This is a genomic window from Marivirga sp. (genome assembly GCF_035704835.1).
In the GTDB taxonomy this organism is placed as follows: domain Bacteria; phylum Bacteroidota; class Bacteroidia; order Cytophagales; family Cyclobacteriaceae; genus Marivirga.
The window spans coordinates 1-115,343 of the sequence record NZ_DASSWQ010000023.1; the positions used below are offsets into that span (position 1 = coordinate 1).

General features: G+C 33.8%; 104 protein-coding genes and 4 tRNA genes (1 of these 108 running past the window's edge). 47 read left to right on the forward strand and 61 right to left on the reverse strand.

Annotated features, from left to right (window positions below; all coding sequences use genetic code 11):
* Positions 1 to 184: 184 nt before the first annotated feature.
* The 5 genes from VFM92_RS03630 to VFM92_RS03650 form a co-directional block, all read right to left on the reverse strand.
* Complete coding sequence (locus VFM92_RS03630) at positions 185 to 1,750, reverse strand: NFACT RNA binding domain-containing protein (RefSeq protein ID WP_325120833.1); 1,566 nt, start codon at positions 1,748 to 1,750, stop codon at positions 185 to 187.
* Between the two features lies 1 nt (position 1,751).
* Complete coding sequence (locus tag VFM92_RS03635; protein WP_325120834.1) at positions 1,752 to 2,513, reverse strand: MBL fold metallo-hydrolase; 762 nt, start codon at positions 2,511 to 2,513, stop codon at positions 1,752 to 1,754.
* Positions 2,510 to 2,785, reverse strand: a complete 276-nt coding sequence (locus VFM92_RS03640; protein WP_325120835.1) for a hypothetical protein — start codon at positions 2,783 to 2,785, stop codon at positions 2,510 to 2,512. The genes VFM92_RS03635 and VFM92_RS03640 overlap by 4 nt, the downstream gene beginning before the upstream one ends.
* An 87-nt stretch (positions 2,786 to 2,872) precedes the next feature.
* Complete coding sequence (locus VFM92_RS03645; protein ID WP_325120836.1) at positions 2,873 to 3,250, reverse strand: response regulator; 378 nt, start codon at positions 3,248 to 3,250, stop codon at positions 2,873 to 2,875.
* A gap of 1 nt (position 3,251) precedes the next feature.
* Positions 3,252 to 6,533, reverse strand: coding sequence for a PAS domain S-box protein (locus VFM92_RS03650; protein WP_325120837.1), 3,282 nt, complete (start codon positions 6,531 to 6,533; stop codon positions 3,252 to 3,254).
* Positions 6,534 to 6,588: 55 nt separating this feature from the next.
* Here VFM92_RS03650 and miaA point away from each other — a divergent pair, with 55 nt between their 5' ends.
* A complete protein-coding gene (miaA, locus tag VFM92_RS03655; RefSeq protein ID WP_325120838.1) occupies positions 6,589 to 7,503 on the forward strand; it encodes a tRNA (adenosine(37)-N6)-dimethylallyltransferase MiaA in 915 nt (304 codons plus the stop codon).
* Positions 7,504 to 7,680: 177 nt separating this feature from the next.
* Here the strand turns inward: miaA and VFM92_RS03660 are convergent, their stop codons facing one another.
* Positions 7,681 to 9,903 carry a helix-turn-helix domain-containing protein gene (locus VFM92_RS03660; protein ID WP_325120839.1) on the reverse strand — a complete coding sequence of 741 codons (2,223 nt, stop codon included), beginning with the start codon at positions 9,901 to 9,903 and terminating at the stop codon, positions 7,681 to 7,683.
* Between the two features lie 616 nt (positions 9,904 to 10,519).
* Here VFM92_RS03660 and VFM92_RS03665 point away from each other — a divergent pair.
* Entirely contained in the window at positions 10,520 to 13,909 is a 3,390-nt protein-coding gene (locus VFM92_RS03665; protein ID WP_325120840.1) for a methylmalonyl-CoA mutase family protein, read from the forward strand.
* Positions 13,910 to 14,022: 113 nt separating this feature from the next.
* On the opposite strand, the gene VFM92_RS03670 is transcribed toward VFM92_RS03665, so the two are convergent.
* Positions 14,023 to 14,430: a putative toxin-antitoxin system toxin component, PIN family gene (locus VFM92_RS03670; protein ID WP_325120841.1), complete on the reverse strand. Its 408-nt coding sequence runs from the start codon at positions 14,428 to 14,430 to the stop codon at positions 14,023 to 14,025.
* Positions 14,420 to 14,638: a hypothetical protein gene (locus tag VFM92_RS03675; protein WP_325120842.1), complete on the reverse strand. Its 219-nt coding sequence runs from the start codon at positions 14,636 to 14,638 to the stop codon at positions 14,420 to 14,422. The genes VFM92_RS03670 and VFM92_RS03675 overlap by 11 nt, the downstream gene beginning before the upstream one ends.
* Positions 14,639 to 14,787: 149 nt before the next feature.
* Here VFM92_RS03675 and rlmF point away from each other — a divergent pair, with 149 nt between their 5' ends.
* Positions 14,788 to 15,717 carry a 23S rRNA (adenine(1618)-N(6))-methyltransferase RlmF gene (gene rlmF, locus VFM92_RS03680; RefSeq protein WP_325120843.1) on the forward strand — a complete coding sequence of 310 codons (930 nt, stop codon included), beginning with the start codon at positions 14,788 to 14,790 and terminating at the stop codon, positions 15,715 to 15,717.
* An 84-nt stretch (positions 15,718 to 15,801) separates the two neighbouring features.
* Here the strand turns inward: rlmF and VFM92_RS03685 are convergent, their stop codons facing one another.
* The 3 genes from VFM92_RS03685 to VFM92_RS03695 form a co-directional block, all read right to left on the reverse strand.
* Positions 15,802 to 18,429: a valine--tRNA ligase gene (locus tag VFM92_RS03685; protein WP_325120844.1), complete on the reverse strand. Its 2,628-nt coding sequence runs from the start codon at positions 18,427 to 18,429 to the stop codon at positions 15,802 to 15,804.
* Between the two features lie 335 nt (positions 18,430 to 18,764).
* On the reverse strand, positions 18,765 to 20,039 hold the full coding sequence (fahA, locus tag VFM92_RS03690) for a fumarylacetoacetase (RefSeq protein WP_325120845.1): 1,275 nt from the start codon (positions 20,037 to 20,039) through the stop codon (positions 18,765 to 18,767).
* 235 nt (positions 20,040 to 20,274) lie between these two features.
* A complete protein-coding gene (locus VFM92_RS03695; RefSeq protein WP_325120846.1) occupies positions 20,275 to 22,437 on the reverse strand; it encodes a S9 family peptidase in 2,163 nt (720 codons plus the stop codon).
* Positions 22,438 to 22,832: 395 nt separating this feature from the next.
* Here VFM92_RS03695 and ligA point away from each other — a divergent pair, with 395 nt between their 5' ends.
* Genes ligA through dapA form a run of 3 tightly spaced genes read left to right on the forward strand, consistent with a single transcriptional unit; the run spans position 22,833 to position 26,257 of the window.
* Complete coding sequence (gene ligA, locus VFM92_RS03700; RefSeq protein ID WP_325120847.1) at positions 22,833 to 24,848, forward strand: NAD-dependent DNA ligase LigA; 2,016 nt, start codon at positions 22,833 to 22,835, stop codon at positions 24,846 to 24,848.
* Between the two features lie 4 nt (positions 24,849 to 24,852).
* Positions 24,853 to 25,383, forward strand: coding sequence for a DUF6913 domain-containing protein (locus tag VFM92_RS03705; RefSeq protein WP_325120848.1), 531 nt, complete (start codon positions 24,853 to 24,855; stop codon positions 25,381 to 25,383).
* Positions 25,355 to 26,257: a 4-hydroxy-tetrahydrodipicolinate synthase gene (dapA, locus tag VFM92_RS03710; protein ID WP_325120849.1), complete on the forward strand. Its 903-nt coding sequence runs from the start codon at positions 25,355 to 25,357 to the stop codon at positions 26,255 to 26,257. Before VFM92_RS03705 ends, dapA begins: the two co-directional genes overlap by 29 nt.
* Positions 26,258 to 26,415: 158 nt before the next feature.
* Here dapA and VFM92_RS03715 read toward each other — a convergent pair whose 3' ends face one another.
* On the reverse strand, positions 26,416 to 30,426 hold the full coding sequence (locus VFM92_RS03715; RefSeq protein WP_325120850.1) for a hypothetical protein: 4,011 nt from the start codon (positions 30,424 to 30,426) through the stop codon (positions 26,416 to 26,418).
* Positions 30,427 to 30,751: 325 nt separating this feature from the next.
* On the opposite strand from VFM92_RS03715, the gene VFM92_RS03720 reads away from it, so the two are divergent.
* The 3 genes from VFM92_RS03720 to VFM92_RS03730 all read left to right on the forward strand — a co-directional run bounded on the left by VFM92_RS03720 (position 30,752) and on the right by VFM92_RS03730 (position 34,111).
* Positions 30,752 to 32,056, forward strand: a complete 1,305-nt coding sequence (locus VFM92_RS03720; protein WP_325120851.1) for a hypothetical protein — start codon at positions 30,752 to 30,754, stop codon at positions 32,054 to 32,056.
* Entirely contained in the window at positions 32,049 to 33,785 is a 1,737-nt protein-coding gene (locus tag VFM92_RS03725; RefSeq protein ID WP_325120852.1) for a sodium:solute symporter family transporter, read from the forward strand. The genes VFM92_RS03720 and VFM92_RS03725 overlap by 8 nt, the downstream gene beginning before the upstream one ends.
* A gap of 74 nt (positions 33,786 to 33,859) precedes the next feature.
* On the forward strand, positions 33,860 to 34,111 hold the full coding sequence (locus tag VFM92_RS03730) for a hypothetical protein (protein WP_325120853.1): 252 nt from the start codon (positions 33,860 to 33,862) through the stop codon (positions 34,109 to 34,111).
* 258 nt (positions 34,112 to 34,369) lie between these two features.
* On the opposite strand, the gene VFM92_RS03735 is transcribed toward VFM92_RS03730, so the two are convergent.
* The 4 genes from VFM92_RS03735 to lon form a co-directional block, all read right to left on the reverse strand.
* Complete coding sequence (locus tag VFM92_RS03735) at positions 34,370 to 35,098, reverse strand: SDR family NAD(P)-dependent oxidoreductase (protein WP_325120854.1); 729 nt, start codon at positions 35,096 to 35,098, stop codon at positions 34,370 to 34,372.
* A gap of 127 nt (positions 35,099 to 35,225) precedes the next feature.
* A complete protein-coding gene (gene hslU, locus VFM92_RS03740; RefSeq protein WP_325120855.1) occupies positions 35,226 to 36,614 on the reverse strand; it encodes an ATP-dependent protease ATPase subunit HslU in 1,389 nt (462 codons plus the stop codon).
* Positions 36,611 to 37,663, reverse strand: coding sequence for a type IX secretion system protein PorQ (porQ, locus tag VFM92_RS03745; RefSeq protein ID WP_325120856.1), 1,053 nt, complete (start codon positions 37,661 to 37,663; stop codon positions 36,611 to 36,613). The genes hslU and porQ overlap by 4 nt, the downstream gene beginning before the upstream one ends.
* Positions 37,660 to 40,155 (reverse strand): endopeptidase La, encoded by a 2,496-nt coding sequence (gene lon / locus VFM92_RS03750; RefSeq protein WP_325120857.1) that lies wholly within the window; start codon positions 40,153 to 40,155, stop codon positions 37,660 to 37,662. Before lon ends, porQ begins: the two co-directional genes overlap by 4 nt.
* A 256-nt stretch (positions 40,156 to 40,411) precedes the next feature.
* Between lon and VFM92_RS03755 the strand changes: the two genes are divergently transcribed.
* From VFM92_RS03755 to VFM92_RS03765, 3 genes are all read left to right on the forward strand, one after another.
* Positions 40,412 to 42,304 (forward strand): OmpA family protein, encoded by a 1,893-nt coding sequence (locus VFM92_RS03755; protein WP_325120858.1) that lies wholly within the window; start codon positions 40,412 to 40,414, stop codon positions 42,302 to 42,304.
* A 323-nt stretch (positions 42,305 to 42,627) separates the two neighbouring features.
* Positions 42,628 to 42,813 (forward strand): alpha/beta hydrolase, encoded by a 186-nt coding sequence (locus VFM92_RS03760; protein WP_325120859.1) that lies wholly within the window; start codon positions 42,628 to 42,630, stop codon positions 42,811 to 42,813.
* Between the two features lie 71 nt (positions 42,814 to 42,884).
* Entirely contained in the window at positions 42,885 to 43,064 is a 180-nt protein-coding gene (locus tag VFM92_RS03765; protein WP_325120860.1) for an ATP-binding protein, read from the forward strand.
* Between the two features lie 33 nt (positions 43,065 to 43,097).
* Here the strand turns inward: VFM92_RS03765 and VFM92_RS03770 are convergent, their stop codons facing one another.
* The 4 genes from VFM92_RS03770 to VFM92_RS03785 form a co-directional block, all read right to left on the reverse strand.
* Positions 43,098 to 43,520: an ATP-binding protein gene (locus VFM92_RS03770; RefSeq protein ID WP_325120861.1), complete on the reverse strand. Its 423-nt coding sequence runs from the start codon at positions 43,518 to 43,520 to the stop codon at positions 43,098 to 43,100.
* Between the two features lie 72 nt (positions 43,521 to 43,592).
* Positions 43,593 to 44,159, reverse strand: coding sequence for a PAS domain-containing protein (locus VFM92_RS03775; RefSeq protein WP_325120862.1), 567 nt, complete (start codon positions 44,157 to 44,159; stop codon positions 43,593 to 43,595).
* A 508-nt stretch (positions 44,160 to 44,667) separates the two neighbouring features.
* Positions 44,668 to 46,068, reverse strand: a complete 1,401-nt coding sequence (gene rlmD, locus VFM92_RS03780; protein WP_325120863.1) for a 23S rRNA (uracil(1939)-C(5))-methyltransferase RlmD — start codon at positions 46,066 to 46,068, stop codon at positions 44,668 to 44,670.
* 78 nt (positions 46,069 to 46,146) lie between these two features.
* Positions 46,147 to 46,866 carry a hypothetical protein gene (locus VFM92_RS03785; RefSeq protein WP_325120864.1) on the reverse strand — a complete coding sequence of 240 codons (720 nt, stop codon included), beginning with the start codon at positions 46,864 to 46,866 and terminating at the stop codon, positions 46,147 to 46,149.
* A 139-nt stretch (positions 46,867 to 47,005) separates the two neighbouring features.
* Between VFM92_RS03785 and VFM92_RS03790 the strand changes: the two genes are divergently transcribed.
* From VFM92_RS03790 to VFM92_RS03800, 3 genes are all read left to right on the forward strand, one after another.
* Positions 47,006 to 47,078, forward strand: a tRNA-Lys gene (locus VFM92_RS03790).
* 94 nt (positions 47,079 to 47,172) lie between these two features.
* A tRNA-Lys gene (locus VFM92_RS03795) sits at positions 47,173 to 47,245 on the forward strand.
* Positions 47,246 to 47,318: 73 nt separating this feature from the next.
* A tRNA-Leu gene (locus tag VFM92_RS03800) sits at positions 47,319 to 47,402 on the forward strand.
* A 159-nt stretch (positions 47,403 to 47,561) separates the two neighbouring features.
* Here VFM92_RS03800 and VFM92_RS03805 read toward each other — a convergent pair.
* Positions 47,562 to 48,932: a cystathionine beta-synthase gene (locus tag VFM92_RS03805; RefSeq protein WP_325120865.1), complete on the reverse strand. Its 1,371-nt coding sequence runs from the start codon at positions 48,930 to 48,932 to the stop codon at positions 47,562 to 47,564.
* Positions 48,933 to 49,071: 139 nt separating this feature from the next.
* Between VFM92_RS03805 and VFM92_RS03810 the strand changes: the two genes are divergently transcribed.
* Both VFM92_RS03810 and VFM92_RS03815 read left to right on the forward strand, forming a co-directional pair.
* Positions 49,072 to 49,374: a hypothetical protein gene (locus VFM92_RS03810; protein WP_325120866.1), complete on the forward strand. Its 303-nt coding sequence runs from the start codon at positions 49,072 to 49,074 to the stop codon at positions 49,372 to 49,374.
* A gap of 55 nt (positions 49,375 to 49,429) precedes the next feature.
* A complete protein-coding gene (locus VFM92_RS03815; RefSeq protein WP_325120867.1) occupies positions 49,430 to 49,720 on the forward strand; it encodes a hypothetical protein in 291 nt (96 codons plus the stop codon).
* Here the strand turns inward: VFM92_RS03815 and VFM92_RS03820 are convergent.
* Genes VFM92_RS03820 through VFM92_RS03830 form a run of 3 tightly spaced genes read right to left on the reverse strand, consistent with a single transcriptional unit; the run spans position 49,717 to position 52,743 of the window.
* Entirely contained in the window at positions 49,717 to 50,646 is a 930-nt protein-coding gene (locus VFM92_RS03820; RefSeq protein WP_325120868.1) for an aspartate carbamoyltransferase catalytic subunit, read from the reverse strand. The two genes, VFM92_RS03815 and VFM92_RS03820, sit on opposite strands and share 4 nt — an antisense overlap.
* Complete coding sequence (gene pyrR / locus VFM92_RS03825; RefSeq protein ID WP_325120869.1) at positions 50,643 to 51,191, reverse strand: bifunctional pyr operon transcriptional regulator/uracil phosphoribosyltransferase PyrR; 549 nt, start codon at positions 51,189 to 51,191, stop codon at positions 50,643 to 50,645. Before pyrR ends, VFM92_RS03820 begins: the two co-directional genes overlap by 4 nt.
* Positions 51,192 to 51,222: 31 nt before the next feature.
* A complete protein-coding gene (locus VFM92_RS03830; protein ID WP_325120870.1) occupies positions 51,223 to 52,743 on the reverse strand; it encodes a hypothetical protein in 1,521 nt (506 codons plus the stop codon).
* A gap of 130 nt (positions 52,744 to 52,873) precedes the next feature.
* Between VFM92_RS03830 and polX the strand changes: the two genes are divergently transcribed.
* A complete protein-coding gene (polX, locus tag VFM92_RS03835) occupies positions 52,874 to 54,586 on the forward strand; it encodes a DNA polymerase/3'-5' exonuclease PolX (protein ID WP_414675562.1) in 1,713 nt (570 codons plus the stop codon).
* A gap of 3 nt (positions 54,587 to 54,589) precedes the next feature.
* Positions 54,590 to 55,609: a glycosyltransferase family 9 protein gene (locus VFM92_RS03840; protein ID WP_325120872.1), complete on the forward strand. Its 1,020-nt coding sequence runs from the start codon at positions 54,590 to 54,592 to the stop codon at positions 55,607 to 55,609.
* A gap of 1 nt (position 55,610) precedes the next feature.
* Here the strand turns inward: VFM92_RS03840 and VFM92_RS03845 are convergent, their stop codons facing one another.
* Complete coding sequence (locus VFM92_RS03845; protein ID WP_325120873.1) at positions 55,611 to 55,958, reverse strand: YraN family protein; 348 nt, start codon at positions 55,956 to 55,958, stop codon at positions 55,611 to 55,613.
* A gap of 60 nt (positions 55,959 to 56,018) precedes the next feature.
* Between VFM92_RS03845 and VFM92_RS03850 the strand changes: the two genes are divergently transcribed.
* The 3 genes from VFM92_RS03850 to VFM92_RS03860 all read left to right on the forward strand — a co-directional run bounded on the left by VFM92_RS03850 (position 56,019) and on the right by VFM92_RS03860 (position 58,299).
* Positions 56,019 to 57,014, forward strand: a complete 996-nt coding sequence (locus VFM92_RS03850; RefSeq protein ID WP_325120874.1) for a bifunctional phosphoglucose/phosphomannose isomerase — start codon at positions 56,019 to 56,021, stop codon at positions 57,012 to 57,014.
* 2 nt (positions 57,015 to 57,016) lie between these two features.
* Complete coding sequence (gene lipB, locus VFM92_RS03855) at positions 57,017 to 57,745, forward strand: lipoyl(octanoyl) transferase LipB (protein WP_325120875.1); 729 nt, start codon at positions 57,017 to 57,019, stop codon at positions 57,743 to 57,745.
* Positions 57,746 to 57,897: 152 nt separating this feature from the next.
* Positions 57,898 to 58,299 carry a hypothetical protein gene (locus VFM92_RS03860; protein WP_325120876.1) on the forward strand — a complete coding sequence of 134 codons (402 nt, stop codon included), beginning with the start codon at positions 57,898 to 57,900 and terminating at the stop codon, positions 58,297 to 58,299.
* A 29-nt stretch (positions 58,300 to 58,328) separates the two neighbouring features.
* Here VFM92_RS03860 and VFM92_RS03865 read toward each other — a convergent pair whose 3' ends face one another.
* From VFM92_RS03865 to sufB, 9 genes are all read right to left on the reverse strand, one after another.
* Positions 58,329 to 58,739 carry a lipocalin family protein gene (locus tag VFM92_RS03865; RefSeq protein WP_325120877.1) on the reverse strand — a complete coding sequence of 137 codons (411 nt, stop codon included), beginning with the start codon at positions 58,737 to 58,739 and terminating at the stop codon, positions 58,329 to 58,331.
* Positions 58,740 to 58,794: 55 nt separating this feature from the next.
* Entirely contained in the window at positions 58,795 to 59,235 is a 441-nt protein-coding gene (gene msrB, locus VFM92_RS03870; RefSeq protein WP_325120878.1) for a peptide-methionine (R)-S-oxide reductase MsrB, read from the reverse strand.
* Between the two features lie 155 nt (positions 59,236 to 59,390).
* On the reverse strand, positions 59,391 to 59,807 hold the full coding sequence (locus tag VFM92_RS03875; protein ID WP_325120879.1) for a BrxA/BrxB family bacilliredoxin: 417 nt from the start codon (positions 59,805 to 59,807) through the stop codon (positions 59,391 to 59,393).
* Between the two features lie 141 nt (positions 59,808 to 59,948).
* Entirely contained in the window at positions 59,949 to 60,290 is a 342-nt protein-coding gene (locus VFM92_RS03880) for an SUF system Fe-S cluster assembly protein (protein ID WP_325120880.1), read from the reverse strand.
* An 11-nt stretch (positions 60,291 to 60,301) separates the two neighbouring features.
* The gene (locus VFM92_RS03885) at positions 60,302 to 60,745 is read right to left on the reverse strand and encodes a SufE family protein (protein ID WP_325120881.1); all 444 of its coding nucleotides are present in this window, start codon (positions 60,743 to 60,745) and stop codon (positions 60,302 to 60,304) included.
* A 10-nt stretch (positions 60,746 to 60,755) separates the two neighbouring features.
* Positions 60,756 to 61,994: a cysteine desulfurase gene (locus VFM92_RS03890; protein ID WP_325120882.1), complete on the reverse strand. Its 1,239-nt coding sequence runs from the start codon at positions 61,992 to 61,994 to the stop codon at positions 60,756 to 60,758.
* Positions 61,995 to 62,329: 335 nt separating this feature from the next.
* Positions 62,330 to 63,655, reverse strand: a complete 1,326-nt coding sequence (gene sufD / locus VFM92_RS03895; protein ID WP_325120883.1) for a Fe-S cluster assembly protein SufD — start codon at positions 63,653 to 63,655, stop codon at positions 62,330 to 62,332.
* An 18-nt stretch (positions 63,656 to 63,673) separates the two neighbouring features.
* Positions 63,674 to 64,429, reverse strand: coding sequence for a Fe-S cluster assembly ATPase SufC (gene sufC, locus VFM92_RS03900; protein ID WP_325120884.1), 756 nt, complete (start codon positions 64,427 to 64,429; stop codon positions 63,674 to 63,676).
* A gap of 144 nt (positions 64,430 to 64,573) precedes the next feature.
* Positions 64,574 to 66,019: a Fe-S cluster assembly protein SufB gene (sufB, locus tag VFM92_RS03905; RefSeq protein ID WP_325120885.1), complete on the reverse strand. Its 1,446-nt coding sequence runs from the start codon at positions 66,017 to 66,019 to the stop codon at positions 64,574 to 64,576.
* A 499-nt stretch (positions 66,020 to 66,518) separates the two neighbouring features.
* Here sufB and VFM92_RS03910 point away from each other — a divergent pair, with 499 nt between their 5' ends.
* Complete coding sequence (locus tag VFM92_RS03910) at positions 66,519 to 68,186, forward strand: AMP-binding protein (RefSeq protein WP_325120886.1); 1,668 nt, start codon at positions 66,519 to 66,521, stop codon at positions 68,184 to 68,186.
* 202 nt (positions 68,187 to 68,388) lie between these two features.
* On the opposite strand, the gene VFM92_RS03915 is transcribed toward VFM92_RS03910, so the two are convergent.
* The 8 genes from VFM92_RS03915 to VFM92_RS03950 form a co-directional block, all read right to left on the reverse strand.
* A complete protein-coding gene (locus tag VFM92_RS03915) occupies positions 68,389 to 68,841 on the reverse strand; it encodes a thioredoxin family protein (protein WP_325120887.1) in 453 nt (150 codons plus the stop codon).
* Between the two features lie 32 nt (positions 68,842 to 68,873).
* On the reverse strand, positions 68,874 to 69,755 hold the full coding sequence (locus VFM92_RS03920; protein ID WP_325120888.1) for a metal ABC transporter permease: 882 nt from the start codon (positions 69,753 to 69,755) through the stop codon (positions 68,874 to 68,876).
* Between the two features lie 56 nt (positions 69,756 to 69,811).
* Entirely contained in the window at positions 69,812 to 70,378 is a 567-nt protein-coding gene (gene azu / locus VFM92_RS03925) for an azurin (RefSeq protein ID WP_325120889.1), read from the reverse strand.
* A 77-nt stretch (positions 70,379 to 70,455) separates the two neighbouring features.
* The gene (locus VFM92_RS03930; protein ID WP_325120890.1) at positions 70,456 to 71,748 is read right to left on the reverse strand and encodes an iron chelate uptake ABC transporter family permease subunit; all 1,293 of its coding nucleotides are present in this window, start codon (positions 71,746 to 71,748) and stop codon (positions 70,456 to 70,458) included.
* A 1-nt stretch (position 71,749) separates the two neighbouring features.
* Positions 71,750 to 72,535: a metal ABC transporter ATP-binding protein gene (locus VFM92_RS03935; protein ID WP_325120891.1), complete on the reverse strand. Its 786-nt coding sequence runs from the start codon at positions 72,533 to 72,535 to the stop codon at positions 71,750 to 71,752.
* Complete coding sequence (locus VFM92_RS03940) at positions 72,528 to 73,475, reverse strand: metal ABC transporter solute-binding protein, Zn/Mn family (protein ID WP_325120892.1); 948 nt, start codon at positions 73,473 to 73,475, stop codon at positions 72,528 to 72,530. Before VFM92_RS03940 ends, VFM92_RS03935 begins: the two co-directional genes overlap by 8 nt.
* On the reverse strand, positions 73,456 to 74,118 hold the full coding sequence (locus VFM92_RS03945; RefSeq protein ID WP_325120893.1) for a metal-dependent transcriptional regulator: 663 nt from the start codon (positions 74,116 to 74,118) through the stop codon (positions 73,456 to 73,458). The genes VFM92_RS03940 and VFM92_RS03945 overlap by 20 nt, the downstream gene beginning before the upstream one ends.
* A 128-nt stretch (positions 74,119 to 74,246) precedes the next feature.
* Positions 74,247 to 75,377 carry a hypothetical protein gene (locus tag VFM92_RS03950; RefSeq protein WP_325120894.1) on the reverse strand — a complete coding sequence of 377 codons (1,131 nt, stop codon included), beginning with the start codon at positions 75,375 to 75,377 and terminating at the stop codon, positions 74,247 to 74,249.
* Between the two features lie 22 nt (positions 75,378 to 75,399).
* Between VFM92_RS03950 and VFM92_RS03955 the strand changes: the two genes are divergently transcribed.
* The 3 genes from VFM92_RS03955 to VFM92_RS03965 all read left to right on the forward strand — a co-directional run bounded on the left by VFM92_RS03955 (position 75,400) and on the right by VFM92_RS03965 (position 77,885).
* Positions 75,400 to 76,215 carry a 2,3,4,5-tetrahydropyridine-2,6-dicarboxylate N-succinyltransferase gene (locus tag VFM92_RS03955; protein WP_325120895.1) on the forward strand — a complete coding sequence of 272 codons (816 nt, stop codon included), beginning with the start codon at positions 75,400 to 75,402 and terminating at the stop codon, positions 76,213 to 76,215.
* Between the two features lie 45 nt (positions 76,216 to 76,260).
* Positions 76,261 to 77,112 (forward strand): DUF3108 domain-containing protein, encoded by an 852-nt coding sequence (locus VFM92_RS03960; RefSeq protein WP_325120896.1) that lies wholly within the window; start codon positions 76,261 to 76,263, stop codon positions 77,110 to 77,112.
* Positions 77,113 to 77,291: 179 nt separating this feature from the next.
* Complete coding sequence (locus VFM92_RS03965) at positions 77,292 to 77,885, forward strand: tetratricopeptide repeat protein (protein ID WP_325120897.1); 594 nt, start codon at positions 77,292 to 77,294, stop codon at positions 77,883 to 77,885.
* Positions 77,886 to 77,990: 105 nt separating this feature from the next.
* Here the strand turns inward: VFM92_RS03965 and VFM92_RS03970 are convergent.
* Positions 77,991 to 78,064: transfer RNA gene (locus VFM92_RS03970), tRNA-Met, on the reverse strand.
* 173 nt (positions 78,065 to 78,237) lie between these two features.
* On the opposite strand from VFM92_RS03970, the gene VFM92_RS03975 reads away from it, so the two are divergent.
* The 5 genes from VFM92_RS03975 (at position 78,238) to VFM92_RS03995 (ending at position 81,776) form a co-directional block, all read left to right on the forward strand.
* Complete coding sequence (locus VFM92_RS03975; protein ID WP_325120898.1) at positions 78,238 to 78,627, forward strand: START-like domain-containing protein; 390 nt, start codon at positions 78,238 to 78,240, stop codon at positions 78,625 to 78,627.
* A 96-nt stretch (positions 78,628 to 78,723) separates the two neighbouring features.
* Positions 78,724 to 79,401 carry a molecular chaperone DnaJ gene (locus tag VFM92_RS03980; RefSeq protein WP_325120899.1) on the forward strand — a complete coding sequence of 226 codons (678 nt, stop codon included), beginning with the start codon at positions 78,724 to 78,726 and terminating at the stop codon, positions 79,399 to 79,401.
* 270 nt (positions 79,402 to 79,671) lie between these two features.
* Complete coding sequence (locus VFM92_RS03985; RefSeq protein WP_325120900.1) at positions 79,672 to 80,064, forward strand: hypothetical protein; 393 nt, start codon at positions 79,672 to 79,674, stop codon at positions 80,062 to 80,064.
* 120 nt (positions 80,065 to 80,184) lie between these two features.
* Positions 80,185 to 81,159 carry a YheT family hydrolase gene (locus tag VFM92_RS03990; protein WP_325120901.1) on the forward strand — a complete coding sequence of 325 codons (975 nt, stop codon included), beginning with the start codon at positions 80,185 to 80,187 and terminating at the stop codon, positions 81,157 to 81,159.
* Positions 81,156 to 81,776, forward strand: a complete 621-nt coding sequence (locus VFM92_RS03995) for a hypothetical protein (RefSeq protein ID WP_325120902.1) — start codon at positions 81,156 to 81,158, stop codon at positions 81,774 to 81,776. Before VFM92_RS03990 ends, VFM92_RS03995 begins: the two co-directional genes overlap by 4 nt.
* On the opposite strand, the gene VFM92_RS04000 is transcribed toward VFM92_RS03995, so the two are convergent.
* A complete protein-coding gene (locus VFM92_RS04000; RefSeq protein ID WP_325120903.1) occupies positions 81,765 to 82,109 on the reverse strand; it encodes a nucleoside deaminase in 345 nt (114 codons plus the stop codon). The two genes, VFM92_RS03995 and VFM92_RS04000, sit on opposite strands and share 12 nt — an antisense overlap.
* Before the next feature lie 243 nt (positions 82,110 to 82,352).
* Between VFM92_RS04000 and VFM92_RS04005 the strand changes: the two genes are divergently transcribed.
* From VFM92_RS04005 to hflC, 3 genes are all read left to right on the forward strand, one after another.
* Positions 82,353 to 83,822, forward strand: coding sequence for a M20/M25/M40 family metallo-hydrolase (locus VFM92_RS04005; RefSeq protein ID WP_325120904.1), 1,470 nt, complete (start codon positions 82,353 to 82,355; stop codon positions 83,820 to 83,822).
* 68 nt (positions 83,823 to 83,890) lie between these two features.
* On the forward strand, positions 83,891 to 84,880 hold the full coding sequence (gene hflK, locus VFM92_RS04010) for an FtsH protease activity modulator HflK (protein WP_325120905.1): 990 nt from the start codon (positions 83,891 to 83,893) through the stop codon (positions 84,878 to 84,880).
* A gap of 28 nt (positions 84,881 to 84,908) precedes the next feature.
* Positions 84,909 to 85,850 carry a protease modulator HflC gene (gene hflC, locus VFM92_RS04015; RefSeq protein ID WP_325120906.1) on the forward strand — a complete coding sequence of 314 codons (942 nt, stop codon included), beginning with the start codon at positions 84,909 to 84,911 and terminating at the stop codon, positions 85,848 to 85,850.
* Positions 85,851 to 85,981: 131 nt separating this feature from the next.
* On the opposite strand, the gene VFM92_RS04020 is transcribed toward hflC, so the two are convergent.
* The 10 genes from VFM92_RS04020 to VFM92_RS04065 all read right to left on the reverse strand — a co-directional run bounded on the left by VFM92_RS04020 (position 85,982) and on the right by VFM92_RS04065 (position 91,528).
* Positions 85,982 to 86,242 carry a hypothetical protein gene (locus tag VFM92_RS04020; protein ID WP_325120907.1) on the reverse strand — a complete coding sequence of 87 codons (261 nt, stop codon included), beginning with the start codon at positions 86,240 to 86,242 and terminating at the stop codon, positions 85,982 to 85,984.
* Positions 86,243 to 86,314: 72 nt separating this feature from the next.
* On the reverse strand, positions 86,315 to 86,563 hold the full coding sequence (locus VFM92_RS04025) for a hypothetical protein (protein WP_325120908.1): 249 nt from the start codon (positions 86,561 to 86,563) through the stop codon (positions 86,315 to 86,317).
* 8 nt (positions 86,564 to 86,571) lie between these two features.
* The gene (locus VFM92_RS04030; protein ID WP_325120909.1) at positions 86,572 to 87,012 is read right to left on the reverse strand and encodes a hypothetical protein; all 441 of its coding nucleotides are present in this window, start codon (positions 87,010 to 87,012) and stop codon (positions 86,572 to 86,574) included.
* Positions 87,013 to 87,101: 89 nt separating this feature from the next.
* Positions 87,102 to 87,812: an SDR family oxidoreductase gene (locus VFM92_RS04035; RefSeq protein ID WP_325120910.1), complete on the reverse strand. Its 711-nt coding sequence runs from the start codon at positions 87,810 to 87,812 to the stop codon at positions 87,102 to 87,104.
* 150 nt (positions 87,813 to 87,962) lie between these two features.
* Positions 87,963 to 88,673, reverse strand: coding sequence for a GTP cyclohydrolase I FolE (gene folE / locus VFM92_RS04040; RefSeq protein ID WP_325120911.1), 711 nt, complete (start codon positions 88,671 to 88,673; stop codon positions 87,963 to 87,965).
* The gene (locus tag VFM92_RS04045) at positions 88,633 to 89,043 is read right to left on the reverse strand and encodes a 6-pyruvoyl trahydropterin synthase family protein (protein WP_325120912.1); all 411 of its coding nucleotides are present in this window, start codon (positions 89,041 to 89,043) and stop codon (positions 88,633 to 88,635) included. The genes folE and VFM92_RS04045 overlap by 41 nt, the downstream gene beginning before the upstream one ends.
* Positions 89,044 to 89,206: 163 nt before the next feature.
* Positions 89,207 to 89,857, reverse strand: coding sequence for a hypothetical protein (locus VFM92_RS04050; RefSeq protein ID WP_325120913.1), 651 nt, complete (start codon positions 89,855 to 89,857; stop codon positions 89,207 to 89,209).
* On the reverse strand, positions 89,854 to 90,522 hold the full coding sequence (locus VFM92_RS04055; protein WP_325120914.1) for a hypothetical protein: 669 nt from the start codon (positions 90,520 to 90,522) through the stop codon (positions 89,854 to 89,856). Before VFM92_RS04055 ends, VFM92_RS04050 begins: the two co-directional genes overlap by 4 nt.
* Positions 90,519 to 91,190 carry a hypothetical protein gene (locus VFM92_RS04060; protein WP_325120915.1) on the reverse strand — a complete coding sequence of 224 codons (672 nt, stop codon included), beginning with the start codon at positions 91,188 to 91,190 and terminating at the stop codon, positions 90,519 to 90,521. The genes VFM92_RS04055 and VFM92_RS04060 overlap by 4 nt, the downstream gene beginning before the upstream one ends.
* Entirely contained in the window at positions 91,187 to 91,528 is a 342-nt protein-coding gene (locus VFM92_RS04065; protein WP_325120916.1) for a PadR family transcriptional regulator, read from the reverse strand. The genes VFM92_RS04060 and VFM92_RS04065 overlap by 4 nt, the downstream gene beginning before the upstream one ends.
* Positions 91,529 to 91,649: 121 nt before the next feature.
* Here VFM92_RS04065 and VFM92_RS04070 point away from each other — a divergent pair, with 121 nt between their 5' ends.
* Positions 91,650 to 92,177 carry a hypothetical protein gene (locus tag VFM92_RS04070; protein WP_325120917.1) on the forward strand — a complete coding sequence of 176 codons (528 nt, stop codon included), beginning with the start codon at positions 91,650 to 91,652 and terminating at the stop codon, positions 92,175 to 92,177.
* Between the two features lie 59 nt (positions 92,178 to 92,236).
* Here VFM92_RS04070 and VFM92_RS04075 read toward each other — a convergent pair whose 3' ends face one another.
* Positions 92,237 to 93,040, reverse strand: coding sequence for a thioredoxin family protein (locus tag VFM92_RS04075; RefSeq protein ID WP_325120918.1), 804 nt, complete (start codon positions 93,038 to 93,040; stop codon positions 92,237 to 92,239).
* Between the two features lie 86 nt (positions 93,041 to 93,126).
* Here VFM92_RS04075 and VFM92_RS04080 point away from each other — a divergent pair, with 86 nt between their 5' ends.
* Both VFM92_RS04080 and VFM92_RS04085 read left to right on the forward strand, forming a co-directional pair.
* Positions 93,127 to 93,858, forward strand: coding sequence for a hypothetical protein (locus VFM92_RS04080; protein WP_325120919.1), 732 nt, complete (start codon positions 93,127 to 93,129; stop codon positions 93,856 to 93,858).
* A gap of 248 nt (positions 93,859 to 94,106) precedes the next feature.
* Positions 94,107 to 95,495 carry a sodium-dependent transporter gene (locus VFM92_RS04085; RefSeq protein ID WP_325120920.1) on the forward strand — a complete coding sequence of 463 codons (1,389 nt, stop codon included), beginning with the start codon at positions 94,107 to 94,109 and terminating at the stop codon, positions 95,493 to 95,495.
* 358 nt (positions 95,496 to 95,853) lie between these two features.
* Here VFM92_RS04085 and floA read toward each other — a convergent pair whose 3' ends face one another.
* Positions 95,854 to 96,741 (reverse strand): flotillin-like protein FloA, encoded by an 888-nt coding sequence (gene floA / locus VFM92_RS04090; protein WP_325120921.1) that lies wholly within the window; start codon positions 96,739 to 96,741, stop codon positions 95,854 to 95,856.
* A 230-nt stretch (positions 96,742 to 96,971) separates the two neighbouring features.
* Here floA and VFM92_RS04095 point away from each other — a divergent pair, with 230 nt between their 5' ends.
* The 8 genes from VFM92_RS04095 to VFM92_RS04130 all read left to right on the forward strand — a co-directional run bounded on the left by VFM92_RS04095 (position 96,972) and on the right by VFM92_RS04130 (position 106,495).
* The gene (locus tag VFM92_RS04095) at positions 96,972 to 99,902 is read left to right on the forward strand and encodes a hypothetical protein (RefSeq protein WP_325120922.1); all 2,931 of its coding nucleotides are present in this window, start codon (positions 96,972 to 96,974) and stop codon (positions 99,900 to 99,902) included.
* Positions 99,899 to 100,999, forward strand: coding sequence for a mechanosensitive ion channel family protein (locus VFM92_RS04100; protein ID WP_325120923.1), 1,101 nt, complete (start codon positions 99,899 to 99,901; stop codon positions 100,997 to 100,999). The genes VFM92_RS04095 and VFM92_RS04100 overlap by 4 nt, the downstream gene beginning before the upstream one ends.
* 60 nt (positions 101,000 to 101,059) lie before the next feature.
* Positions 101,060 to 103,057 (forward strand): OmpA family protein, encoded by a 1,998-nt coding sequence (locus VFM92_RS04105; protein ID WP_325120924.1) that lies wholly within the window; start codon positions 101,060 to 101,062, stop codon positions 103,055 to 103,057.
* 181 nt (positions 103,058 to 103,238) lie between these two features.
* A complete protein-coding gene (locus tag VFM92_RS04110) occupies positions 103,239 to 103,835 on the forward strand; it encodes an acetyltransferase (RefSeq protein WP_325120925.1) in 597 nt (198 codons plus the stop codon).
* Between the two features lie 5 nt (positions 103,836 to 103,840).
* Positions 103,841 to 104,470 (forward strand): NeuD/PglB/VioB family sugar acetyltransferase, encoded by a 630-nt coding sequence (locus tag VFM92_RS04115; protein WP_325120926.1) that lies wholly within the window; start codon positions 103,841 to 103,843, stop codon positions 104,468 to 104,470.
* Positions 104,467 to 104,991 carry an exosortase family protein XrtF gene (xrtF, locus tag VFM92_RS04120; protein ID WP_325120927.1) on the forward strand — a complete coding sequence of 175 codons (525 nt, stop codon included), beginning with the start codon at positions 104,467 to 104,469 and terminating at the stop codon, positions 104,989 to 104,991. Before VFM92_RS04115 ends, xrtF begins: the two co-directional genes overlap by 4 nt.
* Complete coding sequence (locus tag VFM92_RS04125; protein WP_325120928.1) at positions 104,981 to 105,397, forward strand: exosortase F system-associated membrane protein; 417 nt, start codon at positions 104,981 to 104,983, stop codon at positions 105,395 to 105,397. Before xrtF ends, VFM92_RS04125 begins: the two co-directional genes overlap by 11 nt.
* 75 nt (positions 105,398 to 105,472) lie before the next feature.
* The gene (locus VFM92_RS04130; RefSeq protein ID WP_325120929.1) at positions 105,473 to 106,495 is read left to right on the forward strand and encodes an LLM class flavin-dependent oxidoreductase; all 1,023 of its coding nucleotides are present in this window, start codon (positions 105,473 to 105,475) and stop codon (positions 106,493 to 106,495) included.
* A gap of 445 nt (positions 106,496 to 106,940) precedes the next feature.
* Here VFM92_RS04130 and VFM92_RS04135 read toward each other — a convergent pair whose 3' ends face one another.
* Together VFM92_RS04135 and VFM92_RS04140 are read right to left on the reverse strand one after the other, a co-directional pair.
* On the reverse strand, positions 106,941 to 107,162 hold the full coding sequence (locus VFM92_RS04135) for a DUF3820 family protein (RefSeq protein WP_325120930.1): 222 nt from the start codon (positions 107,160 to 107,162) through the stop codon (positions 106,941 to 106,943).
* A complete protein-coding gene (locus tag VFM92_RS04140; RefSeq protein WP_325120931.1) occupies positions 107,162 to 108,052 on the reverse strand; it encodes a 3-hydroxybutyryl-CoA dehydrogenase in 891 nt (296 codons plus the stop codon). The genes VFM92_RS04135 and VFM92_RS04140 overlap by 1 nt, the downstream gene beginning before the upstream one ends.
* Before the next feature lie 230 nt (positions 108,053 to 108,282).
* Between VFM92_RS04140 and VFM92_RS04145 the strand changes: the two genes are divergently transcribed.
* On the forward strand, positions 108,283 to 110,229 hold the full coding sequence (locus VFM92_RS04145) for a M1 family metallopeptidase (RefSeq protein WP_414675563.1): 1,947 nt from the start codon (positions 108,283 to 108,285) through the stop codon (positions 110,227 to 110,229).
* Between the two features lie 54 nt (positions 110,230 to 110,283).
* Here the strand turns inward: VFM92_RS04145 and VFM92_RS04150 are convergent, their stop codons facing one another.
* A complete protein-coding gene (locus VFM92_RS04150) occupies positions 110,284 to 110,850 on the reverse strand; it encodes a hypothetical protein (RefSeq protein WP_325120933.1) in 567 nt (188 codons plus the stop codon).
* A 122-nt stretch (positions 110,851 to 110,972) separates the two neighbouring features.
* On the opposite strand from VFM92_RS04150, the gene VFM92_RS04155 reads away from it, so the two are divergent.
* On the forward strand, positions 110,973 to 113,804 hold the full coding sequence (locus tag VFM92_RS04155; RefSeq protein WP_325120934.1) for a M16 family metallopeptidase: 2,832 nt from the start codon (positions 110,973 to 110,975) through the stop codon (positions 113,802 to 113,804).
* 225 nt (positions 113,805 to 114,029) lie between these two features.
* Here VFM92_RS04155 and pth read toward each other — a convergent pair whose 3' ends face one another.
* Complete coding sequence (gene pth, locus VFM92_RS04160) at positions 114,030 to 114,590, reverse strand: aminoacyl-tRNA hydrolase (protein WP_325120935.1); 561 nt, start codon at positions 114,588 to 114,590, stop codon at positions 114,030 to 114,032.
* A 57-nt stretch (positions 114,591 to 114,647) separates the two neighbouring features.
* Positions 114,648 to 115,343, reverse strand: partial view of an alpha/beta hydrolase gene (locus VFM92_RS04165; RefSeq protein ID WP_325120936.1) — the 3' portion only. 66 nt of this gene lie beyond the right edge of the window; 696 of the gene's 762 nt are visible here — the last part of the coding sequence; its start codon lies beyond the right edge, outside the window; it ends in the stop codon at positions 114,648 to 114,650.

Here is a 115,343-nt window from a genome sequence, read left to right on the forward strand (position 1 = left end):
TTGGGTTTTACGAAACTTACTTACGGCTGACTAATGCAACACAGCCATCATTATTTTAACAAACCGCCCTGTACCGAACGGTACGCAGGGTGGTGTGAGAGGACGGATAGGGAAATAATCCCTATCTTCCTACTCGATTGTGCTTTAAATCGAGCGTTTTTGGTTTTTTTCTTCATATGGTTTGTCAAGTTGCACCAACCCACCATGCCTCTGGTTTCACCAAAATCGTATCTTCTTTATCAACATGCACCATTCCAGGAGGTAGGCCTTTTGGTTTTCTTACAAATTTCTTAGGCGTTACAATCACAGGACTTAAACTATCTGATTTTCTTTTGGAGTAAAATGCGGCTGCTTGTGCTGCTTTTTCTACTACATCCTGTGGAAATGGTTTACTACTTTGTTGCTTCAAAACAACATGTGATCCGGTTACATCTTTCGCATGCAGCCATAAATCATTTTTCTTGGCATATTTTAAAGTCAGTTCATCATTTTCTCTGGCCCCTTTACCAACTAAAATGGTGAATCCACTATATTCAAATTTTTTGTAGGGTACCTTTAATTCAACTTGTGAGCGTTCCTTAACAGGGTTTTGTTTGATTAATTTTTTAATTGATTTAATATCTTCAGCATCAGCAATTTCAGTCAATTTTTCCTCTGCTTCCTTTAATTCCTGCTCTTTTTGCTTGATAGAAGCTTCCAGTTGTTCTAATTCAATTTTCTGATTCTTAGATTTTCGGTACAGGTTTTCTGCATTTTTTTGTGGACTTAAATGAGATTTTAGTGCGATTTTGATATTCTCATTGGTGTAAAAATTGAATAGTTCTACTTCCTTAGCATGAGATGGGATTTGATGCATATTAGCCATCAATATATCAGCCAATTGATTATAACCTGGTTTTTCTAGTACTTCTTCAAGCTTTTGATTTGATTTTTTGATATAATTGATAGCCTGATTGCGCTGCTTTTCTAATTGTTTGGAAAGACGTTTTTTCTCCTTGCGGATAAAATTTTCTTTGGAATAGGTATAATAAAATTGGGTGATGCCTTCCAGACAGCTCTTTTCTTCTTTTAGGATTTCGCCAATTTTTATTAAAGAAAAATGAATCTCATCATTCCATACAATAGTGTAAAACTGAGTTGGATTTTTAATATCCGATTCTAAAAGTGAGATGATTTCCCACTGCTCTTCGAGTGTTTTTTTTTCTAGCTGTATGCTACTAAGATATTCTTTAATTAACTTTCCAAATGTTGGAAAAAGTTTTTGGTAATTCCCATCGAAGTTTAAGAAGGCTTCTCTGCTCTGGTCTATAGGACGATGTAATTCCTTTAAATCCAGTTCCATATCCTGTGGAAAGCTGTTTCTAAATAATTTAATTGCCTTATTAGCTTTGAATCCTACTACATTCGAGCGATTTCCATGCATTTTGAATAATAAGGAATAATCTTCTTCAAAATGAATGGCAAAACATCTTTCATTTATAAATTGCTCTATGCTTTGTACTTTTTTACCTGTAAAATCAGTAAATAAATCTATACTATTGCTTTTGGTTCTAGCAAATTGGTTTGGGAAACTTAGACAAGAAAACTCAGGTAGTAGAGAAGCTTTTAAATAAAATTCTTCTTCAGCTGGTCCAAAAGTTAAAATTAATTCATCCTTACTTTGACTGAAGCAAGCCGATAAGGTAGTATTCGAGATTTTTGCCTCCAATTCTGCCGATAATTGCTGAAATACATAATAGTTATTATGCATCTTAAAGTTCTATTTGAAGTCCATCATGGGATAATTCCATACCCTCAGGTAATTCTTCTTCAATGATTCTATGCAAACCCATCCTGTGGCCCATATGGATGAAATATGCTTGAGGGATTTCTAATTCTCTCACCATTTCAATGGCTTGTTCCAAGTTGAAATGGGATAGATGGGATTTTTTTTGTAGTGCACTTAAAACCAGAACTTTGCTTCCTCTGATTTTATGTTTTTCCTCATCAGGAATGTGATTAACATCAGTGATGTACGTAAAATCTTTTATTCGAAAACCAAATACGGGAAGTTTATAATGCATCACATTGATTGGCTGAATATCTATTCCCTCTACTTGGAATGGCTTATTTTCAATTTCATGTAGTTTGACTTTAGGAATGCCAGGATATTTATTGACAGCAAAAATGTAGGCAAATTCTCGTTGGATTTGTTCTAAGACTTGTTTTCGGCCATAAACCGGCATATCCATATTTTGCTTGAAATTGTATGAGCGAACATCATCCAAGCCAGCGGTGTGGTCTTTGTGTTCGTGTGTGTAGATAACAGCATCCAGATGGTTTATTCTTGCTCTCAGCATTTGTTCCCTGAAGTCAGGACCAGTATCGAAAACCAGACTTTTACCATCTACTTCAATATGAATGCTTGTTCTTTTCCTTTTGTCCCGGTAATCAACAGATTGACATACTTCACAATCGCATGCGATTACTGGAACTCCCTGCGATGTTCCTGTTCCTAGAAATGTTACCTTCAAAGCGCGAGTTCAGTTTGTTGTAGTTCTAAATAGAAATTTTTGTTTTTGTCGCTTAGTGTTTTGCTGTCTAAATCTATATTTTTAAGAATATCGACCAAGCAATTGATTTTTCCTTCTGTGTCAAAGAATTTGTTGATTATCACAATTCTTTGCTCTTTCAAAAGACAATAACCTGATTTGAAATTTCCTTTTTCATAACGAAGAATGTAATCAGATTCTGCGAAGACATCTTCTAATTTATTAAGGAATGATTTTGTGTATTTTATTTGCATACTCAAGCGTTTTTAAATTAACTACACAAACTTTCTAATTGTTACTTATTTTAATTGATGCTTTTTAAAATTAGCATGCAACCGAATTCAATTCGTAAGTTTCTTCACAGTTTCCACTAACTGGTCAAAATTTAATGGTTTTTGAAGGTACTCAGTAATTCCCACTGCTTTAAAGTCTTCAATACTGTAGTTTTTTGCATTTCCCGTGATGGCAACAATAGGAATTGCAGATTTCTCTTTATCATCTAAAGCTCTAACAGCTTTCGTACATTCCATGCCATCCATTTTTGGCATATTGATATCCATTAAAATGATGTCAAATGATTCAGTTTCTAGAGCTTTTAATACTTGCTCTCCATTTTTTGCCGAATGGATGCTGTAATTTTGCATCATTAAAATTTTCTTGGTAAGATTTTGAATTACTGAACTATCTTCAGCAATTAGTACTTTTTTTGTTTCTGCCATCTTAATTTAATATTGACTGATAATTATTTGTAAATTTATTAAATTTATCTAATAAATGATTTAGATCATTTATTAGGTTGTCGGTTTTATGAGTTTTTAAATTAACCTCAATTTTCTTTGCTTGCTCTTCTATAGAACGGATTCCTAAAGTACCAGCATTCCCTTTTAACGTATGCAAATTACTTAAGATTTTTTCTCTGTCAGTAGTCTTTTCAGCATTTATACTATCTAATATCAAACTTTTTGCTTCAATTTCAAATTCTTCAAAGAATGATTTTATGGTGAGCTGGTCTGCATATTTACTGAGCTGCTTTAAAGTGGATTTATCAATTAAATCTAAATCATCTTTCAGATTGTCTGTATTGACTTTTTCCTCTTCCTTTTCAATATCTTTTGATTTAAAATGAGGTAAATTTCGCTGAATAATTTCTATTAAAAGATTTGATACGATTGGTTTGGCCAAATAATCATCCATTCCCAAATCTAGAAATCGTTGACGATCTTCTTTCATAGAATAAGCAGTCATGGCAATAATCGGTGGTACTTTTTTGCTTAGTTTTTTAATTTCTTGAGTAGCTGTAACGCCATCCATCACGGGCATCTGGATATCCATGAAGATAAGATCGTAGTCTGTTTCCTTTACTTTTTCTATTGCTGCTGCTCCGCTAAATGCCAAGTCTGTCTTGAATCCAGACTTCATTAATATTTGACTGGCTACTTGACGGTTTATCGTGTTATCATCCACTATTAAAATGTAAGGGGCATTTTCGCTTTCAAATTCAAGCTTTGTACTTTTTTGAGTGATTTGTTTTTTTCTTTCATATTCCTCAATTTCAGCTACGCTAACACCTTCACCCATCATGGTAAACCAAAAAACACTGCCTTCATCGGGCTTCGAACTCACCCCAATTTGACCACCCATTAAACTGCTTAACTCCTTAGAAATAGCTAGTCCTAAACCAGTGCCACTGAAAGCTTTAGTGCTGGAATTATCTACTTGAGTGAATATTTTAAATAGTTTCTGCTGATCATTATCCGAAATCCCAATGCCAGTATCTTCAATAGCAATTCTATACAGATTATGTTTAATTTCTTTGGAGAAATGTAAAATCACCTTTCCATCTTTTTCAGTAAATTTTAAGGCGTTTGAGGTTAGATTGGAAACGATTTGAATAATTCGCGTTTCATCTATTTTTAGATATTTAGGAATTTCATTATCTATTTTAAAACTTAAATTAATTGATTTTTGACGCGCTTGCTGAGTGAAAAGATTTAATACCTTTTCGAATATTGTTTTAACCTCTGTAACGTGGGGTTGAATTTCCATTTTCCCCGCTTCTATCTTGCTTAAATCTAATATATCATTTAAGATGGTTAATAAAGTCTCAGAAGATTTTTTAATAGTTTGCACAAAATTCATTTGCTCAGGATTGAGCTGTGTCTGTGATAATAAATCTACCATTCCGATTACCCCGTTCATTGGAGTCCGAATTTCATGACTCATATTAGCCAGAAACTGCTCTTTTACCTTCAATGAATTTTCCGCTACATTTTTAGCATGTAACAAATCTCTATTAGCCTGCTTCAATTTTGTAATATCTCTCGCAACCCCTTCAATGGTGACTTCTCTACTGTTTTTGTCACGAACCAGACGTACGTTGCAAATGCAATTCACCAATCTTCCCTCCCTCGTAATGAGTGTGGCATCGAAGTTTTGAACTCTTCTTTTTGAAACTAATTTCTTTAATAAATCCTTCGTTTTTTTTGTGTAGAGGTAATAATTTGTAATATTATTTCCCGTTACTTCACCTTGTTCGTAGCCAATATTTTCCTTTACAGAAGGACTGATAAGAATTATTTCTCCATTAAATGTGCAGTTGAAATAGATATCCTGAAAAGATTCAAATATATTTCTGAACCTGAGTTCACTTTTCTGTATGTTTAGTGCATTGATTTTCTTTTCAGTGATATCATGCGCAATCCCAGATAACCCTGTTATTTCGCCACTCTCGGTATAGATTGGATTAAGAAATATCTCTTTCCAAACAATTACATTATCCTGAGGGCTTTTGAAATCAATTTCAAAATTAAGTGTTTCTCCATTCAAGCATTGTTGGATTTTTTCTCTCCAATAATTATAACCAAGTTCAGGAACAGTAGATGAAATGGAATCCCCTCTTAAATCGATGTTTACCCTAGGCTTAAAATTGAAAAATTTTAGAAATTCATATTCAAAATTTTCATTAAAGGAGGTGAGTTCATATTCCTTATTGATTGACCAAATAATGTGTTTACTGCTGTTAAATATAGATTGTAGGCGCGCAGCTTGTATGCTGCTTTTTTCTTCTATAAACTTTCTTTCTACCGACAGCAAAACTTGATTAGAAATAAAATTCAATAATTTTAAGTCTTTATTTTGAAAGGCGTTTCCATCTGTATAACTCTGAACACCAATTACGCCTGGAGTACCTTTTTCTGTTTGAAAAGGAACTCCTAAAAACACTTTCGGAATTGTTCCATATTGGTGAATTTTCCCCTGCAATATCAAATCCATTATATCGGATTCCTTAAGAATAACTGGTTTTTTATGATGATAGATGTATTCGCATAGACCTCTTTTGTATTCAAAAGTTACTGATTTTGGAGAATCTAGAATAAATTCATCATGTATGTAAGGGAAAAACAACTCTTGTTTTTCAAATCGAAATTGAGCAATAAAAAAGTTTTTTGCTTCCATTGCCTCTTTTAGCTTTTCATGAATTCCTCTGAATAAGCTTTCTAAATCTCTACTCTTTAAAGTAAGATTGGTAATTTCATAAAAAAGGTTTTGTGCTTTTTGTGCATGTATTTGATTGGTGATATCCTGAAAATTAGCAACAATATTCTTTTTGTTATGGCTTTTTAAAATGATGCCAGTTACATGAATTTTATCATTATTCTTAGAGCTTAATCGAACTTCAAGTAGTTCTTGAGATTGGTATTTGACCACTTTATCACAGATGTTTTGGAATTTATGCCAGTCATCGGGGATTATAATATCTCTTAAATAAATTTGCTTTAGATCCTGATTTGAATAGCCAAGAGTGTTGCGCCAATTTTTATTTGTTTTTACAATTTGGCCATCTTCAGTAAATTCCATGCTTAAATCAAAACCCTCTTCCGGGAAGATGCTGCTGTCCAGGTACCTAGAATTTTTAAGCAAATATTTATTTCGGTAGAGTGCTAAGCGCAATTTCTCTACCTCTTTTATTAGTTCTTCCTTATCGTACTTTTGTAACTCCAAATTATTTAAATTTGCTGCTCAATTTAAGGTATTAAGATCGAATTTTATATCAAACTTGACTAAAAAATCAAAAACCATAGTGATTCTTGCAGGTCCAACTGCGGTCGGCAAAACAGCTTTATCTATTGAATTGGCCAAGAAATTTCAATCAGAAATAATTTCAGCGGATTCAAGGCAATTTTTTAAAGAAATGGAAATAGGTACGGCCAAACCGACAATACAAGAAATGGATGGAATTCCGCATCATTTCGTCAATTCTCATAGCATTCATGAAGAGTATAATGTTGGACAGTTTGAAAAAGATACGCTTAACTTATTAGATGTTTTATTTCAAAAGCATGATATTGTTTTTGTAGTGGGTGGTTCAGGACTTTATGTAAAAGCTTTATGTGAGGGGATAGATGAAATGCCAGCCATTCCTGCTGAAATAAGACAAAAGCTTAATGTAGAATTTGAGCAGCATGGAATTAAATATTTGCAAAAACAAGTATTCGAATCTGATCCTGAATATTTTGATATTGTAGACCAGCAGAATCCTCAGAGATTAATACGAGCTTTGGAGCTTTACCGAGCTACTGGGAAAAATATGAGTTTTTACAGATCCCAAAATAATCAGGTTGAAAGGTCATTTCATATCATAAAAATTGGTTTGGAACGTCCTAGAGAGGAATTGTATGATCGCATTAATTTAAGAATGGATCAGATGATTGCAGAAGGTTTGTTTGAGGAAGCTAAGAAACTTTATCCTTTCAAGAATTTAAATGCTTTACAAACAGTGGGCTATTCCGAAATATTTGGCTTTTTAGATGGTAAATATGATAGGGAAGAGGCTGTTCGATTATTGAAAAGAAACAGTAGAAGATACGCCAAAAGACAAATGACCTGGTTCAAAAGAGATTCGGAATTTGAATGGTTTCAGGCAGATGATAAAACTAAAATAATTTCTTTCTTGAATAAAAAGCTTAGTTAAATTGACAAGTTACTAGCTTGTTGACAAGTTTACAGGTTGGCGAGTTGTCAAGTTAGTTCAGACCCTGAAATTGTGCTCAACAATCTATTTCTTTATTTCCATCTTCACATTGTCCGACCTACTGTATTAACTTAGCTTGGAGAACAAAACCCATTCAACACCCTTCATCCATCACCCTTATGCCTTCTCCTTCGGATTCTCCCTCCTAAAATGCCCCCAAGCAATCTTTATTTCATCATAAGTAAACTCATCTCCCAATTTGGCTTTTACATCAGCACTGCCTTTTACTTCTTCTAGCGCCATCACTTGACAGATTTGGTCTAGTTTAGTAGCATCCATTAATTCAGAGGCTTCAATTTCACCGCTTTCAATGTATTTGGAAAGATGCCCGAGAATTGTGCCCGATACAAATTCTCTTTTGGTGGCTATTTCCTCTATGCTTAGACCTTCTTTATACAAATTGAAAGTTATTTCTGCAGTAGGAGTTTTGTCATTACTGGCTTTCTCTTTCTTCTTTCCGTCTTTTTTAGCTTGTTCAAAAGTAGAAGTGCCGTGCAGATCTTTCTTAGTTAGAATGCGATTTTCTGCAGCTGCACTTACTAGCATTGCAGTTTTACTGATTTGTAAAAGCTGGGATTTTAACATCTCGGTAATGTTTTCAAGTTCTTTCAGGTAAGTTTTCACTTTGCTTTGATTGGATGTATCAATCAAATGTGCTTTGAAAGAATCGAATATGTCTTTCACTTTTGGCTTAAAGTAATCCTCAGCGCTATTGACTCTTTCAGCTAATTCTGGTAAAAACTCCTCTTTGGCTTCATAATGGGCTAAAGAACTTTGAAATTTTAGCCCCACTTTATTGATTTCTTCTAATTGCTCTTTTTTTTCTCTTGTCCAATCGACATATTGCTGTTTCAGTGAGCGGTTTTCTCCTTTATTGAAACTACTTAAATGAATGTTCAACTCTTTCATTAAGCTTTGGAAATCAAAAGTTTCTCTAATCGTATTGAAGATAAATCCTTTTCTATCGGATTCAAGCTTTTGGTTTAGGATTTCAGGAGCTTTTTTATTATCCTCAAATTGTCTGAGACTTTTGTCCAGTTCAAATGATATATTGCTGATAGGCTTCGAAAGAATCAATCCTTCTAAGCCAGTAAGTCTGGAAAGTGCCACATACATTTGCCCTGGAGCAAAGCTGTCTGATAAATCCAATATGGCTTTTTCAAAGGTTAAGCCTTGTGATTTATGAACTGTTATTGCCCAAGCCAACTTTAAAGGGAATTGTTTGAAAGTCCCCAGCCATTTTTCTTGAAGCTCATTGGTCGATTTATCCAAGCTGTATCGCTGGTTCATCCATTCATATCGCTCCACAGTAACTTCATCTTTTGGGTCTTTGAGTTTTACTTTTATGGTGTCTTCATTCATCTCCGATATTTCTCCGATTTTCCCATTGAAATAGCGAGCTTCTCCACTGCTGTCATTTTTGATAAACATAACCTGAGCACCAATTTTGAAATTCAATTTCTCAGGCAAAGGGAACATGTTTTCAGGAAAATCGCCTTCAATTTCTGCTTTATAGCTCCTTTCTTCAGTATTGAGTAACTTCAATGATTTTTCATTGAGTAAATCTGCTTTACGATTATGCGTTGTGATGTGGATGTAACCATCTTTTTTAGATTCTTCCACACCTTCCTCGTAATGTTTATTCAGTTTTTCAATGTCAGTTTCAGAAAGATGATTATCCCGTAGTCGATTAAGAATGGAAGTAAATTCTGGGTCAGACTGGCGAAATATTTTATCGAGTTCGATATAAACCATTTCGGTTTTCTGTAGAGCCAATGCCTCGAAGAAGTAGCCAGTTTTATAGAATTTGTTTAAATATTGCCACTCATGCTGACGGATTACAGGAGGTAGCTGATTCAAATCTCCTATAAACATGATTTGCAATCCACCAAAAGGCTGAGGTTTTTTTCGAACCATGCGCAAAATTAAATCCATGCAGTCCAGAATATCTGCCCGAAGCATACTGACTTCATCAATAATGAGTAGTTCCAGATTCCGGATAATCTGGCGTTTATTGCCATACATTTTAAACTGCTGAAGAAATGTTTTTGGAGTGTTGATTTGCTCGCTGGTTTTGGAAAAATCAACTGCATTATCTTCTGGAATGAAAGTGCCAAAAGGGAGTTGAAGTAAAGAGTGTAAAGTAACTCCTTTGGCATTTATAGCTGCAATTCCAGTTGGGGCTGCAACGGCTACATTTTTATAAGTATTATTAATGATATAGCGTAAAAGCGTGGTTTTTCCACTTCCTGCCTTACCTGTTAGAAATATCAATCGGTTGGTGGTGTTTACATAACGTATGGCAATTTTGGCGACTTCGGTTAGCTTGTGTTCTGGCATAATTGGGGTTATTTAGGTTTTAGTTTAGCTGTAAATGTATGAAAAATGCGTTTTTTAGAAAAATGGGAGAGGTGAAAATTTTTGGAAACTAGGTTTTCTTTATACGATACTCTTGACTTTTTTAAAGTCTAAATCAAGTATTTCAATGGATAATAGCTTGTTAAAGTACAAATCTAGATTTAGAACGTCATCCCTGTGAAGGTAGGGATCTAGTTTATTGAAACGAAGTTTCAATACTCTTATCCAAAAGCGAGCAATTTCGAATAATCCAAGTGATCAGATTTATGTTTCTTTCTTAATATTTTAACCAAAGGTTAAAATCAATAGATCCCTGCCTTCGCAGGGATGACGCCCGGAATGGAGATTGTTTAGATATGATAGTATAATTCATAGCATTATCACCACTGTATTTTGAAAATCCCTGCGACCATGTCTCAAGCCTATTGCAAAACAAAACACCATAATATCATATAAACAACCACAAAACCACAACCCAAATCCTAACTTCATAAAATATAATTTTTACAATATCCCATCCTAACGAATGTTTGGCAATGACTTTAATCTTTAGCTTTATTGTTGTAATTTCGTAATCGAATCTAAACGAATAAAAAATATGTCTGCACATCAAACTGTAGCTCCTTATAAACCTAAAAATAACGTTCGCATAGTAACCGCTGCTTCCCTTTTCGATGGGCATGATGCTGCAATTAACGTAATGCGAAGAATCATTCAATCCACTGGCTGTGAAGTGATTCACCTTGGGCACGATCGATCTGTTGAAGAAGTGGTAAACACTGCTATTCAAGAAGATGCTCAAGCCATTGCCATGACTTCCTATCAAGGTGGTCATACTGAATATTTTAAATACATGCACGACCTTTTGAAAGAAAAAGGGTCAGGTCACATCAAGATTTTTGGTGGTGGCGGTGGTGTAATCTTACCAGATGAAATCAAAGAATTACATGATTATGGCATCTCTCGAATTTACTCTCCAGATGATGGAAGAGAAATGGGATTGCAAGGGATGATCAATGATTTAGTTAAGCAAAGTGATTATCCTACTGGTCAGAATTTGAACGGTGAAGTAGGTCGAATCGACAAGCGAGATGTAAAAGCGATTGCTCGATTAATCTCAGCAGCAGAGAATTTCCCGGAAGAAAGTAATGTTGAATTAGATAAAATCAGGGAGAAAGCTAAGGATCTAAAAGTTCCAGTTTTAGGAATTACAGGAACAGGTGGCTCAGGAAAATCATCTTTAGTGGATGAATTAGTTCGTAGATTCTTACTTGACTTTAAAGATAAAAACATAGGCATTATCTCTGTAGATCCATCTAAAAGAAAAACTGGTGGAGCACTTTTAGGAGATAGAATCAGAATGAATGCCATTAATCATGAGCGTGTTTATATGCGTTCATTGGCAACTCGTCAAAGCAATTTATCGATTTCGAAATATGTTAAAGATGCTGTTTCTATCCTGAAAGCAGCAAAATTTGATTTAATCATATTGGAAACCTCAGGTATTGGCCAGTCTGATACTCAGATTTTAGATTATTCTGATGCTTCACTTTATGTGATGACACCTGAATATGGTGCAGCAACTCAGCTGGAGAAAATCGATATGTTAGATTTTGCTGACATTATTGCCCTGAATAAATTTGATAAGCGTGGGGCTTTAGATGCTTTACGTGATGTGAAAAAGCAGTATCAACGAAACCACGGATTGTGGGAATCCAAAGTAGATGATATGCCAGTTTATGGTACCATCGCTTCTCAATTCAATGATCCAGGAACTAACGGATTATACAAAACTTTAATGGATAAAGTAGTAGAAAAATCAGGAGCTGATTTGAAATCTACTTTTGAAATTACTCATGAAATGTCCGAGAAAGTTTTCATTATCCCACCAAATAGAACCCGATATTTATCTGAGATTTCAGAGAACAACAGAGGTTATGATGAATGGGTGGATCAGCAAGCAGAAGTAGCGGATAAATTGTACGGCTACAGAAAATCCATTGAGACTTTACAAAATTCCGAGTTAGAAGATAAAGATAGACTAATAAAAGGGCTTGAAGAAGCTTACGCTAAAGAAGAGCTGAATTTCGATCCTAAGAATAAATTATTGATAGAAGAATGGGGCGATAAAGTTCAGAAATATAAAGACCCTATCTATTCATTTAAAGTAAGGGATAAAGAAATTAAGATAAAGACACATACCGAATCTTTATCTCACAGTCAAATTCCAAAAGTTTCATTACCAAAATACAGAAACTGGGGAGATTTATTAAGATGGAACTTAGAAGAGAATGTTCCGGGCGAATTTCCATATACAGCTGGGATTTATCCTTTCAAAAGAGAAGGAGAGGATCCTACTCGTATGTTTGCCGGAGAAGGCGGACCAGAGAGAACGAATAAGCGTTTCCATTATGTAAGTATGGATATGCCAGCTAAGCGTTTGTCTACTGCATTCGATTCTGTAACACTGTATGGAAATGACCCAGATGTTAGACCAGATATTTACGGTAAAATTGGTAATTCAGGAGTAAGTATTTGTTGTTTGGATGATGCCAAGAAATTATATTCTGGCTTCGATCTAGCGGATGCTATGACTTCCGTTTCCATGACTATCAATGGCCCAGCGCCAATGCTTTTAGGGTTTTTCATGAACGCGGCTGTAGACCAGCAATGTGAAAAATACATTAAGGAAAACGGCTTAGAAGCTGAAGTAAATAAGAAAATAGATAAAATTTTCAAGGAAAAAGGTTCGTCAAGACCACAATATAGAGGCGATTTACCAGCAGGTCATGATGGCTTAGGTTTGATGTTGTTGGGTGTAACTGGAGATCAGGTATTGCCTAAAGATGTCTATGAAAAAATCAAGTTTGAGACCATGGCGGTTGTTCGTGGTACTGTTCAAGCTGATATTCTAAAAGAAGATCAGGCTCAGAATACTTGTATTTTCTCTACTGAATTTGCGTTGCGATTGATGGGTGATGTGCAAGAATATTTCATTACAAATCAAGTGCGAAACTTCTATTCCGTTTCAATCTCAGGATATCATATTGCAGAAGCTGGTGCCAATCCGATTACGCAATTGGCATTTACTTTAGCGAATGGCTTCACTTATGTGGAATATTACTTAAGCAGAGGAATGGATATCAATAAATTCGGACCGAATTTGTCTTTCTTCTTCTCTAATGGAGTGGATCCTGAATATGCGGTGATTGGTAGAGTTGCCAGAAGAATTTGGGCAAAAGCTTTAAAGCAGAAATATGGAGCCAATTCCAGAGCGCAGATGTTGAAATACCACATCCAGACTTCTGGACGATCATTGCACGCCCAAGAGATTGATTTTAATGATATCAGAACTACGCTTCAAGCCTTGTATGCGATTTATGATAACTGTAACTCATTGCATACCAATGCTTATGATGAGGCTATCACGACTCCAACAGAAAATTCAGTACGAAGGGCCATGGCAATTCAGTTGATTATCAATAAAGAATTGGGCTTGACTAAAAATGAAAATCCAATCCAAGGTTCTTTCATCATTGAAGAATTAACTGATTTAGTGGAAGAAGCGGTCTTGACTGAATTTGATAGAATTACAGAACGTGGTGGTGTATTAGGCGCTATGGAAACCATGTATCAGCGTGGAAAAATACAGGAAGAAAGCTTGTATTACGAAACCTTGAAGCATACAGGCGAATTCCCAATCATAGGGGTGAATACTTTCTTGAATTCTCAAGGTTCGCCTACTGTAACCCCTGGTGAAGTAATTAGAGCAACCAAAGAAGAGAAAGAATACCAAATCGAAACGCTTAATTTATTAAACGATAGATTTGAGAAAGAGGCAAAAGAAAGCTTAGACAAATTGCAAAAGGCAGCCATCAAAAATGAAAATCTTTTTGCTGAATTGATGGAAGCTACTAAGTTCTGTTCTTTGGGTCAGATAACCCATGCGATGTTTGAGGTCGGAGGTCAATACAGACGTAATATGTAAGAGAAAACCTAGATAATAGATGCTAGAATCTAGACATAAGATAGAAAGCACGGTGGGAATCGTGCTTTTTTTAGTTAATTTCAAAAGTATGTCTTACTGAAGTATTGCCATTCTTAAAATTTCGAAAGGAAATCACTCCATGAAATAATATTCGTTCTTTTGATTTTGCCCAAAATCAATAAATCATTATCTCCTGTTATGAGGTAATCTGCTTTGCTATCAATTGATAAATTTAATAGAAAATCATCCTTTTCATCTCTGCAGATATTCATATTTGATTTCACTTTTATCAATTGACCATGATTTTGGATTTGGTTTAACAGAGCATCAATATCATTCTTTTTAAAATATTTTTTGAATTTTGGTCTGCTTGTAACTTCCAAAAATTCTTCGATAAGTTCATTTGAAAAGATTAGTGTAATGGCACCAGAATCAATTAGTGAATCTAATTCATTAAGCTTATTGGAGATTAAGAAACTTATCCAAAGATTGGTATCTATGATAACTCTTTTACTTTTCATATCGAGCTTTACGAACAGCCTCTACTTCTTTAGTAATTTCTTCTAAAGAGGGAGCGTTTTCGGCTTGGCTTCTAAACTTTTTAAGTATATCTGAAAAGTCGTTTGGTTCTGATTTATCCTTTCGGATTCTTATTAGCTCTAAATTGGCTAAATCTTTTAAGAGCGCCTTAGCTTTTGGGTTCAGTATATCTATTTTTATAGTTTCCATTATTTACCGCTTTTTCAAATATACGAATTATTTGAATCTTAGATTTTTAGATGCTTCAAAAATAACTAATGCTTTAAATCTTATAAATAAACAGCTCTAATCTCCATTTTTTACCCTTACCTTTACCCCTGAAACCCTTAAATTTAAAAATGCCCACTCCACAAAAGTCTAGCCTGCACCCCAATAATCCATTTAATAAACGCTATGATCTGGAAAGTTTAGCCAAAACGCTACCTGAACTAGAAGCTTTTATTTTTACCAATCAATATGATAGTCAAACCATTGATTTTGCTGACCCGAAAGCTGTTAAAGCATTAAATAAGGCCTTATTGCTCCATCATTATAAGTTAAAATATTGGGATATTCCTGAAGGGTATTTGTGTCCGCCTATTCCAGGAAGGGCAGATTATTTATTTCATATAGATGAATTTCTAAGTAAAAAGAGACAAGGAGTAAAGGTAAAAGGCGACTTAATTAGATGTTTGGATATTGGTACAGGGGCTAGCTGCATTTATCCCATTTTAGGAAATCAGGAATTCGGTTGGAATTTTGTGGCTTCAGAAACGGACCCTAAAGCTTTTGCTTCGGCAGAAAAAATCATTGCTGAAAATCCTGCCTTGAAGGATAAAATCGAAATTAGAAAGCAGTACAAGTCCACCGATATATTCAAAGGCATCATCAAAAAGCATGAATACTATGATGTTAGTATATGTAATCCTCCTTTTCACAGTTCAGCTGAAGAAGCCGAAAAAGGCACGGTGAGGAAATTAAAAAATCTCAAGAAATTTAGAAAAGGGGAGAAGCCGACCTTAAATTTTGGTGGCAAGAGTAACGAGCTCTGGACTGAAGGAGGAGAATTGAAATTCATTACCAATATGGCGGTTCAAAGTAAATATCATTCTCATTCAGTGCGTTGGTTTACCACTTTGGTTTCCAAATCTTCAAATCTGAAACGCATCTATGAAGCCATCAAACAAGCAGGGGCCAAGGAAATTGAAACTATTGAAATGAACCATGGCAATAAGACTAGCCGCATTGTCGCTTGGACGTTTTTAGCTTCCGCAGAATCTAGAGTCTAGAATCAAGAGTCAAGATTTTAGAAATAAGACAATAGACCAAGCTCATGTCCAAGGTCTATAATCTTAAATCTAAAATCTTAAGTCTCACCCAAGATTCTCCAAGCTTTCCTCCAAAGTCTTAATTTTAGCTTCAGCATCTGCTTGTTTCTTTTTTTCCATTTCCACTACATTATCTGGAGCATTACTCACGAAACGCTCATTTTCCAGTTTCTTTTTCACGCTTTTCAAAAAGCCTTTAGTGTAATCCAGCTCTTTCTGGATTTCCTCTTTCTCTTTTTCTAAATCAATAGTTCCTTCCATTGGAATGAAGCACTCATCCGCACCTATGAAAAAGCTAACCGCTTGGTCGATTTTTTCATTGGTGAATGCCAATTCATCTATATTTGCCAATTTATCAATCACAGAAATATATTCCTGATAGATCATTTCGTCATTGGTTCTAATATAGAGCTTGAGTGATTCTTTAGGCGAAATGCCTTTAGAGGCTCTGATATTTCTGATTTGTGAAACCAGTTCAAAAGCTATTTTAGCATCATGTAAAATGGCTTTGTCATAGTCTTTCTCAATCGGCCAATGATTAACGATTACGCAGTCTTTATCATCTCTGTCCGTAATTTGATGCCAAATTTCTTCCGTTAAGAATGGCATAAATGGATGCAGAATGGTAAGGATATCTTCAAAGAAAGTAATAGTCGCTTCGTAAGTTTCCTTATCAATAGCTTCTCCATAAGGAGGTTTCACTAACTCTAAATAATAAGCACAGAAATCATCCCAAATCAGCTTGTATGTAGCCATTAAAGCATCAGAAATCCTAAATTTGCTGAAATGGTCGTTGATTTCCCTTAAAGCATCTTGAAAACGCGCTTCAAACCAATCCCGGGCTTTCATGGCTTCAATAGGAGTATCCTTTTCTTTCACTTCAAGACCTTCTACCAATCGGTATGCATTCCAGATTTTATTACCGAAATTCCAGCCTTGCTCGCAAAGCTTTTCTTCGAATAATAAATCATTTCCTGCAGCAGCAGAAAGTAATAAACCAACACGAACGCCATCAGCGCCATGCTTATCAATCAAGCCTAAGGCATCAGGTGAGTTGCCCAATTGCTTGGACATTTTTCTTCCCTTATCATCACGAACTATACCTGTCAGGTATACATTTTTAAATGGAAGTTCTCCTTTAAATTCATAACCTGCAATAATCATTCTGGCCACCCAGAAGAATAGAATATCAGGCCCTGTAACCAAATCATTGGTAGGATAGTAGTAGTTGAAATCTTCATTATCAGGGTCTTTGAAGCCATCAAATACAGAAATTGGCCACAACCATGAGCTAAACCAAGTATCCAAAACATCTTCATCTTGCTTTAAATCTTCAGCCTTCAAATCTTTATTACCAGATTTTTCCTTTGCTAATTTTAATGCTTCTTCAGCATTTTGAGCTACTACAAATTCTCCATTTGGAAGGAAATAAGCTGGAATTCTTTGTCCCCACCACAATTGTCGGGAAATACACCAATCTCTTACGTTTTCCATCCAGTGCTTATAGGTGTTTTTGAATTTTGGTGGAATCAACTTAATGTTGTCGTTCATCACGTTTTCATAAGCAGGCTTCACCAATTCCTCCATTTTTACAAACCACTGGGTTGATAGCTTAGGCTCAATTACTGCATCAGTTCTTTCGGAATGCCCAACCTTGTTAGTGTAATCTTCTTCTTTTTCAAGTTGGTCTTTTTCTTTTAGAAGCTTGGCAATTTTCTTTCTTGCTACAAATCGATCCTCACCAACTAAAATTTGAGCTTTCTCATTAAGTTTACCATTATCAGCAATAATATCAATTACTTCCAGATTATGACGTAAACCTATTTCATGGTCATTAATGTCATGAGCAGGAGTCACTTTCAAGCAACCAGTACCAAATTCCATATCCACATAATCATCCTCAATAATCGGAATGGCTTTATCAATTAATGGAATTATTGCTTTTTTTCCTTTCAGATGATGGAAACGCTCATCATTAGGGTTGATACAGATAGCTGCATCCGCCATAATCGTTTCTGGTCGTGTAGTGGCAATTACTAAATGTTCATCACTTCCTTCAATTTTATATCTGATGTGATACATTTTACCTTGAACCTCTTTGAAATTTACTTCATCATCAGCTAAGGCAGTTTTTCCTTCTGGATCCCAGTTCACCATACGGGTTCCTCTGTAGATATATCCTTTTTTATGTAGATCCACAAAAACCTCTATTACTGCTGCAGACATATCTTCTTCCATGGTGAAGCGCTCTCTATCCCAGTCACATGAAGCACCTAGTTTTTTCAACTGCTGCAAAATGATGCCTCCGTATTTTTCCTTCCACTCCCAAGCATGCTTCATGAACTCATCACGGCTCAAGTCATTTTTGTTGATACCTTTTTCCTTCAACATATTCACCACTTTGGTTTCAGTAGCAATTGAGGCATGATCCATTCCAGGAACCCAGCAAGCTTCCTTGCCTTGCATTCTGGCTCTGCGAATCAATACATCCTGTATGGTATTATTCATCATATGTCCCATGTGCAATACCCCAGTCACATTAGGAGGTGGGATTACGATAGTATAAGGCTCTTTTTTTGGATCAGGCTTGGAAGCGAAAAACTTTTGCTCCATCCAATGTTTGTACCATTTATCTTCAATATCCGAAGGATTGTATTTTGTTGCCAGTGACATATATATGATTATAATTTATTCAAAAATGATATTTGCTCGCAAAATTAAGTAATTCAAGGCTTTTTATTGTAGCAATAAGAAATAAAAAAGCTGAATATAACCGCAAAGGAACAAAAGAAAACAAAAGTGTTTCAGCTAAAGCTGAATTTGAACTAACCACAAAGACACGAAGGCTTCACAAAGAAATTATATATTATTTAATGGTAAATTTCAAAAAGAAGAATGCTCTTTTCTTTGAAATCAAATTAGAATTAAGCTTTTAAAATTAAAAGCTTAATTAATTTAATAATCTTTGTGCCTTTGTGTCTTTGTGGTTAATCCACAGCCTTAGGCTGCTATTTCGTAGGCAGGAGCTCAGTTCTAACCTCACCGAAACCAATTCTTACACCGTCTTTTTCTCCATGACCCCTCATAATTACCGTATCATGATCATTGATGAATTTTCTTTCTGTTCCATCCGGCATTTGAATGGGTTTTGTGCCTTTCCAGCTAAGTTCCAACATAGAGCCATAAGCAGACGGGTCATTTCCACTGATTGTTCCAGAGGCGTAAACATCTCCTGTGTTGATATTACAACCATTGACTGTGTGATGTGCTAATTGTTGCACCACATTCCAATACATATGCTTGAAATTGGAATTGGTCACTACTTTTTCTTCTGAATCTTTAGGCTGAATTCCCACCTGCAAATCGATATCGAAATGGTAATTGCCTGCAAATTTCAGATAAGGTAATACTTCCGGATCTTGTTTAGGTCCAGAAACTTTGAATGGTTCCAAAGCTTCCATGGTTACTATCCAAGGAGACATTGAAGAACCAAAATTTTTTGCTAAGAATGGACCTAAAGGAACATATTCCCATTTTTGAATATCCCTTGCAGACCAATCATTGAAAAGCGTAAATCCGAAGATATAATTTTCTGCCTCTTTAGTAGGAATAGCATCACCTAGAGTATTTCCACCGCAAGTAATGAATGCCATTTCCAGTTCAAAATCCACCAATTTGGCTGGGCCAAAATCAGGATTTTTTGCATCTGGAGCAATGGTTTGCCCTTTTGGGCGGTGTAATGGTGTACCTGAAATCACGATAGAAGAAGCCCGTCCGTGATAACCTACAGGAATGTGTTTCCAATTTGGAAGTAGGGCATTGTCTGGGTCACGGAACATCGTGCCGACATTAGTTGCATGTGATTCAGAAGAATAGAAATCAGTATAATCACCTATTTTTATCGGTAAGTGCATGGTAGCTTCTTTCATGGGAATTAAAGCTTTTTCCTTTAACTGGTCATTGCCTTGTAATTCCTGATTATCAGATTGAAGAAGTTCAGAGATTCGTTCTCTAACTGGAACAGTTACTTCCTTTCCCAAATCCATGAAATCATTCAATACTGGATGGTCAAAAATTCTTTCAGGTAGTTCAAGCTCCTTGAATAATTTACCAGACTGAATTTCAGTTAAGTCCAGAATATAGTCTCCTATAGCTACTCCCGCTCTTGGTGATTTCTTAGCGGTGGAAAATATACCATAAGGAAGGTTTTGGATTGGAAAATCAGAATCTTTTGCTACTTCCACCCAGCTTTTTAATGAAGGGTTATTTGCTTTATATGTCATGTTGAATGGTAGTTTTAAGTCTAAAAAGTTTAATAAATGCTAATATCTGAAAATTTGTTCAAAGGGGAAAAGTTTGTGTTGGATGATGGGTGAAGGATATAGGGTGATTAGGTCAGAAAAGCAGTTTGAAATATATTGAAAGATTTTATTGCAGACGATTTAAAAGTTTAATGTTTTTTTATAATACAATTGGAGCAAAAAAAGCCCGATTTTCATCAGGCTTTTTCATCAGTTTTTACAAATTCTCTAACCACCAATCGGTCATCATATTGAAAAGATGAGGTCTTGCACCATCTTCGCCTATGCCATGGGTTCTGTCTGGATAATAGAATAAATCAAATTGTTTCCCTGCTTCTAATAAGGCGTCTTGATAAACGATGGTGTGCTGAACGTGCACATTGTCATCTCCTGTTCCATGAATGATTAAATACGGGTCTTCCAGTTTGTCAATTTTGCTTAATGGAGAATTGTCATCATATCCATCAGGGTTGTTTTGAGGAGTATCCATGTAACGCTCAGTATAAATAGTGTCATAATATCTCCAATTGGAAACCATAGCCACTGAAACAGCTGCATTGAAAACATCTGCACCATCCAAAATGGTATTTCCTGCCATGTATCCACCGTAAGACCATCCCCAAATTCCAATTCTTTCGGCATCTACATAATCCAGGTTACCTAGATATTTGCCAGTTTCAATCATATCAAGCGTTTCGTATTTCCCTAATTGTCGATAAGTCATTTTCTTGAAAGCTTCTCCTCTTCCGCCCGTTCCTCTTGGGTCAACTACTGCTATTATATAGCCTTTTTGCGTCATCATTTGATGCCAGTCAAATTGACTTCCGCCCCATGCATTTTGTACTTGCTGACTGCCTGGGCCACTGTACTGATAAACAATTACAGGATATTTTTTTGATTCATCAAAGTCGGCAGGCTTTAAGAAATAACCGTTTAGAGTTACATCTTCCGAAGTTTCAAAGTGAAAATATTCTTTTTCTACAAAACCAAATTCTTCAGTAATGGATTTATAAGTGGAATTATCCTTTAGAGTAGCTAACTTTTCACCGCCCTTGGTTTGATGCAAAGTCACTCGGTTTGGAGTAGTCGAGTTGCTATAATATTTTAAATAGTATTGAAAATCATTACTCATATTAATTCGCGTGGTTCCCACTTCTTCTCCAATTAATTTCTTTCTTTTTCCATTTAATCCAACTGAATAAAAAGTACGGTCTAATGGAGAAACTTCCGTACTGATATAATAAATTTTGCTTTCTTTTTGGTCTATGCCGACTATATTTACTACTTCCCAATCTCCTTTAGTGATTGGTCTTACTAGTTTACCGTCCAAAGTGTAGAGATAAAGGTGCTTAAAACCATCTTTTTCACTTGATTGAATGAAGTATTTACCATCATCGGTATAAGTCAAGTCATCACAATAATTCAAAGCCACATAAGTGTCAGATTCTTCTTTTAGAACTACTTTACTTTCACCTGTAGTAGCATTTGCATGTAAAATCTCTAGAATGTTCTGCCTTCTGTTCATTCTGATTATGCTCAGTAGATTGGAATCTTTAGTCCATTGTACTCTTGGAATGTATTGGTCTTTTTCTTCACCAATATCCATTTTGACAGTTTTTTCAGAAGCCAAATCATAAACTGAAATCCATACATAAGAATTTGCCTCACCTGCTTTTGGATATTTGTATACATAATTCTCAGGATACAATTCTCCATCATTCCATTTCTGTAAAGTATATTCTTTTACATGGCTTTCGTCCATCGTATAAAATGCCAATTTTTTGCTGTCCGGTGACCAATAAAAAGTTTTGGTAACGTAAAATTCTTCTTCATAAACCCAATCAGAACCACCATTGATAATTTCATTGATTTTACCATCAGAGGTTATTTGGGTGGTATTTCCAGATGCTAAATCGAAGATGTAAATATTGTTTTCAAATACATAAGCCACTTTTTTTGCATCTGGTGAAAAAGTGGCAAACATCTGAGGATTTTCTGATAAAGGCTTTAAGCTTTTATCTTCCAAATTATAGACATAATACTGGGCGGTAAAAGATCGTCTGTAGATATAATTAACATCCGTTGCTAATAGTAATTTTTGTTCATCTTTGCTGAAAGAATAGCTTCTGATGTTCAATTCAGGTTCTAGTTCGCTTCCATCCACTAAAGTTTCCACGACTTCTCCATTTTCCACATCAATTTTCTGGACTTTATTGTCATCCAAAGCAGAGTAATATTTTCCGTCATTCATCCAATTAACATTGTAAACGGACTCTTGTCGGAAAGTACCTTTTTCATAAATGTCAGAAACAGTAATTTCCTTTTGGGCAAAAACTAAGCTGCTGCTTAAAAAGCAAAGTATAAATAATAGGTTTTTCATATTCATTAATAAAATTATTTCAAAAACTAAAATAGGAAGGATTTCTTAAAGTGAAAGGCTGAAATGAATTTAAAGGGTAGAGGAGGGGTTGAGTGGTAGTTCAAATGAGTAGGTTTTGATGTCACTATGTTCTTAAGTCATGTAGTCTCTCGTTCTGTGCATCATTCCTGCGGAGGCAGGAATCTGTTCATTTTAATCTAAAATTAAAATATGTAAGACTATTAGCATGCTACTTCTATTAAATTATATTCATTAACGAGATTCCCACCTTCGCAGGAATGAACGGAAGGAGCGAATTATCTGCGAAACTTTCGTCCCCATATCAAATTTTTATCTCTTTCTAGCCAAAGAAATAGCCAAATCATTAGATTTGTGATTTAAGCCCTACTAGCAAAATGGATAAGAATAAAGCCCAGGAAAAAATTCAGCAGTTAACCGAAAAGCTGCATTATTTTAATTATAAATACTATCAGGAAAGCGTATCTGAAATTTCTGATTATGAGTTTGATATGATGCTTAAGGAGCTTATTGACTTGGAAAATAAGTTCCCTGATTTGAAAACTTCTGATTCTCCAAGTCAGCGAGTGGGCGGAGATATTACCAAAAATTTTGAAACGGTTGAGCATAAAATCCCTATGCTGTCTTTAGGAAATGCTTATTCTAAAGAAGAATTAGATGATTTTGATGGTAGAGTAAAAAGAGGTTTGGGTGATGAAGAATATGAATATTTTTGTGAACTAAAATTTGATGGGGTAGCCATTAGTTTACATTATGAAAATGGGAAATTAATTAGGGGAGTTACCCGTGGTGATGGAAGCAAAGGAGATGATATTACTAACAATGCTAAGACTATTAGAACTATTCCTTTAAAAGTTAGGGGCGAGCAATTCCCACAATATTTTGAAGCTAGGGGAGAGGTGTTTTTGCCGAGAGAAGCCTTTAATGAAATCAATAGAGAGCGAGAAGAAAATGGAGAAGCTCTTTTAGCGAATCCTCGAAATGCAGCTTCGGGCACGTTGAAAATTCAGGATTCTGGTATAGTTGCCAAAAGAAAATTGGATTGCTATTTATATTCTTATGCAGGCGAAGATTTGCCAATAGATTCTCACGGAGAGGGTATCAAACAACTGGAGAAATTCGGTTTCAATGTTTCTCAAACATATAAAAAGTGTGAAAATATTAACGAGGTTTTTGATTTCATCAATGAATGGGAAGAAAAAAGACATTCTTTGCCAGTTGATACGGATGGTATTGTAATTAAAGTCAACAGCCTCGCACAACAAGAGCAATTGGGTTTCACAGCTAAAAGCCCTCGATGGGCAATTGCTTATAAATACAAAGCAGAAAGTGCTACCACTATTTTAAAAGAAATAAGCTATCAAGTAGGAAGAACTGGAGCAGTGACTCCAGTAGCTAATTTAAAACCTGTTTCTTTGGCAGGGACAACTGTTAAACGTGCCTCTTTGCACAACGCCAATGAAATTGCTCGATTGGATTTAAGAGTGGGAGACACCGTTCATGTTGAAAAGGGAGGCGAAATCATTCCGAAAATCACAGGAGTAGATTTGACCAAAAGAGATTTGGGAAGTACGGAGGTTCAATATCTCAAAAACTGTCCAGAATGTGGAACAGAATTAGTGAGAGCAGAAGGAGAAGCTGTACATTATTGTCCTAATAAGAAAGGCTGTCCACCACAAATCAAAGGTTCAATAGAACATTATATTCAGCGTAAAGCGGCAGACATTGATTCTATGGGAGAAAGAACCATTAATCTTCTATATGAAAAAGGCTTGGTTAATAATGTAGCTGATTTATATGATTTAAAATATGAGGATGTTTTTGAACTGGAAGGTTTTAAAGAGTTAAGCACCACAAATCTTCTAAAAGGAATTGAAGAATCTAAGCAAATTCCATTTGAAAATATCTTGTTTGGATTAGGAATCCGTTTTGTGGGGAAAACAGTAGCGGAGAAATTAGCAGCTCATTTTAAAAATATTGACAATTTGTCTAGGGCTTCTTTTGAAGAATTGATAGAAGTTCCTGAAATTGGCGAACGAATTGCCCAAAGCGTTGTGGAATATTTTCAGGATGAAGATAATATCGAATTGATTGAGCGTTTGAAATCTGCTGGTCTTCAATTTGAAATTAAGGAAATCATCATAGAGCAAAAAGGCAATGCCTTGGAAGGTAAGTCTTTAGTGGTTTCTGGTGTATTTGAACATTATGGCAGAGACGAAATCAAAGAGGTAATTAAGCAATATGGTGGTAAGGTAGTTTCGGCTATTTCAGGAAAAGTAGATATATTAGTGGCCGGAGAAAACATGGGGCCAGCCAAAAGGGAAAAAGCTGAGAAATTAGAAGTAAAAATTATTGATGAAGCCGAATTTCGTAGCTTGATAAAAGAAAACTAAAGCAGTGATTAAACACAAAATCTTATCATATAAAATAAGGAGAGGTCTGAAGAAAGGTAAATTTGAGCATCAAGCTCATCCTTACCATAAGCTTAAGAAGGTGGGGATTATTTTTTCTTTCGATGACTTGAAAAAGCATGAAGCGATTAAAAAATTCATCAAAACCCTAAAAGCTGATGGGATAGAAGTGATACCGTTGGCTTATAGACCAAAAGACACTCAAAATTTCGAATTCTATTTCGATTTTTTTGAAGATAAAGATGTTGGTTTTTTTGGAAAGATTAACAATCCTTATTTTCAAAGCTTTATGAACCAAAAGCTAGAATACTTATTTTGTTTGGATGATACCCCAAACTTGTATTTGCAGTATTTGTTAGTGCATTCAAAGGCAGATGCTAGAATTGGATGTTATCAATCAACTGAAGAACAATCGTCATTTTTTGAATTGATGATAAAGCCAAAAGAAAATGGAAATACAAAAATTTTAACAGAAGAGATTATTCATTATGTCAGAAAAATTTCAGGAAATAACTAAGAAGTTTACGGGAGTAGGTCCCGCATTGATTACTCCATTTAAAGCGGATTTATCGGTAGACAGAGAAGCTTTAGAAAAGCTTTTAATTCATACCGCCAAAGGAGCGGACTACTTTGTAGTGCAAGGAACCACAGGAGAATCAGCTACTACAACTTTAAAAGAAAAACAAGAGATTTTAGCTCTTGTAAAAACGCATAATCCTAAAAATTTACCAATAGTCTTCGGGGCTGGAGGAAATAATACCCAAGCCGTAATTGATTTTATAGGTGAGATGGATTTGTCAGGAGTGGATGCTATACTTTCTGCATCGCCTCATTACAATAAACCTTCTCAAGAAGGGATTTATCAGCATTTTATTAAAATTGCAGATGCATCTCCTGTTCCTGTAATATTATATAATGTGCCCGGTAGAACTGCTTCTAACATGAAAGCTGAAACTACATTGCGCTTGGCACAGCATGAAAATATTATTGGAATAAAAGAAGCATCAGGTGATTTAGGTCAGTGCATGGAAATCATGGCTAATAAACCGGAAGAGTTTTTATTGATTTCGGGTGATGATTTGTTGACCAATTCCATGATTACTTTAGGAGCTGTAGGCGTGATTTCCGTTTTGGCAAATCCATTTCCAGAGGTTTTTGCTAATATGGTTCATAATGCTTTAAAAGGAGATTTTGCTAAATCAAATGAAAGTCTTTTCAAATTATTGTCAATCAATTCCTTGATGTATGAAGAAAGCAATCCAGTAGGAGCTAAAGAAGCATTGCGCCAACAAGGTGTTTGCGAAAATTATGTAAGAATGCCTTTATTACCAGCAACTGAAGGCCTATCCAAAAGAATAGCGGAAAAGATAAAGGAATTTGGTTTGGCTTGAAGCAATTTAATTTTCATCAGCAGAAATTTATTATCTATTTCCAAATCCTCAATTATTGTATTTTATGGTAATGATGCCTTTTTGTTTGCCTATTTAGGGAAACAAAAAGGTTTTAACTGTAATGATATTATTCTGAGCTTATTTCGTTAGAGGTTCATTCATTCCTTAATTTCCTCCACCACTTCCTTATTTTCTTTATAATAAGCTTTAGCCTCTTCTTTGCTTTTATTTATTCCTATACTACTGACCGCCCCACTCAATAATGCCTTTGCCCAAAAATTGAAAATTGATCTACTTTTTATTCGCTCATAAAAAATATTACCTTCTTGTAATTGAAACCATCTTGGATTTTGACTGCTCACTACAAAACTATTAGCAAAAATTGTTTTTATGTTATTACCAAAACCCTTTGATTGATAGGTATCCCTATCTAAAATATCAATTTTAAGATTATTATATCGAAATTCCATAAGACCTTCAGCAAATTCATTATTTCCCTTAAAATTAATATTTACTTGTTCATTATAGCCAGAACGAACCTCAATTGCCCCTAATGGTATCAGCATATCATTCAATGCGGTTAAATCTAATTCTCCAACATTTCCAACGAAATGGAATTCACTATTTTCAGATGGCATAGGAAAAGTCACTTTGGTATGGAAATTCGCTTTTTTATTTAATTTACCTTCAGCGGACAGCACCATCGCCTTATTATTTTTAAAATGATGTGTTCGTAAATTTAATAATTGCCCCTCTTCAATATTGATCGTCATCGTTCCGATTCCTGAAGATTCCTTTGGCATGATATGTATATGGATATCTGAATTAATTAGAACAGTATCAATACTAAAGGCAAATTCTAATTCAGATAATAATTTTTGCGGCATGGGAACATTTCGATCTTCATTAAGAGGTACATTTAAATCACGAAATACTGTTAAATCTCCTTTATTCAATTCTAATTTATTCAGAATAAATTTTTGATTGATTAAAAGACTATCAATATTAAGGTTGGTGAGTTTTATTGAAGATAAATCAAGTTTAAACCAATCATTTTGAAATTCAATCTGTTTGCTATACTCGAAGCGGTCATACTTAGAGAGCATTTTTATATTAAAGGCACTAAAGTTTGACTCTGGATATCTAAAGCTATAATTTTTTGCAGTGACGGTGTAATGCTGACCAAAATTTTCTCGGTAATTTTTGCCACTAAATACGAACGAATTAACGTGATGATGAATTTCTGTTACATTTATGGCAGAGTCAAGAGCAAGAGTATTAATAAGTAGATCAGCTTTTCTTACATAATAGTTTCGTTCGTTTTCTTCGTGATAAACTTTAATATTTATGTCATTGGAAAGTAATTTATTAATATTCAAAGATTTAAATGGCAATAGAATTTTTTCGGGTAAAATTTCTTTTTCCTGCTTCTTTATATTCAGATTTAACGTGGTTTTGGCGCTACTCAATTCCTGAATATTTAATTTATTCTTAAGGAAAAAATCTGTGACATTGGCATCTTTTAATTCTATATTGTTGATGGTGAGTTGAGTTTCTTTATCTGATCCATGGAAACTAAATTCATCAATTGTGCCAAGCCTACTAATGCTATTAAAACTTAAATCCTGAATTGAAATGGAATCATTTTCTGTGGTGTAGAAATGGAAGCTTTCATTGCTGAATATAAAATCATCAGCAAAGAATAAAGTTTGTTTATTTTGTTGTGGGAAATTAAAATTGCGCAATATCAATTTTGAGTTTGCACTATTTAACTGATTTTGTTTATTCTTAAGGTTAAGTAAATTGATATTTGAACTAGTTAATTCGATTTCACTGTTTAAAATTGCAAAACTGTATTTATTTTCTTCCTGACTTTGGATATTAAAATATCTTTTAAGTTCCTTTATGCCAGTATAATTTAATTGAGAAATCCGACTAAACATACTATCTGCTTCAAATCGTTTATTTTGAATTAATGCATATTTATTGAAGTTTTTGAAGCTTATTTCAGGGATCTTTACAGAAAGGGATAGTGTATCATTTAACTGATTTGGTTTAATCTCAACGTTAAGAAGTGATAAACTGTCTCCATATTTAGGTAGATTTAGTTCTGAAAGGCTAAGCTGATGATTAAGTTTTTCATCCTTAAATATTATTTCTTCGGCAAAAACTTGAAATAATTTTAATTCACTTTGATAATTTAAATCGATATCAAAATCTGCAATACTTAAATTTCTAAACTCATCGAATTGATAATTTAACCGTCCTTTGTTGAGCAAAATATTAATTGGTTTTTCAGGAAGTTCCCACTCATTATTTTGATTTGTTTGTGACTTTAAATCTTTATAACTCAATTTAATTTGTGGGTTAAATAGCGTTATACTGTCTAACTCAAGCTTTTTCTTATTGAGAATACTATCAAGTTGCACTCCTTTAAAGTTTAAATAATTAATGTTCACTATGTCATTTAAATTCTTATCAGTAAAATTGAATTTGGTGAGCTCTAAAGAATGAAGGTTATTTTCAGTTTGAAAAGTTCCAACTTTGAATTTTCCAATAGGCAATGTATAAATTAATTCCTGACCATTGACAAGCGTACTGTCTGCAATTTCATGCCATGAATAAAATCCAGAATCAATTTTAAGTTGATGTGATTGAATATTTAGTGCTTTCCCTTTGAAGATTTCTCCTACATTAAGATCTGAATTTAGCACAGAGAATTTATCCAATTTTATTTCATTAAAATATTTACCTAAAATTCCAAATAAGCCTTGAGGAGTGATGATAATAGAATTCTCTTCTTCAGAATTTTTCAGGTAGGGGGGCGTAATGATAATGCTGGAATTTCTCAAAGCGAGGTTTTTCAAAATAATTCTGTCATTATCATAAATATCTCTATGAGCAATTCCTTCCATTTCCAGTAGAGGTAAATTAAGGTTGAATTGGGTTAAGGTGCTATCATCTAAGCTCCTGGAAGGTTTGATTTCCAGATTCTGAACCATTAATGTAGAATCCAAAGTATTGAAATTAAGCTTTTTAAATTTAATGTTATGTAAATTATCGGGCAGTAAATAATCATAGTCATTGATTTCAACCGTAGCATTTTCAAAATAGTGAATTACATTTTGAATATCTCGTTGAGTGGAGTCTAGTTCTATATTATACAAATCGATAGTAATATTATCCGACAAAAATCTTTGCTGGTTATCACCTTTTAATGTCAGGTTTAAACCAGCTTCTTCGATTTTTAAATCATTAATTTTGATTAAGTCAAAGAGGGCGAGAAGTGAGGCTCCTATGCTGTTTTCTGCGGATTCAGTATTTTGCTTTTTTGATTTTAAAACAGATTGAATTTTAATTTTGGGTTTTGGAATGTTGACTTGCTTAACTACCAGAAAGTTATCTTCATATGCTTTTAAATAATTGATGCCTTTCAATTCTAAAGTGGGAATATCAATGTCATATACATTTTGATTATCCTCTTGAAATACTTTTTTGGGGTCAATATCTTTTCTAGGTGTAATTTTAAAGTTATTGAAGTTGAGTATTGAATCCTTAGTTGAAAGCTCAAATCCTTCGAAACTAAGTTCGTGAATACTATCGGGTAATAATATGGACTGTTCACTAACTCCGAGATTGATGGCTTCTGAATAAAAGATTTTCTTTTTGTTTTTATCTTGAGATACCTCAAAATTTTTAACGTTAAAATCTATCGCTTTCAACCGGAAATTACTTGGATAATGATTAACTGTCCCACTTTTAACCTTTAAATAATTTATTTGAAGTAACTCCAGATATTGCGAAATGACATCATATAGTTCTCCTGTTTCTCGTCCAAATTTTAACGGTTTTTTGTCAGGATTAATTTTGGTCATGAATAGAAGCGGGTCGATAACTTCTATGCCATCAACTACTAGCTCTTTATGCGTATATATTCTGATAACAGATTCTAATGAAATGTTAACTTCACCGACTTTAGCTTCATAAATATTTTTAGCGTTTATGGTATCTTCTCGATTTTTAGGTGTCGCTGATAATTCAATGCTTTGTATGTTTATTGACTTTTGGAGAATATTCAAATCAACCGATTCAAAGTCCAATTCATATAGTCCTTTGCTCTCTTGACTTATTAATTTCTGTAAATATTCACCAGAAATTCTATTACCCATTTTTCTCATTTGGTTATTAACTATATAACCAACTGATATTATGAGAATAAGCAAGCCGATAGTTCGGTATAATTTTTTTCTATTGAGGTTCATTGTTAAGCGCTAAAAGTCAAGTTACGCTAATGATTTTTCTTTTTTTGACTAATAAATATAAATATAGTTTCAATATTACGTATTGACTAATGAATTTGAAAATTCACCTGCTATTGTATTAACCATACAATAATTATGGTTGGTCGAAAAGCTCAGGATTTTAAGATTTTCAACTTGTCCTTAACTATTGTATTATTAAATTAGATGTTCAGACATTCAATCAAAATTATTAATGACGCAAGATAAGGATGAACCCGAAGATTACGAAAACATAAAGTTAGGAGTTGAAAAAATATATGGACACCCAATTAAGTACGCAAAACAATGTAAAGAATTATCCCAAAAGATTGAAGAAAGTACGGGAAGATTAGTTTCAACTGCAACCTTAAGAAGGTTTTTTCAATTGATGAAATCAAGTAGTAATCCATCACGTTACACCTTGGAAACCATTGTGTTATATATTACAAGTGAAAAAAGTAGAAATGAAATTGATCACTCAAGCTTTGATAATTATTTGCAAACAAAACAATATTGCGAATTAATAATATCAAAGTCAAAAACTGTTCATCAGTTGGTAGATGAATTGTTAAACCAGAATTACACTAGAGTTTCTTTAAATCCTAAATTAGGGTATTTATTAGAACTAGCCATTAAGAATGAAAATACAGATTTGGTTTTATCATTTTACCAAAATCAAAAAGCACTAACCGCACAAACAGATTTTTATAAAATATTTGGTGCATTTTTAAATGCTTACCCTGAAAACAGCCTAATTCTTTTATCTAAACTTGCTAAAAATGAAGTGGTAAGACTTAATTTTTATGAAAATTTTGTTAATACTGGAAATTTCAAAGTATATCAGCACTGGCTCAGATTTTATAAATTACATGAGGAGAATCCTCAGAAGAAATTATGGGCAGACGCGATTTTATTGTGGGGAGATCTTTTATCCAAAAAAGAAATTGATTGGGAACCTTTCATAGAGGGCTTCAAAGAATGGTTTCAAGGTGTAAATGAGGCACATCCTATGCTTAAAGCAAGAGTGTATGGAGTGGCACTTTTTTGTTCTGACTTAAAAGTAGAAGCTGAAAATCATTTACATAATATCTTAGATAATGAAAGCAATCATTTTAAGGTTGAACCTGCATTCACTCCTTTTGCTTCTTTGCTTATTACACAATATTTGCTACTAGCAAATCAAAAAGAATTACTACTCAAGGTCCTAAAAAATATTAATCAGCCAACATATAGCACTGAATATATCGTAAAATCTATCCCTTTCTTTGAAAAGCTTATTCATGCTTTTTTAAATGATAAAAACACATTTGAGTTTGATGAAGTTTTAATGGTGCAGTCTGGCTTTACTAATGAAGACTACCTTTTGAAGGCTTTTGCTTTGCGGTTTTTGAAGGAAAGAGATGAAGAATCAATATCTGATTATGTAGAAAGTATTATTTCAAATAATGATTTTATTCTGCTAAGTGATATTAGTAGAAGAATTTTGAAGAAAGAAGAAATGCGTTTCAATTTTGGATAATATTGGCCAAAGCTTTACAATTCTAGATTATTCAGTAATTGCGATTGTCGTGTTAGTTTTTCTCTTGATTTCCTGTTGGGCGGGAATGAAGGATAACAGTAATATCTTCTCTCAATCTGAAAAACTTTCTTGGTGGTTAGCTTCAGCTTCTGTTCTTATGATTTTCTGGAACCCAAGCTTTGATATGATGAATACCGCCTTGGTTCTTGAATCAGGTTATTCAGGCCTTTGGCTAACAAAAGATGTATTGCTCACCATGGGAATTGGTACTATTCTTTTTGCTCCCATGTGGGGAAGACTTAATATTACCACTGATAATCAATTAATTTCATTGCGCTATTCTGGAATTGGAGCTAAAATCCTTCAGAATTTCAGAGCTATTTATGTCGGTTTTTTTGTAGTGGCATTTTTGGGAAGTATCTATATTCTGGCTATCAAAAAGATTCTGGAGGCTATATTCCCCATTTCTGATAGCCAATTTTTCCTTTTTGCATTCATTGGAATAATCATACTGATAAGCAGAAATACCTTTCGGAAGAAAGTGAGGACTGATGCTTTTATTGCCATCCTATTTTTGCTTGTGTTAGCCCCAGCTATTTACTTTTTGCTGCATGGAATGGGTGGGTGGGAGAGCATGGAATCTTCTTTGAGCAGTTCTAAAGCTGATAAATTATCCTTGTTAGCTGTCGATTCGCATTCTGGCTTTAATTTCGATATTTTGATATTCTTATTTGTGCAGTGGTGGTCGGTCCGGATTTTAGATTATTCCAATGCCAGTGTACAGCGATACTTAGCCGTAAAAGATCCCTGGGCAGCATTTAAGTCCATTTTCATACCTGTTTTAGTGCTTTCTATTTTATTTGCGGCTTTCAGCTTCGTTTGGGACTCAGCTCTATTGAAGGCTGATGGTTCCACAGACGGAGAAGAGTTATTCGTACAATTGTGGTTGGCTTATGCCCCAACAGGTTTAAAAGGATTATTGTTAATATGTTTGATTTTTGGAGTAATGACAACCTTAGAATCAAGTCTAAATTGGGGAGCTTCTTTGGTTACTGTGGATGTTATAAAAGGACATTTGTTTCCCAAAATAAATGAAAAGAGTATTAAGATTATTTCTTATTCTGTAATGGCCTTAATTGGGATTTTATCATTAGTAATTGCAGCCAATTCCAATTACCTGATTAAACTCCAAAAGCTGCTGTTCTCTATGAGTGCTGGGGTTGGGTTGGTTTTCATTTTGCGCTGGTTTTGGTGGCGTATCAATGCCTGGTCGCAATTAAGTGCTATGTTGGCTTCTTTAATCTACACCTTGCTTTATGAATTAGCCTATGTTGAATTTGCAGCTTTTCAGAACTGGGCAGATCAAAGTGCAGAGCTCCTACAATTATCTTATTATCCATTTAAAATTATAATATTGACGATAACAGTAACCATCACTTGGCTAATCGTTACTTTTTTGACTCCTCCTGATGATGAGCAGCAGCTCAAAAATTTTGTAAAAAAGACGCAGACTTCAGGATTCTGGAATTTTAAAATCGACCATGCTTATTTTTGGAAGGAGAAGTTAATCTTAATTTTTATTATTTCGCTTGTATCAGTTTTACCCATGTTTATTATCACCCAGCTGAAATTTGGAAATACCTTCCTAGGATTTTCACTTTTAGGTATTTGGTTATTTTTATCCGTTCTCGTGTTCCGAGAAATGAAAAGATTTTTAAAGCGGATTTAGGATTGACAACTTTGACAAGCCAAAATCTAAATTAAGTTTTAGATTTTTATATTATCAATTTCTAATGGTAGTAAATGAAAAGCATCTGGTCTCTTATAATATTCTCCTGTATTTATTCTTCATGTGAAAGTAGTCAAAATGATGTATCTTCCTATCAGACTGAAAACCTAGAGATTGCCAATATATCCACAAAAATAGGTGCTGATAAAAGAAAAAATAAGCACACCTTTTCTACAGTGCCTGAGGGTAATGTAAATATTAAGATTAGCCATGAAGAAAATACTATGAATAGTAAGTTTAGCACTTATTATTTTTTGATAGAGTAGAAATAAGTAGAGTAATTTTCATAATTGGGAGACAGGTGTAGGAGCCTGTCTTTTTTGAAAGGGTATCTTTTCGAATTGAAGTTTGTATTTATCATCTTAAGCTAAATTTTTAGTGAGTTTTTTAACTTGACAACTTTGACAACCTATTCTCATTTTATTTTTACTTACTATTGCAACGCTTAGTTAAATACCTGTTTTTATTTAGTAAATCAGGAAGAAAAGTGGGTGTTGAGTGAAAGACTCTGCACCCTTTCTTTTTTATAGATTTCGCACATCCAGCATCACCTCAGGATACTGAGCTAAATTATCAAAGTAATGAAAATACTTTTCAGCTACTTCCTGCTCACCGCTTAGCTGGTTTTCTTCTTTCATATTTTTAAATTTATCCACTCCACTAAAGGATTTTTTATTTGTACTGCGGATTTGAGTTTGCATTTCAGTATCTACCACACCAGGAGCGATTGCTTTGATTACAAAACCACTACCATCCATCTCCGCTTCTTTGGCGGCTACTTTTGTGGCCATATCTAATGCAGCTTTTGAAGCGCAATAACCTGACCAGCCATCAACTGCATTTTTGCCGGCACCAGAGCTAATATTGATAATGACTTTCTCTCCACTGAAATCTTTAAAATCTTTTATAAATTGATTCATCAGTAGGACAGGAGCACTTACATTCAAATCAAATAGCATCGGAATACTTTCATTTTTAATGCTTCCTAAATGGGCAATATCACCCAAAGTCCCAGCATTATTGATGAGTACAATTTTTTCATAGGCTTTAGCTTCCGCAAAAAATTGAGGTAGTTCTTTCTGTAGATTAGATAGTTCAGCTAAATCCTGAGTTATAGCCTTATAATTTTGATGCTCTATAGAATGGCTTCTGCTAATTCCCCAAACATGAGCGCCTGTATCCAGCGCTTTTTCTGCTAATCCTTTTCCGATGCCCTTGCTTGCTCCTGTAATGATGAATAGTGAATTTTTCATGTTTTAAAGTTTTGAATGATTTCTATTTAATCGAATTAGAAATTGATAGGTTTTAAATATCTATCATAAAACAAAAGCCCGCAATCCTCTTAAGAATTACGGGCTTTTAATAAGATTTGAAGGGAGATTAAAGAATATACTGACTCAAGTCTTTATCCTTTACTAAACCATCTAATTTTTCGCTTACCATTTGTTTGGTCACTACAATTTTGGCATTGGCTCCAATTTTATCTGGAATATCGAAAAGCAGCTCATTAAGCAATTTGCTCATGACCGTTTGTAATCTTCTTGCTCCGATATTTTCTACTTCAGAATTGACCTGAAAAGCGATTTCAGCTAACTCCTCAAGCGCATCATCATCAAAAGTCAAATCTACTTCTTCTGCTTTTACCAATGCTGTGTATTGCTTAGTAAGTGCATTTTTAGGCTCTTTCAATATCCTTAAGAAATCATCTTTAGTAAGACTATCTAATTCCACTCTGATTGGGAAACGACCTTGCAACTCAGGAATTAAATCAGATGGCTTGCTTACATGGAAAGCTCCTGCTGCCACGAATAAAATATGGTCTGTGTGAATGATACCGTATTTGGTATTCACAGCACTTCCTTCTACTATCGGAAGTAAATCTCTTTGCACTCCTTCGCGGCTTACATCACCGCCACTGGAATTCCCACTTCCTTTTGCAATTTTATCAATCTCATCAATGAAAATCATCCCGGCATTTTCCGCCTTTTTGATGGCTTCTTCTTTCACTTCATCCATGTCAATCAGCTTGGAAACTTCTTCATCAATTAAGATTTTTCTAGCCTCTTCAATGGTGACTTTACGCTTCTTATTTTTCTTCGGCATCATGTTACTTAACATATCCTGAAGATTTATCATAGAAGCTTCATCCATCATTCCTCCGCCAATCATGCCCATGCCATTATTAGCAGCGGTTTTAACATTAATATCAATTTTGCGGTCTTCTAGTTCTCCATTGCGTAATTTCTCTCTGAAACGCTCCCGAGTTTTTTGATTCAACTCATAATCATTATCTGGTACTTGATTATCGGCAGTGGTGCTGACAGGTCGTTGACTGTTTGATTTCATAGGAGGAATCAAAGCATCCAAAATGATATCTTCTACAGCTTGTGTTGCCTTTGATTTTACTTCCTCTTTTTTGGCTGCTTTTACTAAGTTTACTGATTGTTCTACTAAGTCACGCACCATGCTTTCTACATCTCTTCCTACGTAACCAACTTCCGTATATTTAGAAGCTTCCACTTTCGTAAATGGAGCATCAGCAATTTTTGCTAATCTGCGGGCAATCTCTGTTTTACCCACACCAGTTGCTCCAATCATTAAAATATTATTTGGAATTATCTCGCCTTGAATTTCAATGGGAGTATTCATTCTCCTCCATCGGTTACGTAAAGCAATGGCAACATTACGTTTAGCATCATTCTGGCCGATTATATATTTATCGAGTTCTGCAACGATTTCTTTAGGTGTCAAAAATAAATTATTGTTCATGATTTTTTCTTCTTTACAAATTCTTTCAAATTGGTTCCCAGCGTTATAAAATGGGCAAAACCACCCGCTTGGTAAATGGCATTTGAATACCCCATATTAAATTTTTTAGTTTGAATAAAAACGCCAACCGTAAAACCACCCGCACCGCCTTCTTGTTCATTGCTTAACGACTGTCGGATAAGATGATTATAACCAGCTCTTAAATTCAAATTCTTTCCTAACATTATTTCAGTTCCAATTGTAACGTGCTGAAAAATTTTATCGAATGTAGATGGTGGGTTGTTATTCACATCCGTAAAAACTTGATTGTTATTATCACTAATCAAACTTCCATCAAAATAGCTTAAATCATATTGATAAAGTCGGTTCAATGTTAAGGAGAAACGGAAAGGCATAAACTCTGGTTTATAAGTTCCGCCTAATTGTACATCAAATGGAAGATTTCTATTTTCTTCCATGTATTTTGAGGTAAAAAAACCTAAGTTTTTGATGACTAATCCGACACTTAGCTCTTCTTCAGGATGCACAAAAGCACCTCCTAAATCAGTCAATAGTGCAGATTGATGAAAGCCACTAATTTGACTGCTTACAAATTTTAGACTGGCTCCGTATCGAAATACACCATCTTCTCTCGCATGGCTTACTTGAATGACATAATCGGAAGCTCTAAAATCTTCGGTAGAACCACCTGTATTATCAAAGCCTTCAAATTGACCATAATTGAAATAAGTCACGCCAAAACTGAAAATGCCGAGCTTCTCAAAGTCCTGAGCATAAGTTAATTGACTGCCGTAAATATCTGAAAAATAAGGATTTAGGCTAAAAGAAAGTTGCCCATTCATTCCAGAATTCAGCAGTGCAGGATTTTGCCAAATCATATTGACATCTCCTGCATTTGAACTCACATTTACAGTTCCTAATCCAGCTATTCGGGCATGATTAGGCGTTTCTAAAAATTCAAATGCGCGTAAACCACCAATTTGGCCATAAGCTGAAGACATTGTCAAACAGATTACCAAAAGGCTTGCTATGACCTTTTGCCAACTCATAAAATCTTGGCGGATACTGTTTTTTTGTTGTCATCCTCAGGAATCACGAAATCAATCGGATTCTTGATTTGCTCTTTCAACAAAGCAATTTCTAATACTTCATTTACCTGATCAACAAAATGAATATTTAAACCTTTGATGTATCGTGTATCGATTTCATCAATGTCTTTTTTATTTCTTTGACATAAAATCACATCTTTAATTCCAGCTCTTCTTGCCGCTAATATTTTTTCTTTCAGACCACCAATGGGCAATACTTTCCCTCTTAGAGTGATTTCACCTGTCATCGCTAATCTTGATTTTACTTTTCTTTGTGTAAATATCGAAGCAAGTGAAGTAATCATTGCGATACCAGCTGATGGACCATCCTTTGGAACTGCACCCGCTGGAACGTGAATATGCAAATCATAATGGTCAAATATCTTATGATGGATTCCTAATTCATCTGCATGAGAACGTAAATAGGATAGGGCAGTCATAGCCGATTCTTTCATCACATCACCCAGCTGTCCAGAAAGTGTTAATTTTCCTTTTCCTCTACTTAAGCTCGATTCTATAAAAAGAATTTCGCCACCAACTGAAGTCCAGGCTAGACCAGTTACCAAGCCAGCAGTTTCATTATCTTGATAGATTTCTTTTTCGTAAGCCTCAGCTCCCAAAATTCTTAAAACATCTTCTGGTTCAATTTTACTATTGAACTCTTCCTCCATCGCAATGGATTTAGCAATATTTCTTACGACTTTTCCGATTGTTCTTTCTAAGCCTCTTACACCTGATTCTCTAGTGTAGTCTTCAATTATTTTAGCAACTGCCTTTTTGCTGATAGTAACATCTTTTGCTTTTAAGCCGTGCTCTTTTTTCTGTTTAGGAATGAGGTGCTTCTTCGCAATTTCTACTTTTTCTTCCAACGTATAACCCGTTACCTCAATAATTTCCATCCTGTCTCTCAAAGCAGGATGAATAGTATCTAATGAGTTTGCGGTGGCGATAAATAATACGTTTGACAAATCATATTCCACCTCCAGATAATTATCCTGGAAGGTTTCATTCTGTTCTGGATCTAAAACTTCCAACAAAGCCGAAGAAGGATCTCCTCGGAAATCAGAATTTACCTTGTCGATCTCATCCAAAATGTAGACAGGATTAGATTTTCCTGCTTTTTTCATATTCTGGACAATTTTACCTGGCATTGCGCCTACATATGTTTTTCTGTGTCCACGGATTTCAGCTTCATCATGCACGCCACCCAGTGACATTCGGACATATTTTCTTCCTAATGCATCGGATATTGATTTCCCCAAAGAAGTTTTACCCACTCCAGGAGGTCCGTAAAGACACAAAATTGGGGCTTTCATATCTTGCTTCAATTTCAAAACGGCAAGATATTCTATGATTCTTTCTTTTACTTTTTCAAGTCCGTAATGGTCACGGTCTAAAATTTTCTTAGCTCTTTTCAGATCGAAATTATCCTTGGTTAAATCACCCCATGGTAATTCCAATAGCAATTCCACATAATTCATGGCAACCGGATATTCAGCAGCTTGCGGATTGATGCGGGAAAGTTTATCGATTTCTTTGTCAAAATGCTTCTGAACCGTTTTAGACCAATTTTTATCCTGCGCTCTAAGTCTGAAGTTATCTAATTCCTGATCGGGACTATCCTGTCCAAGCTCATCTTGCAAAACTCTGATTTGCTGCCTCAGAAAATAATCTCTTTGTTGCTGGTCAATATCGGTATGAACCTTTTTATGGATTTCATTTTTCAGTTCCAGCATTTGGATGTCTTTCAACATAAATTCCAAAAGCAAAGTAGCACGTTCTTTGGCATTGGTTTTTTCCAATAGCTTTTGTTTTTCTGCTACTTCAGAATTGATGTTAGAAGAAAGAAAATGAGTTAAAAAATTCGGATTTTCGATATTATCGAGCGCAACTTGTGCTTCCTGTGGGATTTCAGGATTTAGCTTTAATATTTTACTGGCAGCATCTTTTAAAGACTGAATTACTGCCTTATTGGATTTTTGCTTTGGGTCTAATTCCTCATCGTCCAATTCCTGATAAGTAGAAATCAGAAAAGGATCTTCCTGAACGATTTCTTTAACCTCAAATTTTTGTTTTCCCTGAATGATAATGGTGGTATTTCCATCAGGCAAAACAATCATTTTTAAAATACGCGCTACTGTACCAATATTGTATATATCATCTTTACCTGGGTCCTCCACCTTGCTGTTTGATTGGGCAACAACCCCAATAATTCTATCTCCTTTATATGCTTTTTTAACTAGCTTGATAGATTTTTGGCGACCCACAGTAATCGGAATAACTACACCAGGAAAAAGAACTGTATTTCTTATCGGTAAGATTGGAAGCTGATTGGGTAATTCTTCCTCTCGCATACTATTTTCTTCGTCTGTTGAGATAAGTTGTATTAACTCACCCGTCTCGTCATCATTTATATCTGAAAAAACCTGTTGATGCTTAAATATTGAATCCATATATATATTTAATCTTCAGCCAATTTGGCATTTGAAATCTCTTATTCATCCGAATAAATCGGGTGCTTGCCTAATTCAATTGTTATGCCAACAAAATAATGTCTAATTTTGAAATTATTTTAGTCGCAATTCCGACATTTTTCGGATATTACTACTTATAATACTGACATAATTACCGCAAAACTATCAAATTGTCTTGAAGCACGCATTTAAATATTGCTTTTTAATCCTAACGTTTTCTTTTGCCGATAATCTTATGGGGCAATATAATCCTCAGATTGATTTATCTAAGAAAGAATCAGCAGAATTGTTTCCTTTTTATTTCCCTAATGTAAATCAAATTAACTATTTCCAGGACGAAAATGAGTTAAATAAAATTAATAGAGCTCGAGAAGGGCAGCATTGGGAAAGATTAAAGAAACTTCTTGAAGATTATGTGATGCAATTTGCCACCGAAAACTTTTATAAAGACACTCGTCTAATTTGGCAAATGGCGAAATTGGAAGAATTGTATGGAGATCTCGAACGAGCTAAAAGCTTATACAGACTTGCTTTAAAGCATCACCAAAGTAAAATTGATTTACGACAAATGGAGATATTCTTGGATTCTGTCAAATTGGAACAGACCGATGATTATGTGCCTATTGATTATTATTATGAATTGGTTGATTTCAGAAAATCAATTGACACTTTGGTGCCACCAAGAGGAATATTGTTAAGTATGGGGAAGCAAATCAATTCCAACATGGAAGATTATGCACCTGCTTTAACACTAGATAATAAAACCTTAATATTTACCTCCAAAAGAAGTATCAGCGGAAATTTGCTGTCGAATGAGTCCAATGAAGATTTGTATATTTCAGTTCAAGAAGAAGGGATGTGGCAAGAGGCAGTGCAGTTGAGAGGTGTAAATAGTCAATATAATGAGGGTTCTTCAACTTTGAATGCCGAAGGTAATCAAATTATCTTTGCAAGATGTGGCTCTCCAAATGGTTTTGGGAATTGTGATTTATACGAAACCCATTTGCAAGAAGATAGCACCTGGAGTAAAGCACGAAATTTTGGAACTAATATTAATTCTAAGGCTTGGGACTCACATCCTTCTTTATCGGTTACTGGTGATACCTTGTTCTTTGCTTCAGATAGGATAGGTGGATTTGGATTGTCTGACATTTATTTTTCTGTAAAAGGAAATGATGGAGAATGGACAACTGCAAAAAATTTGGGTCCTATTATCAATACCAGAGGAAATGAAGTGAGTCCTTTTATTCATCCAAAGCATAAAATTTTATATTTCAGCTCTAATGGCCATTTATTAAACTTTGGTGGTTTTGATATTTATAAAACAAGAGCGCTTGATTTTTTATGGCGAGAACCACAAAATATAGGGCCACTGATTAACACGGAAAGTGATGAATATTATTTCACTATTGATTCGGAATCTGAAGATTTATTTTATGCCGGAAACTCTTCCATGAGGAGTAGTAATTTGGATTTATTTTCATTTCCATTGCCAATGGAAGCTCAACCAGGAGCAAATACAAAGGTTTCTGGAGTTGTGAAAGATACTGTAGCAGGTAAGCCATTCAGAGGAATAGTTTCCATTGTTGATTTAGAAAATGGCATCGAAATAGCACCTAAATTTACGAAAGAAGACGGTAGTTTTGAATTTAATTTGATTAATAATGCCAATTACGTATTGGTCGTACAATCTGATGAATTATTTAAACTTGAAGAAATGTTTTTTCTTACTGGAGATACAATCATAAATAAAAATGTGGATCCGATGGCAAGTAAAATCAGATTTAAATCAATTGAATTTGAAGAGAATTCAGCTGATTTAAGACCAGATATGTATTATGATTTAGATAAAGTGGTTGATTTTTTATTAGATTATCCTGAGTTTAAATTAAGAATATCGGGTCATACGGATTCATCTGGTGATGAAATTGCCAATAAGTCACTTTCTCAAAAGAGAGCAGATGTAATAAGGGATTATATCATTTTACTTCATCCTGTACAAGCAGATAGAGTTGTGGCGGAAGGATTAGGGAACAGCCAGCCTATCGTAAAAGATGAAAAGACCGATAATGATAGAAGATTGAATAGGAGGGTAGAGTTTGAAATTTACCGTCCTAAAAATCAATAATAAACTAAATAGAATATTTCATTAAGATTCAAAGCAGTAGCTATACATGGTGGAATGAAGCAATCTTTCTATTTATCCTTTTATTCCAAAGTTTAAATTTATCTCTTTAGAAAATTTCAATTCTTAATTTTCCTGGCTAACATATATTGAGTTCTACTTTTCAAAATGAATTAATAAAGCATTAACTGTTCCGTATTCGTACTAATAGAAATTTAAAAAGAATTCGTATCGAAATCTTGATAAGTTTTAAAATCGAATGAAATATTACCTGAGTTTTTAGCTGTAAGATTTTTTTATTAAATATTAGGGAGCATTAAGTATTTATGAAAAGGGAAATAATAGTCAGAAATTATGTTAATAGATTTGTGAAAGGTGCGTCTATGATGTTTGCTCATGGTTATGGCTGCGACCAAAATATGTGGCGTTTTATTACTCCAGTTTTTCAAGAAGATTACGAAATTGTATTATTCGACCATGTAGGTTTAGGGAATTCCGTTGAGTATGCATAGAATGTTGAAAAATACAGTGATTTAAACGCATATCCAGATGATAATGGAATGGGGTTTGAAAAACAGACGAAGTGAAAATATTTGAATTTATGGTGCGCTTGCATAGCGATGATTCCATTGCGAGTACTGGAAAAGGATTGTCATCTTGTAAACGAATAGTGGAAATGCACGGTGGAAGCATAGGTGCAGAATCAGCATCAGGAAAAAGAAGTACATTCTATTTTACGCTTCCTATTATAGATAAATTGTAGAATTCGTGAAAATTCTTTTTCTTTTATAAAATTTCAATAGGTCTTAATAAAAACTTTAAAAGTTGATCCTGTACCCAAGGAACTTTCAACTTGAATTTCTCCACCACTATCTTCCACCATTCTTTTTACGATGAATAAACCTACTCCCATTCCTTCAACATCTGTCACTATTCTGCTATAGCGAGAGAAAATCTTGTCTTGCTTTTCTTTGGCAATGCCAATACCGTTGTCTTTAACAGAAAGAAGTACATAACCGCTTAATTGCTCTGTTTTTATATAAATCTGTGGCGCCCTATCTTTGGGCGTATATTTAATTGCATTACTTAAAAGATTATATCCTATACTCCTAATCTTCTTTCTGGAAAACATAATTTCAGACACTTCGAGTTCTGAATTAATTTTCGCAGAATATTTAAAAATTTTGTCTTTTAAGGATAATTGAACGTCATCTATCATTTTATGTAGATTGACGTTATCTGATTCATTATTAAGATTTTTGATATCGATGGTATTACTATACGCTGTAATCTATTCAATGATTCGCCTCATATTTTGGACAGATTCGTTTAGTCTGTTGAACATGGACTTTGCATCACTTGATTCTCTATCTGGAGCATTTTTTAGCCATTGAATTAAGCCTTCTATATTGCCTAATGGTCCTTTTAGATCATGAGAGATGGTATAAATAATATTTTCATAATTTAGGTTAAGCTTCTCAAATTGTTTTAAAGTTTCGATTCGGTCAGTGATATCCACAAATGTTATAATTACACCATTGGATTTGTTTTCTTCCCTGATTATGTATGGTAAAATATTCATTTGGTACCACCTGAAATCTGTTGTCTGGATTTCTTTTTCAAAATTTTGGTTACTGTTAATTACACGCTTTATATTTTCTTCAATAGTTGGATAGCGAATATTGTCTGAAAGTTCACTTATATGCTTCCCCAAATCTTCTTCAGAAAGGTTAAATTGCTTCATTGCTGGTGGAGTGAATTTCCGGAGGATTAAGTCAGCATCAACAAATAATTGTGGGATAATGGTATTTTGAAAATAATTTTCTAATTCTTCATTCAATCTTTTCAAATCGTTCATTTGATTGCTTTTATAAATTGACCTTTTAGTAGTCTTTTAAAGATCTTATCTTAAAATTTATTTACGGATTAGAGTCTTAAATTTTTGAAATGAACCTGTTTAATTTTTATACATGTTTTTCATTAAACTGTTAAACAATTCGAAAGTTACAGATATTTGGAAATAAAAGAAAAACGGGGAATGTAATTTTTACAATATTTAAAAAAATAGAAAATGAATGGATACGATTCAAAATATATCTCAAATTTCTCTATTATGATTAAGTATGATAGGAGTTAGGAAGATGAATTAAGCTTTAGGTGGTGTGAAAATAAAAAAATAATCAGGAATCCTATTTATATTAAACAGATTAAATTTGCAAATTTAATTATTCGAAGGAGTCGAACTGTTATAAGTTAGTGTTTTCAAACTAGCTTGGTTTCATCATTATCACAAAATGAGAATTTAAGGATACCACATCATATTTTTCGAAAAGAAAATTATGTAATTACCTATTTAAGTTAAGTGCTTATCTTATTTCCAACAAAACTACATTTTCCACATGGTGTGTCTGCGGAAACATATCAACTGGTTGAACTTTTGTGACCTTATATTTTTCATCTAATAGAGCTAAATCCCGAGCCTGAGTTGCAGGATTACAGCTTACGTAAACAATTTTTTTGGCAGCAATATTCAATAAAGTATTAATGACATCAGGATGCATACCAGCTCTAGGAGGATCGGTAATAATTACATCAGCCTTTCCATGCTGACCTAAAAATTCATCATTGAATACATCTTTCATATCACCAGCAAAAAAAACTGAATTATCAATATTATTTAATTCTGCATTAACTTTTGCATCTTCAATGGCTTCTGGTACATATTCAACCCCAATAACTTTTTTAGCACTCCTGGCAATGAAGTTTGCAATTGTCCCCGTTCCTGTGTATAGATCATAAACAATTTCATCTCCTTTCATACCTGCAAAATTTCTAGCAACTTTATATAATTCGAAAGCTTGATCGGAATTGGTTTGATAAAATGATTTCGGGCCAATCTTAAATTGAAGTCCTTCCATTTCTTCAATGATATGATCTTTTCCGTAAAAAACATGTACATCCAAATCAAAGAAAGTCTCATTTCCTTTTTGGTTCAAAATATATAGTAGAGAGGTGATTTCTGGAAAGTTATCTTTGATATGCTCCAACACCATGTTCAACCATTCTTCGTTTTCTTCAGCTACTTGTAAAATAACCATAGTTTGACCTGTAGAAGAGGTGCGTATGATTAAGTTTCTCAAAAAGCCTACCTGCTTAATTAAATTGAAATAGGTAATGTTATTTTCTTTAGAAAATTTATCTACAGCATTCCGAATAGCATTGGAAGGATCAGCTTGCAAATAGCATTTTTCAATCTGAACAATCTTATCAAATCTTTTAGGGATATGAAAACCCAAAGCATCGGACTCAAATTCTTTTCCTGATTCTATTTCTTCAGTCGTGAGCCACCTGTTGTTGGAGAAAGTGTACTCCATTTTGTTTCTGTAGAAAGTAGTGTTTTTAGAACCAAGAATTGGTTTTATCTCAGGCAGCTCCACTTTTGCAATTCGTTCTAAAGCATCTTTAACTTGCTCGCTTTTGAAGCCTAATTGGTCTTGATAACTTAAGTGTTGCCATTTACAACCCCCACAGACACCATAATGGCTGCAAAATGGTTCAATTCTTAAATCTGATTTTTTATGAAATTTAATAGCGCTACCCTCTAGGAAACTTTTCTTTTTCTTGTGAACTCTGACGTCAATAATATCTCCTGGGGCAGTGCCAGCAACAAATACTACTTTTTCCTTATAGTAGCCTAATGCTTTACCTTCAGAAGCAATTTTTTCAATCTCTAATTCTTTAATAATTGGGTGTGGTTTTCTCGCCATAATCTGCAAAATTAGCCTAATAATATTGAAGGGAAAAGCAAGAAGTTAGAATTTCTTATTTTAACAGAACTTCAGCAATTATAATTGCTTGATGCGAGAAGTTTTTATGTAAGCTACTTTCTCTTCAAAAATTATTTTACTCCAAACATCGGTTTGATTTTTAACTTGAATTTTAGCAGGCACCTCAACTCTTGCAGCCAAATTAGCACCTGCTGAAGGTCCTTCTAGCAGGTAGCTTGGAGTTTTTGTGATTATAGCTTCTGATTTCCCATCGTAATTATTGATAAAAGCAACAATTAGAAGAGGAATTATAGCTAGTGTAAAATAATTTTTCTTCTTAGAAACAGCGGTTTTATTTTTTAACATCATTCCCACGGCAAAAATAATGACGATAGAAAAGAATAATTGAAAATAGATTTTCCATTCTTTATAAATTAAATTGGCTTGATAAGCTACACCATAATCAAAACCGATTGCATTTTTACTCTCTGCAGTTTCTTCTAAATAGGATAGTGCTTTTTCATCTTTTGTAAATTGATAATATTTTTCAAGATAATACATAGATTGACCTTGATTTCCCATTCCTTCTTCAATGCGAGCTAACTTTAAGAGCATTGCAGGACTTGAATTTCCCTCTTCATAAATTTTCTTATAAATTTTTATTGCACTGATATATTGCTTCTTTTCATATAAAGAATCGGCCTTAACTAGTTCCTTTTCAAGGGACTGTGTAAATGCACCTGTGGTAGTAATGATGAAAAGAAAAAGAGAAGAAATTAGAAATTTGAAGTATTGCATTTGCATTTTATTAATTAGTACTTACCTTTGCAACGCAATTAAGGAAAATGACTTCTTAAAAGCAACAAAAAGACTCGGAACTCAAGTATTGAGTAGGTTGATTGAGAGAATTATCTTGAGTTTGATTTGAAGATATCATGACTCGCTAGCTCAGCTGGTAGAGCACATCCCTTTTAAGGATGGGGTCTTGGGTTCGAACCCCAAGCGAGTCACATAAAATATAAAGTTGTAAACAATTTCGTACAACAAATTATTAAATTGCTCTGGTTAAGTGAATCAGAGCCTTTTTTTTCCCAAAACAATTATGACTCGCTAGCTCAGCTGGTAGAGCACATCCCTTTTAAGGATGGGGTCTTGGGTTCGAACCCCAAGCGAGTCACTAATACAAACCTATCTGTTGAAAAATGGATAGGTTTTTTAGTTTTAGCATGTATATTTGCTTAAGCTCAAAAGCGCACGTGGTGAAATTGGTAGACACGCCACCTTGAGGGGGTGGTGCCTTAACTGGTGTGGAAGTTCGAATCTTCTCGTGCGCACAAGTAAAAAAGGCTGAGAAATTAAATTTCACAGCCTTTTTTGTTTTAACTAAAAGTACGTAATACCGATTAGGTTTAAATATCTAACTGTTATCAATGGTCAACTTAAGCCAGATTTTATTCTCAAACCCGAAAGGTTTTATAGTTACTTCTTTATAATTAATCAGCAAATGCCATTAATAAGTCTTGTTTGGTAATAATATGTGCTTCATTTTTATCATCTAAGACCATCAATGCTTTATCGCCATGGTTCATCATTGAAGAAATAGTATCTACAGTAGTGTTATATGCAATAAATTTAAAAGGATCGTCCATTATTTCAGATATTGACTTTGTTTTCAATTCAGGATTTTCCACTAATTTATTCAACAACTTCGTATCTGAAATACTACCCACAAATTCACCTGCTTTAGTTACTGGTAATTGTGAAATAGATAATTCATCTAATAATCTGACCACTTCACCAATTTTTTTGTCGCTATCAACACTGATTAGTTTGTAGCTACCATTTCTTTTTTTAATAATATTTTTTGCTGTTGCATAATCATTATTTTCTAAAAATCCATGATCACGCATCCAATCATCATTATAAATTTTGCCTAAGTATCGAGTTCCATGGTCAGGAAGAATTATCACCATCATATCATCTTCTTTAAGATTTTCTTTGGCATACTCAAGTGCTCCATGAACTGCTGAACCACATGACCATCCACAGAATAGACCTTCTTCCTTAGCTAATCTTCTGGTCATGATAGCACCATCTTTGTCAGTTACCTTTACAAAATGGTCTATCATATCAAAGTCAACATTTTTTGGCAAAATATCTTCTCCAATTCCTTCAGTTAAATAAGGGTAGATTTCTTTTTCATCAAATACACCAGTTTCTTTATATTTCTTGAAAACTGAGCCATATGAATCGATGCCCACACTTACTATTTTCGAATTTTGTTCTTTCAAAAATTTAGAAGTACCACACATGGAACCTCCTGTTCCAACTCCTGCAGCCCAATGCGTTATTTTACCTTCTGTTTGCTCCCAAATCTCTGGTCCTGTTGTTTCATAATGTGCCCGTGAGTTAGACATATTATCATATTGGTTCGGATAAATAGAGTTAGGTGTTTCTTCGTGTATCTTTTTGGCTACTGAATAATAGGAGCGAGGATCAGTTGGACTTACATTGGTAGGGCAAACAATTACTTCTGCACCAACTGCACGAAGTATATCCATTTTTTCTTTCGACTGTTTATCCGCTAAGGTAAACACACATTTATAGCCTTTTGAGATAGCCGCTAAAGCTAGACCCATGCCAGTATTTCCCGATGTTCCTTCAATAATGGTTCCTCCTGGTTTTAGCTTGCCTTCTTTTTCAGCATCTTCCACCATCTTGATAGCCATTCTATCTTTCATGGAGTTGCCAGGATTGAAATATTCAACTTTTACCAGTATAGTTCCTGGTATTCCTTTGTTGACCTTATTTAATTTTACCAATGGAGTATTTCCAATGGTCTCTATAATAGAGTTATAGTACATTTTTTTTCAATTTGCTTTCCACAAAGTTAGTTATTTAAAATCATCATTGAAATGTGACGTATGTAATATTGAGATTCTTTTAAGAATAACAGTATATAGTTTACCAACGTTCTTTGTAGTAGAATAATTAAAGAAAACTATGCAAAATCTTAATTCACAAATCGCATTTAAAATTAACGAACTATCTGATTATGGATATAATAATAGTTTTCAGTTTGAAAATGGTGAATTAGTCCTAAGAAGGGAAGAAGACGATAGACAAATTGAGAAGCATTATGTTGCAGAACAAGTTTCTGTAGAAGCAGAGTATTTATATGAAGATAAGGGTTCTATAGTGATTACATTCATGACTAATGATGGCGAATTAGGTTATGCAGTTGATACTATGGATGCGACTGGTGAGTTCCCTTTAGTTAATTATTTTGAAGCAATCGAAGATTAGAATTGTTTAACCATTTCAGCTAGAGTCCGTACTTTTAACTAAACAAAAGGATATTATGGATTCAATGAACACAGTAACAGAGAAAATAAAAGAATTAAGAAATCAAGGTTATACTGAAGATTTTTTCTTTGAAGATGGTCAATTGAGAACTGAAGATGATTCTTTTAAGCAAGAAGATATTTCTAAAGTGGAAGAATATAGATTTGAAGGAAAATCCAATCCTGATGACTTATCAATATTATATCAGATTACTACCAAATCAGGTAAAAAGGGCACTATAGCTGATGGTTTCGGTCCAAGTGCAAACCAAGAATTAACCCAATTTATATTACAGGCAGAATCTTAATTCTGCCTGTTTTGTGCAAGCAAGTAAAGTACAGCCATTCTTACAGCGACTCCATTTTCAACTTGATTCAAAATAATGGACTGCTTTGAATCGGCAACATCGCTACTGATTTCTACTCCTCTATTGATGGGTCCTGGATGCATAACAATGATTTCTTTCTCAAGACTGTCTAGTAGTTTTTTATTTACTCCATAATAGAGAGCGTATTCTCTTAAAGATGGGAAATATTTTAATTGCTGTCTTTCTAGCTGGATTCTTAAAATATTTGCCACATCACACCATTCTAAAGCCTCTTTTACATCCCAACTAATTTTCACACCTAATTCAGCAATGTATTTTGGTAAAAGTGTTGCAGGTCCACATACCATTACCTCTGCACCAAGCTTTTTTAAGGCATAAATATTTGATAATGCTACTCTTGAGTGTAATATATCACCAATGATTGCGACCTTTTTCCCATTTAGATCTTGAATCTGTTCTCTGATAGAATAGGTATCCAATAATGCTTGCGTTGGATGTTCATGTGTACCATCGCCTGCATTTATTATGTTAGCTTTTATATGCCTTGCTAAAAAGTGAGCAGCCCCTGCACTAGAGTGCCTCATTACTACCATATCTACTTTCATCGAAAGGATATTGTTGACGGTATCTAGAAGGGTTTCTCCTTTTTTAACAGAACTGTTCGATGAAGAGAAGTTTATCACATCAGCGGATAATCTTTTTTCTGCTAATTCAAATGATAATTTAGTTCTTGTGGAGTTTTCAAAAAAAATGTTAGCTATAGTAATATCTCGAAGGGAGGGGACTTTTTTAATGGGTCGATTGATAACTTCTTTAAAATGGTCGGCAGTTTGAAAAATTAATTGAATATCATCTTCTGTTAAGTTTTTGATACCCAATAAATGATTTACACTTAAATTTGTCATTTTTCTTCGTTTGTCACTAACCAGATTTTATCACTTTCTGCACCTTGTTCTGTCCATTCAACTAATACTCTTTGCGTTTTAATGGTATTTACTCTTCTTCCAACATAATCAGCTTGAATTGGTAAATCTCTTGTATATTTTCTATCAATAAAAGTGAGTAACTCAACCAAGCGGGGTCTTCCAAAAGCAATCATAGCATCTAGAGCGGCTCTGACTGTACGTCCAGTGAAAAGCACATCATCTATTAAAATTACTTTTTTGTCTTCAATTATGAATGGAATCTTGGTGGCATTAGCCTTCAAAGGTGTATCTCTCCTCCTAAAATCATCTCTATAGAAGGTGGTGTCTAAAAGTCCGAGAGGAAGTTCCTTTTTAAGTCTTTCATTCAAACGCTTTTGAATTCTTTGGGCTAAGAATACACCTCGCGGCTGTAAGCCAATCAAAACTGTATTTTGGAAATCTTTATGGTTTTCGATCAGTTCTTCCACTAACCTATTGATGGTAATTTGTAAAAGGTCGGTATCTAGAATCAAACGTTTTTCCATTGTGCTTGCACAAATATAATAAACTGATGATTTATTCGACCACGATTTTATTGATAAAAAATACTTTTCTATTTAGCTTAATATCTTCATCCCTTAAGTTTTTAACTTTATTCACTCCAAATGCATAAAAATTATTTCCATACCATTTTTCTAAACCTTCCAAATTTTCATCATTCCCTCTCATTTCATCATTTTCGTACATCAGTTTAAGTTCTTCGCTATATTTTCCTTCTACAATTTCATCCCCTTCAATTATTTTAATTTGTAATTTTTGGTCAAATAAATACAGCATTACAATTTGTTGGTCGAGAAAAGCTAGTTGCACATGCTCTTCAAGCTGAAAGCTTTTTAAGTCTTTGATTTCAAAACTATTGTCCCAAAGTAAATTTCCATTATCATCAAATGCAACTATAACGGCATGTGTGTATTTATATCCATCAAAAACTTGATCAGTGTTTCTACTCATAAAGGGATCATAGTTATAGAAAGAAAATCCTGAAGAGCTGTTTGAATAGGTAGGATAATATGCTTCACCTATTAATATATTTTGATTATTCTGCTTAATTATATCTTGTACAAAAAGTCGATAACTAAATCGTAGTTTACGACCCTTTACCTTTTTTCTAGCTATTCTTTTTTTGATTCTATTTTTCCGTCTTTCTTTCATGTAATTAAAGAAATTATCCAATTCAGCATAATTGTAATATTGTATTTGTTCTTCAAGACTTTTTTCTAAATCAGCAACATATATTCCTCTTGATGTCTCAGTTCTTCTTCTGACAGAATAAGTACCTGCTAAAAGATTTCCGCCATCGCTACTATTGACAATCCTACCATCGGTTAAACTAAAGTCATTTTTAGCAGCTAATTCTTCTGTAAATATTTGTTCTCCCATGGTTGAATAAGCTCTAATAGTAACTCCAAATCTTTTATTAAGAAATCGGTCAGAGGTTATAATTCTTACTAAATCATCATCTGTATCCGTTACAATTTGCAAAAGATTACTTCTTTCGTTATAAAATCCTGGTAAAACAACCCCTTTTTCAGCTGTGAAATTATAGATCATTACAACTGTGCGCATATTTACATCCCCACCAAAGATTACAGCATCATTTTTCATTTCAAATTCTGTCAATCTTATGGGTACCAAATTTTCATAGAGGTAGGATTTAAAACCATCTTCTTCCAAAGTAAACGTAAGAAAAAGAAGGTCACGTGCATAAACATCTCCTTCCTGAAAAAGCATTACAAACCTACCATTGCTATAACTATATCCTTTAAAAGTAAAAGTATTTTCAATGATTACTTCCTTGCGACTTATTTCATTGAAAGAAGTATCCAATCTGATGATTTCCCATGCAAACTCTTTAAAACTTGGTCTGTCGTTTAATTGCCTGAACAGGAATAATCCATCTTCTTTTGCAGAAACTATAAAATATTCTTGATTGAAATCATTTATTTCAGCTTCATACCTTAATGGCTGCGATATCTGCCCGAAGACTTGGAAACTTATAACAGATAGAAGGAGGATTAATGTAATTTTTAAGTTCATATAAAAAGTGGTGATAGGTTATTCAACTATGATAACATAACTTTGCCAGTTTTGTTAGATACAAAAAATACGGAAAGTAACCGTTATCCTTCTCAATATATATTTTAATTTTACCAAAAATCAAAAAGCTTTGGAAAATAAACAAATAATAAAAATATTAAAAAATACCGCAAAGCTCATGGAGTTACACGGTGAAAATGATTTTAAAATTAAAAGTTATCAATCTGCAATTAATAGCTTAGAACGTTTCAATAAAAGTTTGGCTACATTATCCACAGATGAATTGCAGAAAATAGAGGGTGTAGGTAAAAGTTTGGCTCAAGCTATTTCTGATATCAATCAACATGGTTCCTTTGAACTTTTTGATGAGTTGAGTGCTAAAACTCCTGAAGGTATATTTGAAATGATGCAATTGAGTGGCTTTGGCCCAAAGAAAATTAAGATTATTTGGGAGAAGCTGCAAATTGAAAATCTTGATGATTTATTGATTGCATGTAAGAATAATAAAATAGCTGCTTTAAAAGGTTTTGGAGATAAAACACAAGCTAAGTTGGAAGAGGCTGTTGAATTTAAATTAAGTTGGAGAGGATATCTTCATTATAGGGAAGCGTCTCAGTTAGCTGAGCAAATTGTAAAAGAATTAAAATCTATAGAAGGAGTAAAGGAAGTATCAGTTACTGCTGATATCAGAAGAAAAATGGAGGTAATAAAACCCTTAGAAATTCTGGTTGCTTCTGAAAACAAGGCGAAAATTATTCAGTATGTTTCTAAAAACGAATATTTTGAATTGGATAAAAAGAATTCTGGTCCATTAAGTTTGAAATTCCTTTATAAACCCCTGAAAGCAGAAATCAATCTGAATTTCACTTCTAAAGAACAATTTATTAATGATTTATTTAAAACCACCGCTCATCCGAAACATCTGAACGCAGAATTGAAAAATGGCAGTTCTTTCGGTAATATGCTGAAAGAAAAACAATTTAATTCCGAAGAGGATATTTATAAGGCAGCAGAATTTCCATTTATTGCGCCTGAGCTTAGGGAAGGTTTATGGGAGTTGGATTGGGCAAAAGAAAATGCGATTCCTAAGTTAGTTGAAATGAGTGATTTGAAAGGAATTTTACATAATCATAGTACCTATAGTGATGGAAAAAACTCGCTGGAAGAAATGGCTCATTATTGTACAGAGTTAGGGTATGATTATTTGGGTATAAGTGACCATAGTAAAACTGCTTCCTATGCCAATGGTTTGCAAGAATTTAGAGTTCAAAAACAACATGAGGAAATAGACATTCTTAATAAAAAATTAGCTCCATTTAAAATTTTCAAGGGAATTGAATCTGATATTCTAAATGATGGTTCTCTTGATTATGCAGATGATGTCCTTAAAAGCTTTGATTTTGTGGTGGCTTCTATCCATTCGCCTCTGAGCATGGATGAAAAAACAGCTACTAATAGACTTTTAAATGCTATTGCAAATCCTTTCACCACTATTTTGGGTCATCCAACAGGGCGATTGTTACTCCAGAGAAAAGGCTATCCCATTAATCATAAAGCAGTAATAGATGCTTGTGCCGAATATGGAGTAGTGATTGAAATTAATGCCCATCCATGGCGCTTAGATTTAGATTGGCGATATGTTCGATACGCATTAGATAAGGGCATTCAAATATCGATAAATCCTGATGCTCATGAAACAAATGGTTATCATGATATGTATTATGGACTCTCTGTTGGAAGAAAAGCTGGATTAACAGCTAAAGAAACGTTCAACGCAAAGAGTATTGAAGAAATATCACAATACTTTAGTGACCGTAAAAAGTCAGCACTTTCAAAAGTATAAGATTTGAAAAATATTAAAAAAGTACTCATTTTAAGATTCTCATCCATTGGAGATATCGTTTTAACTACCCCAGTTATACGGGCGATTAAACTACAACTCTCCGAGGTTGAAGTTCATTTCGCTACAAAAAAAGCCTTCGCCAATATACTTGAAAATAATCCATATGTGGATAAAGTCCATTCATTGGAGGATAATTTAAACGATTTGGTTGTAAATCTAAAAGCTGAAAAATTTGATTACATAGTAGATCTTCATAATAACCTTAGAACAAAAATTATTAGATCAAGATTAAATGTACCATCAAAATCATTTGGTAAATTGAATTGGGAAAAGTGGCTTATGGTTAACCTGAAAGTAAATAAATTGCCAAATGTCCACATAGTAGATCGATACATGGATGCCGCTTCCGAATTGGGTGTTAAAAAAGATCAATTCGGATTGGATTATTTTATTCCTGAAAAAGATGAAGTGGAATTGGAGTGGTTGCCTGAAACTCATCAAAAAGAATATGTAGCATATGTTATTGGAGCGCAGCATAATACTAAAAAATTACCTTTTAAGAGAATGGTTGAATTGTGTGATAAAATCAACAAACCAATCATATTAATTGGAGGGCCTGATGATGTTGAAATGGGGGAGAAGGTAGCACAATTTTTTGAGCAAACTGAAAATTCAGCTCCGTTTGAAGAGAAGCTAACTGAAATGGGTAAAAAAACTAAAGTATTCAATGCATGTGGAAAATTTAATTTGAATCAATCAGCCTCTCTTGTTAAAAATGCTGCCTATGTTTTCACACATGACACAGGCTTGATGCACATAGCCTCAGCATTTAAGAAGAATATTTTTTGCATTTGGGGAAATACTATTCCAATGTTTGGGATGTATCCATATAAAACCAAATTCACAATTTTAGAAAATACAAAGGTCGATTGTAGGCCTTGTTCTAAAATAGGTTATCAAAAATGTCCTAAAGGACATTTTAATTGTATGAATAAAATTGTATTTGATTTTTGGTTGCCTTAATTTAATAAAAGGCATCTTCAATGTGCAGATAATCTTGTGGTGAGTTTAAATTTATGCTTAAAATATCAAAGCGGATGTCTTTTTGCCAATTAATTGCATAAATATAATTTTCTGCAGCCTCCATTAATTTGTATATTTTAGCTTGATTTACCCTTTCTTCTGGAAAACCGTGATTAAAGGAATGCAAAGCTTTAACTTCTATGAATATTAATACGTTAGCATGCAAAGCAATGAGATCAATTTCAGATCTCTTGAATCGATAATTTCGCTCCAGTATCTCGAATCCTTTGGATTCTAAGATTTTTGTGGCTAAATCTTCGCCTCTATCGCCTATTTTTTTTGTATTCATGCTAATGGTATCAATCAGATATTATATTTGTAAAATTAAAAAACGAACTAAAAACCAACTGTGATAAATTTAATAAAAACTTTTCCCGAGCAGCTAAAAGAAGCACTGGAATTAACAAAACAAATCAATGCTTCTGACATATCAAAAGAAGAAATTCAACATATTGCAATAAGCGGAATGGGAGGCTCAGGAATAGGGGTGCATCTCGTTAAAAGTATATTGGAGGATTATTGCAAACATCCAATAACGTTAATTCAAGGATATAAACTTCCACTCTGGGTAAATGATAAAACATTATTTATTGCTTGTTCCTACAGTGGAAATACAGAAGAAACTTTACTATTATTAGACCTAGCAAGAAAAAAAACGAACCAGATTTTTTCAGTTACAACAGGCGGGAGACTTAAAGACATCTCCGATAAATATAATTTTCCGCAATACAATTTTTCAGGTGCTGCTGAATGTCCACGAGCAGGATTAGCTTTCCCTTCCGTAGCAATTTTAATGTTAATTCAAAAGTTGGGTTTTTGTTCTGGTATAGATGTAGAGGAAGAATTACAGGAGACTTTTATCCTATTAAAAGATAGTCAGGAAGATATTCAGGCAATAGCAAAATCTCTTGCCATAAAAATGCATGGTTATTTTACATTATTATATGCAGATCAAAAATTTTATCCTGCAGTATTAAGATTTCAGCAACAGTTGGCAGAAAATAGCAAACAGCTTTCTCATGCCCACGTTTTTCCAGAATTAAATCATAATGAATTAGTGGGCTGGGTTTTTCCAAAAGAACATATAAAGAAATCAAAGGCTATTATCTTGAGATCAGATTTTGATTATGCTCAAAACCAAAAGAGAATGGATATAAGTAAATCGATAATTTCAGAAAAAGCGGAAGTAATTGAGCTTAATGGTCAAGGAAGTGGTTTTACGCAGCAGTTATTTTACTTTATTCACTTAATTGATTGGATTAGTTTTTACCTTGCTGAGGAAAACCATATTGATCCATTTCCTGTTGAAAGTATAAACTTTTTAAAAAATAAATTAGCTGAATAGAAGTGAATTTTAAGTTAAATAAAGATACTCAATTTCTCTCTTTGGGAATGATGGATTACAAAGAATCTTGGGATTACCAAGAGGAATTATTTCTCAAAACCATCGAAATCAAAACCAAAAATAGAAAGATAGAAGAAAATCTACATGAAATAACACCTAATTATCTTATTTTTCTAGAACACCCCCATGTTTATACTCTAGGGAAAAGCGGGTCTGAACAAAATCTATTATTAGACAAAAATGGTTTGATTCAAAAAAAAGCTACTTTTTACAAAATCAATAGAGGTGGTGATATAACTTATCATGGGCCTGGTCAGATTGTGGGTTATCCCATTTTAGATTTGGATAACTTTTTCACTGATATTCATAAATACTTACGATTATTGGAGGAAGCTGTAATGCTCACTTTAAAAGATTACGGAATTGAATCCGGAAGGATAAAAGGATTGACTGGAGTTTGGATTGATTATCAAGAAGGGGCTAAAAATCCTCGTAAAATTTGCGCGCTAGGGGTAAAGTCGAGCAGGTGGGTAACAATGCACGGTTTTGCATTTAATGTCAATACCGACTTAAATTATTTTAAGAATATTATTCCTTGTGGAATAGACGATAAAGCGGTTACTTCAATGGAAGCAGAATTAGGTAAAAAACAAGATTTTGAGGAAGTAAGCTATAAATTGAAGAACCATATCGCAACTTTATTTGAAATGAAATTAGTTGATAAGGTTTAGAATCCTTTTTTACATTAATGATTTTACTCTATAACACAAATTAAAAAATACACATGGAAATGAGCATAATTTTTTAGAATCCTCAACATACCAATCGAGGATGACTAAAATTTATCGGATTACATGTGAACATTGACAATAAACCTACACACATGAAAAAAGATATTGATTTTTCACCAGTAACCGGTGTAGAATTGGTAATTACCCGTTCTGAAAAAGAAGGAGAAGAGTTATGGGATGTTTATTTAATTAATAAAAATCTAATAGAGCTTGAAACTGTTTTGATTACCTCAAAAGGATACGGACGAATTGACGGTAAAAATAAAGAAACATCTATATTACGCCATATGATAGGAAAAGTGGAAGAGCAAAGTTATGCTAGAATAGAACCTATCCAACCTGAATTATTTCAGCTCAATAATGAGTATTGGGTGAGTTACTACATCTTAGACCAAATTTTTGATAAGAAGTTTGTATTTGTTCCTGAATCCATTCAAAAGGAAAATTTACAATATATACCGGAATTAGATTTGATGGGAGTAAGGCACGCCTAAAAATTATGCAATATCACTTGCCTTGCAAATTACTCTTTAATAAGGATTAGTGTTTGCACATTTCCTTTTCCGTCAGTTGACTTCCATCTTTGGTATTTTCGTTTACTTTCGATTATAATCCAAGATTTTGCTAACTCACTTTGGTCATCAGTTTTGATGGTTATATTTTCATCATTTACATTGTAGGTGAATTCGGTTTTATCAACTCTTTCATTTCCTAAAATTCTGTAAGATAAATCATTATAGCCGCTACCATTCTTTTCTAGAACGATCTCACCTATATTTTTTGCGTTCGCATTGCTTCCATTACTTGATTCCTCAGAATAGGAAGCAATTTGCCATGTGCCTATTATATTTTTCTCTAAACTACATGATACTGTAAATAGAATTGCGCAAAATACTAAAGCAAAATTAAAAAGTGATGGTAAAGTTTTCATCATGGAGATTAAAATAAAAATGTGTTTTGAATTGATAGTTAACTCTAATATAAAATAATTATTTCTTCAATTTAATGGAGGCGGAATTTATACAATATCTTAATCCTGTAGGTTCAGGACCATCAGGAAAAACGTGACCTAAGTGTGCATTGCAAACATTGCACATCACTTCAACTCTAACCATTCCAAAGCTTTCATCTTTTTCATACTGAATCACATTGTTTTCAAACGGTTCTGTGAAACTCGGCCATCCAGAGCTGGAATCAAACTTTAAAGTAGAATCAAATAATGTGGTTCCACAACATCTGCATGCATATTGTCCTGCTTCATGTGCTTCACAATATTCACCACTAAAAGCTCTTTCAGTTCCTTTTTTTCGGGCTACTTGAAATTCCTCAGCAGATAATATAGCTTTCCATTCAGCATCAGTTTTTTCAACTCTTTTTGGCGGTTCTGGACTTCCGTTATTGGCATATTTGATTACATCATTCCAATTCATAAATTGTAATTTGATTTAATATTATAAACTCTAGTCAAGTTGCTATGTTTGAAATGTAATGTAAATTTCCTTCTCTTTAAAAAAGGCTGTTGGAATAATCCAACAACCTTTTATAAAATTCTCAAAAGTCTTGATTCTAGGCTCTAGAATCTCTCTTAACAATATTCCTCAAAAACCTGAACCAAGTGATTACCAATCATCTCTGCAGTTCTTCCTTCGATATGGTGTCTTTCCACAAAATGAACCAATTCACCGTCTTTAAATAAAGCGATAGAAGGAGACGATGGCGGATAGGGAGCTGTTAACTCTCTAGCTTTTGCTACTGCTTCCTGATCAACGCCAGCGAAAACAGTTGTCAAATGATTAGGCTTCTTAGTACTTTGCTGTACTGCCCATTTTACGCCTGGTCTAGCCGCTCCTGCAGCACAACCGCATACTGAATTGATCACCATTAAAGAAGTTCCTTTATGGTCTTTTAGGTGTTCAGCCACCTGATCAGCTGTTTTGAATTCTTCAAAACCAACTTCTGTTAAATCTGCACGCATTGGTGCTACTAATTCTTCAGGATACATATATTTAGATTTTAGATTTTAGATGATAAGATTTAAGATTTCTCAGTTTGTTCTTATCATATTTAATTTTTAATTATTACTTACTTTTCTAATCCTACGATTTAAAGTCTTGATTCTAGACTCTAGATTCTTGAATCTTATTTACATAAAACCCAACTCAAGCTTTGCTACCTCACTCATCATTTCCTGAGAGTAAGGGGGATCAAATGTCAATTCCACTTTCACATCACTAACGCCTTCGATCGACTTCACTTTCATTTCTACCTCACTTGGAATTTCTTCCGCAGCAGGGCAGGAAGGAGAAGTTAATGTCATCAGGATATACACATTATTGACAGGATATACATTTACTTCATATATTAATCCCAATTCGTAAATATCCACTGGAATCTCAGGGTCATAAACTGACTTTATAGCTTCCAGCACTTTATCTCTTAAATTGGGAACTTCTGTTTTCTTTTCAAATTTTGTTTCTTCTGACATCATGTATCAATTTAAGCTTCGTTTTCTAATTTTGTTTTATACGCTAACGCATACATTTTGATTTGTTTGATCATGGATAAAAATCCATTAGATCTTTGCGTTCCGATAAAACGGTTCATTCCAATTTTATGAACAAAATATAAATCAGCATTTAAAACCTCATCTATTTTACCATTGTTCAAAATCGAAACTAATAAACTAACCAATCCTTTTGTAATGGCAGTATTGCTATCCGCCTGAAAATGTAGTTTTCCATCATTTTCTTCTGCAGTTAACCATACTTTTGATTGGCAACCTTTAACTATATTATCTTCAGTTTTTAATGATTCTGGCATTTCAGGTAGCTTTTCTCCTAACTCTATCAAATAGCCTATCATCATTTCCATGTCACCGTCTAGCATGGAAAACTGCTCTATAATCTCGTCTTGTTTTGTGTTGATTGTATTATCAGCCATTGACTAACTTTTAGCTAAATTTTGCGACTATATCTTTTAAAGAATCTGCAAAAAAATCAATTTCTTCAATTGTATTATAAACAGAGAATGAAGCCCTAATCGTTCCTTCAATTCCGAAATGATCCATTAAAGGTTGAGTGCAATGATGACCTGTTCGTACTGCAATGCCTTTTGCATCCAGCATCATTCCAGCATCATAAGGGTGCACATTGTCAATGGTGAAAGAAACCACACTCACTTTATCTTCTGCGGTGCCATAGAAATGAATTCCGGGTACTTCTGATAATCTTTTATGTGCATTTCGAGTTAAAGCTTGTTCATGTGCCATGATATTATCTTTCCCAATAGAATCGATATATTCAGCGGCATGTTTTAAAGCAACGACATCAGCAATATTTGGTGTACCCGCTTCAAACTTATAAGGAATATCATTATAAGTGGTTTTTTCAAAACTCACATTGTTGATCATTTCCCCACCGCCTTGGTAAGGTGTCATTTCTTCTAGAATGGCTCTTTTACCGTATAAAATTCCACAGCCTGTTGGTCCATACATTTTATGACCTGAGGTAGCATAAAAATCGCAATCCAAATCTTGTACATCCACTTTGCAATGAGAAGAAGCCTGTGCTCCATCTACTACCATTACTGCATTTTTAGCATGAGCTAGTTTAGCAATTTCTTTAACTGGATTTACTGTACCTAATGAATTGGAAGCATAAACAACAGATACAATCTTAGTTTTATCAGTTATTAGTTTTTCAACTTCATCAAGTGAAATTTCACCTTTAGCATTTACAGGGACAACCTTCAAAATCGCACCCTTTTCTTCTGCTATCATTTGCCAAGGCACAATATTGGAATGATGCTCCATAGCGGTGATTAATATTTCATCACCTTTTTGGAGAAACTTTCTACCGTAAGCGTTGGCTATCAAATTTATTCCATCGGTTGTACCTCTGGTGAAGATTACTTCTTCTACTTCCGCAGCATTGATGAATTTATGAAACACCTTTCTGCTATCTTCAAAGGCTGTAGTGGCTTTTTCAGCTAAAGAATGCAAACCTCTGTGAATATTAGCATTATAACCTTCATAATATTCAGAGATAGCATCAATTACTTGCTTCGGTTTTTGAGTTGTAGCAGCATTATCAAAATAAATCAATGGCTTTCCATTCACCTTTTGCTCAAGGATGGGAAAGTCTTTTCTGATTTTTTGAATATCCAATTTTGGTGCTACTGCTGTGCTCATATAAGCTGAATTTATTTCTATAATTTAATTACTCTAACCATTATTCATCAGAAGAATCGAAATTATTAATCCTCACTGAAAAAAAACTACTAAATCCTGAGAAATAACTTTCGTTATTTTCTTTTGTGTTCTTTTGCTTCTTTTGTGGTGGGAATTTGCTAGTTGTACAGATGAACAAACTTTATTTTTTAACCACAAAAGAGACAAAAGAGAACAATAGCTTTTTCGCTCAAGCGAAAATCATGTTAATTCTATATGCTTAGTTTAGTAGTATTTATAATCTACCTCTCCAAATCACTATCCTAGTATCCCCTTGAGGGGGTTATAGGGGTGTTTTATAGTCTTTCGTTAATTTTATTTTCAATTAATGTTCTGAAAGCTTCAATTTTAATATTGCTTAAAACATCAGATGCAAAAGCATTCAATAACATTGATTTTGCTGTTTGCTTATCTATTCCTCTTGCTCTTAAGTAAAATAACTGATCCATATCCAATTGACCTACAGTGGCACCGTGAGAACATTGAACATCATCTGCCCAAATCTCCAATTGTGGTTTTGTATCCACTTCAGCATCATCAGAAAGCACTACATTTCTATTCGATTGAAATGCATTGGTTTTCTGAGCATCTTGTCTCACAAATATTTTACCGTTGAAAACGCCTCTCGATTGACCATCCAAAATTCCTTTGTACATCTCATTACTTTCGCAATTGGCAACTTTATGGTCTACTACTGTATGATTGTCAACATGAGTTTTTCCATCTAACAAATACAATCCGTACATATTGGTTTCGGAATGCTCTTTATGAATAGCAATGCTTAAATTATTTCGAAGCATAGCTCCATTTAAACTTAAAGTCACGCCATTGAAAACAGACTTACCAAGCTGGTGAACCATAGTGGCGCCAACTTGAATAGCCTGATCAGATTCATTCTGGTATTTATAATAGTTGAAAACACAATCGTCTTCCACCACAATCTCAGTGACTGCATTAGTGAAACTTGTATTTTCACCTAAAGTAATATAAGACTCAATCAATGAAGCTTGGCTATTCTTTTCTGCAATCACCAAATTTCTCGGCTGACTAATTACGTCTGCATTTTTCGCGTCATTAAAATAATAGCAAGCAATTGGTGTTTCTACTACTGCGTTTGCATCAATTTTAACAAAAACGCCACCATTTGTGAAAGCGGTATTCAGTTCAGAGAAATTATCAGCTCCTTCAATTTCGTGCGTATTGAAATGCTTATCAAAATCCTCAGCATAATCATCTGCTGCAGTTTTGATAGCTTGGATATGCACTCCTTTCGGAAGCGTATCCATATCTGATAAGTCATTATTCAATACTCCATTTACAAATACCAAACGAATGGCATCCAGCTCAGGAATAAAGTATCGAGAAGCTTCATCTAAACTAAGGGAAAAGCTATTGTCTGACAGATTTTCAACATTGAAAAGCTTACCAAAAATCTTGGCTATATTACTGTACTTATATTCTTCATGCTTTGCGTGAGGAAAACCAAGCGATCTAAAATTATCGATGGCTTGTTTCCTTTTTGCGTGCAATGGCTTTTTGCTTTCTCCATTTAGAGAACTTTCAAAAGCTTCAAATTGCCCGATGAAAAATTTATCTATATCTTCTTTAATCAATTTACTCATATGTACTGCTGATTAAAATTATGCAACGCCTGCTTCTTCCTTAATCCAATCGTAGCCTCTTTCTTCAAGCTCCATTGCCAACTCTTTACCGCCCGTCTTTACTATTTTTCCATTAAATAAGACATGCACAAAATCAGGAACGATATAATCTAACAGCCTCTGGTAGTGAGTCACTACGATTGTGGCATTATCCTCATTCTTTAATTTATTAACGCCATTTGCAACGATACGTAAGGCATCAATATCCAAACCTGAATCAGTTTCATCCAAAATGGAAAGGGTAGGCTCAAGCATGGCCATTTGGAAGATTTCATTTCTTTTCTTTTCCCCACCAGAGAAACCCTCGTTTAAAGAACGACTCAATAAAGCCTGGTCAATTTCAACCAACTTCATTTTTTCTTTCATCATCTTTAAAAAAGAAACAGCATCTAATGGCTCCAATCCTTTATGCTCACGGATTTTATTTAAAGCCGTTTTCATAAAATTAGTGGTCGTTACACCTGGGATTTCAATAGGATATTGAAAAGCTAAGAAAACACCTTCTTTAGCTCTTTCATCCGCTTCCAATTCTAATAAATCTTTTCCATTGAAACTGATTTCACCAGAATCAACTGTATAATCTTCTCTACCTGCTAAAACAGAAGCTAACGTACTTTTTCCAGAACCATTTGGTCCCATGATAGCATGCACTTCACCTGGCTTCACTTCCAAGTTGATGCCTTTTAATATTTGTTTACCTTCAATTGAGGCATGTAAATTTTTAATTGATAACATTAGATATATGCTTATTTCAAAAAATTATTCTTCTTTCTATTTATTTTTTTGGTTGGTGTTTCACACACCTGAGAGCAATTATTTCAGTTAGTGACCCACTAAACATTCTCTCACTACCCAATACCCATTACTCACTACTGTATATTACCCGACAGAACCTTCTAGTGTCAAGGCCAATAATTTCTGTGCCTCAACTGCGAATTCCATTGGTAAATTGTTCAATACTTCTTTACAGTAACCATTAACAATCAATGCTACTGCACTTTCTTCATCAATTCCTCTTTGCTGACAATAGAAAATCTGGTCTTCACCAATTTTTGAAGTAGTTGCTTCATGCTCAACCTGTGAAGATTTGTTTTTAATTTCTATATATGGGAAAGTATGTGCTCCGCATTTGTCACCCATTAATAAAGAGTCACATTGCGAGAAGTTTCTTGAATTTTCAGCTCTTTTATGGATTTCCACCAAACCTCTATAAGAGTTTTGACTTCTTCCACCCGATACGCCTTTAGAAACAATTCTACTTTTGGTATTCTTACCAATGTGAATCATTTTGGTTCCTGTATCGGCCTGCTGCATGTTATTTGTTACTGCAACTGAGTAAAACTCACCTTGAGAATAATCTCCCTTTAGAATACAGCTAGGATATTTCCAAGTAACAGCAGAGCCTGTTTCTACTTGTGTCCATGCAATTTTAGCATAATCACCAGCACAAATTCCTCTTTTGGTTACGAAGTTGTAAATACCACCTTTACCATTTTTATCTCCTGGATACCAGTTCTGAACAGTAGAGTATTTTACTTCAGCATTTTTTGCCGCATAAATCTCCACAACCGCTGCGTGTAATTGATTTTCATCACGCATAGGAGCAGTACAACCTTCTAAGTAACTTACATAGGAATCGTCTTCTGCTACGATCAAAGTTCTTTCGAACTGACCCGTATTGGCAGCATTGATTCTGAAATATGTAGAAAGCTCAACAGGGCATCTTACTCCTTTTGGAATATAGCAAAATGAACCATCAGAGAATACAGCTGAATTTAATGCTGCGTAATAGTTATCATTAGAAGGAACAACTGAACCAATATATTTTTTCACCAATTCAGGATGCTCTTTTACAGCTTCACTGAATGAGCAAAATATAATTCCTAGTTCTCCTAATTGCTTTTTGAAAGTAGTTCCCACAGAAACAGAATCCATTACGGCATCTACCGCAACTCCGGTTAACCTTTTTTGCTCTGTAAGAGAAATACCTAATCTTTCGAAGGTTTTTCTCATTTCAGGATCTACCTCATCCAAGCTTTTAGGCTTGTCTTTTGCTTTAGGAGCAGAGTAGTATATTATATTTTCGAAATCTGGTTTTGGATAATGCACATTCGCCCACTTAGGCTCTGTCATTTTTCTCCAATTCCTGTATGCTTTTAATCTCCACTCCAAAAGCCATTCCGGCTCTTCTTTTTTGGCAGAGATAAATCGTACTATATCTTCGTTTAGCCCCGGAGGAGCTGAGTCTGCTTCAAAATCTACTGTCCAACCATGCTCATATTCTTTAGAGGCAAATTCTTCCAGTATTTGATCGTCTTTACTCATATATGAATTATTTAGACTAATTTCAATTAAGCTACAAAGCTAACATAATTCACTCGTTTATGTTACCAAAATGCTATATTTTTTAGTGATAGATTAATAGATGTTTGCTATCATTGAACTGTACGATTTGTGAGCTGGTTGTGTTGGATTTTGAGAGAGAATACAGTACAAGTATCGAGTATCGAGTATCAAGATTCAAGAAAATAGAATCAAGAACCTAGCACCTAGAATCTAGAAGCGAGAATCTAGAACCTAGAATTTAGACTTTTTGGTTTTTCTTAAGTCTGCTTGCCATATTTGTTTCTTTGTTCTTTGTACTTTGTTCTCAATACTTATAACCTATAACTTAAAACTTAATCTCATAACCAATTGATTTGCAGATGATTTTGCCAAATTACCCACAACTGTATTAATGTTGTATCAAATAGCTCTATGTAAGAATAATATTTTTTACTAATTTCCCAACCCGAAACGAAAAATTAAAATTAAATATACGACTATGAGCGATTTTCCATGGTACAAGCATTATCCGACAGGAGTACCGAGAGAGATTAACCCTGATCAATATAAAAATCTTCCTGAATTATTTGAAGAAATCTTCCAGAAGCATGGAAGCAGCGAAGCCTATGAAAATATGGGCAAAGTGCTGACTTACGCTGAAGTAGATGAATTATCGAACAATTTTGCTGCATATTTGCAAAATGAAGCTGGTTTGAAGAAAGGCGATAGAATGGCTATTCAGATGCCAAACTGTCTGCAATATCCAATTGCGATGATTGGTGCTCTGAAAGCAGGAATCATAGTCGTGGGAACCAACCCGCTTTATACTGCCCGTGAAATGGCGCATCAGTTCAAAGATTCTGGTGCTAAAGCTATTGTGATTGTAGCCAATTTCGCTAGTAATTTGGAAAAAGTCTTAGGCGAAACGGAAATCAAAACCGTTATCGTTACCCAACTAGGTGATATGCTTGGTGGATTAAAAGGGGGCATTGTCAACTTTGTGGTGAAGAATGTCAAAAAGATGGTCCCTAGCTATAATTTGCCAATGGCCATCAAATGGAAAGATGTTTTAAAGAAAGGTAAAAACCATAGCTTCAAAAAACCACAAATTGACTCTTCTGATTTAGCCTTTCTACAATATACGGGTGGAACGACAGGCGTTAGTAAAGGCGCACAGTTGTCTCACCGAAACCTGGTAGCGCACACCATGCAAACCAAAGAGTGGTTTAAGCCATTGTTTACGGATGGTGTACAAGAGCAAATGATTACCGCTCTTCCGCTTTATCATATATTTGCACTAGCGGTAAATGGAATCTTAATGTTCAGCATCGGTGCTAAAAGCATTTTGATTACCAATCCGAGGGATATGCCAGCTTTTATTAAGGAATTAAAAAAACATCCATTTACGTTAATGACGGGTGTGAATACCTTATTTAATGGTTTGTTAAACCAGCCCAATATTAAAGAGGTAGATTTCTCTCATTTGAAAGGCTCTATTGGCGGAGGAATGGCCGTGCAAAGAGCAGTGGCTGAAAAATGGAGTGCTTTAACCGGTGGACCGTTGGTGGAAGGTTATGGATTGAGTGAAACTTCTCCAGTATTAAGTGTGAATCCTTTGGATGGAACGGAACGCATCGGCACGATTGGAATGCCAACTCCAAGCACAGATATGAAAATTTTGGATGAAGCAGGAAAAGAAGTGCCATTAGGGGAGCCGGGTGAGATTTGCGGTAAAGGTCCGCAGGTGATGTCAGGTTATTGGAAGAAGCCAGAATTGAAAGATACTACATTCTTTGAAGGCGATTGGTTCCGCACGGGAGATGTCGGGGTTCAGGATAAAGATGGTTTCTTTAAGATTGTGGACAGAATAAAAGATATGATTAACGTATCCGGCTTTAATGTTTACCCTAATGAGATTGAAGATGTGATTGCTGGCATGGACAAAGTATTGGAAGTAGCCGTAATCGGAGTGCCAGACGAAAAATCCACTGAGGTTGTGAAAGCTTTTGTGGTGAAGAAAGATGAAAGCCTGACCGAGCAAGAAGTCATAGATTTCTGTAAAGAAAATTTAACAGCTTATAAATGTCCTAAGTCGGTTTCTTTTGAAAAGGAATTGCCGAAGTCGAATGTGGGTAAGATTATTAGGAGGCATTTGAGGGAGCGGTAGCCTCCTGATCCCTAATGGGGGAATGTTGTCTGGAATTGGCTGTGTGGATAGGTTAAGTTAGTACCGCTAGGTCTAGGTCAGACAGGCCTGATTTTTAATGCAGATAAAAAAGAATAATGCTAGATTTATCAATTGTCAACTGTCAATTTGTTTTCTTCAAACTTTTCAACATGAAAACAAGTCAACCTGCCAACCTGAATCCTTATTCCCAAGCTAAAATCTTCTCTAAAGTATTTTTAAATTTTTGAGCGTTTTGATAGCCAGGAACAGACTGAATGGTTTTGAAATCTTCTTTAATATAAACGATAGTCGGGTAACCTGTAACACCCATTGACCTAGCGATTATCTGTGCTGTAGTAGTGTCTCCTGCCATAGTTATCGGCTCTGTACTTTCTGCATTTAGTTTAACTGCATAAAATTTTTCATTTACTATATCCACCACTTCTGGATCAGAAAAAGTGTCTTTATCCATTTTTTTGCACCATCCGCACCAGTTAGTGTAAACATCTACAAATATTTTTCTTGGCTCTTTCTGGTTCAGTTTATAAGCTTCGGTTATGGTGAGCCAATTAATTTCCTTTTGCAATCGTTTGTCAGGCTTAATGCTAAAAGAAAATATTGCCAGAAGTGCGATTCCTATTAAGATCTTTTTCATAATTAGTTACTTATCAATAATTACAAACAAAATTAAGCCTTTACAGATTCAAAGTTTGTAACCTTTGTGACTTTCTTGCTCATAATTCTTACATACATAAAAACTAAAGCAAATATTAATCCACAAACTGTTGCCATTGCACCAGCTATAGAAGCATTAAGTGCTACAGCTAAATAATAACCCAAAGTTGCACTGAGAAAACCTATCAGGCAGGTCAGCAAAATCATGGTTTTTAATTTTATACTAATTAAATAAGCTGTGGCCGCTGGAGCAATTAAAAAAGCGACAACCAAAATAGCTCCTACAGATTCGAAAGATGCTACTGTTGTAAAAGATACAAAAGCCATTAAGAGATAATTCCATAGTGTTGCTGAAATCCCTAAAGCCACGGCATACTCAGGATCAAAAGATGTGATTTTCAACTGTTTAAATCCGATAGTTACAAATAAAATAACAAATAAAAGGACTGTACCAATAAGATAAAGCGCTTTAGGACCAATGTCTGTCCCTGAAGGGAGAACGATAGTGTCTAATGGAACATAGGCTATTTCACCGTAAAGAACGCACTCTTGGTCTAAATCAACTTGACCTGTATAAGCTGAAATTAGAATTACACCCAACGCAAATAACCAAGTGAATGTCACACCAATGGAAGCATCTGTCTGAAGATTTCCCTTTTTGTGCAAAAATTCTATAATGATGGTGGTGAGCACGCCTAGAGAACCAGCGCCCAAAAGCATGGTGACGGAATCTCTACTTCCTGACCATAAGAATGCCAAAACAATACCGGGAAGGATTGCATGTGAAATGGCATCGCCAACCATTGCCATTTTTCGTAAAATCAAAAAACAACCTAAAATTCCACAGGCTATGGCAACTAAAGTACCCGTCAAAATGATATAAAAATCAGACATGAAATATTTTAAAGATAAGGCATCACCTAATTAAAGATGATGCCTAATTTGAATATTTATTCTACTATAAATTTGCCTTGCATAATTGCAACATGGCCTGGGAATGAACATATGAAATCATAAGTACCTTTTTCTGGTGCTTCAAAAGTTATGGTAGTTTCTTCACCACCGCCAATAGTTTTAGTATTGGCAATTACTTTACCAGTTTCTGATTGAGGTATGTAATCATTATCGGCAGCACTAGCAGATTTTTGTCCGAACTGCATGATATTAGTACCCTGCTTTAAGAGTACCCAATTATGACCCATTTGTTGTTTCGTCATTTCTCCTACGTGCTTCAATGTTAATTTAACAGTTGAGCCAGCTTTTACTTTCATCTCGTCCAAGTTAAACTGCATCTGGTCATTTCCTTCTATTGTTAATTCAACAACCTCTGATTCATCACCTTCATCTGATGCATTTTCATTTGATGTGTTCTCATTGTCTTTAGCTTGTTGTTGCATGATTTCTGAGGAAGTCATTTGACGCTCTTCAGAACTTGATTCTTCCTTAGAATCATTTCCACCGCAGGCTATAAATAAACTTATAGTTAAAATACTGAATGTTAATTTTAATATTCTCATAGTTTTATAATTTATAATTTCAATTAATCTTCTATTATACAATCGTATGATTAGTAGATATGTTTTACTAATTGGGGCTAATCATATGGTATCTTTGAATTATGTGGGTCGACTTCAGGATATCCCAACTTCTCCTCTAGTTTTTTTTCTATTTCAGGAGTTATTAAATGTTCAATGGTATCAGCATCTTCATGGACATGGTCTGGTGCAATTCTCAAATATTCCGTGAGATACAATTCCCACAGTCTGTGTAATTTCACTAATCTGGCAGCTTTTCGCTGCCCATAATCTGACAAATAATAGCCTTCAGTGGTTTTTCTTAAATAACCATGTCTTTTAAGCCGCTGAAGAATTTTTTTCATTAATCGAATGGTGTAATATCGCTGCTCTCTTAATTTTCCAATTGATTTAGCTTCACCAAATGAATTTTCATGTTCTGCAATTTGATGAAAGGCTTTTAAAATATTCTCATCCTGAATTTGTCTTCTATTTTTGGATTGTAAAAGTAACCTTGAAAAATAACCCTTACCAGGAGCAAATAGAATGGAGAATATGGCAAATATTGATAATACCATTACCACCCAAGGACCAGTTGGCATGTTGGGTGCGATGTAACTTATAAATGCGCCTGAAACTCCTGAAAAGCCTCCAATAAAAGCGGCCAAAACTAGAATGATGGATAAACTGCCTGACCAATATTTGGCAGCTGCCGTTGGAGTGATCAGTAGTGCAGCCATCAAAACTACTCCTACGGCCTGAATCCCTGTTACTACAGCTAAAACTGTCAATGAGCTTAATAAAAATTCTATCCATTTGACAGGTAATCCTATGGATTGAGCAAAATCTTTATCATATGTAATGAGCTTTAATTCTTTATAGAAAAGTAATATCATTACCACTAAGATGGTGCTTATGGCTGAAAATATAATAACATCTTGTGCCAACATACTTGCAGCTTTTCCAAAAAGGAATGAATCCAAACCCGTTTGTGCAGCATTTCCTGATTGCTGTATGTAGGTAAGCAGCATAATGCCAACTCCAAAAAAAACGGATAAAATTAATCCGATGGCGGTATCCTCTTTGATTTTTGATTTCTTTACAATGTAATCAATGGCTATAATCGAAATCCAACCAGTAAAAAATGCCCCTGAAATTAATAAAAAGTAATTTTTGGTTCCTCCTAAAATAAAAGCTAGACAAACACCTGGTAAAATAGCGTGGGCAATAGCATCGCCAATTAAAGCTTTTTTACGAAAAAAGGTAAATGCTCCAACTATAGCTGCACCAGCTCCTAAAATAATAGTACCCAATGAAACATAGACTACATTGGCATCATTAAAATCAAAAAAGCTTAGTGCGTTTTCCAGCATTTTATTCTCGGTTTGGGAATCTGTTTTTTTGAATTAAATCACTGATTTCTGTTAATAGGGTTAATTTCCCTCCATATGTTTCTTGTAGCAGTTCAGGAGTAAAAGCTTCTTCAATAGGTCCTGAGGCAACTAATCGCATATTTAAAAGTATAATCCAGTCAAAGTATTTAGCTACAGACTGTAAATCATGATGCACTACAATTACTGTTTTGTTTTCAGCTGACATTTCACCCAATAATTTAATAATGGCTTTTTCAGTAGCGGCATCTACTCCTGCGAAAGGTTCATCCATGAAATAAATATCCGCTTGCTGAGCTAATGCTCTTGCTAGGAATACGCGCTGTTGTTGCCCTCCAGATAGTTGAGAAATTTGACGCTTATGAAAATCTTCCATTCCTACTTTTCGAAGGCTATCCATCACTATTTCCTTGTCCGCTTTTTTTGGTCTATTGAATAGACCTAACTGACCATATCTACCCATCATGACCACTTCATAAACCGAAGTAGGAAAATCCCAATCGACACTTTCTCTTTGCGGTACATAACTTATTTTATGGCGCATTTCTTCCAGCGGCTTTCCGTTGATTTGAATGTATCCACTATTTAGGGGCAATAAACCCATAATAGCTTTTAGTAAAGTGGATTTTCCAGCTCCATTGGGACCAATTATGCCTATTAACTTTCCTTCTGGTAAACTTAAATCAACATCCCAAAGTACAGGCTTACGTTCATAGGCTACCGAAAGGTCATGAATTTCAATAATTGGATTATCTACTTGTCTAATCATTTTTTTCAGTTTTAGAATTATTTGACAATCCACTCACTATTTTTTCTACATTCGAATGTACCATACCAACGTAAGTGCCCTCAAAAGTTCCTTCTTTCCCCATTGCATCAGAATATAAACTTCCTCCGATAATTACATCATGTCCTTTACTTTTGCAACCTTCCAGTACGGCTTTTATGGCTTTTTCAGAAACTGAAGTTTCAGTGTAGATAGCTGGTATTTCATTTTCAACTATGAAATCCACTAAATTGCTCACATCCCTCAATCCAAATTCCGATAGGGTAGAGATACCTTGCAATCCTCGTACATCCATTTTGTATGCTCTACCGAAATATGCGAAAGCATCATGAGCTGTTACTAAGACTTTTTTATTTTCAGGAATTAAATTGATATGATTTTCTACTGCCTGATGAAGACTATCTAATTGAGTTGAATAGGTAATTGTATTATTTTGGTAAAAAGATTGATTTATACTATCAGTTTTAATTAATTCTTCGCTTAATAACTGAATAGCTTCTTTCCATAACTTTACATCAAACCAGATGTGAGGGTCATAGGCTCCTTGAAATTCCGTGTTGTTTATATAAGCGTTTTTTGGAAGTAATTCTGCCATGGCAATTACCGTTTTTTTACGGTTTAATTTTTGAATTATTTCTCCCATTTTTCCTTCCAGAAAAAGCCCATTATAAACGATGATATCTGCCGCTTGTAATTTCTTCAAATCACCCTGAGTTGCTTTGTATAAATGGGGATCAACACCAGGGCCCATCAAGACTTCAATTTTGGCCTTACTGCCTACAATATTTTCTACTGCATCCTTGATCATTCCGGTGGTACAAACGATATAAGTTTGACCTTCTTTTTTTTCTTTTGGACTACAAGAAAAAGCTAGAGGAATAATTAAAATTGATAGTATTATTTTAGTGTGTGACCAATACATTTTCGGCTACTTCTTTACTGATAAATAATTTATTTTTTCCGTCAACTAAGATCTCCATTGATCCATCGAACTCTACTTTTTCGGTAACTTTTGTTTTGGCTCCAAGGTAAATGCCGATGCGATCCAAATGTTGTAAAAACATGGAGTTGGTATCTTTTACTGCCACTACAATTCCATCTCCTAAAATCTCAACTTCAGCTAAAGGTACTTGAGGCTTTTCTTTGAATAATCCATTTTCATCTGGAATGGGATCTCCATGTGGATCGAACTTTGGATGCCCTAAAAAATCATCTAATCTTTGGATGAGTAGGGGGGATTTTATGTGCTCTAATTGCTCAGCAATTTCATGAACTTGGTCCCAGTTAAATTTTAATTTCTCTACTAAAAAAACTTCCCAAAGTCTATGTTTTCTGATGACTTGCAGAGCAGCAGTTTTACCAATTTCAGAAATTTTCACACCTTGATATTTTTTGTAAACCACCATTTCTTTTTCAGAAAGTCTTCTTAACATATCCGAAACTGATGCAGCTTTTGTATCCATTTCTTCTGCGATAGAGTTAGTGGAAACATCTGTTTCTCCGGCATTTGAAAGATGATATACAGCCTTCAAATAATTTTCCTCAGCAAAACTAAGTTTCTTCATTTTAATGGAAATTTAATGCAATATAAAATAAAATTAGATTAATCTAAAAATTATTTTAATTTTTCATTAAAAGTCCATTTTACAGAATTTAAAACGATTTTTTCAATAGTTAAGGTAAGACTAAAAATTTATTTAGATAAGATTTTATCTATAAAATCAAGTAAAGTATTCTCTTGACTCCACCATTGAACATCGCTTTTTGGGTTGTGGAGAAAGAATTTTCTGGATTTTATTTCATGAATAAATGCGGGTATGTCTGGATTGTAAAAATCTGCGGATATTCCAGCCTGATATTGATTTAAAAAAGCTATCCATTCTTTCTGTGGAGGGATTACCATAGGGATGCCCAAAGCCAGGTAATCATATATTTTAGTAGGGAATCGTCCTGAAATATTGGGATTCAATTGATATGGCAATAATGCGACATCATAATTTTTAATTTCAGATATGATTTCTGATTGGGCAACTGGTTTAGAACCTGTTTTTAAATGAATGAAGTTAATTCCTGAAATTGCTGATTTAACTTTATTAATATATTGATTGTCAGATGAATATCCAATTATCATTAAAGTTGTATTTTGGTTTATTTCATGTAATTTTTTGCAGAATTCAATTGCTTCTAACGTGCCATATTCTTCACCAATAGTACCACTATAAATATACCTAACTGCTTCATGATTTGAAAAATCAACCGGTTCATAACTTTGTTTTAAGGGAATAACTGATTTGTTTAAAAGCTTGATATAAGCCTGATTATGTATGAATTTAAGTTGCTTTTCATATATATCTTCAGCTAGAAAGTAGCCATCCATTAATTTCTTTGAAATCAATTCAGTGAACTTAATGTAGAGAATTGCTCCGTGTTTAATTATTCCCTTATATATCGGGTTTTGATGTACATTAAAACGATAATTTTCACGAATATCATAGATGATTTTTGTGCCAAATAAAATTTTGATGAGAAAGATAACCCACAGTAATTCAGGTGTATTAACTATTATGATTTGAGGTTTTAATTGAAGATATATTTTCAGTACTGCGCTGGAAGCTGTCAGTCGTTTCAGTGAGTTTCTTCTGAATTTAAAAATTGGATGAAGAAAAATATTTTTGCTTTCAACTTTCTTTTTTGAATCAAAGCCTATGATATTTACCTCATATTTATTTGTTTGCGCTAATGATTGTCCAATCTTATAACAAGAGCGAACATCATCCGCTGGTTTAAGTACTGAGGCAATTAAAACTTTTATTTTATCATCCACAGATTAAAGATATAAACAGAAAATGGAATTTAAAGAATTTATTGAAAAGGCTTGGGACAATAGAGAATTGTTAAAAGATAAAGATACACAGATAGCGGTAAAGACTGTGGTTGAAGAATTAGACCATGGTAAAATTAGAGTCGCTGAGCCTGATGGCGAAGGAAATTGGAAGGTAAATGAGTGGATAAAAAAGGCTGTAATTTTATACTTCCCTCTTCAAAAAATGCAAACTATAAATGTTGGTCCTTTTGAATTTCATGATAAAATTAAGCTTAAAAAAGGCTATGAAAAACTTGGAGTTCGAGTGGTTCCTCACGCAATTGCAAGATACGGTTCTTTCATAAATCAAGGCGTAGTGATGATGCCTTCCTATGTAAATATTGGAGCGTATGTGGATAGCGGAACCATGGTTGATACTTGGGCAACTGTGGGGAGCTGCGCTCAGATTGGTAAGAATGTTCACCTTAGTGGAGGCGTAGGAATTGGGGGAGTTTTAGAGCCCGTTCAAGCGGCGCCAGTTATTGTTGAAGACAATGCTTTCATTGGTTCAAGATGTATAATTGTAGAGGGAGTTCGAATTGGAAAAGAAGCAGTTTTAGGTGCGAATGTCACGTTGACTGCAAGTTCAAAAATTATAGATGTTACTGGCGAAAAACCAGTAGAATATATAGGTTATGTGCCTGAGAGATCTGTAGTGATTCCAGGTTCTTTTACTAAGAAATTTCCAGCAGGTGAATACCAAGTTCCTTGCGCTTTAATAATCGGAAAGAGAAAAGAAAGTACAGATAAAAAGACTTCTTTAAATGCTGCATTAAGAGAGAATAATGTTGCAGTTTAATCGTTTGGAAATTGTTTGGCATTTAATTTGTGAAGAAGCCTATTTATGAATAAAAATTTGATATTAATTTGCCTTTCTAACTTAATGATATTTTCTGCTGTAAGTCAGAAAAATTATCAGGATTTATATTCTGAAACTCCACAGGAAGACTTCCCAGAAATTGAGTATGTTCCATTCGAAGCTGGAGAAGAAATTGAATATAAAATCTACTACAGTTTTTTTACTGTTGGGAAAGGGTTATTAAAAGTTCAGAAAAACCTATATAAAATTAATAACAGAACTGCTTTTAAAGTTGATGTCAGAGCTAAAACTACTGGTATGGTTGATTGGGTAGCCAAAATTGATGACCATTGGGGTGGTTACATTGATACTGAATCTTTAATACCACATCAAGCTTACAGATTTATTCAAGAGGGGAACTACAGAAAAACCGAATTTGTAAATTATGATCATAATTCGCAAATGTTAGAAGTAAAAAGTAAAGGTAAAAATGATGATTTTGATGAACCAATGTATTATGAATTTCCACCCCAAATTAGAGATTTGATAAGTGGTTTTGCTTACTTCAGAGCTGTTAATTTTGATACTTTAATGCCAAATGATACCATTAAAATCCCTGCTTTTTTTGAAGATACCTTCTATAATTTAGAAGTTGTTTATTTAGGGGATGAAACATTAGATTTAGCAATTGGAAAAGTTAGGGCACACAAGGTTACCCCTGTGATGCCTGAAACCAAAATATTTGATGGGGAAGATTCTGTTTTAGGATGGTTTTCTGCAGATAAAAATAAAATACCACTTAAAATTAATGCTGAGTTGTATGTGGGTTCTGGTGGTTTGGAAATAACTTCTTTCAGGAATATTAAGTATCCTATTAACTTTGACATGAGTAAATAGATATGATTGTCGTTAAGTTAAGGCATACTTTTCTTCTTCCATCAGCAGGATTAAGGATGAGTTTTAACTATAAGCTTAACTAAACCTCCTTGAACTAGATGTAGAAACAATTTTCTAAATCTTTAGCTATTCCATTTTGATTCAATTAATTTTGTTTTTTGAAATTTTATTCTCAAATAATGAAGTATATATATATTATAATTTTAATGACTATTGGTTTGGGTTCTTGTGATGAGAAAGATGAACTTGAGAAAGCAAATGAATATTACAACTCTGGCGATTTCAAGAAAGCAATTCAATCTTATGATGAGCATTTAAAAATGAAACCAGCAGATGAAATCGCACTTTACAATAGGGGCAGGGCTTATGAAGAACTAGGTCTTTACGATAAAGCAATAAAGGATTTTCTTAAGGTAATCGAAATTGCCCCAACCAACATAGGAGCATATCTAAGTTATGGAAAACAGTTTTACAGAGAGAAAGATTATGATAACGCAGCTTTTCAATTTGAAAAAGCATATAAGTTAAATACAAATTCTTCTCAATCTGCCACTTTATTGGCAAGAGCTTATCATAAATCAGGAGAAGTGGAAAAAGCAATGGAGTTTTACAATATTGCCATTAATAATGATAATGAAAATGCAGAAGCATATCTGTATAGGGGAGCACTCAAAATCCATTTAAATCAATCAGGTGGCTGTAATGATATTAAGTTAGCTGAAAATATTGGTTATAAGGGAGCAAGGGATTTGTACAAAAAATATTGCAATTAATATTTAATATTTTCTACTACGATAAAAGTTGAAGGATAAAATTCTTCAACTTTTTTTGTGTCCAATTTTATAACAAAAAAGGCAACCGAAGTTGCCTTTAAATAGTAGCGAGAAGCAGATTTGAACTGCCGACCTCAGGGTTATGAATCCTGCGCTCTAACCAACTGAGCTACCTCGCCATAAAATGTAAGTGATACTTAAAACTATATAAATCCTTTTGATTTAAATCTCCGTTTTAAATTGGAGTGCAAACATAAGGAATAAAGATTTCATAATCCAAAAAAAATGAAAAAGAATTTATTGTGATATATCATTTTTAATCATAACTTATCGATCGTAAAAAGAACAGATTATGGCCTTAAAAAAATTTATCGGAGATTTCGAAATCAACGCATCCAAAAAAATGTTATATCCGTACATCAGTACAGCAAGTGGCTTGTCTCAATGGTTCGCGGATGATGTAAATATAAATGAAGATAAAGAATATAACTTTATTTATGACGAAGAAGACCATCATGCGGTTATGGCTGGTCATAGAGTTAATCAATATGTAAAATTTGAGTTTCCTGAAGAGGGAGAAGATGATGATCCTGCTTATGTTGAAATTCATCTGGATGAAAATGAGCTTACCCAATCAATGTACTTGAAAGTAGTGGAATATTCAGATTTTGAAGATGAACAAGAACAGTATGAGGTATGGGAAGGATTGATAAATAATTTGAAAGAAATAGTTGGAGGGTAAAAATTCTCGTATTTTTGGAATCTTTATTAATTCCATGTGTTAGGAGTAAAGTTTTAGGTATATTCTTTAACAGTTTCATATATCGTAATTATTAAAATGAAATATTATTTTTTAGGTCTCATTTCCCTCTTTTTATTTACATCTGAATTTTCTTTTGCACAAGGCCAGAAAGAAACTCTTAATTTTCATTATGAAAGTGCCCAAAAAGCGATGAATAATGGAAACTATGAAGAAGCGAATATTCAATTTAGGGAAATTTTGAAATTAGGAGTTAAACTTCCTTCTGAAATGCCTTATCTTTTTGCAAAAACGTTATTTGAAGTTGGTCAATATCAAAACAGTCAAAGTTTTTTAGAAAAATATTTTGAAATAATGGGTAAAGCAGGAATCTATTATAAAAATGCCGAAGAATTAAAAAAACTAATTGACTTACAACTTAATAAAAGTTTGTCTTGTGACTTTTGTGATTTTAGTGGTTATAGACTTGATAGTTGTGTCACTTGCAATGGTGAAAAACAATTACTCAAAAAATGCGATTATTGTGAGGGAAAAGGAAAAGTAAGTTGTACTGCTTGTAGTGGTGACGGTGTTCTCATTCAGTTGGGTACTATGGGAAATAGAAGCTATAAAACCTGCCATCAATGTAAGGGGATGGGTTTTAATATTTGCCCTGTTTGTGAAGGAGAAAAAGAACTCTATACTTATTGTCCTAATTGCTTAGGAAGCGGACTCACCAGTACTGAAGCCATTTGTAATCACACAGAGAACAATTAGTCAGGAATTATTATATTCATAAATTAAATAGTTAGACGGTAATTAATTTCTTCACATTAAAGTATACTTCAAGTTCAAAACTTAAAGTAGATATGGAAAAACCATTAAATGGTTTTTCCTAATGACTATTTAATCGGTTGTTGTAAACCATTCATCTAAAATATGATTTAATTTCAAATCATTTCTTCAGAATATATATAACACTATTAAAAAAATGACTTACTTAGTTGAAAATTAATTAAGTGATAAAAATTATAAATAAATTACATTATGTCTTATTGTAAAGTGCTTGAATACAAAAGTGTTAAGATAGTTTACACTGATATAGAAAATACGAATGGAAATGAGGCGATTCCTGCATTTGATGCAGTGCAAAAATTAGTAGCTGAATTTCCTGATAAATCTGTATTATCATGTGTTAATGCTACTAATGCTAGATTTAATAAAGAATTATTATCTAAGATAAAAGAAACGGTTAAAAAGAATAATCCAAAAGTGAAAGTAACTGTAGTGTGTGGTTTAAGTAAATTATCTACTTTGATTCTAAATTCAATTATTGCAGCTACAGGCAGAAAAATGAAGCTTTTTGATTCTGTAGAAGACGGAAAAGAATGGTTATATCAATATGAATTAAAAAGCAATGAGCAATCCGCTTCAGCATAATCCATTAATTTTTATGAAGATTTAAAATTGACCTGATTGACAACAATCGGGTTTTTTTATGCTTTTTAATAAAGAGGAAGAAAGTGTTTATTATCTTCGGCTTTGCATAAAAAAAAGATAATGCCTGTAGTTAAAAACAATCAGTATAAACGACCATTTTACTTATTTAATCAGCATTTAGAGACTATTGTGCCAAGTGCTTTGCGTAAAGTGACCGGAATTCAATATGAACGAGAAAGAATTGAAACGAAAGATGGTGATTTTTTAGATATAGATTGGGTTCGTAATAATAATTCAAGACTTATTATTGCTTCTCACGGGTTGGAAGGTAGTTCTGACCGCCCTTATATTATGGGAGTAGCCAAATTATTTAGCGAAAATAAATGGGACATATTAGCCTGGAACTGCAGAAGCTGTAGTGGAGAAATGAATCGAAGGGAGTTTCTATATCATCATGGGTTTACGCAAGACGTTGAAGAAGTAGTTCAGAAAGCATTAAAAGGTGGATATAAAGAAATTGTGATGATAGGCTTTAGCATGGGTGGAAGTTTGACTTTGAAATATGTTGGAGAAAATGGTAAAGACCTTTATCCTGAGATCAAAGCAGCAATGGCTATAAGCGTTCCTTGCAATTTATCGAGCAGTTCTAGAATGTTGGCACTTAAGAAAAATAAATTTTACCAAAATCGATTTATGCGAAAACTGGACATTAAGCTACGAGAAAAAAATCAGCAATTTCCTAATTTAATTGAAATCAAACCGTGGAAAAGCTTTTCAGATTTCCACGAATTTGACACTCATTATAGTGCGAAGATATTTGGATATAAAGATGCACAAGATTTTTATGATAGTGTACAATGCTATCCTCATTTAAAAAATATAACAAGGCCGACTTTAATTTTGAATGCTTTGAATGATCCAATGCTAACTGGAGACTGTTATCCCAAATCAGAAGCTGAGCAAAACCACCATATTGAACTGGAATTAACCAATCATGGCGGCCATGTTGGTTTTTTGCAAAAAGGAAAAGTACATACTTATGCAGAGGAAAGAGCACTTTCTTTTTTTAATAATATTTTGAGTAAATCTATATGAAAAAAGAAGTCGTTCATTATCTTGAGAACTTCTTAAATGACTTTCAATACTTTAAAATTGATGGATATGATGCTTTTCATCATCAATTCTCTGGTGGAAGTAAAATAATAGTGATTAATTCCACTCCCTATGAAGATGGCTTAATGCTGGAAATTCAATTGGCTATTAGAATTGATAAAATAGAAGAATTAGTATTTGGCTTTTATAATCAAGAAAAGGATAAACTTAGTTTGAGTTATTGGGAAAGTTTATCTCAAATATCAAGTGAAATCCCTAAAAGGAATTTTATTCAAAATGAAATTGAGCTTTTGAAGGTCATTTCCGAAGTAGAAAATGCATTGGTTAAAAAAGGATTTAATTGGCTAGATGATTTAGCTGATTTGAATAAATGGACCGATTATTTTAACAATGTAATTTTTAATAGCATTAAAAAACCATCGAATATTTTCAAAATTTGTCAAAGAAGTTATGTGCTAAGAATTATAAAGGAAGAAAAGATTACAGATTCAGTTTTTTATGACTATTACGAACAATTGCAAAATTGCAAGGTACAGAACATCAACTGGAAGAATTTATTGATTTTAAAAATTATATTCGAAAGGCAATTATTTAAATAATTCCTCACACTCTTTTGCCAATATTCCACCATGAATAATGGGTGCATACCATGATTCGGCTGCCACTTCTTGAGCTCTAATATTGATTTGATTACCATATTTTGCAGCCGTTGGAATATCACAACCGTAAATTACTTCTCCAACTGCCGCCCAGATTATGGCAGACATACACATAGGACAAGGTTCACAAGTAGTGATGAGCATCAGTTCATCTGGACGATCATAATCCAATTGTTTGATTTTTTGAAGCGCATTAATTTCTGCGTGGGCTGTTGCACCATCTAAAACAGTGGTGTTATATCCGCTTAAATGCTGACCTTCAGGGTCTACCAATACGGCTCGAAAGGAGTTTTACTTTCCTTAGCTAAATCAATCGCTATTTTCATCCAAAATTCAGTATTCATTTTTCAAAATTTTAGTTCAGTGAGTGCACTGAATATCCATAAATCAATTTATACTTTATATTATAATAGGAATGAATTGATTTCTGTTCATTAGCGCAGGCTTTTTTATTAAGGGTGCATTGGAATTTCAATATTGTTCTTAGATTTGCCTAACTTCAATTTTTGAAATTAAATGAAAAATATATCAAAAATTATTATATCACTACTTTACAGCCTTTCTATTTTCCTTCTTATATCATGTGATACTAATCAAAAAGAGGAAGAAAATGTTTTAAGTGCTATTAATCAAGAAGTTCGAAAAAATAGTAAGGCTTACGCAAATTTAGAAAAAATCACTACAGATATTGGACATCGGTTAACTGGCTCAGAAAATGGAGCTAAAGCTGAAGAGTATACTTATGAGTTATTGAAGTCTTATGGATACGAGGACGTAAGGTACCATGAGTTTGAAGTTGAGGCCTGGGCTCGCGATACAGTCCGATTAGAAATCAATAATGAAGAAGTAGAAGAAGTGGTATCTTTGGGTCATTCTCCCGTTTCAGCTGATGTTCAGGGTCAAGTCATTGATGTAAATAATGGATTAAGAGCTGACTTTGATAGCCTTAAAAACGAGATTAAAGGGAAAATAGCTTTAGTGTATATCGGTATTTTGGACGGAAGTCCTGAAGGATTAAATAATATTCATCGTTCTGAGAAAACTGCTTTAGCAATTGAATATGGTGCAAAAGGAATCATTATTTCAAATCAAGTTCCTGGTGGGGTATTGTTAACTGGAACTGCATCTGCAACTGGCAGCCTGATTGATATTCCTGCTATTTGTATTAGCTATGAAAAGGGCATGGAATTGAAAGAAAAACTTAAAAACGGTAAGGAGATTTCTGCTCATATTCAAATGAGCAATACCAGTGAAATAATTAAATCAAGAAATGTAATTGCTACACTTCCGGCAGTCGAAGAAACAAATGAAAATATAATCATTGGTGGGCATTTAGATAGTTGGGATCTGTCTACAGGCGCAATTGATAATGGAATTGGGATTGCTGCTATTTTAGATATTGCAAGGACCTATAAAGCTCTGGATTTAAAACCAAAAAGAAATATTCAATTCGTAATGTTTATGGGTGAAGAGCAAGGCTTGCTTGGTTCTAAAGAAATGGTGAAAATGCTGGCAAATGAAGGGAAGTTGGAAAATGTGGCCTATATGATGAATATTGATATGAGTGGAAATCCTAAAGGTTTTAACGCTGCTGGTCGAGAAGAAATGGTACCAATTTTTAATGCGATTGGTCAAAAAATTCAATCTGTTGATTCAAGTTATGAAAATATGAACGGCAATACTGCAGGTTTGCATAGTGACCATCAATCATTCATGATGGAAGGAGTTCCGATTGTAGGATTAGTTGGGAATTTAGAAAGCAAAGTTTATAGCTATTATCATTCTAATGGAGATGATTTTGATTTAGTAAATAAAGAACACCTTGAAAATACGGTTCGATTAAGTGGGATGTTCCTCTGGGAATTAGCGAATCAAAATGAAATACCAGCTAAAAAATTAGATTTTGAGCAAACTAAGGAATTTTTAATTGAGCAAGGTTTAAGAGAAGAGTTGGAATTGGGGAACTCATGGAAATGGGGAGAGTGATAATTAATAATTACGAATTAACAATTTTTAAATTAAAGGAAGAATAATTAACCAATAAAAGAATATTTATGGCAGAATTTGAATTTGATGGGGATAAAGCAAAAGAGTCCTTTCATAAAATAGTAAAAAATATCCGCTTGATAATTGTAGTGGTAGTAGTTTTGGCAGCTGTTATTAGTACCTTCTTTCAGGTAGGAGCAGAAGAAGTGGGTGTTGTAACTCGACTAGGGGCATATAATAGAACACTTGAGCCTGGTTTAAATTTCAAGATTCCTTTTGTAGAATCAGTAATAAAAGTACCTGTAGAGCGTCAACAAAAGCAAGAGTTTGGTTTTAGAACCACAAGTGCTGGAGTTCAGTCTACTTTTACAATACGCGGTGCAGAAGGGGAGTCTTTAATGTTGACTGGTGATTTGAATTTGGCAGATGTTGAATGGGTTGTTCAATACAGAATTGATAATCCTTATAGCTACTTATTTAGGGTAAGAAATCCAGAAGAAACTTTAAGAGATATTTCTGAATCTGGAATGAGACAAGTAGTGGGAGATAGAACAGTAAATGAAGTACTTACAGTGGGTAGAGCAGAAATTGCAGCAAAACTTAAAATTTTAATTCAGGAGATTTCAAATGAATATGAGTTAGGATTAAGGATTGAACAAGTAGTTTTACAAGATGTAACGCCACCCGAGCCAGTAAGAGCAGCTTTTAATGCTGTAAACGAAGCACAACAAGAGAAAGAGACCTTAATTAACCAAGCGAAATCAGAATACAATAAGGTAATTCCCAAAGCCAGAGGTCAGGCAGAAGAGACTATTCAAAAAGCAGAAGGTTATGCAATAGAAAGAGTGAATAATGCTGTAGGTGAAGTGGCTAGGTTTAATGCTCTTTACGGTGAATATATAAAAGCTCCAGATGTTACAAAAACTAGGTTATACTTGGAAACCATGCAGGAAGTAGTGCCCAAGTTAGGAGATAAAATCATTACAGATGAAGAAGGAGGAAACGTATTGCCATTATTAAATATGGCTACACAATCAAGTAAAGCTGTAAATCAGTAATTATTTTTTAAATATTGAAATATCAGATATGAAAAAATCATTAATATTCATAATAGTTATAGCAGTAGTGGCTTTAATAGCAATTGCTCAAAGTGCCTATATTGTTAGGGAATCCGAACAGGTAATCATCACCCAATTCGGCAGACCAATCGGAAATGCAGTTAAAGATGCAGGATTACATTTTAAAATTCCATTTATACAGACTGCAAATTTCTTTGATAAAAGATATTTAGAGTGGGATGGAGATCCAAATCAAGTTCCCACAAAAGATAAAAAATTCATTTTTGTAGACACTTATGCTCGCTGGCAAATAACTGATCCACTGCAATTTTTCAAACGTTTGAGAAATGAAAGAGGCGCTCAGTCTCGTTTGGATGATATTTTAGATGGCGAAACTCGTGATTTCATTGCTAATAACTATTTAGAAGAAGCCGTAAGAACTAGCAATAGAACTCCAATATCAAGTGGAGCTATAAGTGAAATTGTAGAAGATAGTTTGGTGCAAATTAATGTAGGTCGAGATAGCATTCAAAGAAGTATCCAAAGATCAGCTAACCTTCAAACCCAAGATTTAGGAATTGAAATTTTAGATTTTAGATTTAAGAGGATAAGCTATGTAGAAGAAGTTCAAGCTCAGGTTTATGAAAGAATGAAGAGTGAGCGTTTTCGAATTGCTGATAAATTTCGTTCAGAAGGGCAGGGAGAAGCATCAAGAATTAATGGAGAGAAGGAAAAAGAACTACTTACAATCCAATCGGAAGCCTTTAGGGTGGCAGAAGAGATAAAAGGAAAAGCAGATGCAGAAGCAGCTGCTATTTATGCGAATGCTTATAATAAAAATAATGCTTCGCGTGAATTATATTCATTTGTAAAGTCAATGGAAACTTTCCAAAAAACATTTAATGATGAAACAACTATTATTTTATCTACTGATAGCGATTTGTATAAATATTTGAAGTCCATGAATTAAACCGATTTTGATAATTATAATTGTTCAAAAGCATTTGTCAACCTCAGGCAAATGCTTTTTATCTAAAAATCAGCCATAAAAAAAGCATCTAATTTTTAGATGCTTTTTAAATCGTTTCTTGAAATTAATTCTTATTTCTTTTTGTCCTTATCTTTATTATTTGATGAGATTTCTAAGTCAAAGGTATTTATTTGTTGTTCTAATTTCATGACATATTCAATTGATTGCTCAATCATAGTGTGCTGAGCAAAGATTTGCTCTTTTAAGTAGGAAATTTCATCATTTAAGCCATTAATTTTAGATTCGTATTCTTTCTTTAATTTAGCTTTCTCCTCCTTTACACGCCTTAGCTCGTCTTTATAAAAATAATATGACTCTGGAATTCTGCTCATGCAATTAAAATAAATTGTATATCAAAATTGTTTGGGATGGATGAAATATGGATTCAGTCTATATATTCAATTTTAATGTATACTTTGAAAATTACCTGAATCAATACGTTTCTTTAAATTCTTTAATTCCTTCCCCAATTTATCAGCATAATCCACAGCCATTTTCAGCATATCCTGTTGAGCCATTAATTGTTCTTTCAAATAAGAAACTTCTTTTTTCAATTCTCCTACTTGAACTTCATATTTAGAATTTAAGAGTACAATCTCTTTTTTTGATTTCTCTAGTTCTATTTTAAGCTCTTCAATACTAATTTTAGGCATAAAATTACTTAATTGTCAATAGCATCCTGAACAGTATTTTTATACTGAATGTCCATTTCATTAAATTTCAATTTAGGATGTTCTTCCTTAATTTTCTCTCTTCCAATTTTCACACTCTGTTGAAAAACTTTGTTATCAGGCAAAATCTTTCTGTGTGTTTTTAAACCTTTATGCCACATTTGTTCTTTCCATTCCGTAAAATACCATTCCATCGAAGGTTGGTGAAAAACTGTAAGCTTTCTTTTATCAAAAATTAACTTTGTGATTTTTTTAGAATCAACTAATTTCCCTATTTCACTAAAAATCTTTTTAAATTCTTCAATAGGAATATAAGTGCTAGTTGCCTCAACTACTGCTACAGATTTCCCTTCTACAAATGAAATTTTAGCGTGTGTTCCTTTGTGGTGGGTTACCAAGTTATCCTTCAAAGTTTCTGATTCGTTGCTCATAATTTTTAATTTATTGGGGTTTAAAAAATTAATATTGTTAAAAAATTCAATGTTTTAACATATAATGGCTCTAATTGTTTTATAGTTTTTCAAATATTTCTAATTTTTTCCATTCCACCATCAACTCCCAATATTTGACCTGTTATCCAGCTATTTTCGCTGTCTAATAAAAATGTTGCTGCATTAGAAATGTCTTCTGCTTTACCATATCTGCCAATAGGATGTCTCTTATTTGATGCTTCTTTTTTATCATCATTTGATAGAAGATTTTCTGCTAATGGAGTATCCGTTAAACTGGGTGCTATCATATTAACTCTAATTTGCTTGGAAGCTAATTCTGCTGCTAAGCTCAATCCAAAACCTTGCAAGGCGCCCTTAGCCGAAGCAATTGAAGCATGAAAAGATAAGCCAGTATTTGCCGCTACTGTGCTGAATAACACTATACTTGAACCTTTAGCATTTCTTAATGCTTTTAAAGATTGCTGGATGACCATTGCTGCTCCCACTGTATTTAATCTGAAGTCATTGATATAATCATTTTCTTTAATACTTTGAAAAGGTTTTAGATTTATGCTCCCAGGGCAATAAGCCAATCCATGAAGTGTATCTGGTAGATCTTTTAGCTCATCGTTCATATCCAAAACATCTAACTTGATATATTGAAAATCACCATCTAAGTCTGGTTTATTTCTTGAAGCTAAAATTAAATTAGCTCCTTTTTCTTGTAATTTTTTAGCTAGACTTAATCCTATACCTGAGCTAGCGCCCACTATCAAAATATTTTTATTTTCGAATGACATTTATATTGATTTGAGTTCCTCTTTTAAACCCATTGATAGTTTAATTGTTTGCCTTATTAATGATATTATATTCAATTTTATCACTTTTAGGCTATAAAAAAAGCCAACTGAGTTTATCAATTGGCTTTTGAATTGGATAATTTAGCGCTATTATTTGTTCGGAGAATTAATATAATCCAAAAACTCTCTTCTAGTTGCTTCGTCATTGAACTTACCACCAAAATAGGAAGTACCAGTTCTGCTGTTGGTATCTCCAACACCACGCGATGAGACACACATATGATTGGCATCCATTACGACTGCAACATCTTCAGTTTCCATCACTTTTCGTAGTTCTTCAGCAATTTGAACAGTTAATCTTTCTTGAACCTGTGGTCTTTTAGAATAGTATTGAACGATTCTATTTATTTTTGATAATCCAATTACTTTTCCACTGGAAATGTAAGCAACATGGGCTTTCCCATAAATGGGCACAAAGTGATGTTCGCAATGAGAATAGAACGTTATATCTTTTTCTACCAACATTTGACTGTACTTGTATTTATTTTCGAATAGCTTCGGTTGTGGTTTGTTTTTGGGGTTTAACCCACTAAAAACTTCCTTCACATACATTTTTGCTACTCGATTAGGCGTTCCTTTCAAGCTGTCATCGCTCAAATCCATACCCAAAATGTGCATGATTTCCTTAAAATGTTTGGCAATCATTTCCATTTTCAATTCATCATCCATTTCGAAAGCATCCGCTCTAAGTGGAGTTTCAAAATTAGAAGCTACGTGATCGTCTCCTAAATCTTCAAATTCTCTGTAATCTTTCAAATCTTTATTCTGTTGGGTATTCGACATAATTTCTTTCAGTTTCATATAACCTGATTCTTAACTCTTTGTTAGAATCAATTTTTTCCCTCAGCAAATTAAAAATCACGATAGCAATGTTTTCTGCAGTAGGATTGAGATTAGAAAACTCTTCCGTATCTAAATTTAGATTCTTATGGTCAAATCTGTTCAATACTCTGTCTTTAATCAAATCGCTCAATACTTTCATATCCATTACATAGCCAGTTTCAGGATCAACTTCACCAGTCACTTTTACTATTAACTCGTAATTGTGTCCATGAAAATTAGGATTATTACATTTGCCGAAAACTTTTTGGTTTTTCTCTTCCGACCAGCTTGGATTGTTTAACCTATGGGCGGCATTAAAATGTTCTTTCCTAAAGACAGCTACTTTCATGTGTGCTTTAATTATTTTATTGAAGGTCAAATATACGGCAATAACGCGAAAGAGTTAGAAGTGTTTAATAAATATATTAAAAAGTTAAACATATTATTGATTGTAGATTTCTGCTACACTCATATGTCGATTAAGAGACAGATAATAAATGTTAACTAAAAATTTACTGATAGAGATGATGTAATTTTTTGGTTTTTCTAATCATTTGCCTCGTACCCAGAAAAATTGAATAAACGATTATAATTAAGAAGCTGTAAGCAACCATTTTATAATTGGGGTGAAGATTTGTAATCAAATTCGTCTGTATGCTAAGTATGTTAACTGTTATGATTAATGCAAAGCTAATGGCTATTTGAAAACTTCGATATTTTCTAATTTCGTTTTTCTGCACATACAACTTTATGATAAAAATGACGGCTGTCAAGACGAAAGTGCTAAATAGTATTAGCGTGGTCATTTCAAAATATTCTGGCAATTGTTGGTAAACAGAAATTAAACTAAAAATAATCAGCAGAGGTAAAAAGACCCTGTAGCTCGTCAAAATCTTTTTGCCAGCATTAAGATAAGCATTAAATACTTCTTTTTGTACTCTCGATGATATAGCGTCTTCTATCGTACTAAATCCTAAAACACCAAAAGATTTATGCACTTCTTCAAAAGCTTCTTCTAAGTCTAATTCAGGCTTTTCTTCCATTTTATCTTCAATAGCAGAGGCTACATGATCCAAAATTTCATACTGGACATCTGTATGGGTAAATCCTCTTTTGGAAATCCAAGATTTAATTTGAGTTATTTGTTCGGCCGATAATTTCATAGGTATTGCACTTTGATTTTAGATCTGAATACTTTAAATCCAATGTGGATTAATGAAAGGAATAACAAAATCATAAATAAAGGCACCAATGGATATTGTACATAAAACTCTTGCGTAGGCTGATAGGGTTCTAAAAGAAATAATGGTAACATTGCTGACATATTGAAAATTGAAGTTGGAAGAATAAGAAAATGCGTAGTTGCGCTCAAATGAGCAGAATTAAGTCTTTTATTTCCATATTTTTTCAATCTAGACAGGACATATCCGTAAGCAGGGATTCCTATTGTAAATACTGAAAGTGGAATTAGGATACACCAAAAAATTAAATTCATTGGAAGTATTTCTATAAGTGTATACCCTAAAAAAATTATAGCTAGTGTTGAAATAATTTGTGGCCACCGCCAGAACTTTTTAAATTCTGAGAGGTATATTTTATTAGCTGTTTTCATGGTTTTACCAACCAAATTTCTATTTATACTCACAAGCTTATAATAATCAAACTCTTGATCTAAAGCTTCTAGGGTGGTGTCAAAGTCATTTTCACCTTTTTCATAAGCTGAAGCATAATGATCAAATAATTCATTGTACAACTCAATGTATTTGATAGGTTTTTTAGCTATATGTTCAGCTAAATGTTTTTTTTGCTCTGATGTTAAAGTTCTCATCGTAAGTATTGCATTTTAATTTTAGTTCTGAAGACTTTAAATCCAATGTAGGCTGCCGTAAAAAACGTCATCATGAGTAATAATAATAGCACAGAATATTTCTCGTAAAATTGAATTCTTGATAAGGAAGACTGTAAAGTCATAATGGGTAAAAATATTGACAAATTAAATATACTAGTTGGTAAGTTTAAATAATGTTGAGTAGCTTGATAATGTGCAGAATCAAACTTTTTATTACCAAATTTATGTCTGTGCTTTAAAATTAAACCATAAAAAGTTAAAATGACATTAAAGATTAGTAGTGGTATTATGACAGACCACATCACTACTTTTATCGGCAAGAATTCTAATATAATTAAGCCAAATAGTAAAAACCCTAAAGTGCTTACAATTTGAGGCCAACGCCAAAAGTTTTTAAATTCCTTCCAGTAAATTTCATTCACAGACTTTTTAGTCTTTTTCAATAAATTAGCATTGATTGTTTTTACCTTTTGATAGTCAAAGTGTTGATCAAGTTCTCTTAATACTTCTTCAAACTGTTTGTTCCCGTTTTCATAAGAAGATGCATAGTGGTCATATAATTCATTGTATAACTCAATGTATTCAATAGGCTTCTTTGCTAGATGATTAGCCAACTGTTCTTTTTGTTCTCTTGATAAGGTTCTCATGAGCTTATTTTTAGGTTAAGTCCCAATACGCGTTGCATATTCAGTAAAAAAGCCTCCAACTCTTCCATTTTATCAGCTGTTGCTTTCTTGCCATCCTCAGTTAGCCTGTAATACTTTCTTACTCTCCCATCCACTTTTCTGCTTTCGGTGGTAAGTGTGCCTTCAGCTTCTAATTTGTGCAAGGTAGGATAGAGGGCACCTTCAGTCAATTTTATTTCATCTGCAGTAAGCTGCTTCACTTTTTGGGTAATTTCATATCCATACATTTCTCCTGAGCTTTGCAAAAGATGCAAAACAATAGTAGAAAGACTTCCCTTTATCAATTGTTGATTTGCCATACTGCAATTATACAAAATTTCCTTATGCATAAGCAAATTAGGTATAATTTTTTGTTCTAATTTTTTCTTCTTCAAAACAATTCTAATTTTGGAAAGTCATAAATCATAAATTCAAAAAACGATGAATAGAAATTTATTAAGCGGTGGATTAGCTTTAATAGCACTAGTGATAGGAATAATGAATTACATTAGCATTGCAGAACTTAACAGCAATATTGAAGCAGAAATAAATGAGACCGTACAATCAAGTATGGAAGAAACAGAAGAAGAGGAAAGCCACTATGAATTAGCTAAAGCCATGAGCTATATGCAGAGGTATAGTCATAAATTATATTTAGCGGGTAGTAGTGAAAACTGGGAATTATCTGAATTTTATGCTCATGAGATAGAGGAAACCATTGAGGAGATTGAAAATGCTAAAGTGGTTGATGAGGGATACGATATTTCTGCGCTAGTAGGAACAATGACAAATCCAAATTTTGAAAAGGTTGAAGAATCAATTCATAAAAAAGATAAAACTGCATTTACAGATTCTTATAAATTATTAGTTCAATCCTGTAATGCTTGTCATCAAACTACGAAACATCAGTTTATAAAAATTGAAGTTCCTTCAGACGGCAAAGTTTTCAATCAGAATTTTTCAAAATAACTAAAAAAGGACTTGCTAAAAATAAGCAAGTCCTTTTCGTTAAGGGTTAAGATTGAAAATCACTCCAATTTTGAGAGATATTCCTCAGATTTTATCAAAGATTTAGCTGATTCGAAAGATTCTGTATCGCCATCGCATTTGAAGCAATAAGCTTTAATAAACTGTTTCATTTCTGCTAAATCCTGATTTTTGTACAGGTCAATTTTATCAATTTTCCTTATTGCTCTATTATATCTTCCTGCATAGGCATCATTCAAAAGCAATCGCATTTCAGCCATGGCAACATTTACTTTATCGCCACTATTTTTTGTGATTTCTTTATAATAGTTATCGCTCAAGGAGAAAAAGCCACTTTTCAAATCATCAGATGCCTCTAATGCTAATTGATGAAAGCTATCGCCAATTGAAAAATAAACTTCATCTTGGTACTTATCTTTGAGTTGCACGAGTTCCAGATTAAGACCATTTAAATTTTCAGGTATTTTTTCGAGTACTTTCTTATAGTATGAAGAATTACTGTAACCCGTTTGTTGCCATACAATTTCGCCCGTAGCAGTGGTTAAAACCACGTGTGGAATTGAAGTTACATTGAAAGAACGTGCCAAGGATGGATTTGAGTCAATATCCACTTTCAAAGCAACAAAGTTTTTAGAGAATGCTTTAAATTCCTCCGTGTTCCACATTTCACTGTCCATTTTTCTGCACGGACCACACCAAGTCGCCCAAAAATCCATTAGAATTAATTGGTCTTTTTCTGTGGCAATTGCTTTTGCAATTTTTTCATTATTTAACCAATTTACTTGAGCGGAGGCCACCGAACTACTAAAAAAGATTAGCGTAATTAAGAGTTTAGATAGTTTCATAATTTTTATACATATGTTGATAAGACAAATTAATAGATTAGTTGTGTTTTATCAAAGTCTTAAATGATTTTTTTTAATTTGAATACATGCAACAATCTTTTGTAGATTTTATAATGCCTTTTGCCATTGCACTTATTATGCTGGGAATAAGCCTAGAATTAAAATTCACAGATTTTTATAGGGTTTTTATACAACCAAAAGCAGTAATTACAGGTGTGATTAGTCAGATGATTCTTATTCCATTAATAGGTATATTGTTAGTCTATTTTTGGCCTATTGATCCTATTTATAAAATAGGATTGATGCTTTTGGCAGCTTGTCCTGGAGGTACTGCTTCTAATTTAGTGACCAAATTATTAGGAGGAAGGGTAGCTTTATCTATTTCTTTGACAGCTTTTAATAGCTTTATCATATTATTTACTATCCCTGCAATACTTCAATTAAGCCTAAATGTATTTTTAGGAAAAGACCAATCTGTAGAGTTGAATTTTCGGGAAACTACTGCTCAGGTGTTTTATACTGTCATAATTCCAGTTTCAATAGGGATATTAGTGAACGAGTTTTCCTCAGAAAATTTCACTCGTCCTATTAAGAAACCTTTAAAATACCTTTTACCATTTATCTTAATTATTGCACTTTTGGCTGTTGTGTTTTTAGAAGAAGATAATAAAGAGATTATTTATTTTAATCATCTTAATTTGCTTATTCCACTGGTCATTTTCAATATTGTTACCATACTTATTGGATACAAGATGGGCAAGATGATGAGGTTAAACCATGATGCCAATTACACAATTGCAATCGAAATGGGATTGTAGAATAGTGTTTTAGCGTTATTTATAGCCAATCGGGTGATGGAAGATCCTGCTTTAAGTACTGTAGCTATTTTATATAGTAGCTTTTCATTTTTTACTACTTTTGGGCTTACATTTTTAATGCAAAAACGATTAATTCCTGGTTTTAAAGTCTAAAATTTACCCATTTATAACAATTTCTTTACATCCATACATATTTCATATTGTGCTTTTGGATTTATCCTATATATTTACGACCTAAAAATTAATTCATGGCATCAAGAGGAGGTTTTTCTAACCGTTTAGGTTTTATAGCAGCAGCTGCAGGTTCTGCAGTAGGTTTGGGTAACATTTGGAAGTTCCCTTATGAAGTTGGTGAAAATGGAGGGGCTGCATTTTTAATAATTTATTTAGCTTGTGGACTTTTAATTTGTTTGCCTATTATGTTAGCTGAAACAGCTATTGGCCGAAACACAAGACTAAATCCATTTGGAGCATTTAAGAAAATTGGTAATCGTAGATGGGGACTAGTTGGTTTAATGGGTGTTTTATCGGGTGTCATGATTCTTAGTTTCTATAATGTAGTAGCTGGGTGGGCTTTCGGTTATTTCATTCAAATTGGTTTCGGAGGATTACTAAGTGATGGAGTTAATTATGGTAATTACTTCGGAAGTTTTGTTTCTAATATTACGGACAATCTTTTCTATTCTATTGCCTTCATGGTGCTAACTGCTTTAATTGTAGCAGGTGGTGTTCAAAAAGGAATTGAAAGATGGACCAAAATTTTAATGCCATTATTGGTAGTGATGATGATTGGCTTAATTTCTTATGGATTAACCTTGGATGGTGCCATGGACGGATTATCATTTTATTTAGTACCTGATTTTAGTAAAATTACTGCAAATACATTTTATACAGCCTTAGCACAAGCTTTCTTTTCTTTATCTTTAGGTATGGGTGCTTTAATTACTTATGGTTCTTATGTAGGTAAAGATGACAGTATTGTTGGAGCTGCGGCTTTAATTACTATAGCCGATATTTCCATTGCTTTCTTAGCAGGTTTAATGATATTCCCATTGGTATTTAGCCAACCAAGTATTGAAGCAAATGCAGGACCAGGTTTAGTTTTTGTTGCTTTACCTGGGATTTTTGAAACGATGGGTGCAATTGGTCCGTTTGTGGGAGCTTCTTTTTTCTTACTATTGTGTTTTGCAGCTTTAACATCAACAGTTTCCTTGTTAGAAGTGCCTGTTGCATTTGTAACTGACCAATTTAAAACCAATAGAAAGAAGACAGTTTATTTTGTTGCAACTTTTATTTTCTTTGTCGGCTTGCCAACAATGCTTTCCCAAGGCGCTTCAGATTTCTTCACCAATTTTACTTATTATGGAGGGGAAAGTAAAGATTTCTTCACCCTTCTTGAGAATGTATTCTCAGATTTGGCATTGCCTTTAGGTGGATTTTTTATTGCTATTTTTGCGGGATGGTCATGGAAAAATAAAGGTTTTCAGAAAGAACTATACTTCGGAAATGCTGCACTGGAAGGCACATTTTTAGAAAAAATGATATTGTTTATGGTAAGATTTGTATCTCCATTTGTAGTAGGAGCTATATTTATAATAAGTGTCCTACAAATATTCTTCAATATTTCTTTATTCTAAGAATTAGTAAATCTCCTTGATATCAAAAAAAAGGCTCAAGAAATTGAGCCTTTTTTATTTAATTGAATCCCTCAAGAGTTTAGAGAGTATTTTATGGGTAGGTTATAATTGAAACACTCCAAAATATGCGATTGGCTGTTAAAAACTAAACCATTCAAGGTTAACTTCTCAAGATTTATAATTGAATATCAATAACGTTAAATTAAGCTTTTTATTAAGCTTCATTCTTATTCCTTCTCCGATCGGAGAAGAAAAGATATATTAACCAAACGACCCTTAAAATTAAATATTAAGAATTTCAGTTAGTATTCTAAAAAACTTATCATTGAATTATTCACAATAATTAATTGCTCATAATTTAATAAAATCTGCCAGTCCTGAAGGCACCAGATAAAGCAACTGGAATTTCTGCCTCTGCTTTGATAACGGTTGCTCTGGCTTTTTGCACACGAGCAGACATTTCCTGCTCCAAGGCTACGGCCATCGCTCTTCTTTCTTCTGCTTTTGCTTTAGCAATATTCAAATCTGCAGAAGCCTGATCAATTTGCAAAAATGCCCCAATATTTTTCCCGATATCAATATCGGCTATGTCAATGGATAATATTTCAAATGCAGTCCCTGCGTCTAATCCATCTGCTAATACTTTTTTGGATATACTTTCGGGGTTTTCTAAAACTTCATAATAGGTTTTAGCCGTTCCTATGCAGGAGATGATTCCTTGACCAACTCGCGCTTTAATTGTTTCTTCTCCTGCTCCACCAACTAATCTGCCCAAATTGGTTCTTACCGTCACTCGCGCTTCAGCTACTAACTGTATACCATCTAATGAAACTCCAGTAATAGCAGGAACCACAATCATGTAAGGCGTAACTGAAACTTGTACAGCTTGCAAGACATCTCTTCCTGCTAAATCAATGGCAGTGGCTTGTTTAAATGATAATTCTAAGTTGGCTTTATCCGCTACAATCAAGGCTTTAATGACATTGGGTAGATTTCCATTTGCCAAATAATGTGTTTCCATTTCTTCGGTGGTAACATCAAGTATGCCTGCTTTAGTGGCATTTATCATGGCATTGGCGATTAATACAGGCGGTACTTTTCTAAATCGCATAAAAACTAATTCCAATAAATTGATGCGTACGCCTGAAAAAATAGCGGTGATCCAAATGTTAATAGGAAATATGAATAAGAAGAGCCAAATGCCAACCAAAATGGCAATTAGTAAGATAATAGAGTTTAATGGCATTTTTATAAGCTTTGTTTAGTGAAGGGAAAGGTAGTGAATTGCTTGCATATATTTTTCTTGCTTACGGCATTTTATTTTAGCTTAGATCACTACTTAATTTTAGATAATTTGTCAATTGTAATTATCTCAATTGAAACTCTTAAACAGCTAACTTCCCACTTCTTTTCTTGTAACAGAATTGAATAATTGGTAAAATGCGTAAAATTTCAAAAGTGCACACCCTTTAGTTAATGGAAGAAAATCAAGAACAGCTTGCAGCACAATGGCATTTATTTTTGCAAGAGTATTTCCAGAAAATAATTCAGCAAAAAAAGGATTTTTTATACGCTCTTTTTAAGTTTATAGAGGAGCATAAACCCCTGAAATCCGAGGATACGAACTTTAAAGCGGAAGATGAATATAAACAGGCAGTTTTTGAATTTATTAAAAATACATTTGCAGAAAGGCCAAAACTTGAGGAATCAGATTTTGAAGAGTTACATGCTACTTTAGTAACGGAGTTCAATAATTTAATTTCCTCTGTACCTGATGTGATTATTAAAGAGCAAAATTCGAACAGATTCAGCATTCAGAAAGAAGATAGTTTAAATCTGAAACTGCGAAAGCCTTTTATAATTTTGCTCTTTAGCTTAAGCAAATTGCCTTTTCATATTGTTAATCTCTTCCGAAAGAATAAAAAATCACTAAAATACTGGAAGCATGAAGTCAATGCAAAGGCTTTATTTGAAAGGCATTTTTTTAATGGGTATCTAACCAAATTGAATGAATTTAATCAGGAAATTTTAAAAGAATTTACTGCTTCTTTGGTTAAAATGAGAGAATTTGAAGATGTATCGCATGAGGATGACTCTTCAGAATTTCAGCATTTAGAATTCGGATTTGAAGATGATTTTCTAAAAGCCATCAAGTCACAAATCAATGACCAGTACTTGCTTTCATGTAAATCTTATGAAGAGGAGTTTGAGTTAGTTGGTACAATTGAATATAATAGGAAATTACTAAATCCAAGTAGACTTGAAAAGGATTTTCAGCAATTCAAAAAACAATTTGGCAGAAAGCATCAACATTGGAATAATACTATACATGCACTTTTTGAAGATTGGCGCTCTGAGCTTGAACTTTCAGCCCTTCAGTATTTTTTACAAAAAAGTATTAATGGTTTAAATAATAATGTTGGCGATTGGAATGATAAAATTCAAGAGAATTTCATTAATCCAATTAAATCATTTTTAAATGAAGCTCAAACTACCTTTAATGAAGAAGGAAATGAGAATGAAGATATTTCTAAAAAGATTACTCAGGTAAAATATATTACCAATAGGCAATTAGACCAAGGATTGATCCAGAAAATGCAGGAGAGTTTATCTAAAAACTCTATTCTCAATCAAATGGATAGATTGGAGCATTTGATAGGTGATCGCATCGAGAAACTTGCAGATGATTATGTGGTAACGAAATCAAATGATTTTATTATTCCTTTAGAAGACAATGAGCTTTCATCTATTTCTAATTATGAATTATTATCTTTTGAATTGAAACCTAAATTAAGTAATAAGCTGGAAGCTTTGAAAAGTAATATTTTTCAAAGAACGGGAGAGTTATTAATCAAAGTAGGTGATATTGATGAAATTGTTCATTATGTACTAAGTTCTGGATCTAATTCATTAAGCACAGAGTCTGAAAAAGATCAGGCTAGCACCATAATTTTAGATGGCTTTAAACGTGCTGAAAATACTGCGGAAGACGTTGATACGCAGATTCAAGAATTAATTGAAAATGCTCAAGCTGAACTTAAGAAATTGAGAGATGAGTTGATTCAAGAATTACAGAAGTTAAAGGAGAATGAAAAGGTTTCTGCTTTAAAAATGAGGATTAGTAAAGCTAAAGCCTTCAGGAAATCCGAAGCTCTTAGTCAAAAAGCTCTGTATTTTATAAAACATTATTTTGAGCTTGAGAAAAAAATAGTGGTCAAATATTACCAAAAATTTATTGGGCTAAAGGATGATTTTTTCAAGCGGTTTCTATCTGCTTCTATTGAAAATGAGCCTAACAGGGCAGTTTCCGATTTTCTGAATGAGTCCAATCAAGTGATTGATGGATTACCTGTAATTTATAAAAGATTATATGCCATTGAACCTTTAACGGACATGGTGTTATTTGAAGGTAGAGAAGGGGAAATTGATAAAATTTCTAAAGCTTATCATGCTTGGGTGGCTGGGAAATATGCATCCGTTTTAATAACTGCAGAGAAATGGAGTGGAATGACATCCATAGTGAATTATGCGGTGAAAAACATTAAATTCAATTATGTTCCTTTGCGCTTTGAATTGAAATTTAATAATCCTAATGCTGAATTTTTATTTCAAAGTTTTTCAGAGCTTTTGGATATAGGATTGACAGATAAGCAATCCATCATTGACCATCTGAATTCTGGTAAGAAACGGATCATTATATATGAAAATTTGCAAAAATTATTTTTAAGGGAAATACATGGGCAAAAAGCCCTAGAGGAATTTATTGACATTATGACCGCCACTCAAAAAAATGTATTTTGGATTGGTACTATGTCAATTTATACTTTTAATTATTTAGAAAAGTCATTAAAAATGAGTGCCTTTTTTAGCTACCATATACCGTTGGAACCATTAAGTGATAATGAAATTAGTCAATTAATTATTAAGAGAAATCGAATAAGTGGATTTAAAATTAAGTTTGAAGCACTGGATAAAGACCTAAATGATAAGAAATTTAAAAAGCTAGATGACACTGAAAGACAGCAGTATTTAAAAGAACGCTTTTTTAAAGACTTAAATAAATTTGCCAAAAGTAATATCAGTATGGCATTGATGTTTTGGTTATTATCTACTAAAAAAGTAGATGAACAGACGATTTTTATTAAAAATTTTAAAAAGCCTGATTTAAGCTTCCTATCGTCATTAAAACATGATAGAGTTTTTGTGCTTCAGGCTTTAATCATGCACGATGGTCTTAAATTGAGTCAGGTTGCCGATGTATTGTCCTATAGCTTAACCAAGTCTAAATTTTTACTTCTAGAATTGTTGGAAGATGGCGTGCTAATTGAAAAAGAAAATCAGTATTTGGTCAATCCTATTATCTATAGAAATACGGTTCAACTTCTTAAATCCAAAAACTTACTATGAAATTTGGGCAAATAAAATTGATGCTGCTAATGCTTTTTGGGCTTAATACAATTTTTATTGTTCAAGCGCAGGATACCACCCTGACTCAAAAGCTAGAATCATCTGTAAAAAAACCTAAGACTGAAACTCAGGCAGTAAAATCGAAAAAAGAAAATGTTCTTAAGCCGGTTATAAAGGTAGATTCCTCAAAATTACAGATTGACAGTCTTAAGGATGATAAAAAAGTAAATATAACTTCAGAGCAAGAATTTGATGCAGACACATTAATTATAAAAACTGAAAAAGAACAAGAGGCTGACGGATTTGAAGAAAACAAAATAGAAGAGTTATCTAACTTAATTTCCAATGGAAATATCTTTTATACCGTTGTTTTTTTTCTATTCGGATTTATAGTTATTAAAGTTATCAGCTTTATATTAAATGCTTTAGCGGAGCGAAGCACCAAATATAGAATTGCATTTAAAGGCTCTATTCCGATTGTAAAGATTGTTGGATGGGTTATTGTAATTAGCCTCATCATTGTAGTAATCTACCAGCCTTCAGTTGCCTCCATGTTGGCTGTATCAGCTTCTATAGGAGTAGCTATTGGTTTTGCGTCTCAAGATATTTTAAAGAATATATTTGGAGGTATAGTTATTTTGTTGGACAGGCCATTTGTTTCTGGTGATAAAATAGAAGTAGATAAATATTATGGAGAGGTGGTAGAGATTGGTTTGAGGTCAACTCGAATTGTGACTCCAGATGATTCGTTAGTTTCAGTACCCAATGCAGTTATGATGAATAGCTCATTATCGAATTCCAATGCAGGAGAACCGAATTGTCAGGTGGTGTCTGAAATTTATTTACCTTTAACGATAGACCCTATTAAAACCAGAGAAATTGCAACTCAAGCAGCTACGATTTCAAAATATATTTATCTTGGTAAACCGATTACAGTACACTTCTTCAATGAAGTCAACAACCATCATTCTTATTATAAAATGAGAGTAAAAGCATATGTAATGGATATCCGCGATGAATTCCAATTTAAAAGTGATATGACTGAATTAATCATAACGGAATTAGTGAAAGTGGGAGTTTTGGATGGTAAATTTTAAAGAATAATTAATTACTTTCTTAAAATGGTCATATTTGAGTAATTTGCATAAAAATTAAAAATGCGCCTAATTTCATTATTATTAATTATTTCTTGTTCTCTGAATCAGTCGAAAGCTCAAAATGAGGCTCCTAAAAATTTGGGTTCTTCGGTTAATTCTTCATATCAAGAAACTAAGCCTGTTATTTCACCAGATGGAAACACTTTGTTTTTTGCGAGGCAAAATTATCCAGATAATTATGATGGAGCGAATGATCCTCAAGATATTTACCGATCACAAAAAACCAATGGAAATTGGTCTTTAGCACGAAATATAGGGGAGCCATTGAATGATAAATATCCTAATGGAGTAAGTTCAGTAACGCCAGATGGTAATACGATGCTAATCCTAAATGCTTATAATGAATATGGCGATGTTTTAGATGGTGCTTCAATTTCACATAGAAGAGGAGGTCGTTGGCAATATCCAGAGATGATTAATATTCAAGAGTTTTATAATCTAAATGAGTATATTGATTACTATTTAGCCAATAATGAACGAACACTTTTATTGGCTATTGAAACGGAAGAAAGTTATGGTGATCAAGATTTGTATATCAGTTTTCGTATTGATGAGCGAAATTGGTCAAAGCCAGTGAATTTGGGTAGGCAAATAAACTCTTCTTCCCCAGAGTTTTCACCTTTCTTAGCAGCAGACAATAAAACCCTTTTTTTTGCCTCATACGGTCATAATGGGTATGGAGATGCCGATATATTTTATTCTAAGAGATTAGATGATAGCTGGCAAAATTGGTCAAAGCCTGAAAATTTAGGCACCGATGTAAATTCATCTGAATTTGAAGCATATTATACCATAGATGCAGCAGGAGAGAATGCCTATTTTGTGACCACAAAAGGAAGCGTAGCAAACTCTAAGGATATTTATCAGATGACATTGCCTTATAAATTTCGGCCAGACCCTGTATTATTGTTAAGAGGTGTGGTGGTTGATTTGATAAATAATGAAAAGCTGGAAGCAGAAATTGAATTTGTCAATACTAGTAATTATGAAAAAAATGAAGATGTAATTTCTAATACTGAAAATGGATTTTCTCATATTTTAGAGGAGGGTGTTCTTTATCAATATCTTCCTGTGAAGAGAGGCTATATTGGTATTCTTCAGTACCAGGACTTGACCAAATTGGATGAATACTTAGAAAAAGACCAACAGTTAGGGATGGTGCCTATTGCAGTCAATTCTGAAATTCCCGTCCATCATATTACTTTCGTAACTAATGCTGATATTTTTAGGTTCGATGCCTACTATGAATTAGATAGATTTGCTTCTATTCTGCAAAGCAACTCCAAAATGCAAATTGAAATTGTGGGGCATACATCCCAATTTCCATTGGAGGCAGAAAATGAGAGGCTTTCTTACAATAGGGCTAAAGCAGTGGCCGAATATTTTGAACAAAAGGGGATTCATCCAGACCGTTTGAAAATAAAGGGAGCTGGAGAAAAAAATGCATTTACTTCTATTGCAGGGGTTGCTTTAAAAAACGGGATAAAGTTAGAGGACCGAATTGCTATAAAAATTATTAGCATGAATTGGAAAAAGCCTAAACCAAAAGATACCGATGGAGATGGAATAATTGATACGGAAGATGATTGTATAACTCTAGCTGGTGTTGCAGAAAACAATGGATGCCCAGAAATTACCAAAGAAACAAAAGAAGTACTTAAGGAAGCTTTAGAAGGAATTGAATTTGAATTAGCTTCAGATGTAATTCGAGAAACATCATTACCGATTTTGGATAAAGTCGTGACGGTAATGCAAGAAAATCCTGATTATAATTTGAAAATTTCAGGTCATACTGATGACCAAGGTAATGATGATGCAAATTTATTATTGTCGCATAAAAGAGCTCAGGCCACCAAAAAATATTTGATGGATAAGGGAATTGCTATTTTAAGATTAGATGCAGTGGGTTATGGTGAAATGCAGCCTGTAGAAAGCAATGATACAGCCGAAGGCAGGGCAAAAAACAGGAGGGTAGAATTTGACATTGTGTTTGATTAAATGAGTTAGAAGTTAGGAGATGGAGTTAGGAAATAGGACGTAAATCCTTTACAAATTTCTAGGAATAAAAGTGAAAGGAAATAATGTAGAGCTAAATTTGATTTAAATACAGTAACATTACCGACAGTAATCTTTGTAATTGATAAAATGTGGCTATAACTTAAAATCTATAAAAATATAAATGTACTTATTCGGAGCAAGTGGACATGCAAAAGTGATTGTAGATATTCTTTTATCAAAAGGAGTTCAGGTAAAGGGGTTTTACGATGAAGATGAAACCAAAAAAGAGCTTTGGGGTATTCCTGTCATAGGAAAAACTAGAGATTTCGAGGCTACTGTTGAGGAGTGCATTGTTTCGATTGGTAAAAATGATATTCGTCAAAAGGTTGTTGGGCAATTATCCAAAGCTGAATTTGGTACTGCAATTCATGATAAATCGAATATTGGGTCTCATGTAGAAATAGGGGAAGGAACTGTTGTGATGGCAGGAACTATTATTAATGCAGACACTAAAATAGGAAAGCATGTGATTATTAATACCTCTGCGAGTGTAGACCATGATTGTAGATTAAGTGACTACACGCATATAGCCCCGAATGCTTCACTTTGTGGCGGTGTAGAGGTAGGAGAAGGAACTTTGATTGGGGCTGGAGCGACTATTATTCCACTAGTAAAAATTGGGAAATGGTGCACTATAGGAGCAGGGGCGGTAGTAGTAGGAGATATTCCTGATAACTCTGTAGCGGTTGGAAATCCCGCCAAGGTGATAAAAAAATAATTTAAATGACAGAAATCGCTATATATGGTGCAGGTGGCTTCGGTAGAGAAGTAAACTTAATTGTACAGCAGCTTATTAAAAAAGGTTATTCTTACCATTTTTTAGGCTTTTTTGATGATGAAGATAAATCATCTGAATTGGGTAAATCTTACCTTGGTAATACAGAAAAGCTTAATAACTGGAAAAGTCCCATTTCCATAGCGGTAGCTATTGGAGATGGTAAAGTTCGAAAAAAAGTAGTGGAGAGAATAACCAATCCGATTGTTGAATTTTCTAAAGTGGTTTCTCCTTTTGCTATATTTAATGATATCATTAATGTTGGAACAGGAAGTATAATTTGTGCAGGAGCTAACCTAACCACAAATATTAAGGTGAAAGATTTTGTAGTAATAAATTTAAATGCCACAGTAGGGCATGATTGTCAATTAGAAAATTTTAGTTCAGTAATGCCTGGAGTCAATCTGGCAGGTCATGTGAAATTAAAAGAATGTGCTTTTGTAGGGAGTGGGGCAAATGTTTTGAATGGGGTAGAAATGGGAGAAAATTCTGTTTTAGGGGCTGGTGGTGTGCTCACTAAAAATCTTGAAGCCAATAAAACGGCTATAGGTGTACCTGCAAAAATCTTAGAAAAGTGAGTTTATATCAGGATTTTAAACCATCTATTTACTTTCTTGCCAAATTTATAGGCTTGTACATCATTCTTAACGTGGGGTATGGTTTTTATTTAGATGCGTCAAAAGGCGAAGCAGATTTCATGACCAAATGGGTGACGGAGCAGACCGCTGCAATTATTGATTCTTATGAGGATAAAATAGCTACCGGACCTAAAGATGATTTGAAGAGCATTTTTATTTTTAAAGATAGTCAGGCAATCCTTTCCGTTTATGAAGGCTGTAATGGCTTAAATGTAATGATCATTTTTGTTTCTTTCCTGATTGCCTATGGGAAGTTAGGAAAACGGATGTTATGGTTCCTTCCATTTGGAGTGATAGTCATTCATTTATTTAATCTTCTCAGAATTTTGTTATTGTTTCATGTCACCATTTCTATGCCTGATTTCCTTTATTTTAGTCATAAATATTTGTTTACAGCCTTTATTTATATCGCTGTATTCGGCATGTGGGTGCTTTGGATATTTAAAATAAATGATAAATAAAGACTTATTACAACCGAATAGAAAATTAAGAGTCTTTCTGATTATTATCAGCTTGACAGGCTTGGGAGTTATCTTTATTGGTCAACGTTTTGATTATAGTTTATTATTATCTGATAATTTTAATGCACAGAATCAGTTTATCATCAACAGGATTATACGTTTTCTTTTGAATGATAATTTGGTTCTTTTACTTATCTATGGACTATTCTATGACCGTAAATATGTAAAATTTGGGTTGGCAGTTGAGGCATTTGGCTTTTTCTTCCTTTTAATTCCTTATTTTATTCTAAGGTATTATACACCCATCGATCATATGTATATTAGTTTTATTCATCGGCTAATTATTAATCCTACCTTAATGGTTTTGCTAATTCCAGCCATATATATTCAGAAGCTTCAAAATTAATTTTTTTCCCTGCTAAAATTGTAACTCCAAATATATTTAACAGTTAGATTAAGAGTAAAATCGATTTATAAATTCATGTCCAAATTGAAAAATATTCCATATTCCATTTTAGAATTAGCCAGTGTTGGTAAAGGCATAAGTATTAAAAAAACCTTTGAATATAGCCTTGATTTAGCTCAAAAAGCAGAACACTTAGGATATAAAAGATTTTGGTTAGCGGAGCATCATAATATGGTCAGCATCGCCAGTTCTGCTACAGCTGTTTTAATTGGACACATTGCAAGTGGCACCCAAAAGATAAGAGTAGGGTCAGGTGGAATCATGTTGCCCAATCATTCTCCACTGATTGTTGCGGAGCAATTTGGCACGCTAGGAAGCATTTATCCTAATAGAATTGATCTAGGATTAGGAAGAGCACCAGGCACAGATCAGACAACTGCTCACGCCATTCGTTCGGATAGAAACCAATCTGTGCATAAGTTTCCTGAAGAGGTTAGTGAAATTCAACGCTATTTTTCTTTGGATAACAGAAGTTCGAATGTTCGTGCTACTGTAGCAGAAGGAGTGGAAGTTCCTATTTTCATATTAGGTTCAAGTACAGATAGCGCGCATTTAGCTGCTAAAAATGGGTTACCGTATGTATTTGCATCTCACTTTGCACCAACACAACTTTTCGAAGCATTAAATATCTACTATAATGAATTTCAACCTTCTAAAACCCTAAAAGAGCCTTATACGATAGCGGGTATAAATGTTATTGCAGCCGAAACTGATGCTGAAGCTGAAAAATTATCTACTTCCATGATCAGGATGATGTTAGGAGTAATGACAAATAATATGGATTATATGCAGCCTCCCACAGAAATGACTGCAGAGTTAAAGGAAATCTCAAATCATCCTGCTTTTCAGAAAATGATGCAATTTGCTTTTGTTGGGAGTAGAGAAAAAGTGCAACATCAAACGGAAGAATTTCTAAAGAAAACCGGAGTTGATGAAGTGATTGTGGCATCACATATTTATGACCATAAAGCAAGGGTAAAATCTTATGAAATATTCTCTGAAATTATGAAAGGAGAGACTGTTGAGAATTTTTCCTGATTTATAACAACAAAGGTCACGAAGATTTTTCACTAAGTTATACAAAACCCCTTAATGCTCTATGAGAAGAATAAGTTTTACAAGCAAAGTCCGTGAAGTATTCTCTAGCCTGTTTTATAATAGTAGTAAATTCTCGCACTGGGATGCCTATAGTATAGAATCTTTTTACTAAGTATTTGCAGTTATTAAAACAAACCTCTAGGTCAAAATATGAATTTTATAATAAAGTAAAAAAAGGATTAACCCGACCACTTTCGAGGAACTCAAAAATGCGGGAGGGAGGAATCCCGAAAGCTTTCGGGAATAGGGCCTGCTTGGGTAGACAAGCCAGCGTAGGTATTGGTGGGTAGAAGCATTAAACTTTCTTGATTTTTTGAATCTTTTTTATCAAGAAAAAAGATTGGTGGATAAATGAAAACAAAGAATATTAGGGGACAAGTTGTGGTTATCTTTTTAGCGGCTTCAATAAATCCTCTAAGCCATTGGTTTTAATCACCCAAAGCGTCTCCATTTGCATGCCCAATTTCCCAGGAGGGAAACCATCTTTTCTTTTAAACCACTCCAAATAGGAGACAGGTAAATTACAAAGTAAAGTGCCCTTGTATTTTCCAAAGGGCATCTTTACTTTGACTAAATCATTTAATATTTGAGGATTTAATCCTTCCATTATTTTTTGAAAGTGCTTGCAACTACCAGGTCCTTGGAGCCATGGCTGTAATCATAAAAGCCTTCACCAGATTTAGCTCCTAATTTTCCTGCTTGCACCATATTGATCAATAATGGACAAGGTCTGTATTTCGGGTCGCCTAATCCATCATGCAATACATTCAAGATACTCAAGCAAACATCCAGACCAATGAAGTCAGCTAATTGTAATGGTCCCATTGGGTGAGCCATTCCCAATTTCATCACGGAATCAATTTCTTTTACGCCTGCAACACCTTCAAACAAGCTGAAAATTGCTTCATTGATCATTGGCATTAAAATTCTGTTGGCGATAAAACCAGGGTAGTCATTCACTTCCTCAGGAATTTTACCCAGTTTCTTAGACATTTCCATGATTCGGTTAGTCACTTCATCAGATGTAGAATATCCACGGATAATCTCCACTAACTTCATCACAGGAACTGGATTCATGAAGTGCATTCCAATTACTTTTTCAGGTCTTTTTGTTACTGAGGCAATTTTAGTGATGGAAATAGAGCTGGTATTCGAAGCCAGAATAGTTTTTTCATCACAAACCTCATCCAATTCCTTAAAGATTTTTAGTTTAAGGTCAGTATTTTCTGTTGCAGCTTCTACTACTAAATCAGCATTTTTTGCTCCATTTTTAACAGAGGTGAAAGTGGTGATATTCTTTAGTGTTTCAGTTTTCTTGGCTTCGTCTATTAATTCTTTTTTAACTTGTCGATCCAAGTTTTTCCCGATAGTGGCCATTCCCTTTTCAAGGGCAGCTTCACTTATATCAATTAAAGAAACTTTGAATCCGTTCTGAGCAAAAACATGCGCAATGCCATTACCCATCGTTCCCGAACCAATTACTGCTATATTTTCCATAGTTTATTTTTATTTATTTTTTAGCTGTGACAAAGATATAAAATCTACCTAGTACCCATAACCCCCTTTTGGAAAAGATGTTGAAAAAGATTTAATTCAATTTAAGCAACAGGCTTTAAACACTTCAACACTTCAATACCTTCTATTCCCATTCATCAAACAAAACTGTGCATGACAATAAAATTATATTAATTTCGTGTTTTATCGATGTTAAACTTTAAATGGAATATATGAAAGTATTAAAATTATCGGTTTTGATGTTTTTAGGTGTTTTCACAAGCCTATTTGCACAAGAACCACAAGAAAACAACCAAGATTTATTTAAATTCTTTGGTGATAGAAGAGGAAATGAGTTTAGGTCGGCTTCTGGAAAGCCAGGCTATGAGTATTGGCAGAACAGTGCTGATTACAAAATTAATGTCACTCTAGATGAAGAGAATGAGATGATTAATGGTGATATCACTATTACTTACACTAACAATAGTCCAGAAAAATTGGAGTTTGTTTGGCTTCATTTAGAACAAAATCGGTTTACTGAAACCTCAAGAGGGACATTGACTACTCCAATCCAGGGAAATCGATATGTAGGTGATATGGATGGCGGCTACAAGATTACTAATTTAAAAGCCATTAGTGGAAGAAGAGGAAATGAATCCAGTAAGCATATCATCACGGATACTAGAATGCAGGTTTTCTTTGACGAACCAATTGAAGCAAACGGTGGTACAGCTACGATTAGTATGAATTTTGCCTATAAAATCCCTGTTAAAGGAATGGACAGAATGGGACAGTTAAAAGTAGATGATGGTACAATATTCGCGATGGCACAATGGTATCCTAGAATGGTTGTATTTGATGATATTAGAGGATGGAACACTGAACCTTATTTAGGTGCGGGTGAATTTTATTTAGATTACGGTGATTTCGAATATAATGTAACGGTCCCATACAATCATATCGTTGTAGGTTCGGGTGAACTTTTAAATCCAGGTGATGTATTAACTTCAGAGCAGCAAAATAGAATGGCTAAAGCGGCTGAAAGTGATGAAACTGTACATATTATTACAGCTGATGAAGTTGGAGATCCTACTAAAACAAGACCAAAGCAGTCAGGAAATTTAACATGGAAATTTAAAATGGAAAATACTAGAGATGTAGCTTGGGGTTCATCACCAGCGTTTATTTGGGATGCTGCTAAAATTGATTTACCCAGTGGAAAAAAAGCGTTAGCACAATCAGCTTATCCTAAAGAAAGCGATGGAGAAGATGGTTATGGTCGTTCTACTGAATATGCAAAAGCTTCAATTGAACATTACTCTGAGAAGTGGTTTGAATACCCATATCCTAATGCTATCAATGTTGCAGCTGATATAGGCGGAATGGAATATCCAGGATTGAATTTCTGTGGATATCAGTCTAAAAACAAATCTTTATGGGGTGTTACTGACCATGAGTTTGGTCATAACTGGTTTCCTATGATTGTAGGGAGCAATGAAAGATTATACGCTTGGATGGATGAAGGTTTTAATACGTTCATCAATTTCTATTCTTCAGAGGAATTTAATGATGGAGAATTTGCTGATGATTTGGATGAAACTAGAAGTTATGTAGGCTGGTTGACTAGCGAAAGCCGGGAAATGATAGCGACTTATCCTGATGTTGCAGATACTCGTAACTTAGGAATGATTGCTTATATGAAGCCGGCTATGGGTCTTTTGATGTTGAGAGAATATATTTTAGGTCCGGAAAGGTTTGATAATGCATTCAAAGCATACATTAACAGATGGGCTTATAAACATCCTACCCCAGGTGACTTTTTCAATACGATGGAAAATGTTGCAGGTGAAAGTTTATCTTGGTTCTGGAGAGGTTGGTTCTACGGAAACGGAAATATTGATATTTCGCTAGACGCAGTTTACCCATATCAGGGAAGTTATCTTTTAGTCATAGGTAATAATGGTGAAATTCCAATGCCTGTGAAAATGAAAGTGACCTACGCTGATGGAACTGATGAAATGGTTGAACTTCCTGTTGAAATTTGGCAAAGAGGTGATTCATGGAATCATTTATTAAGCACAGGTAAAGAAGTTACAAAAATCGAAATTGACCCTAATAAAATTCTTCCAGATGTAAATGGAAGTAATGACGTTTGGCCAAGTCAATATTACAAAGATTAACTAGTAATTAATTAGTTATAATAGTTGAAAAGCTCTCCGAACGGAGAGCTTTTTTTATTCTATTTTAGGTACAAAAGGTGGTTCATTCATATTACAAAGCTCCACTTGTTCAATTGAAAGATAGTATTTATGGAGTCTATCTTTGTATCGTTGGCCTACCAAATCGTGATTTAATACCCATTCTTTAGTCGCAATAATTTCATCTCTAAAACCTCTTTGAATGGCGATATAATCTGCCTCATGCTCTGCTTTCATTTTAAATGAGTTTGAGAAGACATATTGCAGCCCATACTTTATCATGCCTAGGTTGGAATAGGATAAATAATCAACCAAATGACCTAATTCATGAGCAAACCATCCTGTCATTACATTTTGTGGAACATCCTCTACTTTTAACGTATCACTACTGCTTACATAAACTCCTAGCATGATTCTGTATCTTTTGATTCCGCTAAAGATATTTTGCAGTGAAATGATAGGTTGAGCCTGCATAGTGGAATTTTTCACTCTTTTTTGATATAGAGTGATAGAGTAATCATGTAAATCTTCGTATTTCCTCAAAGCTTCGAGAAAGCTTTCTTTAATTTTATCGCTGTCTACTTTACTAAATTTTACCTTCATATCATTAAAATAACGATGAGATTTTCTGATTGTTTATTTGAAATAAAACTAACTGGATAGTTGTATAAATGTAATATTTATAATAATTTCAAACTTTCTTAATTAATAAAAAATAAAAAACTATGCTTAGAATAAAACCTTTAATGATTGCTATTTTGCTGTTTGTCTCTTTAGGCTCAGCCTGGTCGCAATCTTCAGAGATTGACAAAGCCTTACAAAAACCTATTCCATTGGATCCAAATGTGAAAGTAGGGCAACTAGAAAATGGATTAACTTATTATATCCGACAAAATGAAAAACCAGCGAATAAAGTTGAATTTCGTTTGGTAATTGATGCTGGTTCAATGCAAGAAAATGCTAAACAATTAGGTTTAGCTCACTTTACGGAACACATGGCATTCAATGGAACTAAGAATTTCAAAAAGAATGAGTTGGTTGATTTTCTTCAATCAGCAGGAGTAAAATTTGGTGCTGATTTAAATGCTTATACCAGTTTTGACGAAACCGTTTATATTCTACCAATTCCTACAGATGATGAAGGGGTTTTAGAAAAAGGAATGACTGTTTTGGAAGATTGGGCTGATGGTCTATTGATGACTGATGAAGAAATTGATAAAGAAAGAGGCGTTGTGTTGGAAGAGTGGAGATTAGGTCAAGGTGCTAATCAGAGAATGAGAGATGAATATTTTCCTGTTCTTTTCAAAGATTCACGCTATGCGGAAAGATTGCCAATTGGAAAAAAAGAAATTTTGGAAAACTTCAAATATGAAACAATCCGTTCTTTTTATGAAGACTGGTATAGACCTGATTTGATGGCCGTAATAGCGGTGGGCGATTTGGATCCTGAAAAAATGGAGCAGGAGATTAAAGATCGCTTCGGAGATTTGAAGAATCCTAAAAATCCCAAAGAGAAAAAATTATATGATGTACCAAATCATGAAGAAACTTATGTAAGTATAGTTTCTGATAAAGAAGCTAATTTTAATCAAATCCAGCTCTACTACAAACATGACAATGAGGAGATGGAAACCTTAGCAGATTTAAGAAAAGATTTGGTTTATAGTATGTATAATGGAATGCTAAGTCAACGATTAAATGAACTGACTCAATCAGCTGAACCTCCGTTTATATTTGCTGGTACTAGATTTTCTCCTTTAGTAAGAAGTAAAAGTGCATATTCATCTTTTGCAATTGTAGGTGAAAATGGTTTTGAAGAAGGCTTAAAAGCTTTAGCGGAAGAAAACAAACGTATAAAAGAGCATGGTTTCACTTCATCTGAATTGGAGCGATACAAAAAAACCTTTTTGAATAATGCTGAAAAGCGCGTAAAAGAACTAGAAAAAACAGAATCTGGTAGATTTGCTAATGCCTATATCCAACATTTTTTAAGTGGTAATCCTATTCCAGGTGCTGAATTTGAATATGAATTTTACCAAAATCTAATTAATTCAATCTCTTTGCCGGAAATCAATAAGTTAGCTAACCAGTGGGTTACGGATGAAAACAGAGTTATTGTTCTGACGGGTACAGAAAAAGAAGGAGTTGAGATGCCTACAGAAGAAGATATATTATCTATACTGGAAGAGGTTAAAAATTCAGACATGGAACCTTATAAAGAAGAAGAAGTTGCAGAGAACTTTATGACTAATACACCTAAAGCTGGTGAAGTTGTGAATTCATCTAAAATTGATGAATTAGGTATAACCGAATTAGAATTAAGTAATGGTGTAAGAGTAGTGCTAAAGCCTACTGAATTTAAAAATGATGAAGTAAGAATGCGTGCTTTTAGTTTTGGTGGACATAGTCAGTACGAGATGGAAGATTATTATTCAGCTTCAAATGCGACTTCATTAATTTCTGAAGCAGGTGTTTCTGATTTTTCAAGTACTGATATTCAAAAAATGTTATCGGGTAAGACCGTTAGAGTTAGTCCATTTATTAGTACTTATTCGGAAGGTTTTAATGGTCAAGCAAGTCCTCAGGATTTAGAGGAAATGTTTCAATTGATGTATTTATATTTTACTGCTCCTAGAATGGATAGAGAAGCGTTTAGTTCTTTTGTAAACAAGAATAAGATGTTTTATGAAAACTTAATGTCTAATCCTCAGTTTTACTATAGCGATAAATTAAGCATGATTTTATCGCAAGATAATCCTAGAGGTGGTGGTTTTCCGAAGGCGGAACATTTAGATGAAATTGATTTTGAAAGAGCATTTGAGATTTATGAGGATAGATTTGCTGATGCAAGTGATTTCACTTTCATTTTTGTTGGTAATTTTAGTGTAGACGGAATAACTCCTATGTTAGAAACTTATTTAGGGAGTTTACCAACTGTTAAGAGAAAAGATGATTGGGTAGACTTAGGAATCAGACCTCCTGAAGGAGTGGTGAAAGAAGAAATCATTAAAGGAACTGACCCAAAAAGTTATGCTACAATTATTTATCATGGAGAAACAGAATATGATAGGCAAAAAAGCTATCACTTGAGGTCTTTAGGTGAATTAGTGACTAATGAGTTAATTGATATCCTTAGAGAAGAGAAAAGTGGTGTATATGGAGTTGGTGCTTCAGGTAGTATGCAAAGGTTACCTGAAAGTCGTTACACCTTTAGAATTGCTTTTCCTTGCGGACCTGAAAATGTGGAAGATTTAGTGAATACTACACATGAAATTTTAGCAGATATTAAAGAAAATGGGGTGGAAGAGGAAGCTTTAGCAAAAGTTAAAGAAGCACAGCTAAAGGGATTAAAAGAAGACTTAAAGAAAAATGATTATTGGTTAAATAGATTGTATAGTTTTTATTACTATGATGATGATTTAAGCAACTTCATTATAAGTGAAGATAAAATCAATTCTTTAAGTACTCAAGATTTGAAATCTGCTGCAAATGAGTTCTTAAATGAAGATCAATTTGTGGAGGCAATTTTACTCCCTGAAACAGATTCTGCAGAATAAGTTATTATTAATCTAATATGATGAAAAGCTGTCTCAATTTTAATTTGGGACAGCTTTTTTTGTATTAGAACTTGAATCCGTGCGCTATTATCTACTAGCTATCGTAATTCACTACCGTCCTTGGAAAGTTTTAAAAATGATTGCTTGGGTGGTAGTGTTTAGCTGTTAAAATTCATTAAAGTCCGAATGGGGAGATAACACTACTGTGATATTGTCTTGAGATAGTTAATCATTAAACTCACTCATTGTTCTATTAACGCCTATAGTAGAGAAGCCTAAAACCATATCACAAGCTTTATCCATGATGAAGGGTAATTCATCAAATTCTTGTGGGGTAAATGGACTTAAAACATAATCAACTTGCTGCCCTTTATGGAAATTATCCCCGACACCGAATTTTAAGCGAGCGTAATTTTGTCCACCTGTGAGCTGTTCGATATTTTTCAAGCCATTATGACCTGCTGAAGAACCCTTAGCTCTCAATCTTAATTTCCCAAATGGTAGTGCAATATCATCGGTAATCACTAAAACATTTTCTTTTGGGATTTTCAGTTCTTGCATCCAAAAATTGACAGCCTTGCCAGATAGGTTCATGTAAGTAGTTGGCTTAATCAGATGGATTTGTCTTCCTTTATGTTTAAACTCAGCTTTCATAGCCAATTTCAAGGTTTCGAACTCAACTTTTTGTTGATCGGCTAGCCGATCTAGTGTTAGAAAACCAATATTATGACGAGTAATTTCGTATTCAGCTCCAATATTTCCTAAACCTGCAATAAGGTATTTCATAATGTATTTATTCTTTAAAATTCAAAAATAATTGATTTTTATGGGAGTGCCGAGTTTTTAATCACTCAAATATTTAGATAGAATGTTATTGATAGGAGAGGGATTTGTTAATGTCATCATATGTGAACCCCCTTTAACCTTATAGTTTGCATCTACATTTCTGATAGGAATAGTGCGATCTTTCGTTCCATGGATATGAATGATGTTTTCCTGACTTATTTTCCTTTTCCAATTAATAATCATAGAAACTGTACGCTTCATATAAACAGGGTCTTTGCTAGCCAGCATGTTTTTAAATGTAGCTTGATGCGTATTTCTATCAGGCTCCACAATTGGTTGTAAAAATTTTGCTCCAGAAAGCATTAATTTAGTGGGAATTAATTTGTATATCGGAATCACTTTTTGAAACCGATATCGAATAGGAAGCTCTAAACGTGATTTTGCACTGGATATAATGATTGACTTTTCAGGTTTTAAAAAATCCAATAATTCAGATATGATCATTCCACCCAAGGAAACTCCAAGCAGGATATACTGTTTTGTTGTATCAATTTGATGTGCGATTACTTTTGCATATTCTGCTAATGAACTTCCTTTTTCTGGGATTGGATATTTTATGTGGACTAATTTATAGTTACTTCCAAGTTCTAAACGCTCGAATAAACGTTCATCTGAGCCTTGGCCAGGAAATAAATATATGGTAGGTTGAATTTGACAAAATATAATTGTAGAACAAAAGAGACTGAAAAATAG

What these genes read in the sequence shown, in the direction of transcription:
- VFM92_RS04050 (WP_325120913.1), bottom strand. Translation starts at nt 89,857, where the DNA reads ATGAAATTATCGGCCGAACAAATAACTCAAATTAAATCTTGGATTTCC.
- VFM92_RS03720 (WP_325120851.1), top strand. Translation starts at nt 30,752, where the DNA reads ATGACGCAAGATAAGGATGAACCCGAAGATTACGAAAACATAAAGTTA.
- VFM92_RS03830 (WP_325120870.1), bottom strand. Translation starts at nt 52,743, where the DNA reads ATGAACTTAAAAATTACATTAATCCTCCTTCTATCTGTTATAAGTTTC.
- VFM92_RS03760 (WP_325120859.1), top strand. Translation starts at nt 42,628, where the DNA reads ATGAAAAGGGAAATAATAGTCAGAAATTATGTTAATAGATTTGTGAAA.
- VFM92_RS04140 (WP_325120931.1), bottom strand. Translation starts at nt 108,052, where the DNA reads ATGGAAAATATAGCAGTAATTGGTTCGGGAACGATGGGTAATGGCATT.
- VFM92_RS03785 (WP_325120864.1), bottom strand. Translation starts at nt 46,866, where the DNA reads ATGCAATACTTCAAATTTCTAATTTCTTCTCTTTTTCTTTTCATCATT.
- VFM92_RS04025 (WP_325120908.1), bottom strand. Translation starts at nt 86,563, where the DNA reads ATGCCTAAAATTAGTATTGAAGAGCTTAAAATAGAACTAGAGAAATCA.
- VFM92_RS03670 (WP_325120841.1), bottom strand. Translation starts at nt 14,430, where the DNA reads ATGAAAAGTAAAAGAGTTATCATAGATACCAATCTTTGGATAAGTTTC.
- VFM92_RS03715 (WP_325120850.1), bottom strand. Translation starts at nt 30,426, where the DNA reads ATGGGTAATAGAATTTCTGGTGAATATTTACAGAAATTAATAAGTCAA.
- hslU (WP_325120855.1), bottom strand. Translation starts at nt 36,614, where the DNA reads ATGAACAATAATTTATTTTTGACACCTAAAGAAATCGTTGCAGAACTC.
- azu (WP_325120889.1), bottom strand. Translation starts at nt 70,378, where the DNA reads ATGAGAATATTAAAATTAACATTCAGTATTTTAACTATAAGTTTATTT.
- VFM92_RS03735 (WP_325120854.1), bottom strand. Translation starts at nt 35,098, where the DNA reads ATGAAAAATTCACTATTCATCATTACAGGAGCAAGCAAGGGCATCGGA.
- VFM92_RS04065 (WP_325120916.1), bottom strand. Translation starts at nt 91,528, where the DNA reads ATGGCAAATCAACAATTGATAAAGGGAAGTCTTTCTACTATTGTTTTG.
- VFM92_RS03930 (WP_325120890.1), bottom strand. Translation starts at nt 71,748, where the DNA reads ATGCTGGAAAACGCACTAAGCTTTTTTGATTTTAATGATGCCAATGTA.
- VFM92_RS03815 (WP_325120867.1), top strand. Translation starts at nt 49,430, where the DNA reads ATGGATTCAATGAACACAGTAACAGAGAAAATAAAAGAATTAAGAAAT.
- VFM92_RS03990 (WP_325120901.1), top strand. Translation starts at nt 80,185, where the DNA reads ATGCCTGTAGTTAAAAACAATCAGTATAAACGACCATTTTACTTATTT.
- sufB (WP_325120885.1), bottom strand. Translation starts at nt 66,019, where the DNA reads ATGAGTAAAGACGATCAAATACTGGAAGAATTTGCCTCTAAAGAATAT.
- VFM92_RS03920 (WP_325120888.1), bottom strand. Translation starts at nt 69,755, where the DNA reads ATGTCTGATTTTTATATCATTTTGACGGGTACTTTAGTTGCCATAGCC.
- VFM92_RS03645 (WP_325120836.1), bottom strand. Translation starts at nt 3,250, where the DNA reads ATGGCAGAAACAAAAAAAGTACTAATTGCTGAAGATAGTTCAGTAATT.
- VFM92_RS03935 (WP_325120891.1), bottom strand. Translation starts at nt 72,535, where the DNA reads ATGATTAGACAAGTAGATAATCCAATTATTGAAATTCATGACCTTTCG.
- VFM92_RS04110 (WP_325120925.1), top strand. Translation starts at nt 103,239, where the DNA reads ATGTACTTATTCGGAGCAAGTGGACATGCAAAAGTGATTGTAGATATT.
- VFM92_RS03975 (WP_325120898.1), top strand. Translation starts at nt 78,238, where the DNA reads ATGGCCTTAAAAAAATTTATCGGAGATTTCGAAATCAACGCATCCAAA.
- VFM92_RS03805 (WP_325120865.1), bottom strand. Translation starts at nt 48,932, where the DNA reads ATGTACTATAACTCTATTATAGAGACCATTGGAAATACTCCATTGGTA.
- VFM92_RS03660 (WP_325120839.1), bottom strand. Translation starts at nt 9,903, where the DNA reads ATGCCAGAACACAAGCTAACCGAAGTCGCCAAAATTGCCATACGTTAT.
- VFM92_RS03685 (WP_325120844.1), bottom strand. Translation starts at nt 18,429, where the DNA reads ATGTCACTGGCAACAAAATACAATCCTTCGGATATTGAAGATAAATGG.
- VFM92_RS03980 (WP_325120899.1), top strand. Translation starts at nt 78,724, where the DNA reads ATGAAATATTATTTTTTAGGTCTCATTTCCCTCTTTTTATTTACATCT.
- VFM92_RS04105 (WP_325120924.1), top strand. Translation starts at nt 101,060, where the DNA reads ATGCGCCTAATTTCATTATTATTAATTATTTCTTGTTCTCTGAATCAG.
- VFM92_RS03955 (WP_325120895.1), top strand. Translation starts at nt 75,400, where the DNA reads ATGGAATTTAAAGAATTTATTGAAAAGGCTTGGGACAATAGAGAATTG.
- VFM92_RS03810 (WP_325120866.1), top strand. Translation starts at nt 49,072, where the DNA reads ATGCAAAATCTTAATTCACAAATCGCATTTAAAATTAACGAACTATCT.
- VFM92_RS03630 (WP_325120833.1), bottom strand. Translation starts at nt 1,750, where the DNA reads ATGCATAATAACTATTATGTATTTCAGCAATTATCGGCAGAATTGGAG.
- VFM92_RS03885 (WP_325120881.1), bottom strand. Translation starts at nt 60,745, where the DNA reads ATGGCTGATAATACAATCAACACAAAACAAGACGAGATTATAGAGCAG.
- floA (WP_325120921.1), bottom strand. Translation starts at nt 96,741, where the DNA reads ATGCCATTAAACTCTATTATCTTACTAATTGCCATTTTGGTTGGCATT.
- sufD (WP_325120883.1), bottom strand. Translation starts at nt 63,655, where the DNA reads ATGAGTAAATTGATTAAAGAAGATATAGATAAATTTTTCATCGGGCAA.
- VFM92_RS04100 (WP_325120923.1), top strand. Translation starts at nt 99,899, where the DNA reads ATGAAATTTGGGCAAATAAAATTGATGCTGCTAATGCTTTTTGGGCTT.
- VFM92_RS03945 (WP_325120893.1), bottom strand. Translation starts at nt 74,118, where the DNA reads ATGAAGAAACTTAGTTTTGCTGAGGAAAATTATTTGAAGGCTGTATAT.
- VFM92_RS04145 (WP_414675563.1), top strand. Translation starts at nt 108,283, where the DNA reads ATGAAAGTATTAAAATTATCGGTTTTGATGTTTTTAGGTGTTTTCACA.
- lon (WP_325120857.1), bottom strand. Translation starts at nt 40,155, where the DNA reads ATGGATTCAATATTTAAGCATCAACAGGTTTTTTCAGATATAAATGAT.
- VFM92_RS04005 (WP_325120904.1), top strand. Translation starts at nt 82,353, where the DNA reads ATGAAAAATATATCAAAAATTATTATATCACTACTTTACAGCCTTTCT.
- VFM92_RS04115 (WP_325120926.1), top strand. Translation starts at nt 103,841, where the DNA reads ATGACAGAAATCGCTATATATGGTGCAGGTGGCTTCGGTAGAGAAGTA.
- VFM92_RS04035 (WP_325120910.1), bottom strand. Translation starts at nt 87,812, where the DNA reads ATGTCATTCGAAAATAAAAATATTTTGATAGTGGGCGCTAGCTCAGGT.
- VFM92_RS03860 (WP_325120876.1), top strand. Translation starts at nt 57,898, where the DNA reads ATGAAAAAAGATATTGATTTTTCACCAGTAACCGGTGTAGAATTGGTA.
- VFM92_RS04095 (WP_325120922.1), top strand. Translation starts at nt 96,972, where the DNA reads ATGGAAGAAAATCAAGAACAGCTTGCAGCACAATGGCATTTATTTTTG.
- hflK (WP_325120905.1), top strand. Translation starts at nt 83,891, where the DNA reads ATGGCAGAATTTGAATTTGATGGGGATAAAGCAAAAGAGTCCTTTCAT.
- pyrR (WP_325120869.1), bottom strand. Translation starts at nt 51,191, where the DNA reads ATGGAAAAACGTTTGATTCTAGATACCGACCTTTTACAAATTACCATC.
- VFM92_RS03915 (WP_325120887.1), bottom strand. Translation starts at nt 68,841, where the DNA reads ATGAAAAAGATCTTAATAGGAATCGCACTTCTGGCAATATTTTCTTTT.
- VFM92_RS04155 (WP_325120934.1), top strand. Translation starts at nt 110,973, where the DNA reads ATGCTTAGAATAAAACCTTTAATGATTGCTATTTTGCTGTTTGTCTCT.
- VFM92_RS03875 (WP_325120879.1), bottom strand. Translation starts at nt 59,807, where the DNA reads ATGTATCCTGAAGAATTAGTAGCACCAATGCGTGCAGATTTAACAGAA.
- VFM92_RS04150 (WP_325120933.1), bottom strand. Translation starts at nt 110,850, where the DNA reads ATGAAGGTAAAATTTAGTAAAGTAGACAGCGATAAAATTAAAGAAAGC.
- sufC (WP_325120884.1), bottom strand. Translation starts at nt 64,429, where the DNA reads ATGTTATCAATTAAAAATTTACATGCCTCAATTGAAGGTAAACAAATA.
- VFM92_RS03755 (WP_325120858.1), top strand. Translation starts at nt 40,412, where the DNA reads ATGGGGCAATATAATCCTCAGATTGATTTATCTAAGAAAGAATCAGCA.
- VFM92_RS03985 (WP_325120900.1), top strand. Translation starts at nt 79,672, where the DNA reads ATGTCTTATTGTAAAGTGCTTGAATACAAAAGTGTTAAGATAGTTTAC.
- VFM92_RS03675 (WP_325120842.1), bottom strand. Translation starts at nt 14,638, where the DNA reads ATGGAAACTATAAAAATAGATATACTGAACCCAAAAGCTAAGGCGCTC.
- VFM92_RS03775 (WP_325120862.1), bottom strand. Translation starts at nt 44,159, where the DNA reads ATGAACGATTTGAAAAGATTGAATGAAGAATTAGAAAATTATTTTCAA.
- msrB (WP_325120878.1), bottom strand. Translation starts at nt 59,235, where the DNA reads ATGAATTGGAATGATGTAATCAAATATGCCAATAACGGAAGTCCAGAA.
- rlmD (WP_325120863.1), bottom strand. Translation starts at nt 46,068, where the DNA reads ATGGCGAGAAAACCACACCCAATTATTAAAGAATTAGAGATTGAAAAA.
- VFM92_RS03770 (WP_325120861.1), bottom strand. Translation starts at nt 43,520, where the DNA reads ATGATAGATGACGTTCAATTATCCTTAAAAGACAAAATTTTTAAATAT.
- VFM92_RS03880 (WP_325120880.1), bottom strand. Translation starts at nt 60,290, where the DNA reads ATGTCAGAAGAAACAAAATTTGAAAAGAAAACAGAAGTTCCCAATTTA.
- VFM92_RS04045 (WP_325120912.1), bottom strand. Translation starts at nt 89,043, where the DNA reads ATGAAAGTAGCTGTCTTTAGGAAAGAACATTTTAATGCCGCCCATAGG.
- porQ (WP_325120856.1), bottom strand. Translation starts at nt 37,663, where the DNA reads ATGAGTTGGCAAAAGGTCATAGCAAGCCTTTTGGTAATCTGTTTGACA.
- VFM92_RS03890 (WP_325120882.1), bottom strand. Translation starts at nt 61,994, where the DNA reads ATGAGCACAGCAGTAGCACCAAAATTGGATATTCAAAAAATCAGAAAA.
- VFM92_RS04125 (WP_325120928.1), top strand. Translation starts at nt 104,981, where the DNA reads ATGATAAATAAAGACTTATTACAACCGAATAGAAAATTAAGAGTCTTT.
- VFM92_RS03960 (WP_325120896.1), top strand. Translation starts at nt 76,261, where the DNA reads ATGAATAAAAATTTGATATTAATTTGCCTTTCTAACTTAATGATATTT.
- folE (WP_325120911.1), bottom strand. Translation starts at nt 88,673, where the DNA reads ATGAAACTGAAAGAAATTATGTCGAATACCCAACAGAATAAAGATTTG.
- VFM92_RS04060 (WP_325120915.1), bottom strand. Translation starts at nt 91,190, where the DNA reads ATGAGAACCTTATCAAGAGAACAAAAAGAACAGTTGGCTAATCATCTA.
- VFM92_RS03730 (WP_325120853.1), top strand. Translation starts at nt 33,860, where the DNA reads ATGAAAAGCATCTGGTCTCTTATAATATTCTCCTGTATTTATTCTTCA.
- VFM92_RS03845 (WP_325120873.1), bottom strand. Translation starts at nt 55,958, where the DNA reads ATGAATACAAAAAAAATAGGCGATAGAGGCGAAGATTTAGCCACAAAA.
- pth (WP_325120935.1), bottom strand. Translation starts at nt 114,590, where the DNA reads ATGAAATACCTTATTGCAGGTTTAGGAAATATTGGAGCTGAATACGAA.
- VFM92_RS04020 (WP_325120907.1), bottom strand. Translation starts at nt 86,242, where the DNA reads ATGAGCAGAATTCCAGAGTCATATTATTTTTATAAAGACGAGCTAAGG.
- VFM92_RS03910 (WP_325120886.1), top strand. Translation starts at nt 66,519, where the DNA reads ATGAGCGATTTTCCATGGTACAAGCATTATCCGACAGGAGTACCGAGA.
- fahA (WP_325120845.1), bottom strand. Translation starts at nt 20,039, where the DNA reads ATGACATATAAAGCAAATAACCCTTCATTAAAAAGCTGGGTGGAAGTA.
- rlmF (WP_325120843.1), top strand. Translation starts at nt 14,788, where the DNA reads ATGCCCACTCCACAAAAGTCTAGCCTGCACCCCAATAATCCATTTAAT.
- VFM92_RS04055 (WP_325120914.1), bottom strand. Translation starts at nt 90,522, where the DNA reads ATGAGAACTTTAACATCAGAGCAAAAAAAACATTTAGCTGAACATATA.
- VFM92_RS03665 (WP_325120840.1), top strand. Translation starts at nt 10,520, where the DNA reads ATGTCTGCACATCAAACTGTAGCTCCTTATAAACCTAAAAATAACGTT.
- VFM92_RS04130 (WP_325120929.1), top strand. Translation starts at nt 105,473, where the DNA reads ATGTCCAAATTGAAAAATATTCCATATTCCATTTTAGAATTAGCCAGT.
- ligA (WP_325120847.1), top strand. Translation starts at nt 22,833, where the DNA reads ATGGATAAGAATAAAGCCCAGGAAAAAATTCAGCAGTTAACCGAAAAG.
- VFM92_RS04070 (WP_325120917.1), top strand. Translation starts at nt 91,650, where the DNA reads ATGAATAGAAATTTATTAAGCGGTGGATTAGCTTTAATAGCACTAGTG.
- VFM92_RS03820 (WP_325120868.1), bottom strand. Translation starts at nt 50,646, where the DNA reads ATGACAAATTTAAGTGTAAATCATTTATTGGGTATCAAAAACTTAACA.
- VFM92_RS03865 (WP_325120877.1), bottom strand. Translation starts at nt 58,739, where the DNA reads ATGATGAAAACTTTACCATCACTTTTTAATTTTGCTTTAGTATTTTGC.
- dapA (WP_325120849.1), top strand. Translation starts at nt 25,355, where the DNA reads ATGTCAGAAAAATTTCAGGAAATAACTAAGAAGTTTACGGGAGTAGGT.
- VFM92_RS04080 (WP_325120919.1), top strand. Translation starts at nt 93,127, where the DNA reads ATGCAACAATCTTTTGTAGATTTTATAATGCCTTTTGCCATTGCACTT.
- VFM92_RS04075 (WP_325120918.1), bottom strand. Translation starts at nt 93,040, where the DNA reads ATGAAACTATCTAAACTCTTAATTACGCTAATCTTTTTTAGTAGTTCG.
- VFM92_RS04085 (WP_325120920.1), top strand. Translation starts at nt 94,107, where the DNA reads ATGGCATCAAGAGGAGGTTTTTCTAACCGTTTAGGTTTTATAGCAGCA.
- VFM92_RS04135 (WP_325120930.1), bottom strand. Translation starts at nt 107,162, where the DNA reads ATGGAAGGATTAAATCCTCAAATATTAAATGATTTAGTCAAAGTAAAG.
- VFM92_RS03940 (WP_325120892.1), bottom strand. Translation starts at nt 73,475, where the DNA reads ATGTATTGGTCACACACTAAAATAATACTATCAATTTTAATTATTCCT.
- VFM92_RS03965 (WP_325120897.1), top strand. Translation starts at nt 77,292, where the DNA reads ATGAAGTATATATATATTATAATTTTAATGACTATTGGTTTGGGTTCT.
- VFM92_RS03995 (WP_325120902.1), top strand. Translation starts at nt 81,156, where the DNA reads ATGAAAAAAGAAGTCGTTCATTATCTTGAGAACTTCTTAAATGACTTT.
- VFM92_RS04030 (WP_325120909.1), bottom strand. Translation starts at nt 87,012, where the DNA reads ATGAGCAACGAATCAGAAACTTTGAAGGATAACTTGGTAACCCACCAC.
- VFM92_RS03640 (WP_325120835.1), bottom strand. Translation starts at nt 2,785, where the DNA reads ATGCAAATAAAATACACAAAATCATTCCTTAATAAATTAGAAGATGTC.
- VFM92_RS03695 (WP_325120846.1), bottom strand. Translation starts at nt 22,437, where the DNA reads ATGAAAAACCTATTATTTATACTTTGCTTTTTAAGCAGCAGCTTAGTT.
- hflC (WP_325120906.1), top strand. Translation starts at nt 84,909, where the DNA reads ATGAAAAAATCATTAATATTCATAATAGTTATAGCAGTAGTGGCTTTA.